87 protein-coding genes and 6 pseudogenes are annotated in these 104,319 nt (G+C 70.9%); 46 read left to right on the forward strand and 47 right to left on the reverse strand.

The genetic code is table 11. The annotated features are described in order from the left end of the window. Both O3X23_RS28955 and O3X23_RS28960 read left to right on the forward strand, forming a co-directional pair. The coding region (locus O3X23_RS28955) for a ricin-type beta-trefoil lectin domain protein (RefSeq protein ID WP_331283962.1) at positions 1–1,416 on the forward strand (1,416 nt) is incomplete at its 5' end. Between the two features lie 144 nt (positions 1,417–1,560). Continuing rightward, a complete protein-coding gene (locus O3X23_RS28960; RefSeq protein WP_269274600.1) occupies positions 1,561–3,312 on the forward strand; it encodes a glycoside hydrolase family 35 protein in 1,752 nt (583 codons plus the stop codon). An 80-nt stretch (positions 3,313–3,392) separates the two neighbouring features. On the opposite strand, the gene O3X23_RS28965 is transcribed toward O3X23_RS28960, so the two are convergent. Next, entirely contained in the window at positions 3,393–5,858 is a 2,466-nt protein-coding gene (locus O3X23_RS28965; RefSeq protein WP_269274602.1) for an ABC transporter permease, read from the reverse strand. Next, entirely contained in the window at positions 5,852–6,589 is a 738-nt protein-coding gene (locus O3X23_RS28970) for an ABC transporter ATP-binding protein (protein WP_269274604.1), read from the reverse strand. Before O3X23_RS28970 ends, O3X23_RS28965 begins: the two co-directional genes overlap by 7 nt. A gap of 101 nt (positions 6,590–6,690) precedes the next feature. Here O3X23_RS28970 and O3X23_RS28975 point away from each other — a divergent pair, with 101 nt between their 5' ends. The 4 genes from O3X23_RS28975 to O3X23_RS28990 all read left to right on the forward strand — a co-directional run bounded on the left by O3X23_RS28975 (position 6,691) and on the right by O3X23_RS28990 (position 9,921). Beyond that, positions 6,691–7,983: a sensor histidine kinase gene (locus O3X23_RS28975; protein ID WP_269274606.1), complete on the forward strand. Its 1,293-nt coding sequence runs from the start codon at positions 6,691–6,693 to the stop codon at positions 7,981–7,983. After that, positions 7,950–8,615, forward strand: coding sequence for a response regulator transcription factor (locus tag O3X23_RS28980; protein WP_269274608.1), 666 nt, complete (start codon positions 7,950–7,952; stop codon positions 8,613–8,615). Before O3X23_RS28975 ends, O3X23_RS28980 begins: the two co-directional genes overlap by 34 nt. A 196-nt stretch (positions 8,616–8,811) precedes the next feature. Next, the gene (locus O3X23_RS28985) at positions 8,812–9,141 is read left to right on the forward strand and encodes a DUF4328 domain-containing protein (RefSeq protein WP_269274610.1); all 330 of its coding nucleotides are present in this window, start codon (positions 8,812–8,814) and stop codon (positions 9,139–9,141) included. Between the two features lie 90 nt (positions 9,142–9,231). Further along, positions 9,232–9,921 carry an NADPH-dependent F420 reductase gene (locus O3X23_RS28990; RefSeq protein ID WP_269274612.1) on the forward strand — a complete coding sequence of 230 codons (690 nt, stop codon included), beginning with the start codon at positions 9,232–9,234 and terminating at the stop codon, positions 9,919–9,921. Between the two features lie 85 nt (positions 9,922–10,006). Here the strand turns inward: O3X23_RS28990 and O3X23_RS28995 are convergent, their stop codons facing one another. Beyond that, on the reverse strand, positions 10,007–10,744 hold the full coding sequence (locus O3X23_RS28995; protein ID WP_269274614.1) for an alpha/beta hydrolase: 738 nt from the start codon (positions 10,742–10,744) through the stop codon (positions 10,007–10,009). Positions 10,745–11,105: 361 nt separating this feature from the next. Between O3X23_RS28995 and O3X23_RS29000 the strand changes: the two genes are divergently transcribed. From O3X23_RS29000 to O3X23_RS29010, 3 genes are read left to right on the forward strand one after another with little or no spacing between them, the layout of a single operon-like run. Then, positions 11,106–12,140, forward strand: coding sequence for an RNA polymerase sigma-70 factor (locus O3X23_RS29000; RefSeq protein WP_269274616.1), 1,035 nt, complete (start codon positions 11,106–11,108; stop codon positions 12,138–12,140). Continuing rightward, positions 12,137–12,730 (forward strand): NADPH-dependent FMN reductase, encoded by a 594-nt coding sequence (locus tag O3X23_RS29005; RefSeq protein ID WP_269274618.1) that lies wholly within the window; start codon positions 12,137–12,139, stop codon positions 12,728–12,730. Before O3X23_RS29000 ends, O3X23_RS29005 begins: the two co-directional genes overlap by 4 nt. Before the next feature lie 19 nt (positions 12,731–12,749). Beyond that, on the forward strand, positions 12,750–13,445 hold the full coding sequence (locus O3X23_RS29010) for an NAD(P)-dependent oxidoreductase (protein ID WP_269274620.1): 696 nt from the start codon (positions 12,750–12,752) through the stop codon (positions 13,443–13,445). A gap of 240 nt (positions 13,446–13,685) precedes the next feature. Here the strand turns inward: O3X23_RS29010 and O3X23_RS29015 are convergent, their stop codons facing one another. Then, on the reverse strand, positions 13,686–14,564 hold the full coding sequence (locus tag O3X23_RS29015; protein WP_269274622.1) for a LysR family transcriptional regulator: 879 nt from the start codon (positions 14,562–14,564) through the stop codon (positions 13,686–13,688). Positions 14,565–14,661: 97 nt separating this feature from the next. Between O3X23_RS29015 and O3X23_RS29020 the strand changes: the two genes are divergently transcribed. The 3 genes and pseudogenes from O3X23_RS29020 (at position 14,662) to O3X23_RS44320 (ending at position 15,639) form a co-directional block, all read left to right on the forward strand. Then, positions 14,662–15,156 (forward strand): nuclear transport factor 2 family protein, encoded by a 495-nt coding sequence (locus O3X23_RS29020; RefSeq protein WP_269274623.1) that lies wholly within the window; start codon positions 14,662–14,664, stop codon positions 15,154–15,156. Positions 15,157–15,287: 131 nt separating this feature from the next. Further along, positions 15,288–15,392, forward strand: a pseudogene (locus O3X23_RS44315) (NADP-dependent oxidoreductase); the annotation flags it as partial. A 121-nt stretch (positions 15,393–15,513) separates the two neighbouring features. Next, complete coding sequence (locus tag O3X23_RS44320) at positions 15,514–15,639, forward strand: zinc-binding dehydrogenase (RefSeq protein WP_443048007.1); 126 nt, start codon at positions 15,514–15,516, stop codon at positions 15,637–15,639. 118 nt (positions 15,640–15,757) lie between these two features. Here the strand turns inward: O3X23_RS44320 and O3X23_RS29030 are convergent, their stop codons facing one another. Continuing rightward, positions 15,758–16,681 carry a glutathione S-transferase C-terminal domain-containing protein gene (locus tag O3X23_RS29030; RefSeq protein WP_269274628.1) on the reverse strand — a complete coding sequence of 308 codons (924 nt, stop codon included), beginning with the start codon at positions 16,679–16,681 and terminating at the stop codon, positions 15,758–15,760. A 526-nt stretch (positions 16,682–17,207) separates the two neighbouring features. On the opposite strand from O3X23_RS29030, the gene O3X23_RS29035 reads away from it, so the two are divergent. The 7 genes and pseudogenes from O3X23_RS29035 to O3X23_RS29065 all read left to right on the forward strand — a co-directional run bounded on the left by O3X23_RS29035 (position 17,208) and on the right by O3X23_RS29065 (position 23,351). Then, on the forward strand, positions 17,208–17,342 hold the full coding sequence (locus O3X23_RS29035; RefSeq protein ID WP_269274630.1) for a hypothetical protein: 135 nt from the start codon (positions 17,208–17,210) through the stop codon (positions 17,340–17,342). A gap of 114 nt (positions 17,343–17,456) precedes the next feature. Continuing rightward, a complete protein-coding gene (locus tag O3X23_RS29040; protein WP_269274632.1) occupies positions 17,457–18,443 on the forward strand; it encodes an amino acid ABC transporter permease in 987 nt (328 codons plus the stop codon). After that, complete coding sequence (locus tag O3X23_RS29045) at positions 18,440–19,216, forward strand: amino acid ABC transporter ATP-binding protein (protein ID WP_269274634.1); 777 nt, start codon at positions 18,440–18,442, stop codon at positions 19,214–19,216. Before O3X23_RS29040 ends, O3X23_RS29045 begins: the two co-directional genes overlap by 4 nt. 38 nt (positions 19,217–19,254) lie before the next feature. After that, positions 19,255–20,283 carry a transporter substrate-binding domain-containing protein gene (locus tag O3X23_RS29050; RefSeq protein WP_269274636.1) on the forward strand — a complete coding sequence of 343 codons (1,029 nt, stop codon included), beginning with the start codon at positions 19,255–19,257 and terminating at the stop codon, positions 20,281–20,283. 54 nt (positions 20,284–20,337) lie between these two features. Next, the gene (locus O3X23_RS29055) at positions 20,338–21,507 is read left to right on the forward strand and encodes an FAD-dependent oxidoreductase (RefSeq protein WP_269274638.1); all 1,170 of its coding nucleotides are present in this window, start codon (positions 20,338–20,340) and stop codon (positions 21,505–21,507) included. 26 nt (positions 21,508–21,533) lie between these two features. Beyond that, positions 21,534–22,275, forward strand: a pseudogene (locus O3X23_RS29060) (GNAT family N-acetyltransferase). Next, entirely contained in the window at positions 22,272–23,351 is a 1,080-nt protein-coding gene (locus O3X23_RS29065; RefSeq protein ID WP_269274640.1) for an LLM class flavin-dependent oxidoreductase, read from the forward strand. The pseudogene O3X23_RS29060 and the gene O3X23_RS29065 overlap by 4 nt, the downstream one beginning before the upstream one ends. Positions 23,352–23,477: 126 nt before the next feature. On the opposite strand, the gene metX is transcribed toward O3X23_RS29065, so the two are convergent. Both metX and O3X23_RS29075 read right to left on the reverse strand, forming a co-directional pair. After that, positions 23,478–24,626 carry a homoserine O-acetyltransferase MetX gene (gene metX / locus O3X23_RS29070; protein WP_269274796.1) on the reverse strand — a complete coding sequence of 383 codons (1,149 nt, stop codon included), beginning with the start codon at positions 24,624–24,626 and terminating at the stop codon, positions 23,478–23,480. Between the two features lie 13 nt (positions 24,627–24,639). Beyond that, positions 24,640–25,980 (reverse strand): annotated as a pseudogene (locus O3X23_RS29075) (bifunctional o-acetylhomoserine/o-acetylserine sulfhydrylase); the annotation flags it as partial. Between the two features lie 526 nt (positions 25,981–26,506). Here O3X23_RS29075 and O3X23_RS29080 point away from each other — a divergent pair. The 5 genes from O3X23_RS29080 to O3X23_RS29100 all read left to right on the forward strand — a co-directional run bounded on the left by O3X23_RS29080 (position 26,507) and on the right by O3X23_RS29100 (position 30,767). Then, positions 26,507–27,850, forward strand: coding sequence for a sulfatase family protein (locus O3X23_RS29080; RefSeq protein WP_269274642.1), 1,344 nt, complete (start codon positions 26,507–26,509; stop codon positions 27,848–27,850). A 100-nt stretch (positions 27,851–27,950) separates the two neighbouring features. Then, positions 27,951–28,922 (forward strand): formylglycine-generating enzyme family protein, encoded by a 972-nt coding sequence (locus tag O3X23_RS29085; protein WP_269274644.1) that lies wholly within the window; start codon positions 27,951–27,953, stop codon positions 28,920–28,922. 148 nt (positions 28,923–29,070) lie between these two features. Beyond that, positions 29,071–29,337, forward strand: coding sequence for a hypothetical protein (locus O3X23_RS29090; protein WP_269274646.1), 267 nt, complete (start codon positions 29,071–29,073; stop codon positions 29,335–29,337). 84 nt (positions 29,338–29,421) lie between these two features. Further along, positions 29,422–30,147: a dienelactone hydrolase family protein gene (locus tag O3X23_RS29095; protein WP_269274648.1), complete on the forward strand. Its 726-nt coding sequence runs from the start codon at positions 29,422–29,424 to the stop codon at positions 30,145–30,147. A gap of 203 nt (positions 30,148–30,350) precedes the next feature. After that, positions 30,351–30,767 (forward strand): nuclear transport factor 2 family protein, encoded by a 417-nt coding sequence (locus tag O3X23_RS29100; RefSeq protein WP_269274650.1) that lies wholly within the window; start codon positions 30,351–30,353, stop codon positions 30,765–30,767. 65 nt (positions 30,768–30,832) lie between these two features. Here the strand turns inward: O3X23_RS29100 and O3X23_RS29105 are convergent, their stop codons facing one another. Then, complete coding sequence (locus tag O3X23_RS29105) at positions 30,833–32,077, reverse strand: MFS transporter (protein WP_269274652.1); 1,245 nt, start codon at positions 32,075–32,077, stop codon at positions 30,833–30,835. A 127-nt stretch (positions 32,078–32,204) separates the two neighbouring features. On the opposite strand from O3X23_RS29105, the gene O3X23_RS29110 reads away from it, so the two are divergent. Then, positions 32,205–33,140, forward strand: a complete 936-nt coding sequence (locus tag O3X23_RS29110) for a LysR family transcriptional regulator (RefSeq protein ID WP_269274654.1) — start codon at positions 32,205–32,207, stop codon at positions 33,138–33,140. A gap of 795 nt (positions 33,141–33,935) precedes the next feature. Here O3X23_RS29110 and O3X23_RS29115 read toward each other — a convergent pair. Beyond that, complete coding sequence (locus O3X23_RS29115; RefSeq protein ID WP_269274656.1) at positions 33,936–34,475, reverse strand: CchlQ; 540 nt, start codon at positions 34,473–34,475, stop codon at positions 33,936–33,938. A 201-nt stretch (positions 34,476–34,676) separates the two neighbouring features. On the opposite strand from O3X23_RS29115, the gene O3X23_RS29120 reads away from it, so the two are divergent. The 3 genes from O3X23_RS29120 (at position 34,677) to O3X23_RS29130 (ending at position 36,293) form a co-directional block, all read left to right on the forward strand. After that, positions 34,677–35,060 (forward strand): hypothetical protein, encoded by a 384-nt coding sequence (locus O3X23_RS29120; RefSeq protein WP_269274658.1) that lies wholly within the window; start codon positions 34,677–34,679, stop codon positions 35,058–35,060. A gap of 179 nt (positions 35,061–35,239) precedes the next feature. Then, positions 35,240–35,638, forward strand: coding sequence for a VOC family protein (locus O3X23_RS29125; protein ID WP_269274660.1), 399 nt, complete (start codon positions 35,240–35,242; stop codon positions 35,636–35,638). 112 nt (positions 35,639–35,750) lie between these two features. Further along, entirely contained in the window at positions 35,751–36,293 is a 543-nt protein-coding gene (locus tag O3X23_RS29130; protein WP_269274798.1) for a hypothetical protein, read from the forward strand. 25 nt (positions 36,294–36,318) lie between these two features. On the opposite strand, the gene O3X23_RS29135 is transcribed toward O3X23_RS29130, so the two are convergent. Further along, positions 36,319–36,834 carry a DinB family protein gene (locus O3X23_RS29135; protein ID WP_269274662.1) on the reverse strand — a complete coding sequence of 172 codons (516 nt, stop codon included), beginning with the start codon at positions 36,832–36,834 and terminating at the stop codon, positions 36,319–36,321. A 273-nt stretch (positions 36,835–37,107) separates the two neighbouring features. On the opposite strand from O3X23_RS29135, the gene O3X23_RS29140 reads away from it, so the two are divergent. Further along, a complete protein-coding gene (locus O3X23_RS29140; protein ID WP_269274664.1) occupies positions 37,108–37,461 on the forward strand; it encodes a hypothetical protein in 354 nt (117 codons plus the stop codon). 216 nt (positions 37,462–37,677) lie between these two features. Here O3X23_RS29140 and O3X23_RS29145 read toward each other — a convergent pair. Continuing rightward, positions 37,678–40,928 (reverse strand): annotated as a pseudogene (locus O3X23_RS29145) (LamG-like jellyroll fold domain-containing protein). Between the two features lie 369 nt (positions 40,929–41,297). On the opposite strand from O3X23_RS29145, the gene O3X23_RS29150 reads away from it, so the two are divergent. Together O3X23_RS29150 and O3X23_RS29155 are read left to right on the forward strand one after the other, a co-directional pair. Continuing rightward, positions 41,298–42,404 (forward strand): ABC transporter substrate-binding protein, encoded by a 1,107-nt coding sequence (locus tag O3X23_RS29150; protein WP_269274666.1) that lies wholly within the window; start codon positions 41,298–41,300, stop codon positions 42,402–42,404. Positions 42,405–42,568: 164 nt separating this feature from the next. Beyond that, positions 42,569–46,123 (forward strand): ricin-type beta-trefoil lectin domain protein, encoded by a 3,555-nt coding sequence (locus O3X23_RS29155; protein WP_269274668.1) that lies wholly within the window; start codon positions 42,569–42,571, stop codon positions 46,121–46,123. A gap of 118 nt (positions 46,124–46,241) precedes the next feature. Here the strand turns inward: O3X23_RS29155 and O3X23_RS29160 are convergent, their stop codons facing one another. The 5 genes from O3X23_RS29160 to vanH all read right to left on the reverse strand — a co-directional run bounded on the left by O3X23_RS29160 (position 46,242) and on the right by vanH (position 52,107). Continuing rightward, positions 46,242–48,038: a serine/threonine-protein kinase gene (locus O3X23_RS29160; protein ID WP_443048006.1), complete on the reverse strand. Its 1,797-nt coding sequence runs from the start codon at positions 48,036–48,038 to the stop codon at positions 46,242–46,244. A 198-nt stretch (positions 48,039–48,236) separates the two neighbouring features. Beyond that, entirely contained in the window at positions 48,237–49,316 is a 1,080-nt protein-coding gene (locus O3X23_RS29165; RefSeq protein ID WP_269274672.1) for an endonuclease/exonuclease/phosphatase family protein, read from the reverse strand. Between the two features lie 103 nt (positions 49,317–49,419). Further along, the gene (vanX, locus tag O3X23_RS29170; RefSeq protein WP_269274674.1) at positions 49,420–50,028 is read right to left on the reverse strand and encodes a D-Ala-D-Ala dipeptidase VanX; all 609 of its coding nucleotides are present in this window, start codon (positions 50,026–50,028) and stop codon (positions 49,420–49,422) included. Next, a complete protein-coding gene (gene vanA, locus O3X23_RS29175; protein ID WP_269274675.1) occupies positions 50,025–51,065 on the reverse strand; it encodes a D-alanine--(R)-lactate ligase in 1,041 nt (346 codons plus the stop codon). Before vanA ends, vanX begins: the two co-directional genes overlap by 4 nt. After that, a complete protein-coding gene (gene vanH, locus O3X23_RS29180; RefSeq protein ID WP_331283963.1) occupies positions 51,058–52,107 on the reverse strand; it encodes a D-lactate dehydrogenase VanH in 1,050 nt (349 codons plus the stop codon). Before vanH ends, vanA begins: the two co-directional genes overlap by 8 nt. 222 nt (positions 52,108–52,329) lie before the next feature. On the opposite strand from vanH, the gene O3X23_RS29185 reads away from it, so the two are divergent. Next, positions 52,330–53,688 (forward strand): UDP-N-acetylmuramoyl-tripeptide--D-alanyl-D-alanine ligase, encoded by a 1,359-nt coding sequence (locus tag O3X23_RS29185; protein WP_269274678.1) that lies wholly within the window; start codon positions 52,330–52,332, stop codon positions 53,686–53,688. A 68-nt stretch (positions 53,689–53,756) separates the two neighbouring features. On the opposite strand, the gene O3X23_RS29190 is transcribed toward O3X23_RS29185, so the two are convergent. Continuing rightward, a complete protein-coding gene (locus tag O3X23_RS29190; protein WP_269274680.1) occupies positions 53,757–54,920 on the reverse strand; it encodes a lipid II:glycine glycyltransferase FemX in 1,164 nt (387 codons plus the stop codon). Between the two features lie 87 nt (positions 54,921–55,007). Here O3X23_RS29190 and O3X23_RS29195 point away from each other — a divergent pair, with 87 nt between their 5' ends. Both O3X23_RS29195 and O3X23_RS29200 read left to right on the forward strand, forming a co-directional pair. Continuing rightward, the gene (locus O3X23_RS29195; protein WP_269274682.1) at positions 55,008–55,703 is read left to right on the forward strand and encodes a response regulator transcription factor; all 696 of its coding nucleotides are present in this window, start codon (positions 55,008–55,010) and stop codon (positions 55,701–55,703) included. Next, the gene (locus O3X23_RS29200; RefSeq protein ID WP_269274684.1) at positions 55,696–56,799 is read left to right on the forward strand and encodes a sensor histidine kinase; all 1,104 of its coding nucleotides are present in this window, start codon (positions 55,696–55,698) and stop codon (positions 56,797–56,799) included. Before O3X23_RS29195 ends, O3X23_RS29200 begins: the two co-directional genes overlap by 8 nt. Positions 56,800–56,848: 49 nt before the next feature. On the opposite strand, the gene O3X23_RS29205 is transcribed toward O3X23_RS29200, so the two are convergent. Further along, complete coding sequence (locus tag O3X23_RS29205) at positions 56,849–57,742, reverse strand: NADP-dependent oxidoreductase (protein WP_269274686.1); 894 nt, start codon at positions 57,740–57,742, stop codon at positions 56,849–56,851. Between the two features lie 71 nt (positions 57,743–57,813). On the opposite strand from O3X23_RS29205, the gene O3X23_RS29210 reads away from it, so the two are divergent. Together O3X23_RS29210 and O3X23_RS29215 are read left to right on the forward strand one after the other, a co-directional pair. Further along, positions 57,814–58,455 (forward strand): TetR/AcrR family transcriptional regulator, encoded by a 642-nt coding sequence (locus tag O3X23_RS29210; protein ID WP_269274687.1) that lies wholly within the window; start codon positions 57,814–57,816, stop codon positions 58,453–58,455. A gap of 75 nt (positions 58,456–58,530) precedes the next feature. Next, entirely contained in the window at positions 58,531–58,914 is a 384-nt protein-coding gene (locus O3X23_RS29215; protein ID WP_269274689.1) for a VOC family protein, read from the forward strand. Positions 58,915–58,983: 69 nt separating this feature from the next. Here the strand turns inward: O3X23_RS29215 and O3X23_RS29220 are convergent, their stop codons facing one another. Both O3X23_RS29220 and O3X23_RS29225 read right to left on the reverse strand, forming a co-directional pair. Then, complete coding sequence (locus O3X23_RS29220; protein ID WP_269274691.1) at positions 58,984–59,337, reverse strand: ALF repeat-containing protein; 354 nt, start codon at positions 59,335–59,337, stop codon at positions 58,984–58,986. Continuing rightward, the gene (locus tag O3X23_RS29225) at positions 59,334–59,555 is read right to left on the reverse strand and encodes an Atu4866 domain-containing protein (protein WP_269274802.1); all 222 of its coding nucleotides are present in this window, start codon (positions 59,553–59,555) and stop codon (positions 59,334–59,336) included. The genes O3X23_RS29220 and O3X23_RS29225 overlap by 4 nt, the downstream gene beginning before the upstream one ends. A gap of 179 nt (positions 59,556–59,734) precedes the next feature. Between O3X23_RS29225 and O3X23_RS29230 the strand changes: the two genes are divergently transcribed. After that, positions 59,735–60,577: a helix-turn-helix transcriptional regulator gene (locus tag O3X23_RS29230; RefSeq protein ID WP_269274693.1), complete on the forward strand. Its 843-nt coding sequence runs from the start codon at positions 59,735–59,737 to the stop codon at positions 60,575–60,577. An 11-nt stretch (positions 60,578–60,588) separates the two neighbouring features. Here the strand turns inward: O3X23_RS29230 and O3X23_RS29235 are convergent, their stop codons facing one another. From O3X23_RS29235 to O3X23_RS29250, 4 genes are all read right to left on the reverse strand, one after another. After that, entirely contained in the window at positions 60,589–61,983 is a 1,395-nt protein-coding gene (locus O3X23_RS29235) for an amidohydrolase family protein (RefSeq protein ID WP_269274695.1), read from the reverse strand. 137 nt (positions 61,984–62,120) lie between these two features. After that, positions 62,121–64,958 carry an N-acetylmuramoyl-L-alanine amidase gene (locus O3X23_RS29240; protein WP_269274697.1) on the reverse strand — a complete coding sequence of 946 codons (2,838 nt, stop codon included), beginning with the start codon at positions 64,956–64,958 and terminating at the stop codon, positions 62,121–62,123. A 155-nt stretch (positions 64,959–65,113) separates the two neighbouring features. Continuing rightward, positions 65,114–66,385: a low temperature requirement protein A gene (locus tag O3X23_RS29245; RefSeq protein WP_269274699.1), complete on the reverse strand. Its 1,272-nt coding sequence runs from the start codon at positions 66,383–66,385 to the stop codon at positions 65,114–65,116. Between the two features lie 3 nt (positions 66,386–66,388). Then, positions 66,389–66,934, reverse strand: coding sequence for a DUF6328 family protein (locus O3X23_RS29250; protein ID WP_269274701.1), 546 nt, complete (start codon positions 66,932–66,934; stop codon positions 66,389–66,391). A gap of 277 nt (positions 66,935–67,211) precedes the next feature. Between O3X23_RS29250 and O3X23_RS29255 the strand changes: the two genes are divergently transcribed. Then, positions 67,212–68,633, forward strand: coding sequence for a hypothetical protein (locus O3X23_RS29255; protein ID WP_269274703.1), 1,422 nt, complete (start codon positions 67,212–67,214; stop codon positions 68,631–68,633). Beyond that, positions 68,630–69,946, forward strand: a complete 1,317-nt coding sequence (locus tag O3X23_RS29260) for an ABC transporter substrate-binding protein (protein ID WP_269274706.1) — start codon at positions 68,630–68,632, stop codon at positions 69,944–69,946. Before O3X23_RS29255 ends, O3X23_RS29260 begins: the two co-directional genes overlap by 4 nt. Positions 69,947–69,997: 51 nt before the next feature. Here the strand turns inward: O3X23_RS29260 and O3X23_RS29265 are convergent. Further along, positions 69,998–70,363 (reverse strand): annotated as a pseudogene (locus O3X23_RS29265) (MerR family transcriptional regulator); the annotation flags it as partial. 65 nt (positions 70,364–70,428) lie between these two features. Here O3X23_RS29265 and O3X23_RS29270 point away from each other — a divergent pair. After that, positions 70,429–71,646 (forward strand): MFS transporter, encoded by a 1,218-nt coding sequence (locus O3X23_RS29270; protein ID WP_269274708.1) that lies wholly within the window; start codon positions 70,429–70,431, stop codon positions 71,644–71,646. A 12-nt stretch (positions 71,647–71,658) separates the two neighbouring features. On the opposite strand, the gene O3X23_RS29275 is transcribed toward O3X23_RS29270, so the two are convergent. Together O3X23_RS29275 and O3X23_RS29280 are read right to left on the reverse strand one after the other, a co-directional pair. Beyond that, a complete protein-coding gene (locus O3X23_RS29275) occupies positions 71,659–72,522 on the reverse strand; it encodes an SCO6745 family protein (protein WP_269274710.1) in 864 nt (287 codons plus the stop codon). A gap of 58 nt (positions 72,523–72,580) precedes the next feature. Further along, positions 72,581–73,285: a GntR family transcriptional regulator gene (locus O3X23_RS29280; protein WP_269274711.1), complete on the reverse strand. Its 705-nt coding sequence runs from the start codon at positions 73,283–73,285 to the stop codon at positions 72,581–72,583. 393 nt (positions 73,286–73,678) lie between these two features. Between O3X23_RS29280 and O3X23_RS29285 the strand changes: the two genes are divergently transcribed. After that, entirely contained in the window at positions 73,679–74,107 is a 429-nt protein-coding gene (locus O3X23_RS29285) for a VOC family protein (RefSeq protein ID WP_269274713.1), read from the forward strand. Between the two features lie 176 nt (positions 74,108–74,283). Further along, positions 74,284–75,209 (forward strand): annotated as a pseudogene (locus tag O3X23_RS29290) (GlxA family transcriptional regulator). Between the two features lie 198 nt (positions 75,210–75,407). Here the strand turns inward: O3X23_RS29290 and pdxR are convergent. After that, on the reverse strand, positions 75,408–76,844 hold the full coding sequence (gene pdxR / locus O3X23_RS29295; RefSeq protein WP_269274715.1) for a MocR-like pyridoxine biosynthesis transcription factor PdxR: 1,437 nt from the start codon (positions 76,842–76,844) through the stop codon (positions 75,408–75,410). 46 nt (positions 76,845–76,890) lie between these two features. On the opposite strand from pdxR, the gene O3X23_RS29300 reads away from it, so the two are divergent. Then, entirely contained in the window at positions 76,891–77,832 is a 942-nt protein-coding gene (locus O3X23_RS29300; RefSeq protein WP_269274749.1) for an aldo/keto reductase, read from the forward strand. 144 nt (positions 77,833–77,976) lie between these two features. Further along, a complete protein-coding gene (locus O3X23_RS29305) occupies positions 77,977–78,144 on the forward strand; it encodes a hydrophobic protein (protein ID WP_269274751.1) in 168 nt (55 codons plus the stop codon). Between the two features lie 288 nt (positions 78,145–78,432). Here the strand turns inward: O3X23_RS29305 and O3X23_RS29310 are convergent, their stop codons facing one another. Both O3X23_RS29310 and O3X23_RS29315 read right to left on the reverse strand, forming a co-directional pair. After that, positions 78,433–78,819, reverse strand: a complete 387-nt coding sequence (locus O3X23_RS29310) for a hypothetical protein (RefSeq protein ID WP_269274753.1) — start codon at positions 78,817–78,819, stop codon at positions 78,433–78,435. A gap of 142 nt (positions 78,820–78,961) precedes the next feature. Beyond that, positions 78,962–79,678 (reverse strand): N-acyl homoserine lactonase family protein, encoded by a 717-nt coding sequence (locus O3X23_RS29315; protein WP_269274754.1) that lies wholly within the window; start codon positions 79,676–79,678, stop codon positions 78,962–78,964. A 194-nt stretch (positions 79,679–79,872) separates the two neighbouring features. Between O3X23_RS29315 and O3X23_RS29320 the strand changes: the two genes are divergently transcribed. Beyond that, positions 79,873–80,637, forward strand: coding sequence for a hypothetical protein (locus tag O3X23_RS29320; RefSeq protein WP_269274756.1), 765 nt, complete (start codon positions 79,873–79,875; stop codon positions 80,635–80,637). An 81-nt stretch (positions 80,638–80,718) separates the two neighbouring features. Here the strand turns inward: O3X23_RS29320 and O3X23_RS29325 are convergent, their stop codons facing one another. Next, the gene (locus O3X23_RS29325) at positions 80,719–81,651 is read right to left on the reverse strand and encodes an ADP-ribosylation family protein (protein WP_269274758.1); all 933 of its coding nucleotides are present in this window, start codon (positions 81,649–81,651) and stop codon (positions 80,719–80,721) included. 173 nt (positions 81,652–81,824) lie between these two features. Between O3X23_RS29325 and O3X23_RS29330 the strand changes: the two genes are divergently transcribed. Further along, complete coding sequence (locus O3X23_RS29330; RefSeq protein WP_269274760.1) at positions 81,825–82,097, forward strand: GNAT family N-acetyltransferase; 273 nt, start codon at positions 81,825–81,827, stop codon at positions 82,095–82,097. 76 nt (positions 82,098–82,173) lie between these two features. Here O3X23_RS29330 and O3X23_RS29335 read toward each other — a convergent pair whose 3' ends face one another. The 16 genes from O3X23_RS29335 to O3X23_RS29410 all read right to left on the reverse strand — a co-directional run bounded on the left by O3X23_RS29335 (position 82,174) and on the right by O3X23_RS29410 (position 103,947). Beyond that, positions 82,174–83,004 carry an Ada metal-binding domain-containing protein gene (locus tag O3X23_RS29335; protein WP_269274761.1) on the reverse strand — a complete coding sequence of 277 codons (831 nt, stop codon included), beginning with the start codon at positions 83,002–83,004 and terminating at the stop codon, positions 82,174–82,176. After that, positions 82,994–83,722, reverse strand: a complete 729-nt coding sequence (locus tag O3X23_RS29340) for a 2OG-Fe(II) oxygenase (RefSeq protein WP_269274763.1) — start codon at positions 83,720–83,722, stop codon at positions 82,994–82,996. Before O3X23_RS29340 ends, O3X23_RS29335 begins: the two co-directional genes overlap by 11 nt. A 130-nt stretch (positions 83,723–83,852) precedes the next feature. Continuing rightward, positions 83,853–84,365, reverse strand: a complete 513-nt coding sequence (locus O3X23_RS29345) for a methylated-DNA--[protein]-cysteine S-methyltransferase (RefSeq protein WP_269274765.1) — start codon at positions 84,363–84,365, stop codon at positions 83,853–83,855. Positions 84,366–84,474: 109 nt separating this feature from the next. Further along, positions 84,475–85,395: a methylenetetrahydrofolate reductase [NAD(P)H] gene (gene metF / locus O3X23_RS29350; protein ID WP_269274767.1), complete on the reverse strand. Its 921-nt coding sequence runs from the start codon at positions 85,393–85,395 to the stop codon at positions 84,475–84,477. Then, positions 85,392–88,883 (reverse strand): methionine synthase, encoded by a 3,492-nt coding sequence (gene metH / locus O3X23_RS29355; protein ID WP_269274770.1) that lies wholly within the window; start codon positions 88,881–88,883, stop codon positions 85,392–85,394. The genes metF and metH overlap by 4 nt, the downstream gene beginning before the upstream one ends. Next, positions 88,880–89,863 (reverse strand): carbohydrate kinase family protein, encoded by a 984-nt coding sequence (locus O3X23_RS29360; RefSeq protein ID WP_269274772.1) that lies wholly within the window; start codon positions 89,861–89,863, stop codon positions 88,880–88,882. Before O3X23_RS29360 ends, metH begins: the two co-directional genes overlap by 4 nt. A 119-nt stretch (positions 89,864–89,982) precedes the next feature. Further along, a complete protein-coding gene (gene metK, locus O3X23_RS29365; RefSeq protein ID WP_269274774.1) occupies positions 89,983–91,191 on the reverse strand; it encodes a methionine adenosyltransferase in 1,209 nt (402 codons plus the stop codon). Between the two features lie 16 nt (positions 91,192–91,207). Beyond that, positions 91,208–92,635, reverse strand: a complete 1,428-nt coding sequence (pcaB, locus tag O3X23_RS29370) for a 3-carboxy-cis,cis-muconate cycloisomerase (protein ID WP_269274776.1) — start codon at positions 92,633–92,635, stop codon at positions 91,208–91,210. Next, positions 92,632–94,608: an FAD/NAD(P)-binding protein gene (locus tag O3X23_RS29375; RefSeq protein WP_269274778.1), complete on the reverse strand. Its 1,977-nt coding sequence runs from the start codon at positions 94,606–94,608 to the stop codon at positions 92,632–92,634. The genes pcaB and O3X23_RS29375 overlap by 4 nt, the downstream gene beginning before the upstream one ends. Beyond that, positions 94,605–96,296 carry an FAD-dependent monooxygenase gene (locus tag O3X23_RS29380; protein WP_269274780.1) on the reverse strand — a complete coding sequence of 564 codons (1,692 nt, stop codon included), beginning with the start codon at positions 96,294–96,296 and terminating at the stop codon, positions 94,605–94,607. Before O3X23_RS29380 ends, O3X23_RS29375 begins: the two co-directional genes overlap by 4 nt. Further along, the gene (locus O3X23_RS29385) at positions 96,297–98,141 is read right to left on the reverse strand and encodes an FAD-dependent monooxygenase (RefSeq protein WP_269274782.1); all 1,845 of its coding nucleotides are present in this window, start codon (positions 98,139–98,141) and stop codon (positions 96,297–96,299) included. A 46-nt stretch (positions 98,142–98,187) separates the two neighbouring features. After that, positions 98,188–99,189, reverse strand: a complete 1,002-nt coding sequence (locus O3X23_RS29390; protein ID WP_269274784.1) for a methyltransferase — start codon at positions 99,187–99,189, stop codon at positions 98,188–98,190. A gap of 105 nt (positions 99,190–99,294) precedes the next feature. Next, positions 99,295–101,028 carry a class I adenylate-forming enzyme family protein gene (locus O3X23_RS29395; protein ID WP_269274786.1) on the reverse strand — a complete coding sequence of 578 codons (1,734 nt, stop codon included), beginning with the start codon at positions 101,026–101,028 and terminating at the stop codon, positions 99,295–99,297. Between the two features lie 13 nt (positions 101,029–101,041). Further along, on the reverse strand, positions 101,042–102,034 hold the full coding sequence (locus tag O3X23_RS29400; RefSeq protein WP_269274788.1) for a bifunctional transcriptional activator/DNA repair enzyme AdaA: 993 nt from the start codon (positions 102,032–102,034) through the stop codon (positions 101,042–101,044). A 3-nt stretch (positions 102,035–102,037) separates the two neighbouring features. After that, positions 102,038–103,141 (reverse strand): 3-dehydroquinate synthase II, encoded by a 1,104-nt coding sequence (locus O3X23_RS29405; protein WP_269274790.1) that lies wholly within the window; start codon positions 103,139–103,141, stop codon positions 102,038–102,040. Beyond that, positions 103,138–103,947: a 2-amino-3,7-dideoxy-D-threo-hept-6-ulosonate synthase gene (locus O3X23_RS29410; protein ID WP_443048008.1), complete on the reverse strand. Its 810-nt coding sequence runs from the start codon at positions 103,945–103,947 to the stop codon at positions 103,138–103,140. The genes O3X23_RS29405 and O3X23_RS29410 overlap by 4 nt, the downstream gene beginning before the upstream one ends. Positions 103,948–104,319: the final 372 nt, after the last annotated feature.

Raw genomic sequence — 104,319 nt, forward strand, 5'->3', positions numbered from 1 at the left:
CGCCGCGTCCTGGCCTGCCTGCTGGCCGCTCCCCTGCTCGCACCGCTCACCGCCGTGTCCGGCGCGTCCCCGGCCGCGGCCGACACCCCGCGGTTCGCCGCCGCCCAGTTCCAGGGCGTGAACTGGGCCCGCCCGGGTGACAACTACGTCGACGGCCCCGTCGTCCTCGAAGGGCTCGACGTCACCGACAGCTACGCCACCGTCAAGGCCAAGGCGGACGCCGTCTACAGCGGCTTCAGGACCACCCTCGGCGCCAACACCGTCCGCCTGCCGGTCAACACCAAATCCGTCGGCACCGCCTGGTGGAACTCCTACACCGGCGCCATCGACTCCGCGACCGCCAAAGGCTTCAAGGTCGTCCTGTCCTACTGGGAGGACGGCGCGTCCTCGAACGGCCGGATCGTCGACCTGGCCGCCTTCAACACCATGTGGAACACCGTCGTCGCCAAGTACGGCTCCAACAGCTCGGTCTTCTTCGAGCCGATGAACGAGCCCCACGGCTACAACGCCACCGAGTGGACGAACGTCGCCGCCACCTGGCTCGCCGACCGCCCCTCCGTGCCCCGCGACCGGATCTTCATCAGCGGCGTCGGCTACAACGGGGACGTCAAGCCGGTGTGCGGCGACAGCCGCCTGAACGGGACCTACCTCTCCTACCACCACTACGCCTTCATGAGCGGCGCCAAGACCTACGACCAGTGGGTCGCCCACTTCAAGGACGGCGTCGGCTCCTGCGCCTCCCGCACCGTGCTGGACGAGTTCGGCGCCCCGATGGACGACGGCTCCGACTACAACGCCACCACCAGCACCGACAACTTCATCCGCTACCTGCGCGCCGACACCGACACCGTCCGCGCCCTCGGCATGGGCGCGGTCTACTGGCCCGCCCTCGGCGGCCCGCACAACGAGCGGCCCACCTACGACTACTACTCCCTGTTCACCCTGCAGGGCAGTGGCAGCAACCTCTCGCTGGGCGTCCGCAACATCAGCGGCATCGACCGCCTCCGGTACGCCTGGGGCCTCGACCCCGGAACGCACACAGGCGCCCTGCACAGCCTCAGCGGCACCAACCGCTGCCTCGACGTCCCCGGCGCCACCCACACCAACAGCACCCAGGTCCAGGCCTGGACCTGCAACGGCGGCGACAACCAGAAGTGGACCCGGACCCCGTCGGGGCAGCTCACCGTCTACAACGGCCAGAAGTGCCTGGACGTCGGCGGCCAGGCCACGGCCCACGGCAGCGCGGTCGGCATCTACGACTGCAACGGCGGTACCAACCAGAAGTGGACCTTCTCCTCCGACGGCACGATCCGCGGCGTCCAGTCCGGCCGCTGCCTGGACCTTGACCAGACCACCTCCAAGGGCCGGCTCTACGACTGCTCGGCGGGCGCCAACCAGAGGTGGCAGACCCTGTAGCGGTTCACCGCCCAGCAGCGCACCGGTTCCGCAGCGCACCGGCGCGGACGGGCACCGGGCCGGCCGCGAGGACGTCCTCCGCGCGGCCGGCACCGACCCACGACCCACCCCCGCACTCCCCCTTCGGCACAGGAGCACTTGCACATGCCCGTTCTTGACTTCGACGACGACGGGTTTCGGCTCGACGGCGCTCCCTTCCAGATCCTGTCCGGAGGACTGCACTACTTCCGCGTCCACCCCGCGCAGTGGGCGGACCGCCTGCACAAGGCCCGCCTGATGGGCCTCAACACCGTCGAGACGTACGTGCCGTGGAACCTGCACGAGCCGCGACCGGGCTCCTTCCGGATGGACGGCGGACTGGACCTGCCCGCCTTCCTCGACCTGGCCGCGGCCGAAGGGCTGCACGTGCTGCTCCGACCGGGCCCGTACATCTGCGCCGAGTGGGAGGGCGGCGGCCTGCCGTCCTGGCTTCTGGCCGACCCGGACATCGCCCTGCGCAGCCGGGACCCCCGCTTCCTGACCGCGCTCGACCGCTACCTCGCCGAGCTCCTCACCCCCCTGCGGCCCTACCTCGCCACCCGCGGTGGCCCGGTGCTCGCGGTGCAGGTGGAGAACGAATACGGGGCCTACGGCGACGACACCGCCTACCTGGAGCACCTCGCCGCCACTCTGCGCCGCTGCGGTGTCGACGTGCCGCTGTTCACCTGCGACCAGCCCGCCGACCTGGAGCGCGGCGCCCTGCCGGGGGTGCTCGCAACGGCCAACTTCGGCAGCCGCTCGGCGCAGAGCCTGGCCGCCCTGCGCGCGCACCAGCCGACCGGCCCGCTGCTGTGCGCCGAGTTCTGGAACGGCTGGTTCGACCGCTGGGGCGCCCACCACGTCATCCGCGACCCGGCCCAGGCCGCCCAGGAACTGGACGAACTGCTCGCGACCGGAGCCTCGGTCAACTTCTACATGTTCCACGGCGGCACCAACTTCGGCTTCACCAACGGCGCCAACGACAAGCACACCTACCGGCCGACCGTCACCTCTTACGACTACGACGCGCCGCTGGACGAAGCCGGCGACCCCACCGAGAAGTTCACCGCGTTCCGCCGGGTCCTCGCCAAGTACGCGCCGGTTCCCGACGAGCCCGTCCCCGCCCCCGGGGCAAAACTCGCCCCCCACACCATCGCCCTTACCGACAGCGCCGCCCTGCTCGCGTGCGCCGGGGACCTGGGCGACGCTGCCGCCTCCGAGCGGCCGCTGACGATGGAGGAGCTCGGGCAGGACTTCGGGTTCGTGCTGTACGAGACCGCGCTGCCCGCACCAGGGCCGGTGCTGCTGGAAGTGGAGCAGGTGCGCGACCGCGCCCAGGTGTTCCTCGACGGCCGGCCCGTCGGGGTGCTGGAGCGCGAGAACCATGAGCGGGCCATCGCCTTCACCGTGCCGCGCGCGGGCACCGTGCTCAGCGTGCTGGTGGAGAACCAGGGGCGGGTCAACTACGGGCCGGGCATCCACGACCGCAAGGGCCTGCTCGGCGCCGTCCTGCTGGACGGCGCCGCACTGACCGGGTGGACCAGCCGGCCCCTGCCGCTGACCGCCCTGGCGCACCTGCCGTTCACCGCCACCACCACGGCGCCGACCGGGCCGGCCTTCCACCGCGGCACCGTCGACCTCGCCGAAGCGGCCGACACCTTCCTGCACCTGGACGGCTGGACGAAGGGCAACGCCTGGATCAACGGTTTCGCCCTGGGCCGCTACTGGTCACGCGGCCCCCAAGGGTCGCTGTACGTGCCGAAGCCGGTACTGCGGGCGGGCGCCAACGAGATCGTCGTGCTGGAACTGCACGCCGCCCACCGCCCCCGCACCGTCGAACTGCGCCCGACGCCCGACCTCGGCCCCACCGAGCAGTAAGTTTCCCTGCCGTGCGCCCCGGCCTGCTCTCCTCCCGCAACCGGGGCGCACGGCAACTCCCGTTGCGTCGAGAGGGCCGGCTACTCGCGCATACCGGCCGGCTCGACCGGGCGGGTCCGCAGGGCCAACCCGGCCGGCAGCACGGCGGAGAACACGGCGACGACTGCGCAGGCGCCGGTCACGGCACCGACCGCGGCCCAGGGCACGACCAGCGGGGACGAGACCGACAGCACGGCCAGGGCGGCTTCGATCCCCAGCAGATTCACCCCGGCGACGATGGTGCCCAGCACGGCACCCACCACGACGACCATCAGCGCCTCGGCCGCCACCAGCCGCAGCACCTGCGGGGTCGTCGCTCCGGCGAGCCTGAGCACCGCGAGATCACGGACCCGGTCGGAGGTGGCCATCACCAAGGTGTTGGCGAGTGCGATGGCCGTATAGAGCAGCGCGATGCCCAGGACCAGCCAGAAGCCGATCCGGGTCTGCCGACTCGTGTGCGGATGGCTGTCCGCCACCCACTGCTCCTTCGTCAGCACCCGGCCGCCCGCGGGCCGCACCGCACTGCTCAGTGCGGCGCCGACCGCGTCGGCCCCCGCGCCCGGCCGCAGCCGGACGTCGATCCGCTCGACGGCGGCGCCCGCGCCGTTGCGCGGGGTGACGTACACACCGTTGTTGCCGGTGCCCTGCCGCATCACCGCAACGATGCGCAGGGGCCTCCTGGTCCCGTCGCCCAGCCAGACCTGCACGGTCTGTCCGACGGTGTGCTGCTCCCACTCCTCGTTGACGACGATCCCGTCATCGGTCAGATCACTGACCTTGCCGGACACCAATGGGAGGGCTGCCACCTGGGCCAGTGCGGCCGGGTCGACGGCCTGGGCCTCGTCGTGGATGAGGGCGACCCCGTCCTCCAACCGGTAGACGCCGGTCGTCGCCAGGGCGGCGGCATCGGATCCGGGGACCGCCCGGACCCGTGCGACCGTCTGCGCGTCGAATCCCGCGTCGCCGGCGGTGAGGACGAAGTCCGCGGTCGTCCGCTCGCGCAGCTCGGACGCCTTGGCCGCGTTGATGGTGGCCGTCGCGCCGAGCAGCGATCCGGCCAGTGCCACGGTGACGAGCACCGGTGCGGCGATCGCCGCGGTGCGCCGTACGCCGGCTGCCGCGTTCTCGCGGACCAGCATGCCGACGGCCCCCGGCAGTTGTGCGGGCAGCCAGGCCAACCACCGCGTCAACGGCCGTACGAGCACCGGTGCGAGAAACGCGACGGCGGTGATCAGGAGCATGGGCTGCGTGGTGTACGTCTTGCGGTGCAGGGCGTCGGTGGGATCGGCGAACAGGCGCCACAGCAGCAGCCCGGCACCGGTCGCCAGCAGCGCGCCACCCGCGGCCCAGCGACCGGGGGTCATCGTCCGGGCATCGACCGCCGCATCGCGCAGCGCCTCGATCGGGGCGACCTTGCCCGCCCGACGGCTCGCGGCCCACACTCCGGCCAACGTCACCAGCAGACCGGTGGAGGAAGCCGCGTAGTACGGCCACCTGGAGTCGCCGATCGCGAACCAGGCCGGCGCCACGTCCCCGTCGACCAGGACCGTTGCCAGCCGCGGAGCGCCGTAGGCGCCCAGTACGCAGCCCGCGGCGGAGGCCAGGACCCCGATCACCGTGGCTTCGGCGAACACCATGCGCCGGATCTGCCGCGGTGTGGCTCCCGCGGTCCGCAGCAGCCCGAACTCGCGGCGCCGCTGGGCGACGGAGAACGCGAAGGTCGACGCGACGACGAACACCGACACGAAGCCGGTGATCCCACCGGCCGTACCGAGCAGCGCGTTCACTGCGACCAGGGCTTCGCTGTCCCGATCCGGGTCGGGATCGGCCCGCCGCCGGTCGTCGCCGGTGAGCACCTGCACGCCGCCGGCACCGGACACGGCCGAGCGGACCGCGTCGGCGGATGCCCGCACCACCAGGTTGTCGATCCGGGTGGACAGCGTCGCCGCCTCCGCGTCGGTGAAGAAGACGGCGTCCTCGAATCCGGTGGGCCGTACGCTGCCGACCACCGTGCGGGTGAGAGACCGGCCGCCGGTGCGTACGGCCACCGTGTGGCCGGGTGCGGCCCAGTCGCCGGAGATCACGATGTCGCCCGGTGCCGTCGGTGCGTGGCCTGCCGTGAGCCGGTAGGGGGTGTACGCCGCGGTGGACCAGGGGTGGCCGACTGCCCCGGCCGGCCCTCCGGTGATGTGCACGGCGAAGGTCCGATCCGCCACGGTGGGCCCGAGCGTCGCGAGCGACGTGGCCAGGGCGGCGGGCACCGCACGAGGCTGGGAGAGCTTCCTGACACGGTCACCCTTCGAGGTCGGCACGCGCAGGGTGTCCGCGCCCCGCACGACGACCGGCGCCGTCGCGAAGCGTTCCGGGCCGCGGTACGGGGCGTGCAGGGTCGAGGCCAGGGCCAGGCCCATGGTGGCGATCAGGCCGACGCCCAGGGACAGGGCGACGAACGTGCCGACGAACGTGACCCACCGCGTCCTCATGGTGCTCAGCGCGATGTTCAGCACGAGACCGTCTCCAGCTTCGTCATGCGCGCGGCGACGGCCTCGGCGGTCGGGGTGAGCAGCTCGCCGCTCAGCCGGCCGTCGGCGAGGAAGACCACACGGTCCGCGTAGGCCGCGGCCACCGGGTCATGGGTGACCATGACGATGGTCCGGGCATCGGTGTCCACCATGGCGCGCAGCATGGCCAGCACCTCGCCGCTGGTGGTGGAGTCCAGGGCTCCGGTGGGCTCGTCGGCGAACAGCACCTGGGGCCGGGTGATCAGGGCGCGGGCCAGGGCGACGCGCTGCTGCTGACCGCCGGACATCTCGGCCGGCCGGTGCCGGGCCCGTTCCGCCAGACCCACCCGGCCCAGCGCGTCCCGTACCTCCGCCCTCGACGGGCGCCGCCCGGCCAGCCGCAGGGGCAGGGCCACGTTCTGCTCGGCGGTGAGTGAGGGCAACAGGTTGAACGCCTGGAAGACGAACCCGATGAGCTCGCGGCGCAGCAGCGTCAGCTTGGTCTCGTTCAACCCGGTCAGCTCGGTCCCCCCGATGGTGACCGAGCCCCTTGTGGGACGGTCCAGCCCTGCCGCGCACTGCAGCAGCGTCGACTTGCCCGAGCCCGAAGGGCCCATGACGGCGGTGAAGGTGCCCTTCGGGAATCCCAGGGTCACGCCGTCGAGAGCGGTGACGATGCCGTCTCCCGAACCGTAGGTTCTGCTGATCGAGCGCAGTTGTACCGCTTCGTTCTCCATGCCTCCACTCAAGCGCCGGCGACCGCTCGCCACAGGAGGGCAGAACCGAGTCCTGGGGTATGCCTGGCCCTACCTTGTCGGTCGGGTTCTACGGTGGGCCCATGCGCTCCCGTACCGTGTGGCAGGCCCTCGCCCGGCCGGACTTCCTGCTGACCTCCTGGCCCTGGCAGTCGGCTGCCTACCTGCTCAGCAGCGCTCCGGCGGGCATCGCCGCCCTGGCCGTGATCGTGACGGCCACCGCGATCGCCGGCGCGCTCTCCCTCGTCCTGGTGGGGCTGCCCCTGCTGGTCGGCCTCGGCCTCGTCGGCGTTCCGGTGGCGGCGATGGAACGGCGGCGGCTGCGGATCATCGACCTCGAGCCGGCACCCAGCGCTCATCGGACACCCAGGGAGCCGGGACTGCGGGCGTGGGCGCTGACCCGGTTCCGGGAGCAGTCGACCTGGCGAGAGCTGGCCTACGCGCTGCTGTTCGCTGTCGTCCTGTGGCCGCTCGACCTGCTGGCCGCCGGGTTTGCCCTGGTCGTTCCCGTGGGGCTCATGGCCACCCCGGTGGTGATGGCGACGGGTGGCGACCACGAGGCGAAGGTACTCAAGACCTGGACCGTCACGTCCTACCCGGAGGCCTTCGGGCTCGTGGTGATCGGGCTGCTGCTGCTGGGTGTTGCCGGGTATGCACTGGCTCCGCTGGCGGGCGCGAGAGCAGCGCTCACCCGGCTGCTGACCTCGCCTCATGAGCTCGCGCTGGGCGAGCAGATCACTGAACTCACCCGTTCACGGGTGCGGTTGGTCGACGCGTTCGAAGCCGAGCGTCGGCGTATCGAGCGCGATCTGCACGACGGAGCACAACAGCGGCTTGTCGCCCTGAGCATGACGCTCGGAATCGCCCGCCTGGACGCCGAGCCCGGACCGGTCGCCGACCTGATCGCCAAAGCGCAGGACGAGGCCGGAGAAGTACTCGTCGAGCTGCGCGAGTTGATCCGCGGAATCCATCCGCAGGTGCTGGCCGACTACGGTCTGGAAGCGGCGGTCAGCGACGCGGCCGACCGCTCGGCGATACCCGTGGACGTGACCATCGGCCTTCGCGACCGGCTGCCGCAAGCGGTGGAAGCCGCCGCGTACTTCGTGGTCTGCGAGGCGCTGACCAATGTCGCCAGACACAGCGGAGCACAGCACGCTGAGGTAACGGGCCGGCACACCGACGGCCGCCTGGTCGTCGAGATCCGCGATGACGGACAGGGCGGCGCCACCGCGGCGACGGGCACCGGACTGATCGGCCTCGCCGACCGGGTGTCGGTACTGGATGGAAGACTGACGCTCTCCAGCCCCTCCGGAGGACCGACCCTGCTGCGTGTGGAGATACCTTGCGAGCCGAGAGCGACCGCCCGCTCCGTATAGTCCTGGCCGAGGACAGCGTTCTCCTGCGCGAAGGCCTCACCGGCCTCCTCGGCCGCTTCGGACACGACGTGGTCGCCGCGGTCGGTGACGCCGCGACGCTGCGCGCGACGGTCGCCTCCCACCAACCGGACATCGTCGTCACGGACGTCCGGATGCCCCCCGGGTTCACCGACGAGGGCCTGCGCGCAGCGGTCGCGCTGCGGGAGGAATGGCCGTCACTGCCCGTCCTGGTCCTCAGCCAGTACGTTCAGCGCACCTACGCCACCGAGCTCCTCGAGTCCGGGGACGGCACGGGCGTCGGCTACCTCCTCAAGGACCGGGTCGGCAGGGTCGAGGAATTCCTCGACGCCCTGCGACGCGTCGCGGACGGCGGCACCGTCGTGGACCCCGAGGTCGTGCGCCACCTCCTGCGCCGGCGCAGAGACCCCTTGGAACAGCTGACCAAACGCGAGCGGGAGGTGCTGGCCCTGATCGCGGAGGGAAAGTCGAACGCGGCCATCGCCCGAGAGCTCGTCGTCTCCGAGGCCGCCATCGGCAAGCACATCGGCAACATCCTCACCAAGCTCGGCCTACCGCCCGCGGAGGAGACCCACCGCCGCGTCCTGGCCGTCCTGGCGTTCCTGCGCGCATGAGGCGCGGACGGGGGTCCGCCGAGGGGTGGGGCCGGCCCGGCGGGAACGCGCTGGACAACGAGTGATCACATCATCTACGGTGCGCCAGCGGTTGAACCAGGCCGTTGTGAAAATTACCCCGGGGGGGCTTCCGAACCATGAAGTGCGCCACATGTGGTCTCGCGCCGGCGATATCGTACGACGGCCGTTGTGGCAGATGGCCAACGACATCTGGAACGCCAGCACTCCGCCGATGCCCGACGGGAGCCCGTCCCGCGTGAAGTACACGCTGCTCAACGTGTGGTGGACGTTGTGGGTCAGCAGCTCGGTCCTGGGCCAGGTCCTCGCGCGCGCCTTCGACGACTCGGGAACCGCCGAGTCGATCCGTACCGCCGACACGGCATTCATGTTCTCCGACGTCGTCAGTATCGCCGCGGCCGTCGCCGCCATCCTCGTCGTCCGGAAGCTCAGCGACCGGCAGCGGGCCAAGGTGTATTACGCGCAGCCCGTGCCGTACGAGCCTCTGCCGGTGGGCCATCCGCAGTAGACCTCGCTGACTCGACGTCCGGGGAATTTCCCGTTCGGCCGGAACACGTCGGCGCTCGCAGAGGTTGTGGTCGGTGCGGCATCTGAACACGTGCGTACCCACACACCTTGGAGAGCCATGAAGATCGGCATCATCGGCGCGGGAAACATCGGCGGAAACCTCACGCGTCGCCTGGCGGCGCTCGGGCACGACGTGTCCGTGGCCAATTCGCGGGGGCCCGAAACGCTGGCCGCGCTGGTCGAGGAGACCGGGGCCACCGCGGTGCCCGTCGCGGAGGCGGCGCGTGGGGCCGACGTCGTCGTGGTCACCATTCCGTTGAAGAACGTGCCCGATCTGCCCGCCGGGCTCCTCGACGGAGCGGCTGAGGGCTTCACCCTCATCGAGACCGGCAACTACTACCCGCAGGAGCGCGACGGGCGGATCGCCGCGATCGAGGACGAGGGCATCACCGAGAGCCGCTGGACGGAGGGCCATCTCGGCCACCCGGTGGTGAAGGTCTTCAACGGCACCTACGCGCAGGACATCCTGGACAAGCCGCGCCCGGCCGGCGCCGCGGACCGGGTCGCGCTGCCGATCTCCGGTGACGACGAGAGTGGGAAGAAGGCCGTCCGGTCCCTGCTCGACGAACTCGGCTTCGACACCGTCGACACGGGCGGCCTCGACGAGTCCTGGCGCCAGCAGCCCGGCACCCCGGTCTACGGGCTCGCGGCCGGCACCGACGAGATCGTCGCCGCGCTGGCGGCGGCCTCCCCCGAACGCCCGGCGGACTTCCGCGGCTGACCTGCCGCGGCGCAGCCGATGGCGCGCCGGTGGCCCGGCACCGCCCCGCCGTCCGCCGTTGGGCGGACGGCGGGGCGGCCGGCGGCTACCTCAGATGCCGGGTGAGGAACTGGGCCGCGGCGTCCCCCGCGAACTGCGGGACGCCGGTGTGCCCACCCAGATTGGCGTTCAGCGTCTTCTCCTTGGAGCCGAAGGCGTCGAACAGGTCCAGGGCCGCCTGGCGGTCGTTCCCTTCGTCGTCCCACTGCAGCAGGACGTGCAGCGGAATGGTGACCTGCCGGGCCTCCTCGAACATGGCGCGAGGGACGTAACTCCCGGCGAACAGAACGGCGGCCGAGATGCGCGGCTCGACCCTCGCCAGCCGGACCCCGATGGAGATCACTCCCCCCGAGTACCCCACCGGGCCGCCGATCTCAGGCAGCGCGAGGAGGGCGTCCAGGGCTGCCTGCCATTCCGGGACCGCCTTGTCGACCAGCGGGAGGACGAGCCGGTCCACGATCTCGTCGCTGACCGGCTCACCCGCCTCCACCGCCCGGCGCAGGTCGGCGCGGGCCTGCTCGGCGGCGGCGGAACGGGGCCGGTCGCCGCTTCCGGGGAGCTCGATGGTGGCCGCGGCGAAACCATCCGCCGCGGAGTGCCGGGCCCGGCCCACCAGCCGGGGGTACATCGTGTGCAGTCCGCCGGGGTGGCCGATCAGGATCAGCGGCGCCGGTGCGGATCCGGATGCGGATCCGGGCGTCCAGAGGATGCCGGGGATCTCGCCGAGGGTGAATTCGCGTTCGAGGACGCCGTCGTCGAAGCGCTGTTCGGAAGTGAAGTGCATGGTCGTGCCTTTCGGGAGTGCTCGTGAACGGCGCTCCCGGACGACCTATCGCCCGACCGTGACCCCGGAGGAGAGCACCCATGTCGATTCTGTGTTCACGGGTACCACCTCCTCGTTCTCTTGCACGGCCATCGAAAAAATAGCAGTGGTGACCGTGATCCGCCAACGGGTTTCCGCGGAGGCTCTGTGAGAGGTCGGACGCGCCCCTGGACGGCCGCCATGTCACAGGAAGCCGCGCTGTCTTGTCTTGAGGGGCGAAGGCGGACGCAGATACCAGGAGAGTGATGATCATGCGGGTGTTCATGGCGCGCGGCAGCGGAGTCCTGCCCGCCTGGCGGCAGGGCTTCGAGCAGGAGCCGGCATGACCCGCACCGAGGAGTTCCAGGAGCTGCGACCGCTGCTGTTCTCGATCGCCTACCGGATCCTGGGCAGCGTGACCGAGGCCGAGGACGCCGTGCAGGAGACCTGGCTGCGCTGCGCGACGTCCACGACACCGCCCACCTCCGCCAAGGCCTACCTGTCGGCCGTGGTCACCCGCATCTCGATCAACGTGCTGCGCTCGGCCCGCGTCCGGCGCGAGGCGTACGTCGGACCGTGGTTCCCCGAGCCGCTGCTCACCGACCCCTATCAGGACCCGCAGCAGTCGGCGGAACTGGCCGACTCCGTTTCCATGGCGGCCCTGTTGCTGCTGGAGCGGCTCAGCCCGCTGGAGCGGGCGGTGTTCGTCCTGCGGGAGGTGTTCGCCTTCGGCTTCCCGGAGATCGGCACGGCGGTGGGCCGCTCCGAGGCGGCGTGCCGGCAGTTGGTGGTGCGGGCGCGCCGCCACATGGACGAGGGCCGGCCGCGCTTCGAAGCCGACCGGCGCGAGCGCGACGCACTCGCCGGACGGTTCTTCGACGCGTTGCGGGAAGGCGACATCGACGGGCTGCGGGACCTGCTCGCCGCCGACGTGTCGTTGGTAGCGGACAGCGGTGGCAAGGCCCCGCAGTGGGCCGGGGGCTTCTTCGGCGCCGAGCAGGTGTCCCGGGTCCTCGGCGTCCTCCTGCCGCCGTTCGTCCTCATCGGCGGTGTCTTGGAACCGCACTCGATGAACGGCCAGCCCGGCGCGATCTTCCGCGACCGGGACGGGAAAGTCATCAACACCTGGACCCTCGATGTCCTCGACGGGCAGATCCTGGCGATCCGCACGGTGAGCAACCCCGACAAGCTCGGGCATGTGGGCCCCGTGGCCGATGCCTGGGCGGTCTTCCGCGAAGCGCAGCAGGCCGACCGGGACGCGCACCGACCGCAGGAGAGCCGACGGCGTTCCCGACAGACCGTGGGGCCCCGGCCTTCGGACGGCGCGGCCCAAGGCGCGCCCTCCGCACACGAACCATCACAGGAGAATCGGACATGATCAGGATCGGCATCATCATCGGCAGCACCCGCCCCGGCCGCAACGGCGACCGGGTGGCCCGCTGGGTAGGTGATCTCGCGGCCGAACACGCGGGCGGCGCGGCGGACTTCGAGCTCGTGGACCTCGTCGACCACGCGCTGCCGCTGCTCGACGAGGCCGTCCCGGCGGCCGCAGCGCCCGGCCGGCAGCCGCACACCCGGCGATGGGCGAAGCGGATCGCCTCGTACGACGCCTTCCTCATCGTCACGCCCGAGTACAACACCGCCCCGCCCGCCGCTCTGGCCAACGCCATCGACTACCTCCTCCAGGAGTGGGGCGGCAAGCCGGTCGGCTATGTGGGCTACGGCATCTTCGGTGCGGTCATGGCGGTGCAGAAGCTGCGCGCGCAGGCGGGCGTGCTGCGGATGGCCGACATCGGACCGCAGGTGGCGCTGTCACTGCACGAGGACTTCGTGGACTTCGCCGACTTCCGGCCCCGCCCCCTGCACACGGCGCAGGTCCACGCGATGGTCGACGAGTTGGTGGCGTGGGCGCAGGCGCTCAAACCGCTGCGCGTACCGTCCGCCGTCGTGGTGGAGAAGGCGTCCTGACCAGCGAAAGGCCATCGTCATGCGTATCGCCGTCTTCGGAGCCAACGGTCCCACCGGCCGTCTGCTCACCGGCCAGGCACTCGCCGCCGGTCACCAGGTCGCCGCGGTCACCCGGCAGCCGGACTCGTTTCCGCTGCACCATGACCGGCTGGAGGTCGTCGGTGCCGACGTGCTCGACCCGATAGCCGTCGACGCCGTCGTGGCAGGGCGCGACGCGGTGCTGTCCACCCTCGGGGTACCCGCCGGCAGAAAACCGATCACCACGTACTCCCAAGGAGTGGCCCATATGGTCGCCGCGATGCAACGGCATCGGGTGCGTCGACTCGCCGTGGTCAGCTCCAGCGGGGTCGACCCGAGCCCGTACTCCGACGGGGGGTTCCTGTTCAACCGCGTCCTTCTGCCGTACGTCACCAGGGTGTTGGGCAAGACGCTCTACGACGACATGCGGCGCATGGAAACCCTGGTCAGGGCCAGCGACCTGGACTGGACGATCGTGCGCCCCAGTGGCCTCTACCACCTGCCCTCAGTCACCGACTACACCCTCGTCGCAGGACACGCCGACAACAGGTTCACCGCCCGGGTGGACCTCGCCGCCGGCCTGCTCGCCCTGCTGGACGACGACCGCCACCTGCGCACCACCCTCAGCGTCACCACCACCGCCGCCAACCCCACCATGCTCCAATGGATCCGCCACGAAGCACGCGCCCGCAAGTGAGCGGAAGCGCGCGGCATCAGCGGCGGCGGCAGCCGCCGGCTGGGGTGAAGTTCGGCCGGCGCGGCGGGATGGTGATCGCCTGGTCGGGAATGCGCGGCGCGATCACGATGGCCGCCGCCCAGACCCTCCGCCCGCTCGACCGGCGCGTACAACTCCCGCGTCCGCACCTTCGCCCAATCCATGATCGACAACGAACTGGCCCGCTTCCAGGACCCCGAGGAATGACCCGCGCGGTGCCGTTCACAGGAGGGACTCGTCGGCGGGGTGACCCGGCGCCGCGCGCGCAACGGCGGCTTCCGCTGCGGATCCCGCCGTCGCCCGGCCGTGGTTGGCCTCGATCGTGCGGGCCGCCTGGACGAAGGCGGTGATGGCGGGGCCGGTGGTCTGTTCGGGCCAGCCCAGGACGAGGCGGGTGGGCGGCACGTCCGACACCGGCACCGCGGTGACGCCGGCGCTGATCCGTTCGGTGGCGCCGGAACCGACGACGGTGACCAGACGGCCGAGAACGACCCGGTCGACGATCTCGTCGAGTCCGATCGACGGACACTCGGCCGCGAACGCCGCCTCCTGACGCAGCTCGGCGATGGTCACGCTCGCCCGGAGCGCCAGCGGATGACTCACCGGCAGCAGCGCGAAGGGCGCCTCCTCGGTGAGGTCGGCCGTCCGCAGTCCGCTCAGGTCGTCGGTGCCCCGGCACAGCAGCGCGATGTCGGCCCGGCCGTCCCGCAGTGCGGCCAGGCGATCGTGGGTGAAGACGACGTCGTGATGGTCCGCGGCCGGGGCCCCGAGGAGGTCGCCGAGCAGCCCGGACGCCGTGCCGGGGCGCACGGCCATGACCAGGCCGCCGGGTCGGTCCGTGCGTCGGACGCGGCGCACCGCGGAGTCGAGGGCGTGCAGGATCCGCCGGCTGTCGGCGAGGAACGCCGTTCCGGCGTCGGTCAGGGCCACGTGGCGGCTGGTGCGGTGCAGCAGCTGTACCTGAAGGCGGCGCTCCAGGCGGCCGATGGCGCGTGACAACGGCGGCTGGGCGATGCCCAACCGCTCGGCGGCCCGGCTGAAGTGCAGTTCCTCCGCGACCGCGATGAAGTACACCAGTTCTCGCGTCTCCAGACGATCCATACCTTCAAGGTATCAACCGTTGCGAGAGCCGTCATGGCTCCCGGTCCGTCCCCAGTGGTCCACTCGAATCCGGCACTGCGAAGGGACCATACGAACGATGCGTGACGAACGTGAGATCCAGCAGATCCTGGCGCGCTATGTGCGCGCCACCGACCGGCGCGACGGAACGGCGCAGGGCGCCCTGTTCAGCGATGACGCGATCGTGCAGCTCTACGTCAAGACCGGCCCGGACCGCCACGAGCCGTTCGGCGAGCCGATCAGCGGCGGCGCCGGGGTGCGGTACGCGGTCGACCACTTCATGGTTCCCCACCCGGAGGGCGGTTCCAGCCACCACACGACCTCGGACCACCTCATCGAGGTCGACGGGGACCGCGCCCACCTCAACGCCCAGTTCGTGGTCTTCGAGGTCCGGGCCACGCCGCGGCCGGCCGATGGCTGGCCCGCCGACGCGTGGGGCGCGCAGGGCACGATCCGGCCCATCGAGTCCGGGTACTACGACATGGACCTGGAACGCGTCCAGGGGCAGTGGAAGATCGTGCACCACCGCATTCTGGGGGACATGCCGATGGTGCTTCCCGCGGGAGAGCGATGAGAGCCGTCGTCTACCGCCGCTTCGGCGGCCCGGAGGTGCTGGAGCTCACCGACCTGCCCCGGCCCAAGACCCACGTGGACTCCGTCCTCATCCGGGTCCGGGCCGCCGGGTTGAACCACGCCGACGCGCTCATGCAGGGCGGAGCACTGAACAGCGCCGTGACCACGTACTTTCCGGTGGTGCCCGGCTGGGACGTCGCCGGTGTGGTGGAAAGCTCCGGCCTCGGAGCAACGGAGTTCACACCCGGCGACGCGGTCGTCGCGCACCCGGCTCGCCTCCATCGCCGAAACCGGTATACCCGGCAGCACGGACGTCTTCGCACGCCTCGACCGCGCCGATCTCGCGGCGGTGGCGGCCATGGCCGCGGCGGGCGACCTCTCCGTCCGGATCGGAGCCGTCTTCCCGCTGGAGCGGGCGGCCGAAGCGCAACGCGCCCTCGCCGCCGGGCGGGTGTCCGGCAAGGTCGTCGTCGAGGTCGGCTGACGCTGCCGCCCGGTCCGGGGTCGGCGGCACGCTGCCCGGGGTGCGGTTCGTGCGTGACGTCCTCCCCTGTCACGGGAGGGAAGGACGTCACGGGCGCGGCGGTGGGCGCCGGGTGAGCTCACGTGACGGACAGGACTCCGGGGAGCTCGATCGCCGCGCCCGATGATTCCGGGCCGCGGCAGGTGCGGCGGTGCAGGCGCGCCATCCGGTCCGTGTGGAGGTTGTCGCCGAAGGCGGGGTGGCCGTGGAGGCGTCGTACGTAGGCCCACAGGTGGTCGTGCCGGGCGATGGCGCGCACCGCGTCGGCGTCCAGGTGGAGGCGGTCGACGAGGTCGAGGTGGACGAGGGTCGCCCACAGGTCCACATCCGCCGCGGTCAGTTCGTCGCCGAGCGCGTAGGGTCCGGCGGCCAGTTGGCGGTCGAGCAGTTCCAGCGCCGCGAGCAGCGTTTCCAGCGCCTCCCCCTGACGGTGCGACGCCGGGGCCGCACCGGCCCGCTGGGCCGCTTCGGCGATGTCCTCGTCCAGGAGGTGGCGGATGGCGTCGATGTCCGTGACCAGGGCCTGCGGGCGCAGCCGGGGCAGATCGGCGCAACCGGGCGCGGCGAAGTGGTCGGCGAGGTCGCGGAGGATGTCGGGGGTGTGATTGCTGACGACGCGCCCGCTCCAGCGGTCGGTCAGCGCGGGCACGGTCAGCGGACCGTCGTAGTGGTACCGGGCGGCTTCGTAGGCGCTGCGCAGGGACGCGAGCGGGTCGGGGGTGCCGGCCGACACCGGGACGAGGGTGGTGGCGACCGTGTCCGTCAGGGCGAGCAGGTCCAGGGTGATCGCCACTCGCAGTGAGCGCGGACAGCCCGGCGTGAGGTACACCTGGTAGCGGCCGGGCGCCGGGTAGAACCCGCCGGCGAGGTCGACGCCGATGCGGCTGCCGAAGTGCGCCGAGCGGGCGGCCGCGGCGCCGAGGGGGTCGCACGGAACGGGTCGGAACGCGTCGAACGTCGCCGGGTGCGAGGTGAGCGGGCGGGGCAGAGCGGTCTCGGGCATGGCTCTCCAATGCGGGCAAGAAGCTTGGATGTGCCGGAGCGGCGCCGGTGACAGGACGCCGGGAAGCCGGCGTCCTGGTACGGGAGACGCCTGACCCGGTGGGGGTGCCTTCGGGAGCTGTCCCGTCAGGCGGCTGGGCCGCCGGTCGCGCTGCAGACCCGCTGCAAGTCGATGTGGAGACGTCGGGTCAGGAGCGGCCGTCGGCCGCTCGACTTCCCCGTTCCCCTGCCCCTGCACGGCATTCTCACAGTGTGATCGGGCCCTGCGGAGCCGTCAAGGAGGCTGCCGCGACCTTATGGCGCATGGTGCCGCGCGTTGCGATGCCGTCCCAACAGCCGGTTGGACGTTGACTTTCCTCCGGGAATCCTTCTACGTTACGGCGCAGAGTTACCGGCAGAACCACCCTGCGTGCCGCGACGAGCCCCGGCTGGTCGGCAAACCGCGCGCGTCGCGGCGGGGTGGACACAGGGCTGCAGGACCTTCGGCAGACCGAGGCCCCCAGGGGCGGAACGGGGCGGTGAAGCACATGTACGCAGGCCCCGGAATGGCCGCGTGGCGACGCCACGGCCGCGCCTCGGCGTACCGCAACCGCTGCGTCGACCTGCTCCGCGTCAGCAGCGCCCTGTGTACCGCGACCGCGGGCACCGCCCGCCGAGGCTGATCCTGCCCCTGAACCACGCCTGCCTGTCGTAGCGGGGGCGTGCGTCACTTCCCGTTCCGCGGCGCGCTGGTGTGCGCACCCGCCGTGCGATGGGCTGTCCCGTGGAGTTCTCCCATGAGTGAATCCCTGGGCGCCGCCGTGTCTTCGGGCACGGCTACGCCCGATGCCCCTGCCCCGGTGCACCGGCCCCCGTCCGCGCAGCAGGTGCTGCCGTTGCGGCACCCGGGCCGGTGGATCCTCACCGCCGTCGTTCTGGTGCTCGTGGCGCAGATCGTCCACGGGCTGGCGAGCAACCCCTTCTACCAATGGGACCGCTTCCAGTACTGGTTCGTGCGGCCGGTGATCCTGGACGGCCTGCTCATCACCCTGCAGGTGGCGTTCTACAGCGCGCTGCTGGGGCTGCTGGGCGGCATCGTGCTCGCGCTGGCCCGGCTGTCGAGGAGTCCGGTCCTGCGCGCGAGCGCCTGGGTGTACATCTGGCTGCTCCGATCGGTGCCGCTGATCGTGGTGCTGCTGTTCCTCTACAACTTCAGCGCCCTCTACCCCACGTTGAGCATCGGCGTGCCGTTCGGCCCGGCGTTCGTCCGCTTCGACGAGTCGAAGCTGGCCACCGACCTCGCGATCGCGGTCGTCGGGCTGAGTCTCAACGAGGCTGCCTACGCCGCCGAGGTGGTACGCGCCGGCATTCTCTCCGTCGACCAGGGTCAGCAGGAGGCCGCGGCCGCACTGGGCCTGCCCAAGCGCTACCAGTTCGCCCGCATCGTCTTCCCGCAGGCGCTGCGGGCCATCATCCCCTCCTACGTCAACCAGCTCATCGGCCTGGTCAAGAGCACCTCCCTGGTCTTCTACGTCTCCCTGCTCGACCTGTTCGGTTCGGTACAGAGCATGGGCAGCACCTACCCGGGCGACATCGTGCCGCTGCTGGTGGTCGCCACCGTCTGGTACGTGCTGCTCACCAGCGTCGTGTCCGTCGTCCAGTACTACGTCGAACGCCACTACTCCCGCGGCGCGCTGCGCACCGTCCCACCGACCCCGCTGCAGAAACTGCGCACCGGGGTCCGGGAGCTGCGGGCCCGTGTACAGAAGGAGGCACGGGCATGACCACCGACATCCAAGCCGCCACCGTCGAGATCCATGACGTGCACAAGTGGTACGGCGCGCACCAGGTGCTCGACGGTGTGGAGCTGACCGTGCGGCCCGGAGAGGTCACGGTGATCCTCGGACCGTCCGGCTCCGGCAAGTCCACCCTGCTGCGGGTGATCAACCATCTGGAGAAGCCGGAGGTCGGCTACGCCAGTCTCAACGGCGAACTGATCGGCGTGCGCCGGCACGGCGAGCGGCTCAAGGAGCTGAGTGAGCGCGCGATCCTGGCCCAGCGCAGCCGGATCGGCTTCGTCTTCCAGAACTTCAACCTCTTCCCACATCTGACCGTGCTGGACAACGTGGCCGCGGCGCCCGTGGCCACCGGTCTGCTGCGCAAGCACGCGGCCCAGGCATGGGCCCGTACCCTCCTCGACCGGGTGGGGCTGGCCGACAAGGCCGGCGCGTACCCACGGCAGCTGTCCGGCGGCCAGCAGCAGCGGGTGGCGATCGCCCGCGCCCTCGCGCTGCGCCCCGGGGTGATCCTCTTCGACGAGCCGACCTCGGCCCTCGATCCGGAACTGGTCGGCGAGGTGCTGTCCGTGATCAAGGACCTGGCGCGCGGCGGCACCACGCTCATCGTCGTCACTCACGAGATCGGCTTCGCCCGTGAGGTCGCCGACCGGATCGTCTTCCTCGACGCGGGCCGCGTCCTCGAGCAGGGGCCGCCCGCCGAGGTGCTGGACCGCCCGCAACACCCACGGACCAGGGAATTCCTCAGCAAGGTCCTCTGACCCCTCCCCTTTCCCACCCTCGAAACAAGGACACCGCCATGCCCAGCACGCGTTTCCGCAGCAGATTCACCCGCGGCCTGCTCGCCGCGACCGCCGTCACCGCGCTCGCCACCGGGCTGACCGCCTGCGGAGGCGACAGCGCCGCCTCCGCCCCCTCGGACGGAAAGAACACGGCCGGGACGGTCACCGTCGGCGCCCTGTCCAACGGAGCGGCCCGGCAGACCGACCTGAAGGTGTCCGCGGTCGCCGCGATCAGGGCCCACCTGCCGAAGTCGGTCACCGACAGCGGTGAGCTGGTCATCGGGGTCGGCGCCCTGCCCGCCGGTTCCGCGCCGCTGAACTTCATCGGCAGTGACCAGAGGACGCTCGTCGGCTCCGAACCCGACTTCGGCCGGCTGGTGGCGGCAGTCCTTGGCCTCAAGCCCGTGGTGAAGAACTTCACCTGGGAGAACCTGTTCGTCGGCATCGACAGCGGCAAGACCAACGTGGGCTTCTCGAACATCACCGACACCGAGGAGCGCAAGAAGAAGTACGAGTTCGCCTCCTACCGGCAGGACAACCTCGGCTTCGAGGCCCTCAGGACCAGCACGTGGAACTTCTCCGGCGACTACCAGGTCCTCGCGGGCAGGACGGTCGCGGTGGGAGCCGGCACCAACCAGGAGAAGATCCTCCTGGAGTGGCGGACGAAGCTCCAGGCGCAGGGCAAGAAGCTGACCGTCAAGTACTTCCCCGACCTCAACGGCAGCTACCTGGCCCTGTCCAGCGGCAAGATCGACGCCTACTTCGGCCCCAACCCCGGCATCGCGTACCACGTCACGCAGAACGCCGGCACGAGCCGTCCGACGCGTAACGCCGGCACGATCTCCGGCGCGGGCACGACCCTGCAGGGTCTGATCGCCGCCACCTCCAAGAAGGACAGCGGGCTGGCCCAGCCGGTCGCCGAAGCGATCAACTACCTGATCCAGAACGGCCAGTACGCCCAGTGGCTCGCGGCCTGGAACCTGTCCAACGAGGCCGTCCCCACCTCTCAGGTCAACCCTCCCGGGCTGCCGCTCAGCAACTCCTGACGGCTGACGCAGCGCCCGTCCCGCCCGGCCGTCCACCGAAAGGAGTCCGCCCCCGTGTCACGTCACATCGTCGTCGTCGGCGGCGGGGCCATGGGCTCGTCCGCCGCCTGGCACCTGGCCGCCCGCGGCGTACGGGTCACGCTGTTCGAGCAGTTCACGCCCGGTCATGACCGGGGCAGCTCGCACGGCAGTTCACGGATCTTCCGGCTGGCCTACCCCGATCCCTTCTACGTGACGCTGGCCGCGCGGTCGCTGCCGCTGTGGCGGAGGCTGGAGGAGGAGACGGGGCGGCCGCTGCTGAACCTGACGGGCGCGGTCGACCACGGCCCGGCCCCGGTGACCACCGCGTTGCACGACGCGCTGACCGCGCTGGGACGGCCGTCACAACTCCTCGCCCCGGCGCAGGCGGCCGAGCGGTGGCCCGGGCTGCGGGCCGACACCAGCGCGCTGTTCCATCCCGAGGCGGGGCGCCTGCACGCCGACGACGCGGTCACCGCCTTCCAGCAGGCGGCACGGCAGCACGGCGCCCGCATCCGGCACGGCGTCAAGGTCACCCGGCTCGCGGTGCGAGGTGAGCGGGCCGAGGTCGTCACCGACGGCGAGGAAGCGGTGATCGCCGACGGAGTAGTGGTCGCGGCGGGAGGCTGGACACCGGGCCGACTGGCCGGGCTGGTCACCGGGATGCCGCGGATGCGGATCACCCAGGAACAGCCGGCCCACTTTCCCGCAGCCGACGCACTCGACTGGCCGAGCTTCATCCACCACGGCGGTGCGGGCCTGCCGCCCGGCACCGCCGTCTACGGCCTCGGCAGCACCGACGGCGTCAAGGCCGGTTTCCACGGCGTGGGGCCCCTCGTCGACCCCGACCACCGCGACCGCACCATCGACGCCACGGCCCTCGGGTACCTGCGGCAGTACGCAACCCGCTGGCTGCCCGGCGTCGACCCCACCGCCCCGGCCGCCACCACCTGCCTCTACACCACCACCCCCGACGAGGACTTCGTCATCGACCGGCAAGGCCCGCTCACCGTCCTGGCGGGCTTCTCCGGACACGGCTTCAAGTTCGCCTCCCTCGTCGGTGCCCTCGCCGCGGACCTCGTCGGCGGCGCGCCGGGGCTCGGCCGCTTCGCGCTCGGCCGCACCGTGCAGGCCGGCCCCGGCCGCATCACACCGGCCGGCCCCGGCCGCCCCGCACCACGCTCCACGAACGGAGACCCCCGTTGACCCTTGCCGCCGACACCCACCGGCCCGTGCCCCCGACGCAGACGACCTCCGGCCCCCCGCACGTCCTGGACAACCCTGCCTGGGCCGCGCTCACCGGCCCGCACCGCCGATTCGCCGAGAGTGCCGGCCGCGCCGCCCGTTATCCGACGGACGTCTCTCCGTTCACCGCACTCGCCGATCCGGCCGACCCGGGCGCCTGGGAGGACCTGATCGCGCTTGTCGGCCCCAACAGCGTGACACCGGTCTCGGGCGTGCCGGCGCCCCCCCGAGGGCTGGGAGATCGTGGAGTCCGGCCAGGGCGTGCAACTGGTCGACACCGCGCTGCGCGCCGAACCCGCCCCCGACGCCGTGCGGCTCGGCCTCGACGACGTCCCCGAGATCCTGGACCTGATCGCGCTGACCCAGCCCGGCCCCTTCCTGCCCCGGACCGTCGAACTCGGCACCTACCTCGGCATCCGGCACCGCGGACGGCTCATCGCCATGGCCGGTGAGCGGCTGCGCCCACCGGGCTGGACGGAGATCAGCGCGGTCTGCACCGACCCCGCCCACCAAGGGCGCGGCCTGGCCACCCGGCTGGTGCGCGCGGTCGCGGCGGGCATCAGGGACCGCGGCGACACCCCCTTCCTCCACGCGTCCGCCGCCAACACCGGGGCGATCGCCCTCTACGAGTCGATCGGCTTCACCCTGCGCCGCCGCTCCACGTTCTACCTCGTGCGGACTCCCGACTCCGATGCCGCCGTCGGGTCGACCGGGCGGGTGGGGTCATGAAGTTCCTGGCCATCACCCTCATCGTGCACGCCCCCGACCCGGTGACGGGGGTGCTCAAGCCCACCTACGACCGGTTCCGCGAGGTGATCGACAACGCGGTGTTCGCCGAGGAGCTCGGGTTCGACGGCTTCGGAGTCGGCGAACGCCACGAGCGTCCTTTCATCTCCTCCTCGCCGCCGGTCGTGCTCAGCCACATCGCCGCGCTCACCTCCCGGATCCGGTTGTTCACCGCCGTCACCACCCTCAGCCTGCTCGACCCGGTCCGCGCCTATGAGGACTACGCGACCTTGGACCACTTGTCCGCCGGGCGTCTGGAGCTGATCATCGGGAAGGGCAACGGCACCGCCCAGCGCGAGCTGTTCCAGGTCACCGCCGAGGACCAGTGGGACCGCAACGCCGAGAGCTACGAGCTGTTCCGGCGGATCTGGCGGCAGGACAAGGTGACCGCCGAGCCGCGCTTCCGGCCGCCCCTCACCGCCGCCGAGGTGTGGCCACGGCCGTACCAGCAGCCCCTGCGGGTCTGGCACGGCAGCGCCACCAGCCGCGAGTCCGTCGACCTCGCCGCCCGCTACGGCGACCCGCTCTTCTCCGCCAACGTCACCAACCCGATCGAGCCCTACGCCGAACTCATCCGCCACTACCGCGAGCGCTGGGCCCACTACGGCCACGACCCCGCCCAGACCGTGGTCGGCGCCGGCAGCGCCGGGTACTACGCGGCCCGCACCTCCCAGGAAGCGATCGCCGCGTACCGGCCGGTCTTCGCGGGCCATTTGGCCTTTCAGAAGCGGCTCGGCCTGGAGCCGGTCTTCGCGACCCTGGAGGACTTCGTCGAGCGCAGCTCGGCGTTGATCGGCAGCCCCCAGCAGGTGATCGACAAGGTGCACCGCTATCACGAGCAGTTCGGTCACAGCGTGCTCCACCTCGCGGCGGACGCGGGCGGCCTCGGCGACGCGGCACACCGCGCCTCACTGGAACTCTTCCAGTCCGCCATCGCCCCTGTCCTGCGACGCGACATCCCCGACCCGCCCTTCCCCTGGTCCCCCACGGCCACCGCACCCCCGGCCGCCGGCGCCTGAGAGACAGCCGATGCCGTCCCTGCTGGACCGCGGCGCGGCCGGGCGTTGCACGGCGACCGGCCGGGTGAGGGGTTGTGTGGCAACCGGCCGGGCTCGCCGACCAGGTGCGCACGGTCCGCGCGAAAATCAGCGGGTGAGTTCCCGCACCAGCGCGGCGACCTGGCCGGTCTCGATGAGGAAGCCGTCGTGTCCGTACGGGGAGCGGATCACCCGCAGCCGGTCGGCCGACGGTATTCCGGCCGCCAACTCCGCCTGGTGCGACGGAGGGTAAAGGCGGTCGGTGTCGACGGCGGCGACCAGCGTCCTGGCGGTGACCCGTCGCAGCGCGGCCCGCGTTCCGCCCCGGGCCCGTCCGATGTCATGGCTGTTCATGGCCTCGTTCAGCACGACGTAGCTGCCCGCGTCGAAGCGGTGGACCAGCTTGGCGGCATGGTGGTCGAGGTAGGACCCGACCTGGTAGCGGCCGCCGCGCCACGGGTCCTCGGCGTCCTGCGGGCTCCGGCCGAACCGTGCCTGCAGCTCCGGTTCACTGCGGTACGTCACATGGGCCAGACGGCGGGCGAGGCCCAGACCGACGTGCGGACCGCCCCCGGGCGCCGCGTCGTGATAGTGGCCGCCACACCACTTCGGGTCCGCACGGATGGCGTGCAGCTGGATGTCGGCCCAGGCGATCTGCTCGGCGCTCGCCGCCGCCGGGCACGCGAGCAGCAGCAGCGCCTCGACGCGCCCGGGGTGGGACACGGCCCATTCCAGCGCGCGCATCCCGCCCATCGAGCCGCCCAGGACCAGCGCCCAGCGGCCGATGCCCAGCGCGTCGGCCAGGTCGACCTCCGCCGCGACCTGGTCCCGCTGGGTCAGGAACGGGAAGTCGCCGCCCCAGCGGCGTCCGTCGGGACGCCGGGAATCCGGGCCGGTGCTGCCCTGGCAGCCGCCCAGCACGTTGGGCGCGACGACGAACCAGCGGTCGGTGTCCAGCGCCCGGCCCGGCCCGATCAGCTCCTCCCACCAGCCGGGCGTGGGGTGGCCCGGCCCGGCAGGTCCGGAGACGTGGCTGTCCCCGGTGAGCGCGTGCAGCACCAGGACCGCGTTGGCGCCGTCGGGCGCGAGGCGCCCCCAGGTCTCGTACGCCAGTCGGACACCGGGCAGCGCACCGCCGGCCTCCAGCGGCAGCGGCTTGTCCCGCGCGTGCCACCGGCGGCGGCCGGGAGGGTCCCCCTCCCGCCAGGCCCCGGAGGCCGGCGGGAGGAGTACCTCGGTGCCCGGGCTGCTGGTCAGGACACGCCCTTGGCCGCGCGGACACCTCCAGGTCCGCCATGAGGGCGGCGAGGTTCGCGAGGCCGACCGACAGCCGGACCAGGCCGGGCGCGGCGCCGGTGGCCGCCAGCTGCTCCGCGTCCAGCTGGCTGTGAGTGGTGGACGCCGGATGGATGATCAGACTCCGCACGTCACCGATGTTGGCGAGATGGCTGAAGAGTTCGACGGCGTCCACGAACCGCTTGCCCGCCTCGACGCCGTCGCGCAGCTCGAAACTCAACACCGCACCGGCGCCGCGCGGCAGGTAGCGCTGCCCGGCCTCGTACCACCGGTTGGACGGCAGACCCGGGTAGTGGACGGCCGCGACCTCGTCGCGCTGCTCCAACCACTCGGCGAGCGCCTGGGCGTTGGCCGAGTGCCGCTCGATCCGCAGGCTCAGGGTTTCCACCCCTTGCAGCAGCAGGAAGGCGGAGTGCGGGGCGATGGCCGGGCCGAGGTCGCGCAGCAGCTGGACCCTGAGCTTGATGGCATAGGCGCTCGGGCCCAGGGCGGGCCAGTAGCGCAGTCCGTGGTAGCTGGGGTCGGGCTCGTTGAAGTCGGGGAAGCGGTCGGCGTGCGCCCCGAAGTCGAAGGTGCCGCCGTCGACGACGATGCCCCCGATGGTGGTGCCGTGCCCGCCGATGAACTTCGTCGCCGAGTGGACGACGACGTCGGCGCCGTGCTCGATCGGCCGCAGGAGATACGGCGTCGGCACCGTGTTGTCCACGATCAGCGGAACGCCCGCCGCGTGCGCGACATCCGCCACCGCCCGGACGTCCAGCACATCGCCGCGCGGGTTGCCCAGTGTCTCGGCGAACAGCGCCTTGGTGTTGGGCCGGACGGCCGCCCGCCAGGCCTCGGCGTCATCCGGGTCGTCGACGAAGCTGACCTCGATGCCGAACTTCGGCAGGGTGTGCCGGAACAAATTGTAGGTACCGCCGTACAGCGAGGTGCTGGAGACGATGTGGTCGCCGGCGGACGCCACCGTCAGGATCGCCAGCGTCTCCGCGGCCTGTCCGCTGGACAGCGCCACGGCGGCGACCCCGCCCTCCAGCGCGGCGATGCGCTGCTCGAAGACGTCCTGCGTGGGGTTGTGGATCCGGGTGTAGATGTTGCCGGGCTCGGCGAGGGAGAACAGGTCGGCGGCATGCTGGGTGTCGCGGAAGACGAACGAGGTCGTCTGGTAGATCGGCACCGCCCGAGCTCCGGTCGTCGGATCCGGCGCGGCTCCGGCATGGATCTGCTTGGTCTCGAAGGACCACGCCGAGGTGTCGGGTCCGGCGGGAGTTTCCTCCGGGGTGTGGCCTGCGGTGACGGAGTCGAGTGGCTGGCTCATGGTTCTCCCTGGGTGCGGGCGTACGGGTGCGACGGGACGAGAACGTGAAGGGTCGGCCGTCAGCGCCGAAGGAGCGGCGCAGATGACGGAGAGCGCGCTGAAGGCGCGAAGGCACAAGGGATGATCAGCGGCCGGAGAAGGCGGCAGAACGCCGGGAGCGTGGCGTCAGCGCACGGCGCGACAACCGGTGCTGGTGACACGCCCGTAGTCCACGTGGCGACGGGTCACAAGCAAGGTCATGGCACAAGCCAACCACAGTGGCGACCTCCGCACCAGCGCTTCGTGGGGGACGCGTTGGAGCGCGGCCGACCCGACCACGTGCGGGGCCCGGACGCCTGATTGCCGGATTGATGCGTGCGCATGAAGAGCCTGTAGCGGCTCGGCCTTCGCCATTGCCCGCCGCCCCGGGCACTCCTAGGTTCGCTCCGGCGAGCCCGGTGTGGACGCACTCCGGGCTGCCGCCTCCCGCCTCCCTGTCGTGCCTTACGTGCGCCGTGCCGGGCGCACCACAAGAAGGGCCTTCACCATGAGTCGGAACGACAAGCCGGACCTCGGACGGCGGGGCTTCCTCGCCGGCGCCACCGCCGTCGCGGCGGCCGGCGCCATCCCCGCCCTCGCCGGCTCGGCCGCCGCCGAGACGGGCACCGCGGCCGCTGCGACCCGCCCCAACATCCTGGTGATCCTCACCGACGACCAGCCGCTGCACACCGAGTGGGCGACACCCAACACGGTCGGCTGGCTGGTGAACGGCGGCGTCAATTTCCCGCAGGCGCACGCCGCCACTCCGCTGTGCGCGCCCTCCCGGGCCTCGATCTTCAGTGGCCGTCACGCCCGCCACCACGGCGTACGCGACAACAGCAGCCCGTACAACCTGGACCAGACGACCACCTTCCAGCACTCCCTGCAACAGGCGGGCTACCGCACCGGGTTGTTCGGCAAGTACCTCAACGCCTGGCACAACACCGACAACCCTCCGTACTTCGAGGAGTGGCTGCTGTCGGCGCCGGTGACCTACAGCGACGGCACGTACAACGACAACGGCACCGTGCACACCGTGCCCGGCTACAGCACCACGGTCATCCGCAACCGCGCACTGCAGTTCCTGGACAAGGCGTCGACCGACCAGCGCCCCTGGTTCGCCTTCGTGGCACCCAAGGCCCCGCACGGCCCGAACACCCCGGAACCGAAGTACGCCAACACCCCGGTACCCGCTTGGAACGGCCGCCCGTCGGTGCCGGAGGCGGACCGCAGCGACAAGCCCGCGTACATCAAGAACGCCGACCGCACGCTGGCCGACGGCCAGACCGTCCGCCGCAACCAGCTGCGCACCCTGCTGTCCGTCGACGACACGGTGAAGGCGCTGCACGACAAGCTGGCCGACCTGGGCCAGCTCCACAACACCCTGGTGATCTACCTCGGCGACAACGGCTACAGCTGGAGCGACCACGGCTGGGGCGCCAAGTCGGTGCCGTACGTGCCGTCGGTACAGGTGCCCTTCTACGTGTCGTGGCCGGCCGCCGGTCTCGGCTCCGGCTCCGTGGACAACCGGCTGGTCGCCAACATCGACATCGCGCCGACCGTCCTCGACGCGGCCGGCATCGCACCCAACCCGCTGCACGACGGGAAGTCGCTGCTCGGCACGGCACAGCGCGACCACCTGCTCGTCGAGTGGTGGCACCGCGGACCCGGCAGCAACCCGCACACCTGGTCCTCCTACAAGAGCACGACCAAGCAGTACACGGAGTACTACGACCTCACGGCAGACCCCTACCAGCTCACCAACCTGCTCTCCGGAGCCACGCCGGCCGACGAACGGCGGCTGGGCATTCCGGCGCTGGCCGCGCAACTGGCGGCCGACCGATCGGCCTGACCGCCCCGGAGTGCCGGGGCGGCCCATGCGCCGCCCCGGCGCCCGCGCCGCGTCATCCCGCCCTATCGACCACCACCCACCGCACCGGGAGGCTCACGTCATGACCAGCACCCCGCACGCCTCCTGCTGTGCCCCGGCCGCGGCCGCTCCGGCCGCCCGGGGCACGCTGGACCTGCAACCGGTCACCCGCGCGCTTCCGGCCGCTGACGACGGACCGGCCCGGCGCGCCCGGCGGCACCTGATCGCCCTTCCGGGCGGCCCGTTCCTGATGGGTTCCGACGACCCCGACGGTGTCGCGGCCGACGGCGAGGGCCCGGTGCGCGAGGTCGAGGTCGGCGCCTTCTCCGTCGCCCCGGCAGCGGTCAGCAACGCCGAGTTCGCGTCGTTCGTGAAGGCCACCGGCTACGTCACCGACGCGGAGCGCTTCGAGTTCAGCTACGTCTTCGACGGATTCCTCCCGCCGGACCTGCGGGCCGCGTCCCCCGCCGTCGACGGAACCCCGTGGTGGCGGGCGGTCGCCGGGGCGAACTGGCGTGCCCCGCGCGGCCCCGGCTCCCACTTCCTGGACATCCAGCAGCACCCGGTCGTCCACGTCTCCTGGCACGACGCGCTCGCCTACTGCACCTGGTCGGGCACCCGGCTGCTCACGGAGGCCGAGTGGGAGTACGCCGCCCGGGGCGGCCTGGCGCGCCGGCGGTATCCCTGGGGCGACGAACTGGTTCCGGGCGGAAGGCAGATGCTCACCATCTGGCAGGGAGACTTCCCGCGGTCGAGCCACGGAAGCCGCAACGGAACCACACCGGTGCGCTCCCACCGCCCCAACGGTTTCGGCCTGTTCAACACGGTGGGCAACGTCTGGGAATGGTGCGCCGACTGGTTCAGCCCCGACTTCCACACCTCCGCCCCCCGCACCTCCCCGACCGGCCCGCCCAGCGGCACAGCACGGGTGATGCGCGGCGGCTCCCACCTGTGTCACGTCTCGTACTGCAACCGCTACCGGGTGGGAGCCCGCAGCTCCAACACACCGGACAGCTCGACGGGCAACATCGGATTCCGGGTAGCGCGTCACTGACTGGGGCGCGTGACATTTCATGATGTCTGGCACCGTGGCCGAGTGACGTCGACCGTTCCGCCGCCGGAACTTGTGGATACGAGAGCGCACAACACCACGTGCGGCGGGCCCCTGGGCGGGACAATGGCCTCCAGACCCGGGGGGCTCTATGTACGTCAGAACGGATCCGGTGCGGGTGGCCCTCGGCTACGCCGTCATCGCCGTGCCGGTGATCGCCCTGATCCTGCTTCTCGTCCTGTACGGCGGCAGGCACGACCGACCCACCGGGCCCGCACACCCGGACACGACGACGACCACGGTCGAACTGGTGGCGCCGGACCCGGTCCACACCGGGCTGGGCGCCCTCTGCCGGGCCGGATCCGCTCCGACGTCGCGCGACCGCGGCACGTGCTCGCCCCCCGGCGGCGTCCGGTAGCCACCCGCCCACGGGCCCCCTCGCTGTTCTGCCGAGGGTGAAGTCCGCCCCCACGTGGCTCGGCCATCATTACAGTCCGGTTCCATGACGATGGTCACCACGCGCTCTGTCGAGTACCCGGCTGACGGCCTCACGATGATCGGCCACCTCGCTCTCCCTGCCGGTACCGACCGCCGGCCCGCAGTCCTGATCGGGCCCGAGGGGCCGGGTCTCAACGACTTCCAGCGCCACCGGGCCGACGCCCTCGCCGAACTGGGCTACGTGGCGCTGGCCTTCGACCTGCACGGCGGCCGCTGGTTCACCGACCCACAGGAGATGCTGGCTCGCGTGATGCCCCTGCTCGCCGACCCCGACCGCATGCGGGACATGGGCCACGCGGCGCTGGACGTACTGCGCGCCGAACCGCGAACCGACCCCGAGCAGATAGCCGCTATCGGCTACGGCACCGGGGGTGCGATCGTGCTGGAACTCGGGCGTGACGGCGTAGACCTGCGCGCGATCGGGACGGTCAACGCACTGACCACGGGCCGGCCGGGCGAGGCGGCGCGCATCCGTTGCCCCGTATGGGCCGGCGTCGGATCGGAGGATCCGATCATGCCTGCCCGGCAACGGGACGCCTTCGCCGCCGAGATGCAGGCCGCGGGCGTCGACTGGCGCCTCATGATCTACGGCGGAGCCCTGCACGCCTTTCATCACCCGTCGGTCGACCACGCCGTGCTCCCCGGCATCGGCCACCACCCGCAGCACGCTCACCGAGCCTGGCGCGACATCGTCGACCTGCTCGCCCAGTGCATGCCCGTAGTCCTGTGACCGCATAGGTTCGCCGGGTCGGTGAGATGCTGGGTGCCGTCTGGTGGGGTCGGTCACTTCTCATCGTCGACACGGTCGCTCTTTGGGCATATCTGCCTGCGGGGCAGCATGACCGCGCGAACCTCCACGTCGGATATTCGCCAGTGTCGACCGTGTCGGAGAGTCAGGGTGGTGTCATGACGACGACATCAGGAACAGATGCTATGGCTGTGCTGGAAGGCATGTATGCGGCCGAGGCGCGCTACCTCGCCGCTGGTGGGCCTGGCGTTGCCACCTTTGAACCGCTCGCGCGGTTCTTCGCCGCCGATGTCGTGTTGCACCAAGCGGAGTCGCTGCCTTACGGCGGCGTATGGCGTGGTCATGACGGCATGGAGCGGTTCTTCGTCACCATGAGCCGGGCGTGGGAGTCGTTCGAGATGGTGGACCAGAAGTTCTTGGCTACGGAGGGCACTGTGGTGGTGCTGACTCAGGTCCATGCTCGTGCCCGCCCCGCGGGTCAGGAGCTCGACTTCCCGATGTTGCAGACGATCACCGTCGTGGACGGCCGCATCACGGAAGTGCACCCCTTCTACTGGGACACCAAGGTGATCGCCAGCGCCTGTACGAGCTCGCCGGGATAGTTCGCCGGGTCGGTGGGTCATGCTGCGTCGGCGAGGGGACGTCCTCCCCGTCTGTGGAGTTGTCGTCAGGCGCGCCCCGGTGCCGGTGCCGGCTCGGCGGGAAGCGCTGCCGCGCGGCGGGGAAGCAGGAGCGGGGTCGCCAGCAGGAGCACCCCGGCCAGACCGATGGCCGTGCGAGGGCCGAGCAGGGTGCCCAGCACGCCCCAGACGGCCGTGAGGAGCGCGGCCGAGGCCTTGGTCGTCACGGCCCAGGCGGTCAGCGTGCGGGTGACCCGGTCGGTCGCGGTGCGTTGGAGCCGGTAGGTGGCGTGGACGGGGTTGAAGATCCCGCAGCAGAAGATGAGCCCGAGTTCGACGCCCATCACCAGCAGCAGCCCGCCTGCGCCGGGGCCCAGGAAGGCCAGGCCGATCGGCCACAGCGCGCGCAGCGTCCCGGCCGCGACCAGGACCCGGTGCTGCCCGAACCGTGCGACGAGCGGCCCGGCCAGCCGGGAACCCAGCAGCCCGCCGATCGCGGGGGCGGCGAAGGCGACGCCGTACTGCCACGGGGTGAACCCGAGCCGGCCGAGCATCAGGACGGCCAGCAGCGGCTGCGCGGCCATCACCAGGCCGTTGAACACGGCGGTGTTGAAGAACAGCGGGCGCAGCGTCGGGTCGGCGAGGATGTAGCGCCAACCGTCGAGCAGGTCCCGCGCCCGCATGCGCGCGGCTTCCCGGTGCTCGGGCGGCGGCTCGTGCCCGCCCGTCGCCCGGATACCCAGAGCCGAGAGCAGGTAACTGACGGCGTCGGCCACCACGGTCGCCACCAGACCCAGGAGCCCGATCGCCGCACCGCCCAGCGGCGGTCCGATGATCGTGGTCGTCCAGGCCATGGACTCGAATCGTGCGTTGGCGACGAGCAGGTCCTCGGCCGGCAGCAGCGTCTTCAGGTACGCGCCGGAGGCCGCGCGGAAGGTGATGTCGGCCGCCGCGACGACGACCGCGACCAGCAGGAGCTGAAGGAACGTGAGGACCCCGAGCGCGAACGCGGCGGGGATCGTCAGCAGCGCCGCGCACCGCACCAGGTCCATCGCGATCAGCACCGGCCGCTTGCGGCGGAACTCCACCCACGGGCCGAGCGGCACCGCCACGGCCGCGCCCACCGCGGAGCCCACGGAGGCGAGCACGGCGACCTCGGCGGGTCCGGCGTGCAGCTCACGAATGGCGATCAGCGGGAACGCGCCGAAGGCCAGCCAGGTGCCGAGCGCGCTGGTGCCGTACGCCCCCCACAGCCACCCGAACCGCCGCCCCAGCCGATGCCCGTGCGTCATCCCGCGACCCCCGAATCCGAACAACCTATGTGCGACCTGAAGCAGCAAAGCGAGCGTTATGGCCTGGGGTCAAACAACCACGTGGGCGCCTTCCCACAACCAATCGTTGTGGACATAGGGTGACGGCATGGACCTCGACACCGTCCGGACCTTTGTCGCCGCCGCCGACGCGGGGCAGTTCCAGGAGGCCGCAGCCGAGCTGGCAGTCACCCAGCAGGCCGTCTCCAAGCGCATCGCCACGCTGGAGCGCCGACTCGGTGTGCGGTTGTTCACGCGCACCCCGCGTGGGGCCGAGCTCACCATCGACGGGCAGGCGTTCCTGCCCCACGCGCGCGAGCTGCTGCGCGTCGCCGAGCGCGCGGTCGCGTCCGTGCACACCGGCCGGCGTCCGCTACGGGTCGACGTGATCACCTCGCGCAGCGCGCAGTCGGGCCTCTTGCGCGGCTTCCACCGCGCACACCCCGACATCGAGCTCGACGTGCTGATGTTGTTCGACATGGAAGCGGCCGTCGCCGCCATCCGCTCCGGTGCGATCGACGCGTCCTTCCGTGCCGTCGGCGTGCCCGGCCGGCCGCTTCCCGAGGACATCGAGTCCGTCCGAGTACTCGACGAGCCGCTCCAGCTCCTCACCGGCCCCGCCCACGTGTTGGCGAGCGCCCGGTCCGTGACCGTCGCTCAGCTCACCGGGCACCGGATCTGGATGCCCGGCATCGTTCCCGGTACCGAATGGGCCGTCTACTACGACGACCTCGTCGCCGAGTTCGGCCTCACCATCGAGGCGACCGGCCCCAACTTCGGCTCCGACGCACTCCTCGACACCATCGCCGACACCCCTGCCCTCGCCACCTTCATGGGTGAGCACACCCGCCTCGTCTGGCCGGCCGGCCACGGCCTGCGCCGCATCCCGGTGACCGACCCGACGCCCGTCTACCCGCACTCACTCCTCTGGCACCGCGACAACCCCCACCCCGCGCTGGCCACCCTCCGCACTCACCTCGCCCCCACAGCGGCTCGCCACGACGACGCCGAGACCTGGGTGCCGCGCTGGGTCAGCCCCCGCTGAACGCCACCGCCTCCGTGATCGTCGTAGCCGGATCGGCGGAAGGTGACCAACCCGGGTGCTGCACGATCGTCAACGCCCGCACGTCGCATCACACCGGGGGCTCACCCGTCGGGGTGGTCCTGCCCTTGGTCCATGGCTGCCGCCGTGCCGATGGGCCACAGTAGGTCGATGATCTTCCGTTTCCCCCGGGCTGCGCTGCTGGTCGTCGTGCTTCCGAGCCTGCTGTGCGGCTGCATGACGGTCCCCCCTGCCGACCGCGACGCGGTTCCGGCGCCGGCTCCAGCGGCTGATGCACCGGCAGCGGGCCCGCTCCTCCTGGACGTCGACCACCCGGCCGACACCACAGCGTTGGGCTTCGCGGGAAGCAGCACGCCACCACCCTCCCCACCCTCGGTAGCCCGCGCCCCGGAGGCCGCGCCGGCGAAGGTACGGGCTCCGGCCCGCGTGCGGGCGGCTCCACCCCGGAAGCCGCGGAGGACGACCGTACGACGGACCGCCCCGCGGCGATGGACCCCGGCGGCCCGGCCACCGGTCCACCAGCCGGATCTCTGCGCCCAAGGCCGCAGTTCGGGCCTCGCGCCGGACGTGGTCCGCGCCTGCAAGAGCGTCCTCGGCGGATAACGGGGCCCAGGCGGCCGAGCCGCACGATCACGCCATCGGCCGGTCGCGCGGGGGACTGACAACCGCGACCATGTGCCTGGCCGGACTCCATATCGCTGACAGGCGAGGGGCAGGGGCGGAAGATCGCCGCGCTGCGGGTGGCCACGCGGGGTTCCGCCCTCTCGTGGGGTGGGGTCAGGGCTGGTCGGGCGGTGGGGGTGTCGCGCGCTCCTCGCAGTGCGGGCAGCGTTCGCGGCCGTCCCATGCGGACCAGCCGAAGTCGGTCGGGGTGAGGGCGTGGCCCTCCAGTTCGTCGCGGACGGCCTCGCGGTAGGCCCAGACGGCGTCCAGGTAGGGGTGGTAGATGTCGTGGAATGCGGGGGTCGAGATGCCGGCGCCCGCAGCGACGGCCTTTCGGAGGGCGCGGAGGCGTTCGAACATGGTCTGTCCCGTGGCTGCGATCCGGGCGCTGGCGTCGAGGAAGAGACGCTCCCGCACCTCGTATATGCGGGCGTCCGTCAGCGCTTCGCGACTCGCCGCCTCCAGATCGGCCGCCCCGGCGCCGCCCTGCGCGAGACGCCGCAGTTCGGTGTGGGCCGCGCCGGCCGCCGCGATGAACTCCGTGTACACGTCCCTGCGGCGCGCCTGGAGGCCGCGACGGTGTTCCTGGCGTGTGCGCAGGTCCAAGCGGACCAGGTCCGGGAAGAGGCGTCCCAGGCCTTCGATGTCCCGCAACTCCGGGCAACCGTGAACCCGTGAGCCGTAGGCTGCGCAGGTGGCGGAACGTGGTGGGGCTCGATGGAATTGAGCCCCACCCCCCACGTTCTCGGCCCACAGTGGGGATGACCCATCATGCTGATGACCAAATCGGATTGCCACGCCATACATTGACCACGTACCCGAACTCTTGTGTGAGCTGCCCCCTATGGGCCGCCCATGACGGGGCAGGCGGAGAGCGTGGCCACCATCGGTCCGGCGTCCGCCGGTGCCGAGCGCGCCACCGCAGCCAAGGAGACAGGCATGGCCGAGGAAAGAGATCTCTCCGGACCATCCGAACAGCAGGCCGGGCAGCACCAGGAGGAAGAGGAACACAGCTTCTCCAGCCCGGGTTTCTCCAGCCCCGGCTTCAGCAGTCCTGACAGCCCGTCGGTCATGGACGACTTCGAGGTGCCCGAGTACGAGGTCCCGCCGCTCACCGGAGTGGCGCTGGCGGCCTCCTCCGCGAGCGAACCGGGTTACAGCGCACCGGCCTTCACCAGCCCCGACTTCACCAGCCCGGGAGCGATGGGCGAGGAGCACCGGCAGGTGGAGCCGACCTGAGGCGGGTGCGGGTCCCGGTCGGCCGGAGGGGCCGCTCTCGGACGTCCGGGCTCTCGGCCTTCCGGGCTCTCGGCCTTCCGGGCTTCCGGGCTTCCGGGCTTCCGCAAAGCGTCCTGTTCGTGAGACGACCCCGGCCGCCCCTGTACACAGCCGGAACTCTCGTTAGATCCTTTGTAGTTGTGAACCCCACCAACGATTCGCCATGGCCCACGGGCATCAGTGCCATCACCCTGTTCGTCGAGGACCTGGAGGAGACGAAGCGGTTCTACCTCGAGGTCTTCGGCCTTCCGCTGGCCTTCGAGGATGACAACTCCGCCGTGTTCGACTTCGGCAACACACTCATCAACTTGCTGAGGACTCCCGCAGCACACGCGCTGATCAGCCCGGCACCTGTCGGCGAACCGAACGTCGGATCCCGCCTCCAGCTCACCCTCCCCGTGGACGATGTGGACGCCATGTGCGCAACGCTGTCCGCCCGCGGCGTGACCCTGCTGAACGGCCCGATCGACCGGCCGTGGGGGATCCGAACCGCCAGCTTCCGGGACCCCGGCGGCCACATCTGGGAGATCGCCAAATGACGGCGAGGACCCGAGAACCCATCTAGTTGAACACGTTCAATATTTCTGACAGGCTGTGCGGATCGCAGCTGCCCATCAGGCTGGCCGCGGCGGCGGTCGGGAGGCCTTGACGGTGGGCAAGAGGGCGGTACTGGGGCGGGCGCTTGCGGGCGCGGCGGTGGCGTTGACCGCGGTGAGTGCCTGCGCGGGCCCGCACCAGTACTACGAGGGCTCGGGCTTCCATGGCGCCACGGTGGCCGAGGCCCAAGGGGTTTGGCAGGGTGTCGGAGGTACGCGACTGTCACTTCGCCCCGACGGAACGGCCCTCTTCCAGCGGCTCGACGGCCATGACTTCGATTTCGACGCCGGCTGGCGTCTTTCCGGCACGGGGACCTGGGAACTGACCGACCCAGCCGCCGGCCAGGACCTACAGGTTGCCATGGCGACCCGGACCAAGGTCGAGACACGCGTTCCCGGGACGCCTACTGCCGCTTGGACCCCGGAACCGCCTGCGAGGTACACCTGGCACTTCTCCGTCCGTCGCGATGCGCGCCAGGCGTTGGAGTTGTTCTTCTTCTTCGGAGATCCCGACAGCGGGAACACCTACGTGGTGCAACGCGCTGCCCCACCCGAATCCGTCAGTTCCCCGCCTACCGCAGAACGTGATCATCGGTGACCACGCCCTGCTTCCCCGTCGAGCCTCAGACTCCGGTCCGTCCGTCGACGAGTTCGCGCACGATATCGAGGTGGCCGTTGTGCCGGGAGATCTCTTCGATGAGGTGGAGGAGCACCCAGCGGAGGTCCACGTGACGGCCGTCTCTGATGGGGCGCTTGGCCGTCGAGTCCAAGTCGTGGTCTGACAGCAGGCGGCGATAGCGGGCACTCTGCTCCTCGTACTCGGCGAGAAGCTGGGGCAACGGGATATCGACCGCCGTCCGCATTTCCGGATCGGGGTCGTCGTCGGTGGCGTCCGTGAGCGGCCCCGCCTGTTCTTCTCCCAGGAACATCACTTGGACCCAGTAGTACTCGACCCACCGCAGATGGTTGATCAGCCCGCATATCGTCATCAGCGGGGAATGCGGGAGCGGGGCCCTGCGGGCGTCCTCCGCGGACACGTCCTCGCATTTGGCTCGCGCCGTGTCACGGGCGTAGTCCAGGAAGGTGGCCAGTTGCGTGCGCTCGTCCCAGGTGGGAGGCGTGTCGGTTCGTTGAGTCATCGCGGGCAGTCTGCACCATCACGGATGGGGTGTCGACAAGGTTAGGACCAGCGCCGAGCCCCTGCTCCGGGGCGACGGCTACCCGCCCCGGGCACGGAATCCGCACGTGAGAGAGGTGCCCTGTGCGCCGGCCGTCGGGCGGGAGCGCGCGCCCGGCCATGACAAGCACCCCGTCCGCTCGCTAAACCTCTCCCCAAGTCCGGTCCCCCGCCCGGCCGGAGCACCGCACAATCAGGCCGTAAGCACAGCGATCGATTTCGGGGGCGAGGACTGGTGGGGAAACAGGACGTGTGGGTGCGGGCGCAGAGCGTGGCCTTCGGCAACCGGCTGGTGCGGGCCGACACCATCGTGCAAGTCACCTGGGAGCCTCATGCGTCCCAATATCTCACCTTCACCCTGGCCGATCAGCGGGATGAGGTCCGCCACCAGATTCGGGGCAGCGGCTCAGCTACCGCCACTGTCTCCGAAGAAGAGGGCACCGCCCTGGTCCAATCCCTGCTGAAGGCCATCGCCGCCACGTCGTTCCTCCCTGGCGCGCACCTCTTGGTGCCCACGGAGACGGAGGGCGCCGGGCTTCGCTGGCAGCGCGCTCCCCTCTACGACATCGCGGATGAGGCCGCCTCCTGACCAGCCGCGCACCCGCCGAAGCGGCGACGGCCGGTAGGGGCGCAACCCGGACCGCCCCGGCGCCGGCTCCCTTCACGGCGCGGCCCCGCCGGTCCGGCACCTCGAGGGTGCCGGAGCGACGGGGACACGCGCGGCCTGCGTCATGCTCTTGAGGCAGCGGGGCCGAAGGGCATCTCGCTCGCCGGACAGGCATGGTGGGGAAGCGTGCCGACCGGGCTATTTGGTGGCCGGCGCGCCGTGCAGAGCGGCCACCTCCTCAGCGGTGAGCGCACGGTCGTAGACGCGCACCTCGTCGATGGAACCGTTCCAGTAGTCGCCGTTCTGGCCCGCGTATTTGGCGCGGCCCACGGAGAGCGGACCGGTACTGACGTCCGCGGAGCCGGGCTCCGTCGTGGCGACCAGTTGGCCGTCGAGGTACAGCTTCAGTTCGTTGGCGGTCGTGTCCCGCACTCCGGTGAGGTGGTACCAGCGGCCCAGCTCCGGCTGGGTCACCAGCCGGGCCCGGTGACCGCCCGGCGTGCTGAAGGCGAAGGCGCCCTGGCCGTACTGCAGGTAGAAGGGGTTCTCGGTGCGGCGGCCGTCCTGGCTGACGATCGTCGCGTAGTTGCCCGGGATCGCGTCGAGGGTGACCCAGGCCGAGACGGAGTAGCTCTTGGTGGTATCGACGACCGTCTGCGCCGTCTGGGCGTACTGGCCCTGCCCGTTGAACTTCAGACCCGTTCCGCTGATGCCCGGGGCCCAGGTCGTTCCGGTGGCCAGGGCGAGCGGGCTGTGGTTGGGGCCGGTGTCGGCCGCCGTGGCGCCCGTGCCCTCGTTCAGCGACCAGGACGCCCCCCGTGCAGCGCGTCCCGCGTCCCCGCGGCAGCGCCGGCCGCGATGACCTGACGGTTGATGTCCCGCACGGCCGCCGCATCGACCTTGAGTTCCCGGCGATCGTAGGTGTAGAGGCCGTTGAGTTCGTTCTCGAGGTCGGTGACCTGGGTGTACACCGATCCGGACAGCTCCGCCCCCGCTGCTTCGAGGTAGAACGTGCGGGTGTTGTCGACGTACTTCCGGGTCAGCGCTGCCTTGTCCGCGACGCCGCTGTAGATCACCGCGGGAGCGCCGGGCCACATGTGGCCGGCGGTACGGAGGGTGAAGCCGCCGTGTTCGCCGTCCATCGCCGCGCGGTTGTCGGGGAAGGGCGGTTCGGTGTTGTTGTAGTCGTGGTGATCGATGATGTCGCCCTTGCCGGAGTCCCCCTTGGAGGCACAGCAGTTCACACCGCTGTGGGCGTTGACGATGCGGCTGGGGTCGGCGGCCTTGACGCTGTCGGCGATCCGACCGGTCTCCTCGCGGTTCCACTCCCCCCAGCCCTCGTTGAACACGATCCAGCCGATGACGGAGGGCGAGTTGTGCAGTTGCTTCATCTCCGCGCGGCCCTCGTCGGTGAAGGCCTTCTGTCCGGCGGCGTTGTTGAAGTCGCCGGAGACGAAGTCCTGCCAGACCAGCAGGCCCAGTTGGTCGGCGTGGTAGTACCAGCGCGGCGATTCGACCTTGATGTGCTTGCGCACCGCGTTGAAGCCGAGGTTCTTCTGCGCCTTCAGGTCGAAGGCGAGAGCCGCGTCACTGGGCTGCGTGTAGAGGCCGTCGGGCCAGAACCCCTGGTCCAGCATGGCGAGGGAGAAGATCGGCTTCCCGTTGAGCACGAGCTTCTGGTAGCCGCCGACCGTGGTGATGCCGATCTTGCGCATTCCGAAGTAGCTGCTGACGGTGTCCGAGGACCTGCCGTCCGTCAGGGTGACCTTCAGGTCGTAGAGGTAGGGGTCGTCGGGGGTCCACAGGTGCTGGTTGGCGACCGGCAGACGCAGCGGGCTGTTGGCCGGTCCGGTGACCGTGCCGACGGTCCGGCCCTTGGCGTCACGCGCGACGACCTTGGCCCGGGCGCCGGCGGAGGCTCCCGGTGCCTCGACGGTGACGGCCAGGGCGCTGGTGTCGATGTCGGGCGTGGTGACCAGGCTGTCGATGGAGGTCGTGGCGACCGGCTCCATCCAGACGGTCTGCCAGATGCCGGACGACTGGGTGTAGACGATGCCGCCCGGGTGAGTGGACTGCTTGCCGACCGGCTGGTTGGCCCCACCGGTGTCGGTGGCGGCAACCACGATCTCCTGGGGTCCGCTGCCCCGCAGTGCGTCGGTGACGTCAACGCTGAAGCCCGTGTAGCCGCCCGTGTGCTCGGTGACCAGCTTCCCGTTGACCCACACACGGGCCTGGTAGTCGACGGCGCCGAAGTTCAGCTTCAGCCGGTTGCCGTGGCCGACCTTCCAGTTGGCGGGGACGGTGACGAGCTTGCGGTAGAACATGTGGTCCTCGTGCCGTTCGAGCCCGGAGAGCTGCGACTCGACGGGGAACGGCACGATGATCTTCTCGCTGAGGTTCTTGCCGAAGACGGGCTGTTCGCCCGCGGTCGCGCCGGCGAACTGCCAGGGTCCGTTGAGGTTCTTCCACTGGGTGCGGACCTGCTGCGGGCGGGGGTACTCCGGCAGCGGGTTCTTCTCGTCGAGCTGATCGCCCCAGGAGGTCGTCAGGCGGTGCGTCGAGGCGTTCTGGGCCGATCGGATGATCTGCGGGACCGTGTCGGTGCCGACCTTGAGGCCGCCCTCCCCGTCGTAACTGACGCGCACCTTCTGGTCCTTCTGGACCGGGGCCGTCAGGGTCGCGACCAGGGAGTGCGCGTCACCGCGCTTCACGGCCAGGGACTTCACCGGTATGGGCGAGGTGTCGGCCTCCACCTTCAGGTGGTCCTTGGCCGCGCCCACGGCTGTGACCTTGTCGTCGAACGTCGCCGTGACGTGCAGGCCGTCCGCAGCGACGGACAGGGCCACCGGGTAGACCTCGAAACCGGCCGGCGGGGTGAACGCGGATTCCGGCACGATCTGCTTGGCGAGCGCCGGGCTCGACCACCGCAGGAACATGTTGGCCCCGCCGACGTCCTGGAACATCTCCAGTCGGAAGTCGTGCGGCTCCCCCGCGGCCAGCCTGACGACGGCGCTGGTCTGCTCCTTGTCCCAGTCCGGCACCCAGTGATCGATCACCGCCGCGCCGTCGATGAACAGCCGGAAGCCGTTGTCGCCGATGGCGTGGAACGTGTAGTCACCGGTGGCCGGAGCTTGGATCTGCCCGGTCCAGCGGGCAGTGGTGTTCTCCTGGCGTCCGGTCAGGGCCTCGAAGGTGCCCGCCAGACCCGGAAGGTCGATCTGTGGATCGAGCGACACACCGCCGAGTTCGGCGAAGTCACGGGCGCCCGGGGCGGACATCCGGAAGTACTCACCCTTCAGGCCGTGCACGGTGGGCGTCGGGCTGCTCGTGGGCGTGGCCGGCTCGGCGGCCGAAGCAAGGGGGGCCAGGCCGCTCACGGGCAGTACCAGTGCTGCGATGAGCAGCACCGCCCAGAGGAGGGATCGATGGCGGGGGGACGGTCGTGTCATGGGCTCGTTCCTCGCGCAGAGGTGATGGTGCACCGAGTCGGGGGTGGTGTTGAGGGAGTGGGAGACAACAGTTGTTCAACGTTGGAAACGTTGGTGCAGCGAAATGACAGCACGAGGACCGACGTCTGTCTAGAGATCGCGCACGCTTGGATCGGGTGGACCAGCATTGCTTGCGCGTTCATCGCGGCTCGGTAGCATCGACGGAGGGACCGCGACGAGAAACGTCGTGCACCGGTCTTGCCCGGTTCCGCCCATCAGGTGTATATCGTTGTAAAGATCAGCCTGGGTCGGAGAGCGGGGCCCGCCGGGCCCCCGGCCGCCGCAGCCGCGCAGCCACCAACAGAACCGCCACACGGGGGACGCCGTCGCATGAGCACGCCACTACGGCCATCAGGACAGAGCGACGGACCCTCCGTGCGGATCGGAGCTCTCGTACCGCTCACCCGACCCGGCTGGATCGAGGCCGGCCAACACCTGCTGGCAGGAATAGAGTTGGCGGTGCGCGACATCAACGACGCCGGCGGGATCGCGGGACGACCGCTCGAACTGCTCGTCCGGGACACCGCTGCCGACCCACAGCGGGCCGCAGCGGCCGTGGACGAACTGGCTCGTCTGGGCGTCGCCGCCTTGGCCGGCGAGTACCACAGCGTCGTCGCTCGCGCCGCTGCCGCCAGGGCCGACGCCCTGGGCCTGCCGTTCCTCTGCTCGTCGGCGGTGCTCGACGCGCTCACCGACCGGCCGACACCGTGGGTCGCGCGCCTCGCCCCGGCGCAGTCCCACGGCTGGCAGATCTACGCGGACTTCCTCCTCGGCGCGGGGCACCGTCGCATCGCCGTCGCAGTCGAGCCGAGTGTCTACTGGGCGTCCGGGACCCGCATTCTGCGGGACCATGTCGCTCCATACGGCGGCACCGTCATCGAACTCGACGCGCGTGCGCTCGCCCCCACGGCGGTGTGCGACGAACTCGTCGACCACCGCGCGACGGCCCTCCTCCTTCTGGTCGGCCACCCGGAGCCGGCCGTCCCGATCGTCCAGGCCGTCCGCAGCGACCAGCGCCTCACCGGGATCACGCTGGGCGCTCCGGCGGGGCAGCCGGAGTTCGCCGAATGGGCGACGCTGCTGGGCGACGACGGCGCCGGGATCCCGTTCCTGCGCTACCTGCCCGAGCGCCTCGGCCCCCTGGGTGCACGTGTCGAGACGGCCCTTCGCGGTCAACTGACCGAAGCACCCTCCTTCGTCGCCTTCGAGGGCTACGACACGGTCGCCGTCCTCGCCGAGGTGCTGCGTTCGCACGGCGCGGACCGGACGCGCACCGCCGAATCCTGGGCGCACATCGCCATCGAGGGCACCCGCGGCCGGATCCGGTTCTCCCGCACGCCGGGCATCAGCGTCTGGCAATGGGCCTGGCCGCCCGTCCAGGTGGTTGATCGCGATCCGGCGGAACCCCGTCGCTTCCGCATCCTGCACAGCGGTTGAGCGCCACGCGGCCACGCCCAACCCATCCACGGCTCCTGCCGCGCTCCGCTGATCCACTGTGTCTGCTTCTGTCCCTTTGCTCAAGGCATTGACACTTAAAGGGACATGACAACACACTGTCCGCCGGTAATGGCACACTCCGCTTCAGCCCGTTCGGAGGACCCATGCGGCTCGGTCGGCGTCACTGGTGGACCCATCGGCTGTCCGGCCGCTGGTCGGCGGTCTCGGCGGGAAGCACTCTCGCACTACTGCTCACCCTGGGGGCGACCGGAGTGGCGGCCGCGCCACCCGCCCAGGCCGCGAGCAACGTGGTGATCGATGGGAACGCCCGCTTCGAGGTGCTCAGCCCGACCCTGGTCCGACTCGAGTACGCCGGCGACGGCGCCTTCCAGGACGGGACCACCTTCACCGCCGTCAACCGCGCGTTCCCGGTCCCCGCCTTCAGCACCGGCGTCAGCGCGGACGGCTACCGCGAGATCCGCACCACCGGGCTGACCCTGCGCTACCGGCAAGGCAGCGGCCCGTTCACCTCCGCCAACGTCTCCGTCACCCTCAACGGCAGCGGCGTCCAGGCCGCCCCCTCCTTCCCCTCGTACTGCACCGTCGGCTCCGCCTGCGAGGCGGAGAACGGCCTGTTCAGCGGGCTCGCAGCCACGGCCTACGACCACACCGGGCACACCGGTTCGGGCTTCGTCGCCGGGTTCCAGGGCACCGGCAGCGGCGTCTCGCAGGACGTCTCGCAGGTCCCGGCCACCGGCAGCTACCGGCTGTGGGTGCGCTACTCCAACGCCAACGGCAGCACCGGGAGCCTGTCCACCCGGGCCAACGGCGCCGCCGGACCGACCCTGAGCCTGCCGGTCACCTCGTCGTGGAACACCTGGTCCACCGCCTCGACCACGGTGAACCTGACGGCCGGCACCGACACCATCGGCCTGCTCCAGAGCGCCGGCAACACCGGCAAGGTCAACATCGACAGCATCGCCGTCACCCCCCTGTCCACCACCTCCTACCCCGCCGCATCGACCGCGCTCACCACCACCGCGTACGGAGCCGGTCCGGCCAGCACCCTCGGCGGCTGGTCACGGACGCTGGACAACCCGAGGACCGTGCCGGTGCCGGAGCACCCCGGCATCCTGAACCGGGACGGCTGGTACCTGCTGGATGACACCCGCACCGCGCTGCTCAGCGGCCAAGGCACCGGACACACCGTCAGCGACCGTCCCTCGCACGGCGCGCAGCCCTACCAGGACGGCTACTTCTTCGGCTACGGCCAGAACTACAAACAGGGCCTGGGCGACCTCAACACGCTGACCGGCGGCATCGCGCTGCTGCCCCAGTCCGCCTACGGCGTCTGGTACTCGCGCTACTACGCCTACTCGGCCTCCGACTACCAGAACACCCTGCTCCCGGCCTTCCGCACCAGCAACACCCCGATCGACTGGCTGGTCACGGACACCGACTGGAAGTCACCCACCCAATGGAACGGGTGGAACTGGAACCCGGCGCTGTTCCCGAACCCGCAGGCCTTCCTCGACTGGACCAAGCAGCAGGGCCTCGCCCTCTCGCTCAACATCCACCCCACCATCGACAGCGGTGACCCCAAGTTCCCCGCGGCCAACAGCCAGGCCGGCGGACTGGTTCCGGACGGTGGCAACACCTACGCCTTCGACTGGTCCAAGCCCACCCACCTGGCCTCCTACCTCGCGCTGCACCAGCCCTTCGAGCAGCAGGGCGTCCGGGAGTGGTGGCTGGACTACTGCACCAACTGCGGCGGATCCACCGCCTCCGATCCGCACGTCGCGCCCGACAACCTCATCAACCAGGCCTACGTCGACGACGCCGCGGCCAAGGGCCTGCGCGGGTTCTCCTTCGCGCGCATCGGCGGCTCCGAGCAGGGCGGCGACGACAGCAACTACGCGGTCGGCCCCTGGTCCGAGCGGCGCAACTCGATGCAGTTCACCGGCGACACCCCGGCCACCTGGGACATGCTGGCCTTCGAGGCCCGCTTCACCCCGGATGAGGCCGCGGCCGGGCTGTCGAACATCAGCCACGACATCGGCAGCTTCCACGGCGGACACCTCCCCGACGACCTGTACGCGCGGTGGCTCCAGCTCGGGGTGTTCCAGCCGATCGACCGGCTGCACTCGGACCACGGCGACCGGCTGCCGTGGAACTACACCGGCGCGGCGGCGGCCGGCGCCGCGTCCTCGCTGCGGCTGCGCGAGGCCCTGGTCCCCTACACCTACACGCTGGCGCAGCAGGCCCACACCACCGGGGTCCCCATCGTCCAGCCGCTCTACCTGAATTACCCCACCGAGGCCGCCGCGTACAACACCCCCGGCGAGTACCTGTACGGCGACAACGTCCTGGTAGCGCCGATCACCTCGCCCAACGACGCGTCCGGCAACGGCTCGGTCCCGGTCTGGGTGCCGCCGGGCAGCTGGACCGACTACTTCACCGGCCGCAGCTACACCGGCCCGTCGACCGTCACGATCACCGCCCCACTGTCGCGGATGCCGGTGCTGATCAAGGCCGGCGGCATTCTGCCGACCCGGACCGACTACGTCGACAACCAGGCGCAGCGCCCGCTGACCCAGCTGACCGTGAACGTCGCGGCCGGCGCGAACGGGAGCTTCTCGCTCTACCAGGACGCCGGGGAAGGCACCGGCTACCAGAGTGGGCAGTCCACCTCCGCCCCGCTGAGCTGGAACGACGCCGCACGCACCCTCACCGTGGGCGCGCAGACCGGTGGCTACGGCGGCGCGCCGGCCTCCCGTGCGTACACGCTGCGGCTGGCCAACGCGGCGGCCCCCACCGCGGTGCTGGTCGACGGCGTCCAGGTGCCGGAGACGGCGTGGTCCTGGAACGCGAACCGGCGGACCGTCACGGTCACCACCGCGTCGCTGCCGCTGGGCTCCGCCCACACCGTCGCCCTGTCCGGCACTGCCACCGCCAACCCCACCGCGGGCGAGGTCCTCGGCGCCGGCGGCCTGTGCCTGGACGTGCGGGGCGGCCTCCCGGCCGACGGAACTGCCGTCCAACTGTGGGACTGCAACCACACGGCCGCGCAGCAGGTCTCCTCTCCGAGCGACAACACCGTCCGTGTGCTGGGCAAGTGCCTGACCGTCAGCGGTGGCGGGACCGGGAACAGCACGCCCGTCGCCCTCGCCGCCTGCGCGGGCAACGCCGCCCAGAGCTGGTCCCACCGGTCGAACGGCACGCTGGTCAACCCGGCTTCGGGCCGCTGCCTCGACGTCCCCGACGCGAACACGACGCCGGGCGCGGTGCAGCTGCGGCTCTACGACTGCAACAGCTCCGCGGCCCAGTTGTGGAAGCTGCCACCGGGGCCGGTCACCGGACCGGCCGGGCTGTGCGTGGACGTGGCCGACGCCAATCCCTCCTCGGCCACCCCGGTCCAACTCTCCACCTGCAACGGGACCGACGCGCAGCGCTGGTCGGCGCCGGGCGACCAGACCCTGCGCGACTTCGGCAAGTGCCTGGACGCCGCGGGCGGCGCGACCGGCAACGGCACCGCCATCCGGTTGTGGGACTGCAACGGCACCGGCGCGCAGGGCTGGGTGACCCGTGCCGACGGGTCCGTGCTCAACCCGGCCTCCGGCCGCTGCCTCGACGACCGCGACGGCGCCGGGCAGTCCGGCGACCCACTGCAGCTCTACGACTGCAACGGCACCGCGGCCCAGCGCTTCCGCCTGGGGTGACCCACGCCGCCGGCCTCGGGCGCCCACGGACCGGGTACGCCCGAGGCCCCGGTCACCGCCCGGCGAGCCGGGGATGGCCGGGGCCCTGGAGCGATGCCGCTGTCGTCGGCGGCGGCGCTCAGGTCTTCCGTACGAACTCGGCCGGCTCCGCGTCCGCGGCCATGCTGTACAGCAGCAGATGCCCGTCGCGGCCGGCCGAGAAGAAGACCGAGGAGGGCTCGCGGCAGCCCTTGCCCGATGCCGCGGTGTAGGTCGCCGGGCTCAGCGCCAGCACCGGGGAGACCGCTCCGATGGCGAAGGTGCTGTCGCAGAACTGCTCCGTGCCGTCGTCCATGCCCGCGGTGACCGACATCAGCACCAGACGGCCACCGACCGGGCCCTGGGTGATCTGCAGCACCTCCTTTTCCCGGTAGACCGCGTTGGCCGGCACCCAGGTGCCGACGTACTGGTCCGGCACCGCGTTCTGCCCGCCGGCCGACCGGTAGAAGTCGGCCGTCAGGCCGCCGGACTTCCACACCAGCACGTCCCGCGACCGCACCGTGAGGGTCTGCTGGGGCAGCGGCGTGCAGCGTCCCTGCGGCACCCCCGCCGTCACCTGGCCCGTGCCGACGACCACGGTGTCGGCATCGGTGGAGAGCAGCTTGCCGCGCCCGGTGCACTGCACATCGCCGTCGGTGTCGATGTACGCGACGGCCTTGTCACCCGGGCTGCCCGGCGAGATCTCCACCCGCAGCACCCGCTTCGGCAGTTCGTTGGCGCCTTCGATCACGCCTTCCCAGGCGCCGACGAACGCGTCCGCGATTCTGGGCCCGGCGCTCGATGACACGGAGACCGATACGGTCGCCGAGGGTACGCCGCCGGTGGCGCGGTCCTTCTCACCGCCGTCCCGCAGGACCAGCGCCGCACCGGTGGCCACCGCGGCGAGCGCCAGCACGGCGGCCAGGGCCGGCCACCACCTCCGCCGGGTGGACAGCGTCGGCGGCGCCGGGCTCTGACGCGGTCTCTTCGCGGGCGACTCCCGCACCGCTCCCTCCGCAGGCGCTACCTGCGGCGGTGTCTCCGCGGTGAGTATGCGGTTGGCGAGCCGGCCCAGCTCGGCCAGCAGCTCCGCGGGCAGCCACGGCCCGTCCACGTCGGCACGGGTGCGCATGGCGAGCTGCTCGGCTGTGGGTCGCCGCTGCGGGTCCTTGGCGAGGCACGCGGTCACCGGATCGATCAGGGTCTGCGGCACCCCGGTCAGATCCGGGTCCTCCTCGGCGGCACGGAACATCAGCGCGTGCGGCCCCGACTCGACGGAGCCGAACGGCAGCCGCCCCGTCGCCGCGTACACCAGCACGCAGCCGAGGCTGAACATGTCCGCGGCAGGCGTCACCCGCTGCCCGCGCACCTGCTCCGGCGACATGAAACCGGGCGAGCCGAGCACGACACCGGTGGAGGTGCGCACACTGCCCACCGCGGTCTCGAGCGCCCGGGCAATGCCGAAGTCGATGATGCGCGGGCCGTCGACGGTCAGCAGGATGTTCGACGGTTTCAGGTCACGGTGTACCAGGCCCGCCCCATGGATGGCGCCCAGCGCTCCGGCGAGCCGGCCGGCCAGGGCACGCAGCGTGGCCTCGGGCAGCGGCCCGTAGCCCGACTCGACGACCTGGTGCAGGGAAGGTCCCGGCACGTACTCGGTGGCCACCCACGGTGCCGCGGCCTCGGTGTCGGCGTCCAGTACCGCCGCCGTCCCCTCACCACCCACCCGGTGCAGCGCGGCGACCTCCTGACGGAACCTGGCCCGGAACTCCGGATCGTCGGCCAGTGCCGCCTTGACCACCTTCACCGCCGCGGCCCGCCCGCCCGCGGAACGCCCCAGGAACACCTGGCCCATCCCGCCGGCACCCAGCCTGCCGATCAGCGTGAAGTCCCCCATCCGCCGGGGATCCCCCGGCTCCAGGACGTGCATCCGTGCCCCGCTCTCCCCGTGTACGTCAGCTCGCTCCGCGCAGCGGCGACACTACCGGTTCGCGCACAGGGCCGGACCACGGTGGCTACGCCCCTCCCGCACCGGCCCGGAACTGAACAGGGCCGCCCGCGCCAGGGGTGGTCGCAGCCTGAGCGGACACCGGGCTCACCAGCTGATGCCGGCCGCCACCGGCAGGTGGTCGCTGCCGGTGGCCGACAGCACCCGCGAGCTCCTCGGCTCCACGCCGCGGACCAGGATCTGGTCGATCCGCGCCACCGGGAACGTCGCCGGCCAGGTGAAGCCGAAGCCGTTCCCTGCCGCGTCCTGGGCCGAGCGCAGCTGCGAGGTGATGGTGGCGAACGCGCGGTCGTCCATCGTGCCGTTCAGGTCGCCGAGCAGCACCACCCGCTGGTTCTGTTCGGCGGCGATGGCCTCACCGAGCGCCTGCGCGTTCCTGTCCCGCGAGACCGTCCAGAAGCCCGCTCTGGGATTCACCCGAGCGGACCCCAGGTGCGCCACGTACACCGCCAGCGGCCCGTGGTGGGTGGCCACCGTGGTGCGCAGCGCCCGGGTGTAGGTCATCCTGACGTCCGCGGGCTTGGCGTCGCCCAGCGGCCCGACGTCCGTTTTGATGTCGACCGGCCGGGTGTCCGACAGCGGTAGCTTGCTCCACAACCCCACCGTGCCCAGCACCGCGTAGTACGGGTACGTCTTCGCCAACTCCTTCTCGTACGTGCCCCGGGCGTGCTCCGTCAGTTCCTCCAGCGCCAACACGTCCGCCTCGGAGGCTGCCAGGTCGCGGGCGGTGCCGGCCGGGTCCGGGTTGTCGGCGCCGACGTTGTGGCTGGCCACGGTGAGGTCACTGCCCGGGTGGGACTTGTCGCTGAGCAGTCCGCCGAAGAGGTTCAGCCACACCATGACGGGCAACAGCAGTGCGGCCACCGCGGAGGCGGAGCGGCGCCACAGCGCGCCTGCCAGCAGCACCGGGATGAACAGGCCGAACCACGGCAGGAAGGTCTCCACCAGGCTGCCGACGTTGCCGATCCGGTTCGGAATCCTTGCGTGCAGCAGCATGATGAGGCCCAGCAGCAGCGCCAGGCCCGTGAGTATCGGGCCGCGCTTCCAAAGCCCCGGCCGGGAGGCGCTGCCGATCACCCGGCGGAGGCCCGCGCGCCAGGTGCCGGTGTCTGCGTCCTTGCGGCCGGCGCCACCTCGGCCGGTCTCCGCCGTGTCCACCTGCGTCATCGCCTGTCCTCGCTCATGTCCGGTCACTGCCGCATCCTCAGGTTCTGCTCCCCCGTCACCGTTTCATGGCCCCCGCGAGGCCGGGCGGCCGGTGCGCGCCCGGCTACACGATGGGAAAATCAAAGTAGGTGTTCGCATAGGGTTCGCCTTCCAGCGTGTAGTGCCACCACTCGCATGCGTAGGAGCTGAACCCGCAGGCCTCCATGAGGGAACGAAGGTACTGCCGATTGTTCCCTTCTTCGCGGGTGATCCCCTTCGCTCCATGATGGGAGAGGGAATCCATCAAGTCGTGGTCACCGCCCATGGGGGCAAGCTCACCGGTCGCCAGGTGATAGAGCGTCAAGTCGACGGTGCTACCGCGACTGTGGCCCGACTTCGCGGCCACATATCCCTGTGCGAACATCTCGGCTCTGTCGATATTCGGATAGTGCCGCGGCTTCGTTCGGCCGTCCTCAGCCTGTTGTGACCAGCGCAGAAAACAGTCCACTGCGCGCTGAGGGCGATAGCCGTCCCAGAGAAGCAGGCCGAAACCAAGGGATGCAGCCATGCCCTGCGCTTCTTCCAGTGCCGTACCCAGGGCGCGCGTGCCGACGATTCTGTTGACCACATATCCGTCGACCGGTTTTCCGGTGAAGTTGTCCCAGGTGGCGTACTTGGCATCCCAACGTATACCCGGCACCAGCTCGTCGATGAAGGAAAAGTCATCCTTCATCGACGTGTTCCCGCCAAGGCCAACGCCACCGTTCGGTCGATGACTTCCGCGAGCGGCAGTCCCGCGGCTCGCATCATTCGCGGATAGCGGCTGTAGGACGTCATGCCGGGGAGGGTGTTGACCTCGTTCAGGACCACCTCTCCATCGTCCGTGAGGAACATGTCCACCCGTGCCAGCCCACTGCACCCCAAGGCGCGGTAGACGGTCTTTGCCGCCTCCTGGACGAGTGCGCGCGACTCCGCGGAGATGTCGGCGGGAACGATGGGTGTCGAGTTCTCGGAACCGCTCTCAGGATCGACCTCCTGATGAATCTTGAAGAAGCCGTGCGACAGGGCGATCTGGTCCACCTCGCCCGCGAACAACTCCGATCCGTTCCCCAGAATGGCGCATCCGATCTCGCTGCCGACAACCGCCTGTTCGATCAGCACCTTCGCGTCGTACTGCTGCGCCGTTTTCACCGCGCTCAGCAGTTCTTCCTCTCGGGATACCTTGCTCACGCCGAAGGATGACCCCGAACGGGCCGGCTTCACGAAGACGGGGTAGGTGAACCGGCCGGGATCGATGTCCTCGTTCCCCGTGACGGTCCAGAAGTTCGGCGTGGCGATTCCCGCGCTTCCGGCGACGATGTAGGCAAGGGTCTTGTCCATGCACAGCGCCGAGCTTTGGATGTCGCAGCCCACATAAGGGATGCCGGAGAGCTCCAGCAGACCCTGTATCGCACCATCCTCGCCGAGCGTCCCGTGCAGAACGGGCAACACGACGTCCAAGCGGATCGTCTCGTATCTCCCCTGCTCAAGTACGAGCAGTCCGTGCACGGTTCTGTCGGGTGACAGCAGAGCCGGACGGAAGCTGCCGTCTTCCCAGTCTGCGGCAGGGCCGTCGCAGAGCTTCCACGCGCCGCTTTTCGCAATACCGATGTAGAACGGTTCATACGTGTCCAAGTCAAGGCTCTTCGCGATCTCTCGCGCAGACTTGACGGAGACGGGATGCTCCTCGGAAAATCCCCCGAAGATGATGCCGATCTTCAACCTATCCATGCTGCTTCCCGCTCTCGAATCTCAGGCAGTTGATGATGGAATTCTCGACGGTGTCGCTCAGGGCGTGGTCCGTGTAGTAGGCGGTGTGCGGGCTGATGAGCACGTTCGGCAGTTCCTGCAGCCGCAACAGCGTTTTGCTCTCGACGAGTCGGTCTCGGCAGTCGGCGTAGAAGATTCCTTCCTCTCCTTCGAGGACATCCAACGCCGCACCACCCAGTTTTCCGCTCTCCAACGCACCGGCAAGCGCCTCGGTATCGAGCAGTGCCCCGCGCCCGGTGTTGATGACGAAAGCGCCATGCTTCATCTTCCCGATACGTCGGCGATCGAGAAGATGGTGCGTGTCCACGGTGAGCGGCGTGTGCAGCGTGACGATGTCGCTCAACTGCAGCACTTCATCGAGAGGCAGGTAGTCGGCCCCGGTCCCGGGGCGATTGTCGCAGGCCAGCACCCGGCAGCCGAATCCCCGCAGCCTGTCCATGACCGCCGTGCCAATGCGCCCTGCCCCGACCACCCCGACGGTCAGATCGCGCAGCTCTTTCCCGCGGAACTCGTGCAACCGGTAGTCATGGACATCTGCACGGCGGACGACGGACTTTGCATGTCGCACCGCCATCAACATCAGCATCAGCGTGTAGTCGGCCACGCTGTCGGGCGAGTAGGCGACATTTCCAACGGAGATGCCGACGCTGTTCGCGTACTCCACATCGATGTGGTTGTACCCGACGCTCCTCGTGGAGACATAAGCGACGCCGACCCGACCGAGTGCCCGGAGAGTGGAATTTTCGACCTGGGTTTTGTGCCCGATACTGACGCATCGATTTCCGGATGCCAGCCCAACAGAAGCTTCGGACACCGCCGCCTCCGTGATGGTCGGCACCACGCCGAACCGAGGCGCCAACTTCCGGAACAGAACGGCCTCGTCCCGCTCGCATCCGTAAACGGTGAGTCCCCTGGCCGGGACGGACAAGGAGGACGAGGAGAGCGAGGCCGCCGGCGATCGGGTGCCGCGGGCCGCTGATCGGGCTGGTTCGCTGGAGGTCATGCCTCCAGTCAAGACAGGGCGGCGTTGCCGGCACGTATGTGGTTTTCGATATACCGACCATATGTGACCGGCCGGTAGCATATCGACGGCGTATGGAGAACCGCATACATGGCGGCAACACCCCGTCGCCTTGACTGGCGGCATGACGCACAGCGCACCAGCCTCCGCCACCCCCTGCTTCCGCCATCTGCCTTCGCTCGCCGGCCCGCACGCCGCCCACGCATGATCCCGCTCAGCGTGGGCGAGATCGCCGCGGTCGTCGGCGGCACGGTCGTCGGCGGCACGGTCTCCAGTGACGGCACCGTGACGGTGACCGCGCCCGCCGTGCTCGACAGTCGACAGGCCGAGCCGGGCGGGCTGTTCGTCGCCTTCACCGGCGAGCAGGCCGACGGCCACGACTACGCCCGCGAGGCCGGTCGGGCCGGCGCGGTGGCCGTGCTCGGCTCCCGGCCCACGCCGCTGCCCACCGTCGTCGTCCCGGACGCCCGAGCCGCGCTGCGGGCGCTCGCCACCCACGTCGTGGCCCGACTGCGCGACGGACTGACCGTGGTCGGACTGACCGGCTCCCAGGGCAAGACCGGGACCAAGGACCTGCTGGCGGCCCTGCTGTCGAGCGTCGCGCCGACGATCGCCACGATCGGCTCGCTCAACAACGAGCTCGGCGTGCCGCTCACCATGCTGCGCGCCGACGCGGCCACCCGGTTCCTCGTCCTGGAGATGGGAGCCCGCCACATCGGCGACATCGCCGCGCTCACCGGCCTGGTCGCGCCCGACATCGCCGTCGTCCTGAATGCCGGCAAGGCCCACCTCGGCGAGTTCGGATCGCGCGAGGCCATCGCTACGACCAAGGGCGAGCTGGTGCGGGGGCTGGCACCCGGCGGCACCGCCGTCCTGAACGCCGACGATCCCCGGGTGGTCGCGATGCGCTCACTCACCGAAGGACCGGTACTGACCTTCGGTCGCGCGGACCACGCCGACGTGCGGATGCTCGGCCTGGCGTTGGATCCGCTCGGCCGGCCGTCCTTCACCCTGCGGACCGCCGGCACGTCGGTTCCCGTCGCACTGCCGCTCGTGGGCGCCCACCAGGCGCTCAACGCGTCGGCCGCCGCGGCAGCGGGGCTGGCTGTCGGCATACCCCTCGACCTGGCAACGGCGGCGCTGGCCACTGTCTCGCTGTCGAAGTGGCGCATGGAACTGCGCGACCTCACCGGCGGCGCGACGCTCCTCAACGACACCTACAACGCCAACCCCGACTCGACCCGCGCCGCCCTGGACGCGCTGGCGGCAATCCAGGGCGGGCGCCGCATCGCCGTGCTCGGCGAGATGCTCGAGCTCGGTGACGTCAGCGCGGCCGAACACCGCGCCGTCGGGGAGTACGCCTCCTCCCGGGCCGACCTGGTGGTCGCGGTCGGTGAGGCCGCCCGACCGATCGCCGACGGCGCGGGAGAGCGGGCGGTGGCGCTCGCCGACAACGACGCGGCCGTCGAGTGGCTGCGCGGCCACCTCGCCGCCGACGACGTGGTGCTCGTCAAGGCCTCCCGCGGGGCGCGCCTCGACGAAGTCGCCGCCGCCCTCGCGTAGTGCGGCGGGAGGAGCCGGACAGCGCGCCGGCAGTCGCGACCCCCCAGGAATCCCAGGGGGATCCCAGGTCATCGTCTGCGCCGCTTCATGTAGTGGTCGAAGGCCCGGTAGACCATCGGCCGCAGGGGCAGGTCCCACTCGCCGACGTACCTCACCGCCTGACCGCCGGTGCCGACCTTGAACTGGATCAGCCCGACGTGCGGGTCGTCGGCGTCCAGGGTGGGGGTGATGCCGCGCAGGTCGTAGACGTCACAGCCGGCCGCGAGCGAGTCACGGATCATCGTCCACTGGCAGGCGTTGGAGCCGCGCACGTCACGCTTGTCGGTGGAGGAGGCGCCGTAGGAGTAGCAGGCGTGGGCGCCGACGCGGACCAGGATGGCGGCGGCGACCAGGTCGCCCTGGTGGTGGGCCAGGTAGACCCTGATCCGACCGGGATCCTCGGCGCTCAGCTCCGCGAACATGGTTTCGAAGTAGCGCAGCGGCCGGGGAGTGAAGCGGTCACGCCCGGCGGTGTGGACGTACAGGTCGTGGAACGCCTTCACGTCCTCACCGACGCTGACCTCGACTCCCTCCTTGGCCGCCTTCCTGATGTTGCGGCGCCAGAGCTGGTTCATACCCCTGAGCAGGTCGTCCTCCGTCCTGCCGGCCAGCGGGACCTCGTACTTGTACTGCGGATGCCCGACTCCGAAGCCGTCCTCCGGGCTCTGCGGCAACCAGCCGGCGTCCCTGAGGCGGCTGGTCACGTGGGCGCCGACCGCGTCGGCCCGCCGGCTCCGCATCCCGGTGAGCCGCTGGATGCCCGGGTCGGCGACGCCCTCCTTGACCTGGTCGGCGCCCCAGGTGTGGGTGCGCACCGGCGGGCCGAGCCGGATCGCGAACGCACCGTGCGCCTTGAGGTGAGCCGCCAGCGGGTCGAGCCACGCGTCGAGCTCGCCGGTCCAGTCGATGACCGGGCCTTCGGGCAGGTAGGCCAGCGTGAAGCGCTCGAGCCGCGGCACCGGGCGGTGCAGAACGAGCCCGGCGCCGACCAGCTGCCGGCCGTGGAACCAGCCGAGGGATTCGCTGCGCCACTCCGTCTTGACGCGGCCCCACGCCGGGGTCTGCAGGAAGCTGACCGACCGCTGGGCCCGCACGAACGCCAAGTGCTCGGCGGCGCTGATCGGCCCGACGGTCAGGCCCGGCGAGGGCGCCGGGCGCCGGTCCGCTGTTCGTGCTCGTTCGCTGTTGGACATGCCACGACTCAAGGCAGCGGGGTGTTGCCGGCACGTATGCGGTTTTCGTTACGCCGACGATATGTGCCGACTCGTAGCATCGTGGACATGCGTGTGTTGATCGTCGAGGACGAGCCCTATATGGCGGAAGCCATCCGTGACGGCCTGCGCCGGGAAGCGATCGCCGCCGACATCGCAGGTGACGGCGACACAGCGCTGGAGCTGCTGAGCATCAACGCCTACGACATCGCCGTCCTCGACCGCGACATCCCCGGACCGTCCGGTGACGAGATCGCCAAGAGCATCATCGCCTCCGGCAGCGGCATGCCCATCCTCATGCTCACCGCCGCCGACCGTCTCGACGACAAGGTCTCCGGGTTCGAACTCGGCGCCGACGACTACCTCACGAAGCCCTTCGAACTCCGAGAACTGACCCTCAGACTGCGGGCCCTCGACCGCAGACGAGCCCACCACCGGCCTCCCGTGCGGGAGATCGCCGGTCTGCGGCTGGACCCGTTTCGCCGAGAGGTCTACCGGGACGGCCGCTACGTCGCGCTGACCCGTAAGCAGTTCGCCGTCCTCGAAGTCCTCATCGCCGCCGAAGGCGGTGTCGTCAGCGCGGAGGAGCTGCTGGAACGGGCGTGGGACGAGAACGCCGACCCGTTCACCAACGCCGTGCGGATCACCGTCTCGGCCCTGCGCAAACGGCTCGGCGAACCCTGGATCATCGCCACCGTGGCCGGCGTCGGCTACCGCATCGACACGCAACCCGCGCCCGGACCCGTGGGAGGCGCGCGTGGATAGGGAACCCGGGCTGAGCGTGCGCTTCAAACTCACCCTCACCTACGCCGGATTCCTCATGCTCTCCGGTGTCCTGCTGCTCGCCGCGATGTGGGTGTTCGTCCTGCGCCACCTGCCCGCCTACACGAACGTCTCCGGAGGGGTGCTGCCCCGCTCCTACCTGCTGCGCGACTTCGGGACGGCCGTGGGTGCGATCCTGCTCTTCCTGCTGGCGTTCGGCCTGCTGGGAGGATGGCTCCTCGCCGGCCGCATGCTCGCCCCCCTGACCCGGATCACCCACGCCACCCGCACGGCCACGAACGGATCGCTCTCCCACCGCATCCGGCTGCCGGGCCGCGCGGACGAGTTCCGCGAGCTCGCCGACGCCTTCGACACGATGCTCGCGCGGCTCGAAGCACACGTCGCCGAACAGCGCAGATTCGCGGCCAACGCCTCGCACGAGCTGCGCACCCCGCTGGCGATCTCGAAAACCCTCCTCGACGCGGCCCGCACCGATCCGGACCGCGACACCGGCCTGCTCATCGACCGCCTCCAGTCCGTCAACACCCGAGCGATCGACCTGACGGAGGCCCTGCTCCTGGTCAGCCGCGCCGAGCAGCGGTCCTTCACCCGAGAACGCGTCGACCTGTCCCTTCTGGCGGAGGAAGCCACCGAAACACTCCTCCCCCTCGCGGAGAAGCACGGCGTCAGCATCGAGGCCTCCGGTGACATCACCCCCACGATCGGATCGCCGGCGCTCCTGCTGCAGCTGACCATGAACCTCGTGCAGAACGCGATCGTCCACAACCTGCCGCAGCAGGGCAGCATCTGGGTACATACCGGCGTCCGCCCCGGGACTGTGGTGCTCACCGTCGAGAACACCGGCGACCGGCTCACCCCGCAGCTGGTCTCGACACTGACCGCACCGTTCCAGCGTGGCACCGAGCGCATCCACACCGACCACGCAGGAGTCGGCCTGGGTCTGGCCATCGTCAAGACCATCACCCAGGCCCACGACGGGACACTCACCCTCACCCCGCGCGCCGCCGGCGGGATCCGCATCACGGTGGAACTGCCCGCGATGCCCCGCACAGCGACAGCTGACGGATCAAGGGCATAACGCGCGCCCACGGCTCCCGACGCCGGACCGCGGCCGCACAGGAGGCCGTTCAGACGACCATGACCCGGCGCCCGCGTGTGTGACCGGCCTGGCTGTCGATGTGCGCCGCCGCGGCCTCGGCGAGGGTGTACGACTTCTCGACCGGGATGTGGAGTTTTCCCCGCGCGATGAGGCCTGCGGCCTCGGCGAGCGCTTCCGGCACGCTCCCGGCCACGCCCGAGAATCGGACCCCGTGCTCCGGCGCGGCGAGATCGGCTATGGAGATCACCCTGTGCGGATCCCCGGTCAGCTCGACGAGTTCACGGATCACACCCGAGCCGGCCAGATCGAGGGCAGCGTCCACGGGGCCGAGCTGCCGCACCCGCTCGACCCAGCCCTCGCCGTAGGTCGTGGCAAGGGCGCCCAAGCTCCGCAGATAGTCCTGGTTCGCGGCCCCGGCCGTGCCGATCACCCTGATGCCGCGGTCGCGGGCGATCTGCAGCACCGCCGATCCGACTCCCCCGGACGCACCGCTGGCCAGCAACGTCTGCCCGGGCCGTACCCCGACCTCACGAATGATGCGCAGCGCGGTCTCGACCACGGAGGGATATCCGGCCGCCTCTTCGAACGTGAGGCCCTCGGGCATCCGGGCCCAGGCCGACAGCACGGCGAACTCGGCATAGGTGCTGGATCCTTCGCCGAACACGTGGTCGCCGACCTGAACCCCTACGACGCCCTCACCGACCTCGTCCACCACCCCGGAGGCGTCCAGCCCGACGCCGGCGGGCAACTCGGTGGGATGGGCCTTCAGGACCTGGCCCTCACGGACCCTCCAATCGGCGGGATTCACGCCCGCCGCCCGCACCGTGATGCGTATGCGGCCGGGGCCCGCGTGGGGTTCCTCGGCGTCTATGAGGCGCAGAACGTCCGGACCGCCGAATTCGGCGAAGCTCACTTTCTTCATGCGGTCGACCGTAACACTAACGGTTAGGTTTTTGTACTTGATCCGTCTTCGCATCTGATAGTGTCAGATCCATGACCGTGCCGCCCGGACGCCGCGAACGCAAGAAGGCCGCGACGCGCCAGAACATCGCCGACACCGCCCTGCGGCTCTTCCTGGAACGCGGGTACGACGCCGTGGGAATCCGCGACGTGGCCGCGGACGCCGACGTGGCCGTCACCACGCTCTTCTCCCACTTCGCCTCGAAAGAGGCCCTGGTCTTCGAGCAGGACGAGAATTTCGAGCACCGCCTCGCACAGGCGGTCAGCGGCCGGGCGCCCCACGAGGCGCTCATCCCCGTGCTGCGCCGCGAGATGCGGGCCATGGTGCGCCATTGCGCGGCGCCCGGTTCCGCCCCGGTCTGGCGCATGATCGACGCGTCACCCGCCCTGCGGGAGTACGAGGAGTCGATGCGGTTGCGGCATGCGGAGTCGCTGGCAACGGCCATCGCCGCGGATCTCGATCTGCCGCCGACCACGACGGCCTGCCGGACGGTCGCACGGTTCGTGGTCAACGCCCATTCGCTGGCCCGTGAGGCGGCTGATCCGAGCGTGGCGGTGGACGAGATCTTCCAGATGATCGAGGCCGCCTGGAATGCGACCGACCTTCCCCGCCACCCGCGCGTCGTCGCGTCTCCAGGCAGCGCAGGGACCGGTCGGGCTGCGGGGAGTCGCTGAACACCCCCAGGAGAACCGGGGGCACCACGGGTGACGTACGGCGGCGCGTCGGGCGGTCTGCTTACACTGGCGGACATGGCATGCCGCATCAGTGAACTGGTCATCGACTGTACCGATCCCGACCGGCTCGCCGCCTTCTGGAGCGAGGTCCTGGGCTACGTCGAACTCGGTCGGGAGGATGACGGGAGCATCGAGATCGGGCCGCCCGACGCCGGCTTCGGCGGCCCGCAGCCCACCCTCGTCCTCAGCCCCAGCAGCGATACGCGGCGCGGCAAGCTCCCGCTGCACATCGACGTCAACGCCACCGACCGCGACCAGGAAGCCGAGCTGCAGCGGCTGTTCGCCCTCGGGGCCAGAACCGCCGACGTCGGCCAGAGCGGCACCGAGAGCTGGCACTGCCTGGCCGACCCGGAAGGCAACGAGTTCTGCCTCCTGCGCACCCGGCTCCCACCCCTGTAACCACCCGCGGCCGGACGCGGAACCGTCCGGCCGTGCGAAGGGAGCCCGCTTCGGGGTACGGAGTCCGGCTCAGCGCCCGGCGGTGGTGCGGCGACGGTTGACCAGCACCAGACCGGCGCCCGCGCCGAGCGCGACCGCCGCGCCGCCGACGGCCCACTGCGTGCCGTCCCCTGCGCCGGTGGAGGCAAGCGTCCGGAGGGCCCGCAGCTGGTCATCGGCGAAGCGAGCCCGGAACTGGCCCACCTCGAGGAAGTACCGCAGGTCCTCCGGATTACCGTCCAGCGCCTTCTGCGCCAGCTCCCGCACGCGCCGGCCGGTGTTCTTGTCGGCGAGCATCCTGGCGATGGCGACCCGGTCGTCGTCCGCCGAAAGGCCCGGCCCCTTGGCGGCGTCGGCCGGCTGCGCATCCGTCATCCGCCTCATGCCGGTTCCTCCTTGTACAGGACGAGGTGTTCGTGGAAGAGCACGCCCTCGCGGATGTCGCCCGTGGCGGTGAAGCCGGTGTCGTCGACGTAGTCGAGGTGGTGACCGGTCACCGTGTAGCGGCCGGTGTAGGCGCTGCGGCGCGCACCGCGGGCCTCGTCGTATCGCCCGTCGGCGCGCAGCTCCTGCCGGATGTGTCCGTCCGCGGTCACCCACATCCCGACGACGTCCGCCCGTTCACCGGCGTTGCGGTTCGGCTGTTCCCTCACCGTGTTCTCCTGTCGTTCGCAGCTGTCTGCGGCAAGCCTGGAGGGCGGCACGCACAGTGGCCAGGACAGGAGCTGCCTGGGTACGGCGCACCCAGGCACACCGGCGAAGGGCGGCTTAGCCTGAGGGGGTGACCAGCAACGATCTCGGAGACTTCCTGCGCGCCCGCCGCGCCCGCCTGCGGCCGGTCGATGTCGGCCTCGCCTCGTACGGGGCGCGCCGGGTGGCGGGGCTGCGGCGGGAGGAGGTCGCCGTTCTGGCCGGCATGAACAGTGACTACTACGCCCGTCTGGAACAGGGCCGGGAGCGCAGCCCCTCCCCGCAGATCCTCGAGGCGATCAGCAGTGCGCTGCGGATGGACGACCAGGCGCGGGCACACCTGTACCGGTTGGCGGGCACCGCGCCGGACGGCGAGCGGCCGCAACCGAGGGAGACGGTCAATCCCGAGCTGCGGGCCCTGCTGGACGGGTACTCGACCGCCGTGGCGTTCGTCCTGAACCCGGCCACCGACTTCCTGGCGGCGAACGCCTTGGCCGACGCACTGTTCTCCCCGTTCGCGGCGGTGGACAACCTGACCCGTATGACGTTCCTCGATCCGGCCGCGCGAGGATTCTTCACGCGGTGGTCGCGGGCGGCCGAGGCGGTCGTGGCCGGGTTGCGTCACGCGCAGGGCCTGGACCCCCGCTACGGCCGCCTGCACGACCTCACGCGCTCCTTGAGCGAGACGAGTGAGGAGTTCGCGGCGCTGTGGGCCTCGCACACCGTTCACGAGAAGGTCCGGGACGCCAAGGAACTCGTCCACCCGGACATCGGGCCTCTGACCCTCTCCTTCCAGACGTTCGACGTCCGCGGAGCGCCTGGCCAGCAGTTGGTGATCTACCACGCCGAGCCGGGGAGCCACGCCGAGCAGGCGCTGTCGTTGCTCGGCAGCCTGAACGCCACCCGCCACCAGGAATCCGCCCCGGAGCGATGAGCCTTCCGTCCTCAGGCGGCAGGGGTGTTGAGGACGTACTCGCGCGAGGCGTGCACCGCGTCGCGCAGGGTTGGCAGGTCGACGTCGAGGACCCGGCCGTTCCACTTGCGCGGTACACCGTTGATGAGGACGGCGCTGATGTTGCGGGCGTCCGAGCCCAGCACAACGGTGCCGATGGGGTCGTTCAGCGGCATGTTGTTGAGGTCCTCGGCCCGGATGACCAGCAGGTCGGCCTTCTTGCCCGGGGTGAGGGAACCGGTGACGCCCTGGAGGCCGTTGGTGCGGGCGCCTTGGAGGGTGGCGAAGTCCAGGACGTCGTGGGTGGTGATGCGGGCCGGCTGCCGGCCGGTGCCGTAGACGGCGTTGACCGCGCGCATGCGCTGGATGGTGTGCAGGGCCCGCATCTGCGTGAACATGTCGCTCGCCAGGGCGACTTCGACGTCGATACTCAGACCGGGACGGACACCCACGGACAGGGCCTCGTCGATCGCGGGGATCGCGGTCTCCAGCCCGATCTGGGCGTCCGAGGTGGGGGCCAGCGCGATGGTCGTGCCGCTGTCCCCGATCGCTTGCCACGCCAGGGTGCTCAGGCCGGTTGCGTGGATGAGGGTGACGTCCGGGCCCAGGAGGCCGTCCTTCGCCCAGCGCAGGACCGCCTGGGAGGAGGACGTACCGAAGACGGCGTCCACGCTCACGGCGATCCCCAGGTCCCTTGCCGTGCGGGCGAGTTCGGGACCGTACGCGAGAGTCGGGCCGGCGATCTCGTCGGTGGCCAGGGCGGCCAGGCGCAGCGTAAGCAACTGGTCGTCGCCGGCGAAGTACCGGTCCTTGAGGCGGGTGAGGTCCTGGGGCCACTGCCTGTCCCAGTCACCGAAGTGCGGGCCCATGGAGGCGTGCACCCCGCGGATGCCTGTGTCGACGAGGGCCTGGACCGCCGCGTCGGAGTGCTCGCGGGTGCGGGAGTTGTGGGAGAAGTCGAGCATGCACGTGATGCCGCTGTCGATCGCGGTCAGGGCGGCCAGCCGGGTGCCGACGTACATGTCCTGCGGTCGGTAGCTAGGGGCGTGGCCGGCCAGGGTGGACATCACGTAGCGGCCGAGGTCGTCGACGTCCGGCATGATCCGTCGCAGCTGGGTCTGCCAGGCATGCCGGTGGGTGTCGACGAAGCCCGGCGTGAGGACGGTGCCGGCGGCGTCGACGACCACCGCGCCGTCCCGGCTCAGGTCAGGGCCGACCGCGGTGATCGTGTCGCCCTCGACGAGCAGGTCGGCGCTGTCCAGGACACCTCGCTCGGGGTCCATGGTGACGATGGTCGCGCCGGTGAACACGATGCGCCGGTTCGGGTCGGCGGACCGGCGCCGGAGCTGTTCGAGCACGGCGGGGCTGGTGGTGTCGGAGGCGGTCACGGGAGGTCCTGTTCGTCATGCCAGGGCGGTGGGGCCGGCGCGGGTGGGTGATGACCCCAGCGTCGTCCCGTCCGACGCCCGCAACCAGGACGCCCTCTGCCCAGGTACAGCACACCTGGGCAGAGGGCGCGGATGCCTCAGCCGATGAGGGCGTTGTACATCTGCCAGCCGGTGGTGACGAGCGAGCGGGCGGCGAAGGGTGCTGCCGCGTTGCCGGTTCCGCGGTAGAGCCAGAGCTTGCCGGTGGTGTCGCGGGCGAGCAGGTCCGCCTTGCCGTCGCCGCTCAGGTCGGACGTGCCGACGATGAGGTTGTGCATCTGCCAGCCGGTACCGATCTTCAGACGCGCGGCCCAGGGCGCGGCGGGGTTGCCGGTGCCGCGGTAGAGCCAGAGGTTGCCGGTGGTGTCCCGGGCGATGAGATCGGGTTTTCCGTCACCGGTCAGATCGGCTCCGCCCACCAGCATGTTGTGCATCTGCCAGCCGGTGCCGATCTTCAGACGGGTGGCGAAGGGCGCGGCGGGGTTGCCGGTACCGCGGTAGAGCCAGAGGACTCCGGCGGTGTCCCGGGCGATCAGGTCCGGCTTGGCGTCCCCGGACACGTCACCCACGCCGATCAGCCCGTTGTACATCTGCCAGCCGGTCCCGGCCTTGACGCGTGCGGCGAAGGGGGCCGCGATGTTCCCGGTGCCCTTGTAGTACCACAGCGTTCCGGAGGGCTCGCGCGCGATCAGGTCGCCGCTCCCGTTGGCGCGGAATCCGGACAGGTCGATCAGGGCGTTGTAGCCCTGCCAGCCGGCACTGAGCCGGTAGCGGTACAGGAACGGAACGCCGGCCGTGCCGCTGCCCTGGTACTGCCACATCACACCGGAGTTGTCCCGGGCGATCAGGTCGGAGCGGGTGGTGGTGCCGGCCGCGCGGGTGCTGCTGATCTGCTGCACGTCGTCGGCCCGCACCCAGGCGAGGCGGTGGTTGTAGCGGATCGGGATGAACTTGGTCGTTCCGGTGACGAGCTTGTGGTCGCCGGGGGCGCTGTTGTCGTAGTTCATGGCGTAGAAGTAGTCCCCGGCCGCGGCCGGGCCGCCGGGCACATAGGACTGGCCCGCCTTGATGCTGTACTTCGTCAGCGCCTTGTCGGTGTCCGTCTGGACCGGGACGTCGGTGCCGGTGTAGTCGGCCGTCTGCGGGTAGGCCCTGCCGTACACGGGAATCGTCGCGAGCCCGGCCTTGGGGGTCACGAGGGGCTGAGCGGCCGCGCCCACCGGGGCGGTGAGCTGCCCGCCGGGGTTGTAGAACCAGCCCTGCTTGCCGCCGTACCAGATCGCCGTCCAGTCGCCCTTGACCGCTGCGACCACGTAGTGGCCTCCGGTGACGGCCTTGGCGGCCCAGTCCGGGCCCTGCGTGCTGCCTGCGGCGCCCGAGCGCAGATACGGATCCGCGATCAGTGCCGAGCTGGTGGAGGCGTCGGAGTACAGGTAGAGGAAGTTCGCCGGGCGCGGCGTCTGCGTCACACAGGTGGGCGAGCAGTACACGATGGGCGGCTGGTTGGCCGTGGTGAACGGCGGCGCGATGGTGATCTCCTGGCCGGCCAGGACGGGGCTGCCCCCGCCGCCGTCACCGGTCGGCACGCCCATCAGGGAGAAGTAGTGGTTCCAGTCCCAGTAGGGGCCCGGGTCCCAGTGCATGCCGCCCACGTAGGCGTCGATCGGGCCGGGCACCTCGTCGTGGCCGATGATGTGCTCGCGGTCCAGCGGAATGCCGAACCGGGTGGCGAGGTACTTCACCAGCGCCGCCGACGACTCGTACTGCGACTCGCTGTACCAGGACCCCGCCTTGATCGCGAAGCCTTCGTGCTCGACGCCGATCGCATGCATGTTGACGGTTTTGTTGCCGGCGTGCCAGGCGGTGTCCTTGGTGGGCACCATCTGGGTCACCAGGCCGTCGGAAGCGCGGATCAGGTAGTGCGCGCTCGCGTACGTCGCCGGGTTCTGGAACGTGCTCAGCGAGCCGTCGTAGCCGCCCTCGGTGTCGTGGATGACGATGTAGCGGAGGTCGACGCCGTCAGCCGGCCGGTTCGTGACGTCGTAGTTGCCGTAGTCGCCCGGATCCGTCCCGTTCTTCTGGAACGCGGCGGCCTGGAAGTCACAGTTCAACGCCGACGGGCACTCGGGGACGGGAGCGGCCTGGGTGCTGGCGAACGTCGCGGCCAGCTTCATCTTCGCCGGCTTCAAAGGGGTGACCGACCGGTCGGCGGGCAGGGTGACCCGCTGCCCGTCCGCGGTGACCCGGCTGTTGCCGCGGTTGATGGTCCGGAAGACCCGCTGGGTGAACAGCTGGGCGCCCTTGGCGTCCGGGGCCTGGCTATAACGGGCCACGGCCGCGTACCACTGGCCCGCGTCCTCGGGCAGCGAACCCGTCGCTTCCTTCTCGTACTTCGCCAGCAGCGCCGCCCCGCCCCGGACGCTCTCCTCGCGGTCGGTACGCAGCGAGCCGGTCGAAGCACCGGTCAGCTCGGCTGCCGCGTCCAGCGTGTGCAGCCGGGGGTCGGAGGTGTCGGCCCGGTCGTCGCCGCCCTGCAGCGCGCGGGTGGGGTTGAACCTCTTCATCCGGGCCGGATCGCCGCTCATGTTCAGGTGCGACAGCCGCTCCGCCCGGGTGGGCGCCTCGACGTCCTTCGCCGTCACCTGAGTCAGGCCCATGACGTTGTAGTTCCCGGCCGTGCTGGGCCGGCCCTGGTGCGTCTCCCACCGGGTCAGGTGGTAGGACACCGCCATCAGCACGCTCTGCGGAACGTCGAACTCCTGCGCGGCGTCGGCGAACTCCCGCTGCAGCCCCGCTGCCGGATCCGGCACGGGAGCCGCGGCGCCCGACGGATCCGCCAGCGCGAACGTCCCGATGGCCGCCACGGATCCCGCGATGAGCGACGCCGCGATGCCGATCGGCAGGAACTTCCCCGACCGGCGGTGTGTACGAGTCAACGACCTGCCTCGATCTTCTGACGCGCTCAGGCGTCCCTGTGTTTCCTGTCCACGACAGGCAGACGGTAGCAGCGGTAAAACGGGAGAGGACCGGCAGGATCTGGTAGGGGCGGTTCGCCCCCACAGCTGCGGTCCCACGGTGGTCCACCGTAACCCTATGCTTCCGTTTCCATCCGGATTTGCGCCTCCGTCTCGGGTGCGTCGCGCTGTTCGCCGACGGCGGCCGCCGCGGCCGCCTCCGCACCGTCTTCGGTCCCGGCCCTCGCGGCGGCGCGCCGCATCCGGTACCACTCGACCATGTCGAGCGCCACGATCAGACCGGCCAGCCACAGGACGGCGCCCAGGGCGGGCAGCCGGGAGGCCAGTGGCAGGCTGACGAGGACAGCCGCCGCGGCGGTGAGCCGGGTGACGGACCAGAGCCGGAACATCCGCCGGCGGGTGTAGACGAAGACGAGCAGGAACAGGCCGCAACCGCCGTACAGCAGCGCCGCGGCGCCGGCTCCCAGCCGGTGCCCGGGATGCGCGACCGCGTCGTGCAAGCCCACCGCGGTGGCGATGACGGCGCTGATGAGGCCCAGATGTGCGTAGGACAGGACATGCCGGACCATGTCGAACTGCTTGTCGGCGGCCGCCACCGCGAATCGCATGGCGCTGGCCGCGAAGGCGAAGTACACCCACCACAGGGCGGCGGTGAGGACGAACGCGGCGGCCACCGTCGCCAGTACGCCGCCGCTGATGTGTGCGGTGCCCGTGACCGGGCTGCCGATGGCGATGATGGTCTCGCCGAGCGCGACGATCAGGAAGAGGCCGAAGCGTTCGGGCAGGTGACCCGAGTGGAAGTGTGTGGTCGTCCGGCGGCGCAGGAGCTGCGGAGTGAGGGTGTCGACGAGCGCGGCCGCGGCCCACAGCGCAATCCGCGCGTTGCCCTCCACCAGACCGCCGGCGAGCAGCAGCGGGCCGGTGACGACGGCCGAGACCAGGAAGGAGTTGAGGTGGAGGTGCTGCCAGCGCAGTGCGAGGCCCTGGAGCACCAGCCGGGCGACCCAGTACGAGGCCCCGAAGAGCAGACCGCGGTCACCGTAGGCGCCGGGCACCGCCAACCCCATGAACAGCGCGCACAGCGCGACCGCGAAGATGCCGAGGCGGTCGGGGGCGTTCTCCACGTCCTGCCGGTTGGCATGCACGGAGGTGGCTGTCCAGGCCCAGTAGGCGGGGACGAAGACGATCAACGCCCGACCGGTGCCCGCCCAGCTGTGGTCGGCCTGCAACAGCGAGCTGACCTCGGTGATGGCGAAGACGTACACCAGGTCGAAGAACAACTCCGCCCAGCTCACCTGCTTGTCCGGCTCCTCGGCGGTCCCGGCACCGCCGCCCGCCTTCTCGGGGTCCGTCTGCGCGGGGTCCACCGCCTCCCCGACCGTGCCCACCGCTCAACGCCCCTGGTCGGATCGATGGGAGCGGTGCCGCAGCCAGACCGGCAATCCGTACCAGCAGGCGAGGAACCACAGGCCGATGGCGGCGGTGACGATCTCGGCAACGACGTTGTTCAAGGCGACGTGCAGGATCAGCAGCACCACTGAGCCGACGGTCAGCGCGAGCAGGGCCATGCCGCACATCATCAGACGGCCGGCCACGTCGATGATCTCCTCCTTCAGGCGCTGGCCCGCGAGGATGCGGTGGATGGAGGCCGGGGCTATCAGAGCGCCCGTTGCCAGGGCCCCGCAGACGACGGCGACGACGTAGACCGTGAGGTCGAACGTCCCCAGCTCGCGAAAGTGCGGCGTGAAGGAGATGCTGAGCAGGAAGCCGAAGAGGATCTGCACCCCCATCTGCGCGACGCGCGTCTCCTGGAGCACTTCGGCCCACCGTCGGTTGACGCGTTCCTGTTCGCTCTCTCCGCCGTCACCGGGCGCTGGGCCGGAGTCTGTTGCGCGGGGGCGGCTCGCGTCTGCGCGGGCGGGGGGCGGGACGGACATGGAGTCTCCAGATTTTCCTATGGGAAGGTAAATATCTGGTTTCCCGCGAAGTTCCTTTTCATGCTGGCGCAAGCGCTGCCGATCATGCGGCGCCGGAGCCGGAGTCGGACTTCATCTCGATGGCTCCGGCGTCGCGCACATGACCATTCTGGCATTTCCGCGGACATCATCACAGACCTCCCACTAGGGTGAAGCGCGATCTGTGGTGATCGCGACGGGCCGAGCGCGGGGTGGGATGATGGCGAGCACAGCCGCAGGAAATGGACGGTCCTGACCGATGGCGGCCATGGTCGCGGTGAAATCCCTGACGCGCCGCGCCGCCCGCGAACCCTCCCCTCCCCCCGCCACTCCCCGACGGTTACGACGGGCCGTCCTGGCGCTGCTCCTGTGCACCGTGGCGTTATGGGGATCGCTGCAACTCGCCCTCACCGGCGCCCACACGGCGATATCCGCCGCTGCGGCGCACACGGTGCCCGCGATCGTCGACACCTCGCAGGTGGCCTACTTCCTGGCCGACGCGGACCGTGTCGCAGCCGGCAGCTTCGCGTCCGGGACCGTGGCCCTGAGCGGCCCGGGGCAGCGCTACCAGGACGATCTCAAGTCGGCGCACCAGGCGCTGGCACGAGCCGCCGAGCACGATGCGACCGGGCCGGCCGGCAGCGGGCAGTTGCAGGCCATCGAAGGGCTGCTCGTCGAGTACACCAGCCTGATCGAACAGGCGCATGCCACCGCGGGGCGGGGCGTCCTCAGCACCGCCTATCTGAGTTACGCCTCGAACCTGATGCACAAACCCGACAGCGGGATCCTCGCCCAGGTCCAGCTTCTACAAGCTGCCGATCAGCAGGCACTGAGCCGGCAACGACACAGCCCGTGGCTGGCGCCCGCCACGCTGTACGGCGTGCTCGTCCCGGCCGCGGTGGCCCTGGTCCTGCTCGTGGCCACACAGCGCTTTCTGAGCCGTCACTTCCACCGGCGGATCAACCCGTACCTGCTCGCCGCATCCGGCCTGCTGATCACGTTGGCCGGCTGGACGGTCGTGGCGACCCTGCACAGCGACCGGGCGTTCACCACCGCGTGTGATGAGGCGCTCCCCTCGCTCACCGCTTCCTGGCAGGCCCGCACGCTCGCCCGGCAGGCAGCGGGCGCCGACGCTCTGGCGATCGTGCAGACCGCCCCCGGACAGGGCTTCTCCCACGGCTTCGCCACCTACACCGCCCCTCTCGCGGACCGTCCGGTGACCCCTGCCGTGATCGAGGCCGCCCGCACCGGTGGACCCGCATTCCAGGGAATCCTCGCCGACCTGCTGCGGAGCGACCTCGGCCCCGACTCCGACGACACCGCTCGACGGGACACCGCCTTGCGCACCCTCCAGGACTTCCGGCGCTTCACCGCCGCCGATACCGACCTGCAGCGGCAGGCCGCCGGGCACGACTTCGCCGCGGCCGCCACGACGGACCCGGCCATGGTGGCCACGGCGGTAGGCCCCGGTCCCACCCAACTGGGTGGCACCGGCGCCACCCTCGACATGGATCTGACCCGCCTCACCGACCTCCACCGACAGCGATTGGCCGACGCTGAAGCCTCGGCGCGCTCCGACCTGGGTCTCCAACTCGCCCTTCCCGTACTGTGCGCCGCGATCGCCGCGCTGTGCCTGGCCGGGCTCTGGCCACGCATCGACGAGTACCGGGCGGCGCGATGACCAGGCCGGGCACCGCGCCGCGACACACCCGCGCCTGGACCCGAGCCTGCCTCGCGCTCGTGCTCGTCGCCCTGTCCGGCCTCGCGGCGTGCACCACCGGCGGATCGGGACAGGTGGTCCACGTACTCGGCACCTGGACCAAGGACGAGAAGGACTCTTTCGAGGCCATGGTCGCGCCGTTCGAGCAACGGACCGGGATCACCGTGGACTACCAGGGCTCCCGGGACTCCGACACCATCCTGGCCGACCGTGTCAGCAACGGGACCCCACCCGATCTCGCTGTCCTGTCCAGTCCCGGAAAGCTGGCGCAGTACGCCCGGGCCGGCCGGTTGACCCCGCTCGACGACTCACTCGACCTGCCGGGCATGAGAAAGCAGTACGGCGCGAACTGGGTCGAGTTCGGAGCGGTGGACCGCAAGCAGTACGCCGTGTTCGTCAAGGCGTCCATGAAGAGCCTCCTCTGGCACTCGCCCAAAGCCCTGAGCGCACACGGCTGGACGCCCCCCGGCACCTGGGACCAGCTCAGAACGCTGAACCAGCTGATCGCCCGGTCCGGCGTTCCCCCGTGGTGCATCGGGCTGGAGTCGAGCTCCACCTCCGGCTGGCCGGGGACCGACTGGCTCGAGGACATCGTCCTGGCCCAGTCGGGCCCGGTCATCTACGACCAGTGGGCGCGCGGCGAACTCCCGTGGAGCTCTCGGGAGATACAGCTGGCCTGGCAGACCTGGGGAGAGATCATCGGCACCAGAGGCCTGGTCCTCGGCGATGCCCGCGGCATGCTGCTCACCCCGTTCGGCGCCGCGGGCACCTCCCTGTTCAGCCAGAGTCCCGGGTGCTACTTCGACCATGCGGGATCCTTCATCACCGAGTCCTACCAGAAGGGCAGTCCGCACCTCGCGCCCGGAGGAGACTTCGACGCGACCCCGTTCCCGACCATCAACCCACGGTTCCGGGGCAGTGCCGAGGTGGCCGGAGACCTGATCGCCATGTTCCACGCCACCCCGGCCGCCCGCCAACTCGTCGCCTACCTCACGACAACCGCCGCGCAGAACATCTGGGTGGGACGGGGAGGGGCGATCAGCCCCAACCGCGAAGTGGCCGCCTCCGAGTACCCCGACGCCCTGTCGCGCCGCCTGCGACAGCTTCTGGTCGACGCCCCCACCGTACGGTTCGACGCCTCCGACCTGATGCCCGACACGATGCAGAGCTCATTCCACCAAGCGGTCCTGTCCTATGCCAACGACCCGACTCAGCTGAGTTCCATCCTCGCCGCCCTGGACCGGGTCCGCGCCACTGTCTACGCCGGAACGTGACGCCTCGCCGAGCCCGTTGGGATGCCGAACCCCAGGCCGGGGCAACCCTGGCGCATGGTTGGTGCCGCGCACCACGTCGAGGTACTCGGCCACGGCGTCCCTGTTGCGGGTCAGGCACTCGATGCGTTCGGTCAGGCGGTCCCTTTCGAATTCGAGCGTCGCGAGCATCTCCGGCGTCGCGTCGGGGAAGTGGATGATCCGGGGTTTGTTGAGGCACGGGAGGATCTGCTTGATGATCCGCGTCGGCAACCCCGCGTCGAGCAGTCCTCTGATCTGCAGGACCCGGTCCACGTTGTACTCGTCATAGGCGCGGTATCCGTTCGGGGCGCGACCTGCGACGATCAATCCCTGCTCCTCGTAGTAGCGCAGCAGCCGACGGGGAGTGGCTGTGCGCTCCGACAGTTCTCCGATGCGCATGTGCCCTACCTCTCTCCGAGCCGCCTTGACCTTCACATCAATGTGATGGTTTGAGCATAGGCAGTATGCGAAGCCACGACACACAACTGGCCGATTCCCAGCCGGGATCCGCACAGGACAAGCTCCCGCTGCCAGCGCTGCTGGCGCTGGCGACAGCCGTCTTCATCACCAGCCTGACCGAGACGCTGCCCGCCGGCCTGCTGCCGGCGATGAGCGCCGACCTCGGCGTCGGCGAGTCCGCAACCGGGCAGACGGTGACGATCTACGCGATCGGGACCGCTCTCACGGCGATCCCCCTGACCGCGGCCACGGCAGGGTGGCGGCGCAAGCGCCTGCTGCTCACGGCGATGGCGGGATTCGCCGTCGCCAACACGGTCACAGCGGTCTCGGCGAACTATCCCCTGACCATGGCGGCCCGGTTCGGCGCCGGGGTGGCCGCGGGCCTGGCCTGGGCGCTGCTGGCCGGATACGCCCGCCGCATGGCCCCCGCCCACCTGCAGGGCAGAGCGATCGCCATCGCCATGGCCGGCATTCCGCTCGCTCTGTCCCTGGGAGTGCCCGCAGGGACCTTCCTCGGCCACGTCCTCGACTGGCGCGCGGCGTTCCTGCTCATGACCGCACTCACCGTCGCCCTGCTCGCATGGATCACCGCCACGGTCCCGGACTACCCCGGACAACGGACGGAAGGCCGAACGTCGATGCCGCGGACTCTCCGCATCCCGGGCGTGGCGCCGGTCCTGTTCGTCACCTTCGTCTTCGTACTCGCCCACACCATCCTCTACACCTACATCGCCACGTTCCTCGACCGGCTCGGCATGGGCGACTCCACCGACCTCGCACTGCTGCTCTTCGGCGCCGCATCCCTGGCGAGCATCTGGATCGTGGGCGCGCACATCAGCCGGAGGCTGCGAACCCTCACCATCGCCAGCACCCTCCTGGTCGCCGTGTCGGCCGCCGTGCTGGCGCTGTTGGCCGGCAGTCCCGTTCTGGTCTACCTGGCGGTGATCCTGTGGGGCCTGGGATGGGGTGGTGTCCCCACCCTCCTGCAGACCGCGGCGGGCGACGCGGGGGGCGAGTCGGCGGACGCCGCGCAGGCCATGCTCGTCACCTTGTGGAACGTGGCCATGGCCGGCGGCGGCCTCGCCGGTGGCATCCTGCTCGACACGGCCGGCTCCACGGCCTTCCCCTGGAGCGTCCTCGTCCTGTTGCTGCCGGTGCTGGTCGTCGCGGTCGCCGCTCGCGCCCATGGCTTCCCCGCCAGGGGCGCGAGCACGACCCCGTGAACGCGCGGGCCTTCAGCCCTTGCCGAACTGCAGGGCCGGGAAAGCGCCCGCAGCCCTCAGGGTTCTGGTGAAGCCGCCGGCCAGGGCGGTGAGGCGCGCGGTGGCAGCCGGGCCGAGGTGGTCGTACGGGGCGGTGTCGAGACGGTCGGTGAGCTCCTCGGCCCCACTGCGCAGATCCGCACCCGACTCCGTGAGGTCTCCTGACTCGTCCAGCAGACCGCGCCCGCGCAACCGGTCCTGCGCGGCGGCCCACTGCTGCGCGGACCATCCGCGGGTCTGCATGAACAGTGCCGCCTTCGGTGCCGTGCCGGTGGCGTTGTGCAGGATCAGGGCCTCTATGCCGGACAGGCCGGCGATCGCCAGGGCGGCGAGGTGACCGTCCCCCCGGTGCTCGCGCAGCAGCGTCGCGGCATGCCAGAGGGCCAGGTGGGGTTCCTCGGGGACGGGGAGGTCGGCGTTGGCGGCGTACAGCGGCCGCGCCTCCCTGCGGCAGGCTTCGGTGGCGCGCAGCGCCAGCTCGGCCGCCTCGGCCATGTCGTTCGAGGTGACGGCCTCATCTCCGAGCAACCGCCGCAGCGTTCGGTCCACACCGCGCAACCGGGCCCCGAGCACCGCTTGGGGCTCGGTGAGGGTCCATGCGGCGGGGATGCAGCGCTCCACGTGCTCGTGGTTGAAGTTGTAGAACGTCGCTGAGACGGTGCCCGCGCCGACCGCCCCGAGCGGGGCCGCGCGGCCTGCGAAGTAGACCATGGCGCCGCGCTGCAGCCCGAGCGCCGCGAGTTCGTCCGCGTGATCCGGCGAGAAGTACACACAGCCGTGCAGGGGCGCGACGGCCTGGTGACAGAGGCGGGCGGTGCTTCCCTCGGGTGCCGTCATTCGGTGCCTCCGGTATCGGTGAGCGGGTTCGGCCGTCCGGCCGGGTGGGCGGAGCGCATCAGTCTTCCTTCGTGGGTTCGTTGTGGGTGCAGCCGGTCAGGGCGGCTGCGGTCTGCGTCAGGTGCCGGATCAGTACCTCGGCAGCGGTGCCGGCGTCGCGGGCCAGCGCCGCCTCCTCCAGCCGGCGGTGTTCGGCGGGGGCGTCCCGGTCGGGGTCGCGGTGCGCCGACCAGCGGCGGGCCAGCTCGCTCGCGGTCCACATGCGGTCGAAGGTCGCCAGCAGGACGGGGTTGCCGCAACCCTCCAGGAGGGTGCGGTGGAAGACCCGGTGGGCTTCGGACCACGCACCGCTGTAGTACTCGCCCTCCTCCGGCACGTACGGCGGTGTGCGGGTCAGACGGTGGTGGGCGGCTCGTACGCGGGCCTCCCACTCGACATCACCGCGCTCGACGGACATGCGCAGCACGACCGGTTCGATGGTCAGGCGGGCCTCCGCGATCTCCTGCCAGCGGCGGTCGGAGAAGGTCGGGACGGCGAAGCCGCGGTTGGGCAGCCGGTCGGCGAGGCCCTCACCGACCACCCGTACGAGCGCTTCGCGTACGACAGCCAGGCTCACGCCCCGTTCCTTGGCGAGGTCCTGCGGCTTGAGGGCGTCGCCCGGGGCGTGCTCCCCGCGCATGATCGCGTCCCTCAAGTGTGCGTAGACCTGCTCGGAAAGCATCTGCTTCCCCGCCGAGTTCGGGGTGTCGATCGCCTGGCTCATACCGCCATCATAGACGATCCAAATGATAATCGATTCTTATTTACTTCATCGATCACCAGTAAAACGGGTGACCCTGCGCGACCACCCGCCCGAGCACCACCGAGGACGGCCCCCATCCCTCCATGGCAGCCTGGCAACCCCGGGCCCCGCCACATGGTCCGCGCCGGTCATCCCAACGGCGTTGCCCCGGGCCATGATCGGCCACTAAAGTCCGTCAGGTGACTGCCGGGTCGGCCATGTGCCACGCACGAGTGAGGTTCCCGGCCTCGGCGTGAGCGCGAGGCGGGCACGAGGCCCGCCCCCTTCTCCGTGTCCTACTCCGACGCCCGCGCCCCTACACGGCTGTACGGCGCTTCATCCCAGCGGAATCACAGACCCGGAGACACACCCCTGATGTCACACGACCAGCAGCACCCGCACGCATCCGACCTGCCGGCAACCACCGTCCAGCTCAACCACACCGCCGTCTACGCCAGCGACCGGCACCGGTCGGCGGAGTTCATCGCCTTGATCCTGGGCCTGCGGGTCGGCGCTCCGTTCGGACCGTTCCTGCCTGTCGACCTCGGCAACGGCGTGACGCTCGACTACTACGAGAAGCGGGACGAGCCGATCCAGTCGCAGCACTACGCGTTCCTCGTGCCCGAGGCGCAGTTCGACGCCATGGTCGCCCGCCTGGAGGCGGTCGGGGTCACCCACTACGCGGACCCCAGCCACACCGAACCCGGCCGGATCAACAGCTGGTTCGGGGGTCACGGCGCGTACTTCGAGGACCCGGACGGCCACAACATGGAGATCATGACCCGGCCCTACGTCCGCCCTTGACGGGCCGCCTGGACCCCGTCCTCCCGTACGGCTGTCACAGCGGTGGGATGCGGATGGTGAGTCCATGCGGTGGGGCAGCCCCAGCGTTGGCTGGGGGGACATAAAGCGAACGACAACGCCGCGAGCCGCCCCGGCCACCCCACCGAGTCGTTGTCGTCGCCTTTCCCGGCGTCGAACTGCTGGACGTCACCGGACCCGCGGAGGTGTTCTCCGTCGCCACCCGGGTCGGCGGACCCGAGCGGGCCGGCTACGCCGTGCGGATCGCGACGGCGGACGGCGGCCCGGTGACCACCTCCAGCGGCGTGCGACCGATGGCCGACCTCACCCTCGACGCGGTGGACGGCCAGGCGGACACCCTGCTCGTGGCGGGCGCGATCGAGCTGGTGGAGGACAAGGTGGAGCCGGTGATCGACCGGGAGGTCACCGGGTGGCTGCGCACGGCCGCCCCCCGGGCCGGCCGGGTCGGGTCGATCTGCGCCGGTGCCCACCTGCTGGCCGCCGCGGGGCTGCTCGACGGCAAGCCCGCCACGACCCATTGGCTCACCGCCGCCCGGCTGGCGGCCGAGCATCCGCAGGTCGTGGTCGCCCCCGATCCGATCTTCGTCCGCCCCGGGGGCGTGTGGACGTGTGCCGTGTCACCTCGGGGATGGACATGGCGCTGGCGACGGTCGCCGAGGACCATGGTCAGCCGCTCGCGCTGGCCACCGCCCGGATGATGGTCATGTACGTGAAGCGCTCCGGCGGACAGAGCCAGTTCAGCGTGCCGCTGTCCGTCCAGACGTCCGCCGGTGACCGGATCGACGACCTGCGGGTGTGGATCGCCGAGCACCTGGCCGAGGATCTCTCGGCCGATATCCGCGCCGCGAGACTGCACCTGAGCGTGCGCCACTTCTCGCGGCTGTTCCGGCTGCGCACGGCCACCACTCCGGCCGCTTACGTGGAGTCCGCCCGGCTGGAGGCCGCCCGCCGGCTGCTGGAGGAGAGCGACCGGAGCCTCCCTGAGATCGCCGCCGCCAGCGGAGTGGGCTCCGTGGAGACCCTCCACCGCTCGTTCCAGCGACGGCTGGGGACCACCCCGGCCGAGTACCGCCGCCGCTTCTGACCAGCCGCGGCCCGCACCCCTGCCGCCCCTCACGCACCCACCCGCCGCCCTGCGGTTTCCAGCCATGCCCGCCCGGGCACCCGACCGCCATCGTCACCGTGGAGAAAGCCATGTCCCGTACGAAGATCGTCCCGATTTGTGCCCGGGACTTGATGTTCCCTGGTGCGAACGCAGCAGTACGCCCTACCGGGTGCACCGTCATCTGCCGGCGTCGGGCCATGGGCGCGGAGCGGCTGTGCGCAGCACCTCGCCGAGAAGCGCGACGGCCGGGGGGATCTCCGTGTCGCTGATGTTGCCGTATCCGAGGACGAGTGCGCGCTGAGGCGACGGTTCGGTGCGGTAGTCGTCGAGGTCCGCCAGGCGCAGGCCCGCAGCGGTCGCGGCCTGGACCGCGGCGCGGGTGTCGGTGGCGTCCGGCAGGTGCAGCAGGAGGTGCAGGCCTGCGGCGGTGCCGGCCACCCGGCTGTGGGGCATGTGGATGGCGAGCGTGTGGACCAGAAGGTCGCGGCGGGAGCGGAAGCGCCGGCGGGCGGCGCGCAGGTGGGCGTCGTACCAGCCGCGGTCGATGAACGTGGCGAGTGCGAGCTGGTCCAGCACCGGTGGCGCGGCGGCGACCGTGTTCGCCGCCCGCAGCGCCCGCGTCATCGCGGCGGGCGCGACCAGCCAGCCCAGCCCCAGGGCCGGTGACAGGGTCTTGCTGACCGAGCCGAGCAGGAAGACCCGGCTCGGGTCCATCCCCTGCAGGACGGCGACCGGGTGATGGTCGTAGCGGAACTCGGCGTCGTAGTCGTCCTCGATGACGAAGCCGTCCACTGCGCGGGCCCAGCGCACCAGACGTGCCCGCCGTGCCGGGGAGAGCACGGTGCCGGCGGGAAACTGGTGTGCCGCGCCGACGACGACGGCCCGGGCCGGTGTGCGCTCCAGGTCCTCGACCCGCAGTCCGTCGTGGTCCACGGGCACCGGGTGCACCCGCAGGCCGGCGCTCGTCGCAGCGTCCCGCAACCGGCCCCAGCCCGGGTCCTCCAGGGCCAGATCGGTGATCCCCTCGGCGCGCAGTGCCCGGCAGGTGCGGACCAGGCCGTCAGTGATGCCCGCGCACACCGACACGGAGTGGGCGTACGCTTCCGCACCGCGCGAGCGCTGCAAGTACTGCGCGAGGGTGGTGCGCAGCACCGCGTGCCCGGCGGGGTCGGGCAGGCCGAGGTCGTAGTGGACGGCCGAGCCGGTGACCGTCCGCACGGCGTCCGCCCAGCGGCGGCGCGGAAAGGACCGCAGGTCCGGCAGACCGGGCGCGAGGTCGTACCGGATCGGTGGGCGGGATGGTGTCCGCGGGGCGGCGGAGCGCGGCGGAGCGGTGTGCGGTGTCCACGAGACCCGTGTGGCGGAGCCCACGCGGGCAACGAGATAGCCCTCCGCGATGAGTTGGGCGTATGCCTGCGTGACGACCCAGCGCGAGCAGCCGAGGTCTTCGGCGAGTGCCCGGCTCGGTGGCACGGCGGCTCCCAGCGTCAGGCGGCCGGTGCGCACCGCGGTGCGCAGGGCATGCGCCAGGCGATCGTGCAGGCGCCGGCGGCCATCGGGCGGACCGATGTCGAGCAGCGTGGCCCACGCGAGATTGGTCTGGGAATCCGCCATGGGATTGGAGCGTACCGTCGATCCGAATCCGCCTACCGTGATCATCATGATGGAGAATCTGGCCCTGGGGGCCATGCTGTTCGGCACCGTGCACGACGAGCGCCGATCGTTCGAGCTCCTCGACCGTTTCGTGGACGCCGGAGGCGTGTGGATCGACACGGCCAACTGCTACTCGTTCTGGGCGGATCCGTCCGGGTTCGGCGGGCAGAGCGAGACGGTGCTCGGGCGCTGGCTGGCACGCCGCCCGGGCGTCCGTGACCGCATACGGATCAGTACCAAGGTGGGCTGCGAGCCGACGGAGGCCGGACGATTCCCGGAGACGGCCGAAGGCCTCTCCGCCAAGGTCGTCAAGAGCGGCATCGAGGGCAGCCTGCGACGGCTGGGCACCGACCACGCCGAGTTGTACTGGGCGCACAAGCCCGATCCGCTCACACCGCTCGAAGAGACGGTCGCCGCCCTCGACGAGCTGGTTGCCGCGGGCACGGTCGGCCGGCTGGGCTGCTCCAACTACCCCACGTGGCAGATCGAGCAGGCCCGTCGGACCGCCCAAGTGCAGGGCCGCACCGGCTTCACCGCGATCCAGCAGCAGTACTCCTACCTGCGACCGCGCCCGGCGACCCGGCCCTCTGTGGTGCACCGCTTCGGCGCGGTCACCGGCGAGGTGCTCCACTACCTGGAGCACCACCCGGACATGGTCCTGTGGGCCTACACACCGCTCCTGGGCGGCAGCTACACCCGCCCGGACAAGCCGCTGCAGGCCGAGTACGACCACCCGGGCACCACCCGCCGCCTCCAGGTACTCGACGACATCGCCGCCGAGACCGACAGCGGCCGCAATCGGGTGGTACTGGCATGGATGACCGGAGGAAGCCCGGCCGCCACCCCCATCGTCGGCGTCAGCACGGTCCAGCAGCTCGACGAGGCGGTCGCGGGTGTGACCCTGCAGTTGACCGCCGGGCAGCGCGAACGCCTCGACGGCGCGGTGTGACCCCGGAAGCGCGGTCCGGCTCTGGAAGCACGCACCGCGGGCATACTCTCTGCCGACCTGCCGGGTCTGAAATAAAGGTCGGATAAAACCCGGATGCATGATCGGTTCAGCCCAGGGAATGCGCTGGTCAGGAGGTTGAAAACCATGGGTCCACTGCTTTTGGTTCTACTGCTCGCGCTCATCCTGTTCGGTGCCGGCTTCGCACTCAAGATCCTTTGGTGGGTCGCGGTCGTCGTCCTGGTGGTCTGGCTGCTGGGCTTCGTCATGCGGGGTACACACTCCGGCGGCCGCAACCGCTGGTACCGCTGGTAGGTTCCCGGCGAAAAGATCGACGCAGGACCGATGGGCCCGACGGATATCCGTCGGGCCCATCGGCGTGTCCCCGTCGCGGGGCAGGACCGTCGCAGGCAGCCTGCCCGGTGGGCTCGGGTGGCGGCGGTGGCGCAGCCGGATCCAGATGCCCCGGGCCTGCCGACCGGCCGGCCACCGCGCGCTCGAACTGCCGTCGTACGTCCGAATGTCGACCAGCACCGAGGCGCTCTGCGCGATCACGCCAACAATCGGCCTTCCGGCGGATGCGGTCACGGCGGGTGCGCCCGCTCAGCGGCGAGGGCCTGCCTGCCGGGGTATCCGCGCGGGGATGCCGTACGAGATGAACAGGTCGATGACCGTGGTCGCCCGCTCCCGGGCGTCCTCCGCGTCGAGACCGTCACTGTCGGGATTGAAGCGCCAGATGCCGGGAGCCGGGACGCTGACGGCCCCGGTGGCCGCGATCGTGGCCAGCGCCGTGAGCACCATGCCGTCCGTCAGGTTCGTATGCCCGACAACCCACTTCCGGTCGGGTATCGGGAACTCGCCCTCCAGTAGCCCCGGCGGGCGAGGCCCGTTCATGATCCACTCGCACAGGGCCTCGTAGACCCGGTCGACGTTCGCCAGGACGACCTCAAACAGCTGATCGCGTTCCCTGCCGCTTCCGAACGGACTCACGCTGGTCCTCCCCCCAGGCCCGCGGGCGCGGGCCTCCACCCCTTCCAGTGCGCCGGCCTCCCGCCCGCGTTGCAGCCCGCGCGAACTTCCGCCGACGGCCCCTGCTCCTCGGGGCGACGACGCGGGTCACGTCGTCGCCCGGTCAGTTCTGGAAGCCGCTGTGCGAGGGTTCCCAGACGGAGCAGTCGTGAGCAAAGAGCACACGTCGTGGGTCGAAATCGGCAAGCCGCTCCAACCAGGGCTGATACGCAGGAAGCGGCTGTTCGACGCCGTCGAGAGCGGCCTGACGGGCCAACTGGTCCGACGCGAACTGGGATGCGAAGTCGTGTGCTTGGCCCGCGAGGATCACGGTGCCGTCGCCTTGCCGAAGGACCAAAGACTGGTGTCCCTGGGTGTGTCCGGGCGTCGGGATGATCCAGACGCCCGGCCGGATCTCGGCCTCACCAGCGAGTTCCTCGTACGTCGCGCCGGGGAAGTCGACCAGCTCGTCGATGGTGTAGTCGCCCCGGCGAGCGGTGGCCAGCTCGGCTTCCTGGACCAGGATCGGCTTGCCCGCCAGGAGATGATTCCCGCCGCAGTGATCGAAATGGAGGTGACAGTTCACCACCAGAGAGATGTCGCCGAGGGCGACTCCAGCCGTCGACAGTGCCACTTGCAGTGCACGGCGTCGGGGTCGGTAGTGCGCTTCGGTCTCGGCGTCGGCACTGCCGATACCGGTGTCGAAGAGGATCAACCCCTGCTCGTGTCGAACGAGATAGGCGAGCACGGGTTCAACTCGCGGTTGCGAGCCGCCTGTCTCCGAAGCCGGCCGGATGAAGTACCCCAGGTCGAGTCGACGCAGCGCAGTGTTCTTCCCCATGCGGCCATCCTGGCAGGCCGCCAGGTGCCGTCCAGCCGGGTCTGCCGACAGCAGAATCGTGCGTGGCTTCCATTGACCCGCGGGCTCGTTCGGTGGGCAGCTCCCGACCGGCCGCCGGGGCCGAGGATGAGTACGCGGGCTCATGCGCGGACTCTCGCCGCACGGGAGGGTGAGAGGGAGGGGGAGGTGCGGAGATGGAGAAGACCGTGGCGGATCGGGTGCGCCGAGGGCGGCAGCGGTGCGCTCAGGCGGGTGGGCTGCTGCTGGCGTTCGCCTTGATAGGGCTGTCGACGGCCTGCTCCCGTGAACCGTCGGCGAAGCACCTGCGGACACAGGCCACGTCGCCGGAGGCGGAGGCCCGCAGGGTGGCCGGGGAGCAGAGGATACGGGCCCTGATCGAGCATCTGACGGCCGTCGACGGGCTGGAGCACGTGCTCACCCGACTCACCGATTCGTGCAACAGGCCCAACAACGGTTCGATCTTCGAGAACAACCGGTCGCCGGACGATCTCACGTGCAGCATGCAGGCCGTTGCCTACTTCGGCGTTCCGGGGGACATCGGAGACGTGCTCGTGCGCGTCCGGGCAGCCGGCATCGCGGCTTGGGGGCCGCAGGACGACCAGGGGCGGGATGTCCCGTCGGCGGCCGGCACGGTGAGCTACGCACTCGACTACCACCGCGACCGCGGGCGGTATCCGGACGGTACCCTCATGCCCGCGCCCACCCTCGAAGCCCCGGGGCTCCGGATCGACTGGGACCGTCCTGACCTGCCGCTACCGCATCAGATCCAGGAGCCCGGCCCCTGCCCCCAGGACGGATCCGGAGGGATCTACCTGCGGTGCTCGACCGTTCCGCAGGTACCGATCGGCGCAGCGGCCGCGCGGGCGCGCTACGGCACCGTCCTGACCCTCGCTCTCCACCTCGACCCCCACTACTTCACCGTGCCCCGCCAGAAGTGACGCACCACCTGGCGGGGCACCGCCCATCGGCGCGGATCCCGCCGGTGGGCAGGTGGCCCGCACCGCGAACCGGCGGTTCGGTCACGTGCCGGCGCGCCGCAGAATCTCCACGTCCGGCAGGTGCCGGTGCCGGTGGTGAGCGGCTGCGGTCGCGGCCAGGGACGGCCGGTCGAGGGCGAGATAGGCGGCGCTGAGGAGTTCGGCGGCCAACGCCTCGCGGACAGGGTCGCCGACCGAACCCCAGTGGAGATCGCGCCCCAGCACCAGGGCCTCCGCCGGATCGCCCGCCGCGCAGCGGCGGCGAGCTTCCGCGGCGCAGCTTTCCAGGGCGGCCGGGTCGTCGAACACGCTGTACAGGTACGCAGCGAAGCGTGCCTCGTCCGCGGCGTTGTGCGGCGGCCGTTCCAGGGCGGTCGTGCCGGAGACGAGGGCTCCTGCCTCGTCGAGAGTGGTGACGCGGTTCTCGTCGACGGCCTGGCGGAGGAAGTCGTACCGGTAGCTGTACGCGCTCCCGATTTCCGGGCGGCACTCGCTCTCGTGGCCGGCCAGCGCCTGCCGCAGCAGCCCCAGCCGCGCCAGCTTCGCGGCCACGTCCGCGTCCTCCGGATCGTCGTCGGCCACGTCGGTCCAGCAGCGCTCCAGGATGGCGCGGACCGTCTGCAGGGGCGTCTCAGCCCGCTTCTCGATTCCGCCGCCGTCGCGGGCGTAGTACGACGCGACCGCGTCGCACGTGCGCCCGTCGTCCGTCCACAGCCCGTAGTGCAAGCCGTCTGAGCCGCCGTACATGAAGGTCAGGAACTCCGGCGGATCCCGGTAGAAACGGCCGTGCAGCCGAACATCAAGTCCCGCCGGAGGTGACCGATCCTCCGCGAACAGATCCAGCACCCCAGCCGGCCCCACCGAGATGTCCGCCAGCGCCTGCTGCTCGGCCGGGCCGACAACAGCGCAGAAGTTCCAGAACTCAAAGACGGAATCGGGCAGTTCGACGCCCCAGTCACGCTGAAAGCGCTCCACGATCCTCGATCGATCGTCAATCCCCCGACGCGCCGAAGCGTGCATGAACCAACCTCCGCGACCGGGAACATCCTGCACGTCCACTGCGAGTTGAGGATATCGGGTGGGTCCCGGCAGGCAGCCGGGGGTGCCCGGCGGCTCCACGGTCGCTGCGGCGGCCACCCCCGGGCACCATGGCAGCCTCGACAATCATGTGGCTCGACGAGGCGAACAGGACCGTGGAATTCGAGCCGGTCGGCATGCATCCGGACTACCGGCGTCTGGGACTGGGAAGGGCGATGCTGCTGCACGGCATGCATCTGGCGCGGGCAGCCGGGCCCACGCATGCGACGGTCGCCTGCCTGGGGGCACCCGGACATCCCAGGGCGCGCGGGCTGTTCTGCAGCGTCGGGTTCCGGGAGCTCGTGCGGGACGCGCCGCTCATCAGGACCATGGCCGCGGGCTGAGGACCAGCCGGTCGTGGGAGCACACACGGCTGGGCTGCCCCAGCCGAGGCGCCGGTCGCGCCGGCCCCGGCGCTCTTTAGCGGGCTCGACGCCCTTCCGGGTACAGGTCCAGGTCCACAACCATGTCCGGGGCCAGGGGCGCGAAGGTGAAGGTGCGGTGCGGGTCCCAGTCCGTGCTGAGCGCGAGCCTGCGGCTGAGCTGGGCCCAGCCGAGCGGGGCGGCGGCGATGACCCACGCGTCCGGGCTCTGCGCCGTGAGACGTATGGCCGGCCGCAGCCAGGAGGCCGCCTGCTCCGGCCAGTCCACGACCGCGACGACCGTGCCCCCGCCGGCCTGCCACGCGGCGGTGAAGGCTTCGGCCGCCGCCCGCGAGGCCGCATCCCGGCTGTGCCCGACCGCGACGGTCGAGATGGCGGCGGCAGGCGCCGTCAGCAGAGCCAGCAGCGAACGGAGTTCAGCCTCGCTGTGCGGAGATGGTGCCGGCATCCCGGCGTACCGGGCGGCCTGCGCCGCTGGCACCAGGGGGGAACGGGAGAGGTCCCGAGACTGCCGTCCGGTCATGTCGTGCCTTTCCTTTCCCCGCGTGCTCGGCACGGCGGGCTCTCCTGTTCGGCTCTCCTGCTGCGCTTTCCAGTGCCGGTACTCCCGCGGCAGGCAGACGGCACAGGGGCGGTAGCCCGCGGCCACCGCGGTTGCCTCGTCGCGGAAGAAGACCCGGTCGCGGACGTAGCCGCCGCGGGCGATGACCCGCAGAGCCGACGGACAGTCCAGCCGCCCGTACAGTCGCCCGCGCCGGTGCCCGCCGAGGGCGCCCGGGACCGTACTGCGGAATGTCCGTCCGGAAGGGCCGACGAGGGTGTAGCGGGCGCCACCGGGGCCCGCCGCCGCGCCCCTGTCAGGCGGCATCGTGGAAGACCAGGCCCAGGGCGTGGCGGCTGCCGGATCGTACGGTGCTGACGCCGTGCCGCATACCGCCGGCCGACCAGCCGCGGGTGGAGCGGATGGGCCGGTCCCGGGTGGTGAAGATCAGGCCGTGCCCCTGCGGCAGCACGGTGGTGATGCCGCGCGACTGGGCCCGGGGCCGCTGTTCGACCAGCAGGAACTCCCCACCGGTGTAATCCGTCCCGTAGGCGTCGAGACCGACGACCACCTGGAGCGGGAAGAGCATGTCGCCGAAGACGTCGCGGTGCAGGGCGTTCCAGTCGTCCGGCCCGTAGCGGAGGAGGATCTGCGCGGACCTGTCCTGCCCGGCCGCGTGGCACATCTCGATCCACTCCTCCAGCCCGTCGGGCCAGGGAGCCGGCCGGCCCAGCCGCTGCGCCCAGTCGCGGGCGACGGTGAGCAGGCGCGGGTACAGCGCTCGCCGCAACTGCCGTACCGGCTCGGGAAGGTCGTGGGTGAAGTAGCGGTACTGCCCGGAGCCGAAGCGGTGCCGGGCCATGTCGACGGTGGAACGGAACCGGTCGGCGTCGTCGTACAGCGCCGTCAGGGCGCGGCACTCGTCAGGGGCGAGCAGCGGCGGGGTCAGGGCGCAGCCCTGGGCGTCGAGCTCGGCGGCCACGGCCTTCCAGTCGGCGGCGGCCACCCTGCGGCGGGCCTCGGTGACGGTGAAAGCGGTAGGCATACGGTGCTCCGGAGTTGGGTGGGACCGGATGGATCCGCGATCCGCCGGGCGGCGGCCGGCGGGCGGCCGTCCGCTCGGCGGTGCGGCTCGGGGTCCTGCGGTGGTGGCGCGATCCAGTTGGGGGCAGGCGTCAGATGAGAACGGGTTGCAGGGCCCCTTCGTGGATCAGGAGGTCCTGCTTGCGTCCGACACCGCCCGCGTAGCCGCGCAGCGAGCCGTCCGCCCCGATGACCCGGTGGCAGGGGCGGACCAGGAGCAGCGGATTGGCCCCGATCGCCCCGCCCACCGCGCGGATCTCGGCGCGCTCGACTCCGAGTTGATCCGCAAGGTGCCCGTAGGTGGTTGTCGTGCCGTACGGGATGTCGTCCAACGCCCGCCAGACACGCTGCTGGAACTCCGTGCCCGTGGGCGCGAACTCCAGATCGAAGGTCTTCGCGCTCCCGTAGAAGTAGGCGCGGAGCTGACGTGCCACGTCGGAGAAGGCCTCGTCGTCACGCCGCCAGTCGTCCTGGACCACCACCGCGCCCTTCTGGCCGGACATCGACAGAGAGGTGATCGCGATGCCGCTGCTTGCCGTGGCGGACGTCTCGCCCACCAGAAGGAGGTCGCCGAGCGGGCTTTCGGCGATGCTGTAGAGCGTCATGATCGTGCTCCCTTCGTAGGTGTCCTCACCTCCCTACTATGCGATGGGCGGGACGCCGGAGCTGGCGGAAATCGGACACGGCGTTCCGTGCCCGAAGCGGCCGAAACGGCTATACGGGGGCGGTCACGGGCCTCGTCGCAGGGGTGGGTGGGGAGCCCAGGTACTGGACGGCGTTCTGGTGGATCTCCAGCACGGCCGTCGAGTGGTTGAGGGTGATGTAGTGCAGCCCGGGTGCACCTTCGTCGAGCAGCCGCCGTGCCATGGCGGTGGCGTGACCGACCCCGATCCGGTGGCTCTCGGCCGGGTCGTCACGGGCCGCGTCGAGCCGTCGGGCCAGGTGTGCGGGGAACGTCGCGTTGCTGAGTTCGGCGAAGCGCCGGATCTGCCGGACGTCGGTGGCGGGCATGATCTCCGGGATGATCGGGATGTCACACCCCGCGGCCGCCACCCGGTCGCGCAGCCGCAGATAGTCCTCCACGTCGAAGAACATCTGGGTGACGGCGTAGTCGGCGCCGGCCCGGCACTTGGCGACGAAGTGCCGGATGTCGTCGTCCCAGCTCGGCGAACGGGGATGACGCTCGGGGAAGGCCGCCACGCCGACGCTGAAGTCGCCCAGAGTCGTGACGAGACCGACCAGTTCGTGGGCGAACTCCAGCCCTCCGGGATGGGTGACCCAGGGGCCGCCGGGGTCGCCCGGCGGGTCACCCCGCAGCACGAGGACATCACGGATACCGGCATCGGCGTAGCGGCCCATGATGTGCCGCAGTTCGCCCACCGAATGGCCGACGGCGGTGAGGTGGGCGACCGGACGCAGCGTCGTCTCGGACGCGAGACGTTCCGTCACCGCGATGGTGCGGTCCCGGGACGACCCACCGGCGCCGTAGGTGACGGAGACGAAGGTCGGAGAGAGCGATTCGATCTGCCGGATCGTCCGCCAGAGTATGCGTTCTCCCGCGTCGGTCTTGGGTGGGAAGAACTCGAAGGAGAAGGAGCGGGTGCCGGTGGCCAGGATGTCGCGCAGGGTGCTCATGAGGGGCCTCCATGAGCGTTGAAGTAGCCGGCTTCCGGGTGGTGGATGATGATCGCGTCGGTGGACTGCTCGGGGTGCAGCTGGAACTCCTCGGACAGGTCGACCCCGATCCGTTCCGGTTTGAGCAGGTCCATGATCTTGGCGCGGTCTTCCAGGTTGGGGCAGGCCGGGTAGCCGAGTGAGTAGCGGCAGCCCTGGTACTCGGTGCGGAACATCGCGCCCAGGCTGTCCGGGTCGGCGCCGGAGATGCCCAGCTCCGTGCGGACCCGTCCGTGCCAGTACTCCGCCAGTGCCTCGGTCAACTGCACCGACAGGCCGTGCAGTTCCATGTAGTCGCGGTAGGCGTTCGCGGCGAAGATCTCGTTCGCGGCCACCGACACCCGGTTGCCGACGGTGACGACCTGCATCTCGATCACGTCGATCTCACCGGAGTCCTCCGGGCGGAAGAAGTCCGCCAGGCACAACCGGCGCCCGCGACGCTGGCGCGGGAAGGTGAACCGGGTCCGCTCACCACCGTCCTCGCCCAGGATGATCAGATCGTCACCCTTGGACACGCACGGGAAGTAGCCGTAGACGATCGCCGCCTCCAGCATGTTCTCGGTGTGCAGCCGGTCCAGCCACATCCGCAACCGCGGCCGGCCCTCGCTCTCCACCAGCTCCTCATACGAAGGGCCGTCACCACGGGTGGACTTCAGCCCCCACTGGCCCTTGAACAGCGCCGCCTCATCCACCCAGGCCGCATACTCCTTCAACGGCGTGCCCTTGATGATGCGGGTGCCCCAGAACGGCGGGGCCGGGACCGGATTGTCGGTCACCACCGTGGAGCGCACCGAACCGCGCTCCTCGTCCGGCTCCTCGACCACGACGGCCGGGCGGGCCGCGACACGGCGCTGCTTCAGCTCCGGCAGGACAGCTCCGGGGACGCCGCGTTTGACGGCGATCAGGGCGTCCATCAGCCGCAGGCCCTCGAACGCGTCACGGGCGTAGCGGACTTCGCCGTCGTAGATCTCGTGGAGGTCCTGCTCGACATAGGCGCGGGTCAGGGCGGCGCCGCCCAGGATGACGGGGTAGTCCGCGGCCATGTTGCGCTGGTTGAGCTCCTGCAGGTTCTCCTTCATGATCACGGTGGATTTGACGAGGAGCCCGGACATGCCGATGACATCGGCTTTGTGTTCGGTGGCCGCGTCCAGGATCGCCGAGACCGGCTGCTTGATGCCGAGGTTGATGACGTTGTAGCCGTTGTTGGACAGGATGATGTCGACGAGGTTCTTGCCGATGTCATGGACGTCGCCGCGCACGGTGGCGAGCACGATGGTGCCCTTGCCGTCGGCGTCGGACTTCTCCATGTGCGGCTCCAGGTAAGCCACCGCGGTCTTCATGACCTCGGCGGACTGCAGCACGAACGGCAACTGCATCTGACCCGACCCGAACAGCTCCCCGACGACCTTCATGCCTTCCAGCAGGGTGTCGTTGACGATCGCCAGCGCGGGACGGATCGCCAAAGCCTCGTCGAGATCCTTGTCCAGGCCGTTCTTCTCGCCGTCGATGATCCGCCGCTGCAGCCGCTCATCGAGCGGCAGCGCGGCCAGCTCCTCGGCGCGGCCCGCCTTGACGGACTTCATGTCGACGCCCTCGAACAGCTCGAGGTACTTCTGCAGCGGGTCGTACCCCTCGCTGCGCCGGTCGTAGATCAGGTCCAGGGCCACGTCGCGCTGCTCCTCGGAGAGCCGCGCGATGGGGAGGATCTTGCTGGCGTGCACGATGGCGGAGTCCAGGCCGGCTTCGACGCACTCGTTGAGGAACACCGAGTTCAGCGTCACGCGGGCGGCCGGGTTGAGGCCGAAGGAGATGTTCGACAGGCCGAGGGTCGTCTGCACCAGCGGGTGGCGGCGCTTCAGCTCCCGGATCGCCTCGATCGTGGCAATCCCATCTTTGCGGGACTCCTCCTGACCGGTCGCGATCGTGAACGTCAGACAGTCCACCAAAATGTCGGACTCCTGAATGCCCCAGTTACCGGTCAGATCCTCGATCAACCGCTCCGCGATGGCCACCTTGTGCTCAGCAGTCCGCGCCTGCCCCTGTTCGTCGATCGTCAGCGCGATCAGCGCGGCACCATGCTCCGACGCCAGGGCGGTCACCTGCGCGAAACGTGAGTCAGGTCCGTCACCGTCCTCGTAGTTGACGGAGTTGATGACCGCCCGGCCACCCAGCTTCTCCAGTCCGGCGCGCAGCACCGGCACTTCGGTGGAGTCCAGCACGATGGGGAGGGTGGAGGCAGTCGCGAAGCGGCCCGCGACCTCGGCCATGTCCGCGGCCCCATCCCGGCCCACGTAGTCGACGCACAGGTCGAGCAGGTGCGCGCCCTCGCGGATCTGGTCGCGGGCCATCTCCACGCAGTCGTCCCAGCGGCCCTCCAGCATCGCCTCACGGAACTTCTTCGACCCGTTGGCGTTGGTCCGCTCCCCGATCGCCAGGTAGGAAGTGTCCTGCCGGAACGGCACCGTCTGGTAGAGCGACGCGGCGCCCGGCTCCGGACGCGGACTGCGCGGCACAAGCTCCAGGCCCCGCACCCGCTCCACGACCTGCCGCAGATGCTCGGGCGTGGTGCCGCAGCACCCACCCACCAGCGACAACCCGTACTCCCGCACGAACGTCTCGTGCGCATCCGCCAACTCCACCGGCGACAACGGGTAATGCGCACCGTCCTTGCCCAGCACCGGCAGACCGGCATTCGGCATGCACGAGACCGCGATCCGCGCGTGCTGCGCCAGATACCGCAGGTGCTCGCCCATCTCCGCTGGACCCGTCGCGCAGTTCAGGCCGATCATGTCGATACCCAGCGGCTCCAACGCCGTCAGCGCAGCACCGATCTCGGACCCCAGCAGCATCGTGCCCGTCGTCTCCACGGTCACATGCGTGATGATCGGCAGGTTGCTGCCTGCTTCCCGCAGCGCGCGGTGCGCGCCCAGGACGGCGGCCTTGGTCTGGAGCAGATCCTGGCTGGTTTCCACCAGGATCGCGTCGGCCCCGCCCTCGATGAGGCCGGCCACGTTCGCCTGGAAGCCGTCGCGCAGCGCCACGTACGGCGCGTGGCCCAGCGTGGGGAGTTTCGTGCCCGGCCCGACCGAGCCGAGCACCCAGCGCGGCCGGTCCGGCGTCGCGAAACCATCCGCCACCTCACGCGCCAACCGGGCGCCCGTCAGGGACAGTTCGTGGATCCGTTCGGGGATGTCGTACTCCCCCAGCGCCGCCAGGTTCGCACCGAACGTGTTCGTCTCGACGCAGTCCACACCCGCCGCGAAGTACTCCTCGTGCACCGACCGGACGATGTCAGGACGCGTCACGTTCAGGACCTCGTTGCACCCCTCCAGGTTCTCGAAGTCGTCCAACGACGGATCCTGCGCCTGCAGCATCGTGCCCATCGCACCGTCACCCACCACCACCCGCGACGCGAACGCGTCTCGGAGGTCCTGTCCTCTGGCGGTCATGACAGCCCCGCAAGGACGGGCTCGATCTCGCGTGCGGCTGCCGGGCCGTAGGCGCCCTCGATGCGGTGCAGGAGTTCGGCGGGCACGAGCTTGTACTCCTGGGGCCCGACCGATTCGAGTACCACTGTGGCGAATGCGCAGCCGAGCCGGGCCGCTGCTTCGAGGTGCAGTCCGGCGCCGAGGCCGGCGAGGAGTCCGGCCCGGAAGCCGTCGCCCACGCCGGTGGGGTCGACCGGGGCCAGGGTGAGTACCGCGGGGACGTTCAGCGGGGGCCGGCCCTCGCGCGCGATGACCACACCGCCGGGGCCGAGGGTGGTGATCCACGTGCCGACGCGCTGGAGCACCTCGTCCGCGCTCCAGCCCGTGCGTTCCTGGAGCAGCGCCGCCTCGTACTCGTTGGTGAACAGGTACGTGGCATCCGTCACCAGGCGGCGGGTCTGCTCACTGTCGAGCCGGGCCAACTGCTGTGAGGGGTCGGCGGCGAACCGCAGACCGAGGGAGCGGCACTCGTCGGTGTGGCGCAGCATCGCCTCCATGTCGTTGGGCGCGATCACGACGAGCCCGGTGGATTCGGCGTGTTCGGCGATCGGGGCGAGGGCGATGTGCTTCGCCTCGGACATGGCGCCCGCGTAGAACGTCGCGATCTGGTTCTGGTCGGCGTCGGTGGTGCACACGAAGCGGGCGGTGTGGAGGGTTTCGCTGATGCGGACGGATCCGGTGTCCACTCCGGTCTCCCGGAGCCAGGCGTCGTAGTCGGTGAAGTCCTTGCCCGCCGCGCCGGCGAGCACGGGCCGCAGGCCCAGCCGGGCCAGGCCGACGGCGATGTTGGCGGCCACTCCCCCGCGCCGCACCTCCAGGGTGTCGGCGAGGAAGGACAGAGAGACCCGGTCGAGGTGTTCGGGCATCAGTTGGTCGGCGAAACGTCCGGGGAAGACCATCAGGTGGTCGGTGGCGATCGATCCGGTGACGGTGATACGCACGACGTCATCTCCTCATCCTGTATCGGAGTCGTCCTGGGTCGGGGTCGTCCCGGGTCGGCGGTAACTGCCTTTCGGGTGGCGGGACGGCCGGAGGGGTGCCGGGGGTCGGTGGCCCGGTGTCAGAGGCCGGCGGCCTGACGCAGGGCGTGGGCGCGGTCGGTGCGCTCCCAGGTGAAGTCGGGGTGCTCCCGGCCGAAGTGACCGTACGTGGCCGTCTGGGCGTAGATCGGGCGCAGCAGGTTCAGGTCGCGGATGATGGCGGCCGGGCGGAGGTCGAAGACGGTGGCGATGGCGTGCTCGATGCGGTCGACGGCGACCTTGGCGGTGCCGAAGGTCTCGACGAACAGGCCCACGGGTTCGGCCTTGCCGATCGCGTACGCGACCTGGACCTCGCAGCGTTCCGCGAGACCGGAGGCGACGACGTTCTTTGCCACCCAGCGCATCGCGTAGGCGGCCGAGCGGTCCACTTTGGACGGGTCCTTGCCGGAGAACGCGCCGCCGCCGTGCCGGGCCATCCCGCCGTACGTGTCGATGATGATCTTCCGGCCGGTCAGTCCCGCGTCACCCATCGGGCCGCCGATCTCGAAGCGGCCGGTCGGGTTGACGAGCAGCCGGTGGCCGTCCGTGTCGAGCTTGATGCCGTCCTCCGCGAGTTCCGCCAGGACGTGTTCGACCACGTACTCGCGGATGTCCGGGGTGAGCAGGCCGTCCAGGCTGATGTCGGCGGCGTGCTGCGAGGAGACGACGACGGTGTCGAGGCGCACCGGCCGGCTGCCCCGGTACTCGATGGTGACCTGGGTCTTGCCGTCGGGGCGCAGATAGGGGATCGAGCCGTCCCTGCGGGCCTGGGAGAGGCGGCGGGAGAGCCGGTGGGCCAGTTCGATCGGCAGGGGCATGAGGTTGGGGGTCTCGTCGGTGGCGTAGCCGAACATCAGACCCTGGTCGCCCGCGCCCTGCTGGTCGAGTTCGCCGACCTCGCCGCCGGTGCGGTGTTCGTAGGCGTTGTCGACGCCCTGGGCGATGTCGGGCGACTGTGTTCCGAGGGAGATCGAGACACCGCAGGAGGCGCCGTCGAAGCCCTTGGAGGACGAGTCGTACCCGATCTCCAGGATCTTGTCGCGCACGAGCTGGTCGATGGGCACGTAGGCGGACGTGGTCACTTCGCCGGCGATGTGCACCTGACCGGTGGCGATCAGGGTCTCCACCGCGACCCGGGCGGCCGGGTCCTCCCGCAGCAGGGCGTCCAGGATCGTGTCGCTGATCTGGTCGGCGATCTTGTCGGGGTGTCCCTCGGTCACGGACTCCGAGGTGAACAGGCGTGTCGACATCAGTAGGGCCCTTCGGTCAGTGGGTCATCGGTTCGGTGGCGAACGGGGACGGCGCGGCCAGGGCCCGGGCGACGAGCGCTTGGGCGGCGCCGGTGTAGGCCGTGGGGTCGAGGAGGTTCTCCAGGGTCCTGTCGTCGAGACAGCGGGCGACTTCCGGGTGCTCGCGCAGGACGTCGGCCAGCGGCCGCCCCTCCCGGACCACGGTCTGCGAGGCGTCGCTGAGCAGTTCCTTGGCCCGGGCCCGGCCCAGGTGCGGGGCAAGGACCGCCGCCAGCCGTTCGGTCACCACCTGGCTGCCGGTGAGCGCCAGGTTCTCGCGCATGCGGCCGGGGCTGACGACCAGCCCGCCGGCGAGTTCGGCGGCCGTGTGGGCGGCGCCGCCGGTCAGCCGCAGGCTTTCGCGCAGCAGCAGCCATTCGGCGTGCCAGGGGCCGGCGGAGCGTTCGTCCTCGGAGATCAGGCACTGGGTCAGTCCGGTGGCCAGCAGCGGGACCTGCAGGGCTGCGCTGCGGATCAGGGTGGCCAGTACGGGGTTGCGTTTGTGGGGCATCGCCGAGGAGCTGCCGCGTCCGGCGACGGCGGGTTCCGTGACCTCGCCGATCTCGGTCCTGGTCAGCACCTGTACATCGGCGGCGATCTTCCCCAGCGCCCCGGCGGTGAAGGCCAGGGCCGCCGCCACGTCCGCGACGGGGGTGCGCAGCGCGTGCCAGGGCAGGACCGGGCGGGCCAGCGAGGTCTCGGCGGCGAACCGGTCGACGAGCAGGTCGAGATAGCGGTCGGGGTCGTCCGGCGGGCCATCGGGCGTCGCGTACTCCAGGTAGCCGGCCAGGGTGCCTGCCGCGCCGCCGAGCGACACCGGCAGTGTCCGCTCCACGGCGCGCAGCCGGGCTCCGGCGTCCAGGACCAGCGCCCGCCATCCGGCGGCCTTGAGGCCGAAGGTGGTGGGCACCGCGTGGAGGGCCAGGGTGCGGCCCGCCATGACGGTGCTCCGGTGCTCTCCGGCGAGGCCGGCCAGGGCGGCGGCGGTCCGCTCCAGGTCGGCGCCGATCAGCCGCAGCGCGTCACGGCACACCAGCATGACGCCGGTGTCCAGAACGTCCTGGCTGGTCGATCCCCGGTGGACGTATTCGGCCGCGGCGGGGTCGGTGGCCGCGACCGCCGCGGTGAGGGCCTGAACGAGGCCGACGACGGGGTTGGCGGTCTCCCGGCAGGCCAGGGCCAGAGAGCGCAGGTCCATCCGCTCGGCGCGGGCGGAGCGGGTGATCGCCTCGGCGGCCCGCGCGGGCATCGTCCCCAGCGCCGCCTGGGCGCGGGCCAGCGCCGCCTCCGCGTCGAGCATCGCCTGTAGCCAGGCGCGGTCGCAGACCGCCTCCTCGACGGGGACGCCGACTCGCACCGGTGACAGCAGCCCGCTGTCGGTCCCGCCGTCGAATCCCTCACTCATGACGCCACCTCCGCCAGGCCGCCGTCGTAGTGGTCGGCGGCGGACCCGGCCCGTGCGGGGACGAGGGCCAGGACCGCGTGGGCGATGGCGTCGGAGTCGCCGAGTGTCACGGAGTTGACGCCGGGCCGGATGCCGGCCGCCGTCACCCAGTGGACGGATTCGGTGGGCACGCCGTATGCGAAGCGGCGGGGGTGGGCGCGGCCGTGGACGTCCACCGTCCGGTAGGGGCGTTCCGTGACGGCCAGGCCGCCGGTCTCGTACTCGGTGCCGCAGCTTCCCTCCAGCCGGTACGGGGCCGCCTGTCCGCTGGTGAGCAGGTGGCGCAACAGGGCGTCCCCGGTGCGCCGGAGATCGGGTTCCGGCAGCCGGGCCTCGATGAGGACGGTCGAGCGGACGGGTTCCGTGTCGAGGGTCTTGGAGACGGCCACGAACGCGGGGTGACTGCCGGTGTCGATGCCGATCTCCAGGTCCGGGCCGATGATCTCCACCACTCCGGCCTCGATCAGGGCCCGCAGTTCCTCGATGCGGGAGACGGGCGGGCCGATGGACAGGTACGCGTTGAGCGGGGTGTACCAGCCCTGGAGGTCGTCGCGGTAGGAGTTGCCCTCCAGGCCGCCGTGGTCGACCGCGAGCCGGATCTCGTTGCGCAGATCCCGCAGGACGTCCAAGGCCGCCTTGAGCGGTCCGTTGAGGTTGCCGGCCCTGGCGTCGCGCACGTCCTGCGCCAGGTGGTCGAGCAGCCAGTCACGGAAGGAGTGACGATCGTCGAACCGGCGCTCCGCGAAGGGCCGGGAGAGGGCTTTCCAGTTCCACCGCTCGGATTCGGCGATACCGAAGTCGTCGAGCAGGAGCCGTTCGCTCTCGCCGGCCGGCGCCCCCAGGTAGCGGCGGACGAAACCCAGGGCGGCGGATGCCTGGCCGCGCGCGGTCAGCAGCGTCTCGTAGTAGACGCTCTCGACCTCCTTGGCGATCAGCGGCCACAGGTCCGTTCCGAAGTGGACGCGATCGGCATCGACGGCGCGGCGGCGCAGCCGGCCGATCGTCAGCGGGGTGAGGACCCGGGGGATGTGCCGTCCGTGCGCTCCCTTCTCGTTCTCGCCGCGCGCGTGGTACGGCATGCCGCGCCGGGAGCCGGCCCGGATGTGCGGCTCATGTCCCGACGGGTGGTAGACGAGGGTGCCGTCGTCCCGGTGTTCGAAGGCGCCGCCGCGGCCGCGGGTGAGCAGTGCCATCTGGTCGAAGAAGTTCAGCCCCAGGCCCCGGACCAGGACGGTCTGTCCGGCCTTGACGGCGCACAGGTCGAGGTCGGCGGGGTTGGCCGGGCCCTGGTACGTCAGGCCGTGGGCGGAGGCGGTACGGGCCCACTCCTCCTGGCGTTCGGTCGGGCGGGACGGTACGTGTCCCTGGGCCAGGACGACGGCGTCCAGTCCTGCCAGCAGGCTGCCGTCGGCCAGGGTGAGGGTCTGCGAGCCGCCGGGGACACCGCCGGTGTCCTCCAGCGCCACGGCCCGCGTGCGGTGTTCACGCACGGTGCAGTGATCCGGCGCCTGGTCCCTCACCTGCTGGTAGACGTCCGCGAGGTAGCGGCCGTAGAAGGCACGGGTGGGGTACGAGTCGGGGGCGAGGTCACGGGCCTCGGCCCGGGTGCGGTCGTCGTAGCGGCCCGTCCTGCCGCCCAGAACGGCGGACTTGGCCCATTCGTACAGGCTGGGGCCGTGTTCGACGGGGCCGTCCATCTCCACGCTGTCGTCCGTGAAGACGGTGACCTGCGAGGCGACGGTGTTCATCAGCAGCAGCGGGGACTGTGTGGTCCGCCAGACCCGCCCGGGGCCGGGCGGGAAGGGGTCGACGACGTGGATGACGACGGATCGGTGGGACGGGCGGGCGCGTTCGTTGGCGCAGAGCCGTTCCAGGACCGACAGTCCGCGCGGTCCGGCGCCTACTACGCAGATTTCCAGGTCTCGGGCTGTCATATCCGCTCCGCGGTCAGGGGCCGTCCGGCCCCGGTAACCCGTTCCACCAGGTCGCCCGGGTCGGTGGGCAGTTGGTTTCCGCGCCAGGCGACGTGCTGGTCGGGCCGGACGAGGACCAGGTCACGTTCGTAGAGGTCACGGGCGGGCCGGTCCTCGACGTCCAGGATCTGTAAGGGCATGCCGTGCGCCTGGGCCGCCGCGAGCAGCGGTTTGCCGCTCGGGGGTTCGGGGCCCAGCCGCAGCAGGGTGTAGCCGGGGGTGAAGCGGTCGAACAGGGAGCTGCCCTGTCCGTGCCAGTCGTCCAGCCACAGGTGGGGGGTGCGGCCGCCGGGGACGCTCGTCGGGAGGTACAGGCCCCAGGGGTCGCCCGGGATCTCGGCGTCCGCGTCGGGGGCGATGATCGGGGATCCGTCGTAGCGGACGCCGAGCTGGACCCCGATGGAGTCCGTGCGTTCGCCGTGGCAGCGCAGTTGGCCCCCGACCCGGTCGCGGACCTCCACGCCCTCGGGGGTGTCGGTGTCCAGGGCCGCCGGGCGCTCGATCCCCGCCATCGCGGTGTGGAGTTCGCGTGCTGCCGCGGTGTTGCGCAGGGCGATCGGCCGGCGTTCGCTGCCGTACGTCGCGAGCAGGTCGGGGCCGCCCCAGCCCTGGAGGACGGCGGCGAGTTTCCAGGCGAGGTTGGCGGCGTCGTCGACCCCGGTGTTGAGGCCGAACCCGCTGTCCGGGGTGGGGTGCGCGGAGTTCCCCGCCAGCAGGACCCGCCCTTTGACGAATCGTTCCGCCACCAGGGCCGCGCCGGGCGCCCAGGCGGTGTGGCTGAGCACCTCGACGGGCAGGTCGGTGCCGGCCGCCCGCCGGACCAGGTCGGTGAGCCGGGCCGCGTCGGCGGTGTCCGGGTCCACCGAACTGGTCAGCAGGGAGAACTCGTCCTCACCGTTCAGCGCGATCAGGTTCGCGACGAGGTCGGCGTTCATCGCCCAGTAGCTCCCGGCGGGCCGTCCGAAGAGCACCTCGCGGTGGAAGGTGGGCAGGCGCAGGTGCGCCGTTGTCGCCCGGGGCGCGGTGCCCGGCCGGCCGGGGGCCTCTGCGGCGGGAATCCCGTAGCGGATGCCCAGCTGCTGCTGGACGAAGTCGGGTCCCTTGTCGCTGACGACGGCGTACCGGGCGGTCCACTGCTCGTCGGGGCGGCCCGGGTACCCGGTGCGGACGCGCACCTGCCCGGCGTCCTGGTCGAGCCCGGTGATCCGGGGGCCTTCGTGCAGGGTGATGTTGGGGCGGGTCCCGGCGTGTTCGCGGAGGAGGTGTCCGACGGATGTCTGGTCGGCGCGGTGCACCGGCTCGGGCAGTTGGTCCGTTCGGGACGCGATCGCGACCTGCCGCAGCCGCTGGGTGGGGGTGGGCTGCGGCAGCCGCGACAGTTCGGGGCTGTTGTACCGGGTGAAGTACGCGATGTCGGTGGGGTGGCCGCCGGGCAGGCCGAGGCGTCGGATCGGGCCGGAGACGCCCAGCCGCCGGTAGTGCTCCATCGTCCGCGCGTCGTGAGTGGTGCCGCGCGGCTCGCCGCGCCGGGGCCGGCCGGTGCCGAAGACGGTGCTGGGGATGCCGTGGTGGTCGAGGAAGAGGGCGAGCATCAGGGCGACCGGTCCGCCGCCGACGATGGCGACGGGGGTCCGCAGGCGTTCACACATCTAGTCACGCCCTCCCGGCCGTACCGCGTCGCGCGCACCGCGCGCCAGCGCGAGGTCGAGCGCCGCCCCGAGAGCGGCGGCGGGCCGCGCCTGCCCCACCAGCCAGCGCATCGCGACGTAGCCGTCCGGGCGGACCAGGACCGCTCCGTCGTCGTCGTGACCACGCAGCTCCGTCCAGGCGCCGTCGTCGTCCCAGGGCCCGTCACCGGTCCCGACGGCGTACGCGGTGACCGGGACACCGCAGGTGTCCGCCAGTTCCTCGACGGCGGCAAGCCAAGGGGCACCCTCGGAGCCGGCGAGCAGCAGGAAAGGCCCGCGTCCGGTGTGCAGATGGTGGGTGGAGACGCGCCGCCCGCCGTGCCGCAGCCAGGCGTGCGGCAGCCGGGACCCCGGGCGGGCGTCCTGGACGTGTTCGAGGCCGAGCGGGTCCTGTTCGGGGCGCTCGGTGCCGTCGTCACCGACGAAGCCGGCGTCACCGTAGTCGTAGCCCATCTCCAGACCCAGGTGTTCGGTGGTGATCCGGTTGGTGGCGAAGTACTCGCGCTGCACCGCCCGCCGGGTCGCGCCGTCCGGGGTGTCGGAGAACAGCGCGGTCATCTGGGCCCGGTTCCACTCCGGACGCGCTCCCTGCACCACCCCGGTGCCCGAGGTGAACGCGATCTGGTTGAACAGCGAGAACAGCGCCCGCTCGACGACCCGTTCGGCCACCGGGCGGCGCTCCGCCTCGTAGCTGTCGAGCAGCACGGAGTCGGCCCGCCCTTCGAGGACGTGGGCGAGTTTCCAGGCGAGGTTGTGAGCGTCCTGCACACCGGTGTTGAGGCCGAGGGCGCCGGACGGCGGATGACGGTGGGCGGCATCCCCGACGAGGAAGACCCGGCCGGAGCGGAAGTGCTCGGCGACCGTGCCCTCCACCGGCCAGCGGCTGATGCTGCGGACGTCCATGGCGTGGTCGTCGGGGAGCTTCAGGGTGCGGCGCACCATCTTGACGATCGTCTCGTCGTCGAGTGCGGCGGCTCCCTGGGCGCCCGGCGGCCGGGAGAACATCAGCGTCCACTCCTCGGAGTGCCGCCCCCACCGGCGCGGTCCCATCGGCACCACTCCGCAGTGCTCCAGCGTCCCGTCGTCCGACAGGCTCGACACGCGGTTGACGACCGCGTCGTCGTACGGGATGAACTCCGAGAAGTCGGCCCGCACATGCAGGTTGATCCACTCCAGGAACGTCGGGGTGCCCGTCATGCGGATGCCACGCAGCCGGCTGACGGTCTTGCCGCCGTCGGCGGCGACGACGTACCCGGCCCGCACCCGGAAGGTCCGGTCGGCGGTGCGGTCCAGCACGGTGGCCGTGACCCCGTCCGCGTCCTCCTGGAGGTCGACCAGCTCGTGGTGGAAGAGCAGGTGTCCGGGCGCCCGTTCCTCCGCGTGCCGGCGCAGCAGCGGCTCCAGCCACCGCTGGCCGAGGTTGGCGTGCGGGTAGGCGGAGGCACGGGCGTAGCGTTCGGCCAGTTCACCGCCGCCGTACGCGCTGGTGCGGTGGAGCACCTTGCGGTCGTAGGGCTCGTCGCCGCCGAGGCTGGACAGCCACACCATCGCCCCGCAGTTCTCCTGCGGCGCGCCTTCGCGGTAGATGTCATCGGCCACGCCCAGCTGCCCGAAGACCTCCATGGTGCGGGCGTTGAGGATGTGCGCCTTCGGCAGCGTGGAGGTGCCGGGGTGGCGTTCGACGAGCAGGGAGCGGACGCCGAGCCCGGACAGGGCCAGGGAGGCGGTGAGGCCCGACCCGCCTCCGCCCACGATGAGTACGGGGGTGTGCCGGTCGGCCGGATCGGGTCGACGGGATGAGTTCATCACGCTTCCTTCGGTTCGCGTTGTCGCGGGCCGCCCGGACTCCGGCCTATGCCGGTGCCGCGACCAGCAGGCTCGTTTCGAGGGCCATCGGGGTGACCGATTCCAGCCGCAGTCCGGCGCCGTCCAGGACGGACCCGTAGCCGTCCAGCGTGCGTTCCCGGCCGCCGGCGGCCATGAGCAGGTGGAGGTCCCACAACAGGGCCAACAGCCCGGAGCCGTCCGTGGGGATGACCCGCTCCACGATCAGCAGGCGGCCGGTGGCCGGCATCGCCTCGCGAATGACGGAGAGCATCCGGACGCACCGTTCGTCGTCCCAGTCCTGCAGGACCCGGGAGAGCAGATAGACGTCCGCCCCGGGCGGGACCTTGTCGAAGACGTCACCGGCGACGGTCTGCCAGCGGTCGGACCCCACCGTGCTCCGGAGGTGCTCCCGCGCGACGGGCGTCATGTGCGGCAGGTCGAAGAGCACGCCGCGCAGCCGGGGGTACTCCCGCAGGACGGTGGACAGCAGCATCCCGCTGCCGCCGGCGACGTCGACGACGGTGCGGCAGGCGGTGAAGTCGTGGGCTTTCAGCACGTCGGGGAAGAACACGTTGCCGGCGTTCATCGCCTTCTGGAACTTCTCCCCCGCACCCGGTTCCGTCTCCAGGTAGCCGCGCAGCGGGGTGCCGAAGGCCACGGCGAACCCGGAGGTTCCGGTGCGCAGGGCGGGGACCACCTGTCCCCAGGCGCGGTGGAACTCCTCGCCGTAGATCACCGCCATGTCGCGCATCGACCGTGGATCGTCCGAGCGCAGCAGTTCGCTGACCTCGGTGAGCCGGTAGCCGTCCGCGGTGTCCTCGAAGACGCCCATGGCGGTCGCCAGCCGCAGCAGTCGCTCGATGCCGTCCTCGTCGCAGCCGGCCGCCGCGGCGATCTTCGCGGCCGAGGTGTTCCCGGCGGCGATGTGGTCAGGAAGATGGAGTGCCGCGACCGCGTAGAGCGCTTGGGCCTGCCAAGCGCCGGTGAGGATGTCCACCACGCGGCGTGCGGGTTGCCCGTCGGCCATGTCGTCGAGCCTTTCGGTGGGTGGGTCTGCGTGAGGGGTTGCCGGACGGCCCTTGGTGAGGGCGCGGTGTCGGCGCGCCGCTGCGGGTCGCTGCCGGGCCGGGGCCTACGGCGTGGGCAGCCGCTGCCCGCGCCGGGCTGTGCCCGCTTCCGCCGCCCGGCTGAGCAGGTCCTGGTGTGCTGCGCGCAACTGCCGCTTGAGGACCTTGCCGGTCGGGCCGACCGGCAGGGCGCTGCGGTCCACGGCGATGACGAGGGCGCTCAGGGGTGCGAGTCCGCGCCCGGTCAGCGCCTCGTTGCAGCGGTTCAGCAGGACGGACGCGTCATGAGGACCGGGTCCGGAGTCGGCGGCGAACAGGACGACGGCGGCGGGCCGCTGGGTCCCGGGAGCCTCGGGGTCGTCCACGGCGACGACCGCGGCGTCCAGCGCCTGGGTGGTGAGCAGTACCTCCTCCTCCAGGGGGAGGCTGTAGACGGGGCCGTCGGCGGTGCGGATCACGTCGGGTGTGCGGTCGAGGTGGTACCACTGGCCGTCGCCCCCGCGCCGGACGACGTCACCGGTCAGGAAGTAGCCGTTGCGCACGGACTCCTTGCCGAGGGCCGGGTCGTCCCAGTAGCCGGGGGTGATGCTGGGGGTGCGGACGCCGAGCAGTCCGGCTTCGCCGTCGGGCAGCCGCCGGCCCTGCTCGTCGAGGACCGCCGCGTCCTGCACGGCCTTGACGGGGCGGCCGATGAGCCGCCCGAAGCCGGCCGACTGCGGGGTGAAGACCTGCTTGAACAGGACCATCCCCATCTCGGAGGAGCCCAGCCCGTCGACGTACGCGGAGCCGGCCAGTGCCTTTCCGCCGTCGCGGCGGGTGCCCAGCGCGGTCAGCGGGCGGATGTGGCGTTCGTGGGAGGCGTCTCCCATGCCGTTCCAGGTGTGGATGTGCCGGGCCGCGTCCGGGGTGATCCGGGAGGGGTCGATCTCGGCCAGGGTCAGCGGGAATCCCAGGACGAAGGTGGGGTGGAACCAGTTGACGGCCCGCGCGGCCGAGGCGCCGTCCGCCGCGTCCAGGATCAGCGTCGGGATGCCGAGCATGAGGGCCATGCTGAGGTAGCTGATGCCCGCCGAGTGGCTGTGCGGCAGCGTGGTCAGCATCCGGTCGGAGCGCAGTGAGGGAAAGGTCCACAGGCGTTCGCGCTTGCCGTCGAAGAACGACTGGTGGGTGAAGACCGGGGCCTTGGGCCGCCCGGTGGTCCCCGAGGAGTGCGAGATCATCACCAGGTCGTCGCGCCGGTGGCGGTACGGGAACCCGGTCAGCGGCGCGGGCGGCAGGGGGGCCGTCGCGTCGAGCCGTGCGATGTCCTCCGTCAGGACGGGCCGGTCCGGGGCCGCGTTCGGCAGCGACCAGGACTCGGCGCAACCGGCCAGCAGGTCCGCGTCGCCGACCAGGAGTGTCGTGCGGGTGCGCCGGAAGTACTCGGCTGCCGTGCCCATGACCATGTTGGGGTTGCAGTGCACCGCGACCGCGCCGAGGCTGGTGATCGCTATGTGATGGAGCAGCCCGTACAGCCCGTCGCGGGTGAAGACCCCGACGTGGGTCGAGGGGCGCACCCCGTGGGTGCGGTACCAGTGGGCGTAGCGGATCGCGGCGATCCGGATGTCGTTGAGGGACACCCCCGGCATCTCGCCCCGGTCCCAGGCCGGTGACATGGTGTCGGGGTGGAACAGGATCGGCCGGTCCCGGTCCCGTGCGGTCCGCCAGGTGTGCCAGAAGAAGTCGCCCGCACCGAGCTGCCGGTCCGCCGTCAGGCGCAGGCGCTGGGTGACGGACCGATGGGTCCCGAGGATGTTCATCCGTGTGCCTCTCTTACTCGTGCCGTCGGTGGGGTGCGCGGGTTCGGCCCTCGGGGCAGAGGGAGCCGGGCCCCGACGCGTTGAGCGCGGTTCGCAGCCACTCCCCCAGCGCCCTGATCCGGATGTCGCCGGGGATGCCGCCGTCACCGGACAGGGGTGCCGCGCCGCGCAGGGCCTTGGCCAGCCGGCGGCCGAAGCCGGCGTCGGCGGCGGTCAGCCCGGATTCCGCGAACCGGCTGCGCAACCGCCCGACGAGGGTCTCGGCGTCGGAGCCGAACTGGATCGAGCAGACGCCTGCGGACGTCGTGCCGACGAGGAGCAGGCCCAGTTCGCACTCGGCGAGCGCGTAGCTGATGCGCTCGCCGCGTCCGCTGTTCTTGAAGGTGCTGGGCGTCATGCCCAGCAGGTTCTGCGCCAGGGCGTAGAAGTTGCCGCTGGAGTTGAACCCGGCCTCGTAGATGGCCTCGGTGATGGTTTCGGTCCTGGGGATCTCCCGCCGCAGCCGGTCGGCTCGGCAGGCGGCGGCGTACGCCTTGGGGGTGACGCCGGTCAGGGCGGTGAACAGGCGGTGGAAGTGGAACCGGCTGAAGCCGGTCGCGTCCGCGAGCTCACCGAGCGAGGGGGCCGGGCCCGGTGCCTCCATCAGCCGGCACGAGCGGACGACCGCGGCGGTGTGCGGGTCGTACAGTGCCTGGTCCGGCCGGCAGCGCCGGCAGGGCCGGAAGCCCGCGCGTTCGGCGGCCTCGGGGTCCGGGAAGAAGACGGTGTTGGCGCGGCGGGCGTGCCGTGAACCGCAGGAGGGCCGGCTGTAGGTGCCGGTGGTCACCACCGAATAGCAGAACGCCTCGTCGGCGCGCCGGTCCCGCCGCAGTACGGCCCGCCAGCGGGCGTCGTCGTCGGGGAACTCCCTGGTCTGGGACGGCCCGGCCGCCGCGCCCCCCTGGGGCGGGCGCGAGCGGCCGGCGGGTCGTGTTCTGCGCGCCGCGTCGGACGCTCGCTCCCGCATCGGTCACGTCTCCAGGCAGAACTCGTTGATCGGGTAACCGACATGACGGTCCGCGACGGGCAGGTATCCCAGGACCTTGTCGCCCGGCTTGAGCTCCGTGCTGTTGAGCACGACGCCGCCGGGGCCGAGCACCCGCACGTGCCAGTCGTCCTGGAGGATCAGGTTGGCGGTGCGGCCGTCGGGGCCCGCCGCGTCGATGGAGATGAGCGGGCGGCTCTCGATCTTGACGCGGCCCACGACCACCAGCCGGGTCTTCCCGTGGATGTCCACGGCCGTGACCTTGCTGCCAGCCTTCAGCTCGCTCAGGTAGTTGGTGCGCTCGTTCTGGCCGAGGGTGTAGGAGTGGATGGCCCCGGCGTTGACCCGGAAGGGGCGGGTGGGCATGTACGGCAGCGGATGGGTCTCGCTGACGCACAGGATCATGCCCTTGGAGGACGAGCCCACGAGGATGCCCTCGTCCTTGCCGAAGTACGCGGCGGTGTCCACACAGGCGCGGTCGCCCATGCCGACGTGCGCGGTCGCGGTGATCTCCAGTTCGACCAGTTCCAGGTCCGGCACACCGCCCTCACCGGCCCGCTTCAGACCGGTGGCGTCGCCGACCGCGGCCGGGGCCATGAGCACGCCGTCGGAGCCGAGTTCGAGGACACCGTAGATGATCTCCGCCTCCTCGACGTCGTGGGCGACGGTGATGAGGCTGCCCTCCGCCTTGGCGGCGGCCGCGATCACGATCTCCAGCGGGATCTTCGTCGGGTCGCGGAAGTCCAGCACGCTCCACTTCTCGGTGCGGCCGGAACGGCAGGCCTGCTCCAGTGACTCGGCGTCCACGATCTCGACGTAGCGGCCGAACTCCACCTCGGGGTGGCGCAGCGCCAGTTCGGCGGGCTCGCCGTGCTTGGCCGGCTCGACGATGACGATGTCGGCGGCGCCGAAGTCCTCGGGAAGGTTCTCCCCCTGCGGGAAGAGGATCTTCTTCACGGTCGGCGGGAGGGCGGCGAAGTCCGCCGGGTCGGAGGCGAGGATCCCGTCGATCCGGGCGTGGATCGCCTCTTCGACGATGGCGTCCTTCGCCGATCCGATGGAACGGACGTCTATCCAGCTGAGCTTCACAGGGCACCTGCCATTCGGGGGGAAGGGGAGGAGAGGAGGGAACCGGGGTGTCCGTGGACGATCCCGGCCAGTTCGAAGACGGTGGCGCGCGGTGCGGTGGCGCCGAACACCCGCCGTCCGACGGCGAGTCCGCTGCATCCGACGGAGAGCGCCGAGGTGGCGAAGTCGGTCAGGCTGTCGGCGCGGGCGCCGCCCGCCACGATGATCGGCAGCGGGGAGCTGGCGATCACGTCGGCCATCCGCTCGGCCGGGGAGGCGAACACCGTCTTGACGATGTCGACCCCGAGGTCGGCGGCGATGTTGACGACATGGGACAGCAGGACGGGGTCGGTGGGGTCGGTGACCCGGGGACCGCGCGGGTAGATCATGGCGAGCAGCGGCATACCCCAGCGGTCGCAGGCCGCGGCGACCGCGCCCAGGTCGGCGAGTTGGGCCGCCTCGGTGTCCGAGCCGATGTTCACGTGCACGCTCACCGCGTCGGCGCCCAGCCGCAGGGCGTCCTCGACGTCGCCGACCAGGACCTTGGCGTCGGCGTCCGGGCTGTGGGCGGTACTGGCGCTCAGGTGGACGATCAGCGAGCAGTCCGCGAGCAGTTCGGGGTCGATGACGCGGGCCCGGCCCTTGTGCACGACGATGCCGTCGGCGCCGCCGGCCACCACGTCCCGGATCAGTTCGTCGAATCGGTCGACACTGGCGATCGGTCCGTCGGACACGGAGTGGTCGAGCGGCACGAACAGATACCGGCCGTCCCCGTGTCCGGACAGTCTGGTCAAACGCAGCAGCTTTCCCGTGGAGGTGGTTCTCATCATCGGGCACTCCCTTGTGCGACACGTGCTGGAGGACGGCGTTCCGGGCCTTCGTGCGAACGGAGGTCGGGGATCGACACATCGATCACGTCCGCGCGACGGCCGGCGGCCGGGCAGCGGTTCGAATGCGCGCGGTACGGCGCCCTGGGACTGGTCGACGACGCTTCCGGAACCTCGGTGGCGCCCGTGTGAAGGGCGCCGGTCTTCCCGTGTTCCGGTGTCGGGCTGTGCCGCTCATCGTCGACCGGAAGACTCATTTCCAGGAGGTCTTCGTGTCATGCCATTAGCGTGCCATCGGGAACACCAGGAATTGCACAGAGCTGCTACAGACAAGCGGAACGCTTACGTCCAAGGAAATTCCAAGCAGAAAGC

It is taken from the genome of Streptomyces sp. H39-S7, from assembly GCF_027158205.1.
Lineage (GTDB): Bacteria > Actinomycetota > Actinomycetes > Streptomycetales > Streptomycetaceae > Actinacidiphila.

What these genes read in the sequence shown, in the direction of transcription:
- metK (WP_269274774.1), bottom strand. Translation starts at nt 91,191, where the DNA reads ATGTCGACACGCCTGTTCACCTCGGAGTCCGTGACCGAGGGACACCCC.
- O3X23_RS29215 (WP_269274689.1), top strand. Translation starts at nt 58,531, where the DNA reads ATGGCATGCCGCATCAGTGAACTGGTCATCGACTGTACCGATCCCGAC.
- O3X23_RS29250 (WP_269274701.1), bottom strand. Translation starts at nt 66,934, where the DNA reads ATGTCCGTCCCGCCCCCCGCCCGCGCAGACGCGAGCCGCCCCCGCGCA.
- O3X23_RS29020 (WP_269274623.1), top strand. Translation starts at nt 14,662, where the DNA reads ATGCGTGACGAACGTGAGATCCAGCAGATCCTGGCGCGCTATGTGCGC.
- O3X23_RS29005 (WP_269274618.1), top strand. Translation starts at nt 12,137, where the DNA reads ATGATCAGGATCGGCATCATCATCGGCAGCACCCGCCCCGGCCGCAAC.
- O3X23_RS29285 (WP_269274713.1), top strand. Translation starts at nt 73,679, where the DNA reads ATGTCACACGACCAGCAGCACCCGCACGCATCCGACCTGCCGGCAACC.
- O3X23_RS29135 (WP_269274662.1), bottom strand. Translation starts at nt 36,834, where the DNA reads ATGACTCAACGAACCGACACGCCTCCCACCTGGGACGAGCGCACGCAA.
- O3X23_RS29105 (WP_269274652.1), bottom strand. Translation starts at nt 32,077, where the DNA reads ATGACGCACGGGCATCGGCTGGGGCGGCGGTTCGGGTGGCTGTGGGGG.
- vanA (WP_269274675.1), bottom strand. Translation starts at nt 51,065, where the DNA reads ATGGATAGGTTGAAGATCGGCATCATCTTCGGGGGATTTTCCGAGGAG.
- O3X23_RS29410 (WP_443048008.1), bottom strand. Translation starts at nt 103,947, where the DNA reads ATGAGAACCACCTCCACGGGAAAGCTGCTGCGTTTGACCAGACTGTCC.
- O3X23_RS29000 (WP_269274616.1), top strand. Translation starts at nt 11,106, where the DNA reads ATGACCCGCACCGAGGAGTTCCAGGAGCTGCGACCGCTGCTGTTCTCG.
- O3X23_RS29340 (WP_269274763.1), bottom strand. Translation starts at nt 83,722, where the DNA reads ATGCCTACCGCTTTCACCGTCACCGAGGCCCGCCGCAGGGTGGCCGCC.
- O3X23_RS29050 (WP_269274636.1), top strand. Translation starts at nt 19,255, where the DNA reads ATGCCCAGCACGCGTTTCCGCAGCAGATTCACCCGCGGCCTGCTCGCC.
- vanH (WP_331283963.1), bottom strand. Translation starts at nt 52,107, where the DNA reads ATGACCTCCAGCGAACCAGCCCGATCAGCGGCCCGCGGCACCCGATCG.
- O3X23_RS29085 (WP_269274644.1), top strand. Translation starts at nt 27,951, where the DNA reads ATGACCAGCACCCCGCACGCCTCCTGCTGTGCCCCGGCCGCGGCCGCT.
- O3X23_RS29210 (WP_269274687.1), top strand. Translation starts at nt 57,814, where the DNA reads ATGACCGTGCCGCCCGGACGCCGCGAACGCAAGAAGGCCGCGACGCGC.
- O3X23_RS29315 (WP_269274754.1), bottom strand. Translation starts at nt 79,678, where the DNA reads ATGGGGAAGAACACTGCGCTGCGTCGACTCGACCTGGGGTACTTCATC.
- O3X23_RS29030 (WP_269274628.1), bottom strand. Translation starts at nt 16,681, where the DNA reads ATGCCCGAGACCGCTCTGCCCCGCCCGCTCACCTCGCACCCGGCGACG.
- metF (WP_269274767.1), bottom strand. Translation starts at nt 85,395, where the DNA reads ATGAGCACCCTGCGCGACATCCTGGCCACCGGCACCCGCTCCTTCTCC.
- O3X23_RS29300 (WP_269274749.1), top strand. Translation starts at nt 76,891, where the DNA reads ATGATGGAGAATCTGGCCCTGGGGGCCATGCTGTTCGGCACCGTGCAC.
- O3X23_RS29275 (WP_269274710.1), bottom strand. Translation starts at nt 72,522, where the DNA reads ATGACGGCACCCGAGGGAAGCACCGCCCGCCTCTGTCACCAGGCCGTC.
- O3X23_RS29010 (WP_269274620.1), top strand. Translation starts at nt 12,750, where the DNA reads ATGCGTATCGCCGTCTTCGGAGCCAACGGTCCCACCGGCCGTCTGCTC.
- O3X23_RS29155 (WP_269274668.1), top strand. Translation starts at nt 42,569, where the DNA reads ATGCGGCTCGGTCGGCGTCACTGGTGGACCCATCGGCTGTCCGGCCGC.
- O3X23_RS29185 (WP_269274678.1), top strand. Translation starts at nt 52,330, where the DNA reads ATGATCCCGCTCAGCGTGGGCGAGATCGCCGCGGTCGTCGGCGGCACG.
- O3X23_RS29035 (WP_269274630.1), top strand. Translation starts at nt 17,208, where the DNA reads ATGTACGCAGGCCCCGGAATGGCCGCGTGGCGACGCCACGGCCGCGCC.
- O3X23_RS29090 (WP_269274646.1), top strand. Translation starts at nt 29,071, where the DNA reads ATGTACGTCAGAACGGATCCGGTGCGGGTGGCCCTCGGCTACGCCGTC.
- O3X23_RS29190 (WP_269274680.1), bottom strand. Translation starts at nt 54,920, where the DNA reads ATGTCCAACAGCGAACGAGCACGAACAGCGGACCGGCGCCCGGCGCCC.
- O3X23_RS44320 (WP_443048007.1), top strand. Translation starts at nt 15,514, where the DNA reads ATGGCCGCGGCGGGCGACCTCTCCGTCCGGATCGGAGCCGTCTTCCCG.
- O3X23_RS29120 (WP_269274658.1), top strand. Translation starts at nt 34,677, where the DNA reads ATGACGGGGCAGGCGGAGAGCGTGGCCACCATCGGTCCGGCGTCCGCC.
- O3X23_RS28985 (WP_269274610.1), top strand. Translation starts at nt 8,812, where the DNA reads ATGGCCAACGACATCTGGAACGCCAGCACTCCGCCGATGCCCGACGGG.
- O3X23_RS29260 (WP_269274706.1), top strand. Translation starts at nt 68,630, where the DNA reads ATGACCAGGCCGGGCACCGCGCCGCGACACACCCGCGCCTGGACCCGA.
- pcaB (WP_269274776.1), bottom strand. Translation starts at nt 92,635, where the DNA reads ATGAGTGAGGGATTCGACGGCGGGACCGACAGCGGGCTGCTGTCACCG.
- O3X23_RS29280 (WP_269274711.1), bottom strand. Translation starts at nt 73,285, where the DNA reads ATGAGCCAGGCGATCGACACCCCGAACTCGGCGGGGAAGCAGATGCTT.
- O3X23_RS29385 (WP_269274782.1), bottom strand. Translation starts at nt 98,141, where the DNA reads ATGAACTCATCCCGTCGACCCGATCCGGCCGACCGGCACACCCCCGTA.
- O3X23_RS29040 (WP_269274632.1), top strand. Translation starts at nt 17,457, where the DNA reads ATGAGTGAATCCCTGGGCGCCGCCGTGTCTTCGGGCACGGCTACGCCC.
- O3X23_RS29160 (WP_443048006.1), bottom strand. Translation starts at nt 48,038, where the DNA reads ATGGGGGACTTCACGCTGATCGGCAGGCTGGGTGCCGGCGGGATGGGC.
- O3X23_RS29225 (WP_269274802.1), bottom strand. Translation starts at nt 59,555, where the DNA reads ATGTGGGTGACCGCGGACGGACACATCCGGCAGGAGCTGCGCGCCGAC.
- O3X23_RS28995 (WP_269274614.1), bottom strand. Translation starts at nt 10,744, where the DNA reads ATGCACTTCACTTCCGAACAGCGCTTCGACGACGGCGTCCTCGAACGC.
- O3X23_RS29395 (WP_269274786.1), bottom strand. Translation starts at nt 101,028, where the DNA reads ATGAACATCCTCGGGACCCATCGGTCCGTCACCCAGCGCCTGCGCCTG.
- O3X23_RS29195 (WP_269274682.1), top strand. Translation starts at nt 55,008, where the DNA reads ATGCGTGTGTTGATCGTCGAGGACGAGCCCTATATGGCGGAAGCCATC.
- O3X23_RS29305 (WP_269274751.1), top strand. Translation starts at nt 77,977, where the DNA reads ATGGGTCCACTGCTTTTGGTTCTACTGCTCGCGCTCATCCTGTTCGGT.
- O3X23_RS29345 (WP_269274765.1), bottom strand. Translation starts at nt 84,365, where the DNA reads ATGACGCTCTACAGCATCGCCGAAAGCCCGCTCGGCGACCTCCTTCTG.
- O3X23_RS29220 (WP_269274691.1), bottom strand. Translation starts at nt 59,337, where the DNA reads ATGAGGCGGATGACGGATGCGCAGCCGGCCGACGCCGCCAAGGGGCCG.
- O3X23_RS29320 (WP_269274756.1), top strand. Translation starts at nt 79,873, where the DNA reads ATGGAGAAGACCGTGGCGGATCGGGTGCGCCGAGGGCGGCAGCGGTGC.
- O3X23_RS29335 (WP_269274761.1), bottom strand. Translation starts at nt 83,004, where the DNA reads ATGCCGCCTGACAGGGGCGCGGCGGCGGGCCCCGGTGGCGCCCGCTAC.
- O3X23_RS29080 (WP_269274642.1), top strand. Translation starts at nt 26,507, where the DNA reads ATGAGTCGGAACGACAAGCCGGACCTCGGACGGCGGGGCTTCCTCGCC.
- O3X23_RS29110 (WP_269274654.1), top strand. Translation starts at nt 32,205, where the DNA reads ATGGACCTCGACACCGTCCGGACCTTTGTCGCCGCCGCCGACGCGGGG.
- O3X23_RS29095 (WP_269274648.1), top strand. Translation starts at nt 29,422, where the DNA reads ATGACGATGGTCACCACGCGCTCTGTCGAGTACCCGGCTGACGGCCTC.
- pdxR (WP_269274715.1), bottom strand. Translation starts at nt 76,844, where the DNA reads ATGGCGGATTCCCAGACCAATCTCGCGTGGGCCACGCTGCTCGACATC.
- O3X23_RS29065 (WP_269274640.1), top strand. Translation starts at nt 22,272, where the DNA reads ATGAAGTTCCTGGCCATCACCCTCATCGTGCACGCCCCCGACCCGGTG.
- O3X23_RS29165 (WP_269274672.1), bottom strand. Translation starts at nt 49,316, where the DNA reads ATGACGCAGGTGGACACGGCGGAGACCGGCCGAGGTGGCGCCGGCCGC.
- O3X23_RS29375 (WP_269274778.1), bottom strand. Translation starts at nt 94,608, where the DNA reads ATGACAGCCCGAGACCTGGAAATCTGCGTAGTAGGCGCCGGACCGCGC.
- O3X23_RS29270 (WP_269274708.1), top strand. Translation starts at nt 70,429, where the DNA reads ATGCGAAGCCACGACACACAACTGGCCGATTCCCAGCCGGGATCCGCA.
- O3X23_RS29400 (WP_269274788.1), bottom strand. Translation starts at nt 102,034, where the DNA reads ATGCGGGAGCGAGCGTCCGACGCGGCGCGCAGAACACGACCCGCCGGC.
- O3X23_RS28975 (WP_269274606.1), top strand. Translation starts at nt 6,691, where the DNA reads ATGCGCTCCCGTACCGTGTGGCAGGCCCTCGCCCGGCCGGACTTCCTG.
- O3X23_RS29330 (WP_269274760.1), top strand. Translation starts at nt 81,825, where the DNA reads ATGGCAGCCTCGACAATCATGTGGCTCGACGAGGCGAACAGGACCGTG.
- O3X23_RS29380 (WP_269274780.1), bottom strand. Translation starts at nt 96,296, where the DNA reads ATGTGTGAACGCCTGCGGACCCCCGTCGCCATCGTCGGCGGCGGACCG.
- O3X23_RS28970 (WP_269274604.1), bottom strand. Translation starts at nt 6,589, where the DNA reads ATGGAGAACGAAGCGGTACAACTGCGCTCGATCAGCAGAACCTACGGT.
- vanX (WP_269274674.1), bottom strand. Translation starts at nt 50,028, where the DNA reads ATGAAGGATGACTTTTCCTTCATCGACGAGCTGGTGCCGGGTATACGT.
- O3X23_RS28960 (WP_269274600.1), top strand. Translation starts at nt 1,561, where the DNA reads ATGCCCGTTCTTGACTTCGACGACGACGGGTTTCGGCTCGACGGCGCT.
- O3X23_RS29205 (WP_269274686.1), bottom strand. Translation starts at nt 57,742, where the DNA reads ATGAAGAAAGTGAGCTTCGCCGAATTCGGCGGTCCGGACGTTCTGCGC.
- O3X23_RS29150 (WP_269274666.1), top strand. Translation starts at nt 41,298, where the DNA reads ATGAGCACGCCACTACGGCCATCAGGACAGAGCGACGGACCCTCCGTG.
- O3X23_RS29100 (WP_269274650.1), top strand. Translation starts at nt 30,351, where the DNA reads ATGGCTGTGCTGGAAGGCATGTATGCGGCCGAGGCGCGCTACCTCGCC.
- O3X23_RS29255 (WP_269274703.1), top strand. Translation starts at nt 67,212, where the DNA reads ATGGCGGCCATGGTCGCGGTGAAATCCCTGACGCGCCGCGCCGCCCGC.
- O3X23_RS29015 (WP_269274622.1), bottom strand. Translation starts at nt 14,564, where the DNA reads ATGGATCGTCTGGAGACGCGAGAACTGGTGTACTTCATCGCGGTCGCG.
- metH (WP_269274770.1), bottom strand. Translation starts at nt 88,883, where the DNA reads ATGACCGCCAGAGGACAGGACCTCCGAGACGCGTTCGCGTCGCGGGTG.
- O3X23_RS29390 (WP_269274784.1), bottom strand. Translation starts at nt 99,189, where the DNA reads ATGGCCGACGGGCAACCCGCACGCCGCGTGGTGGACATCCTCACCGGC.
- O3X23_RS29045 (WP_269274634.1), top strand. Translation starts at nt 18,440, where the DNA reads ATGACCACCGACATCCAAGCCGCCACCGTCGAGATCCATGACGTGCAC.